General features: G+C 40.3%; 115 protein-coding genes, 7 tRNA genes and 2 pseudogenes (2 of these 124 cut by a window edge). 66 read left to right on the plus strand and 58 right to left on the minus strand.

The genetic code is table 11. The annotated features are described in order from the left end of the window. Positions 1-1,824, minus strand: the 5' portion of a protein-coding gene (gene ileS / locus HMPREF1019_RS06610) for an isoleucine--tRNA ligase (RefSeq protein WP_009294931.1). The gene continues 933 nt to the left of window position 1, outside the view; only the first 1,824 of its 2,757 coding nucleotides appear in the window; its start codon is at positions 1,822-1,824; its stop codon lies beyond the left edge, outside the window. Positions 1,825-1,919: 95 nt separating this feature from the next. On the opposite strand from ileS, the gene HMPREF1019_RS06615 reads away from it, so the two are divergent. Continuing rightward, a complete protein-coding gene (locus HMPREF1019_RS06615) occupies positions 1,920-3,017 on the plus strand; it encodes a CinA family protein (protein WP_009294932.1) in 1,098 nt (365 codons plus the stop codon). Positions 3,018-3,107: 90 nt separating this feature from the next. Then, positions 3,108-4,358: a pectate lyase family protein gene (locus tag HMPREF1019_RS06620; protein WP_009294933.1), complete on the plus strand. Its 1,251-nt coding sequence runs from the start codon at positions 3,108-3,110 to the stop codon at positions 4,356-4,358. A 76-nt stretch (positions 4,359-4,434) separates the two neighbouring features. Here the strand turns inward: HMPREF1019_RS06620 and HMPREF1019_RS06625 are convergent, their stop codons facing one another. Beyond that, a complete protein-coding gene (locus HMPREF1019_RS06625) occupies positions 4,435-5,118 on the minus strand; it encodes a hypothetical protein (protein WP_009294934.1) in 684 nt (227 codons plus the stop codon). Positions 5,119-5,300: 182 nt separating this feature from the next. On the opposite strand from HMPREF1019_RS06625, the gene topA reads away from it, so the two are divergent. The 4 genes from topA (at position 5,301) to crcB (ending at position 9,775) form a co-directional block, all read left to right on the plus strand. Next, complete coding sequence (gene topA / locus HMPREF1019_RS06630; RefSeq protein ID WP_009294935.1) at positions 5,301-7,415, plus strand: type I DNA topoisomerase; 2,115 nt, start codon at positions 5,301-5,303, stop codon at positions 7,413-7,415. 60 nt (positions 7,416-7,475) lie between these two features. Further along, positions 7,476-8,195, plus strand: a complete 720-nt coding sequence (locus HMPREF1019_RS06635) for a leucine-rich repeat domain-containing protein (protein ID WP_009294936.1) — start codon at positions 7,476-7,478, stop codon at positions 8,193-8,195. A gap of 387 nt (positions 8,196-8,582) precedes the next feature. Further along, on the plus strand, positions 8,583-9,422 hold the full coding sequence (locus HMPREF1019_RS06640; protein ID WP_009294937.1) for a biotin synthase: 840 nt from the start codon (positions 8,583-8,585) through the stop codon (positions 9,420-9,422). Further along, positions 9,422-9,775 (plus strand): fluoride efflux transporter CrcB, encoded by a 354-nt coding sequence (gene crcB, locus HMPREF1019_RS06645; protein ID WP_009294938.1) that lies wholly within the window; start codon positions 9,422-9,424, stop codon positions 9,773-9,775. Before HMPREF1019_RS06640 ends, crcB begins: the two co-directional genes overlap by 1 nt. Positions 9,776-10,168: 393 nt before the next feature. On the opposite strand, the gene HMPREF1019_RS06650 is transcribed toward crcB, so the two are convergent. Continuing rightward, positions 10,169-10,651 (minus strand): hypothetical protein, encoded by a 483-nt coding sequence (locus tag HMPREF1019_RS06650; protein WP_009294939.1) that lies wholly within the window; start codon positions 10,649-10,651, stop codon positions 10,169-10,171. Positions 10,652-10,767: 116 nt separating this feature from the next. Here HMPREF1019_RS06650 and HMPREF1019_RS06655 point away from each other — a divergent pair, with 116 nt between their 5' ends. From HMPREF1019_RS06655 to HMPREF1019_RS06665, 3 genes are read left to right on the plus strand one after another with little or no spacing between them, the layout of a single operon-like run. Then, the gene (locus HMPREF1019_RS06655) at positions 10,768-11,931 is read left to right on the plus strand and encodes a cation:proton antiporter (RefSeq protein WP_002940802.1); all 1,164 of its coding nucleotides are present in this window, start codon (positions 10,768-10,770) and stop codon (positions 11,929-11,931) included. 2 nt (positions 11,932-11,933) lie between these two features. Then, positions 11,934-13,211, plus strand: a complete 1,278-nt coding sequence (locus HMPREF1019_RS06660; RefSeq protein WP_009294940.1) for a citrate synthase — start codon at positions 11,934-11,936, stop codon at positions 13,209-13,211. After that, positions 13,208-14,011, plus strand: a complete 804-nt coding sequence (locus HMPREF1019_RS06665; protein WP_009294941.1) for a 3'(2'),5'-bisphosphate nucleotidase CysQ family protein — start codon at positions 13,208-13,210, stop codon at positions 14,009-14,011. The genes HMPREF1019_RS06660 and HMPREF1019_RS06665 overlap by 4 nt, the downstream gene beginning before the upstream one ends. A 2-nt stretch (positions 14,012-14,013) precedes the next feature. Here the strand turns inward: HMPREF1019_RS06665 and HMPREF1019_RS06670 are convergent, their stop codons facing one another. Genes HMPREF1019_RS06670 through HMPREF1019_RS06705 form a run of 8 tightly spaced genes read right to left on the minus strand, consistent with a single transcriptional unit; the run spans position 14,014 to position 20,038 of the window. Next, complete coding sequence (locus HMPREF1019_RS06670; RefSeq protein WP_009294942.1) at positions 14,014-14,478, minus strand: hypothetical protein; 465 nt, start codon at positions 14,476-14,478, stop codon at positions 14,014-14,016. A gap of 1 nt (position 14,479) precedes the next feature. Continuing rightward, complete coding sequence (locus HMPREF1019_RS06675) at positions 14,480-16,036, minus strand: methyltransferase domain-containing protein (RefSeq protein ID WP_009294943.1); 1,557 nt, start codon at positions 16,034-16,036, stop codon at positions 14,480-14,482. Positions 16,037-16,045: 9 nt separating this feature from the next. After that, positions 16,046-16,543, minus strand: a complete 498-nt coding sequence (locus HMPREF1019_RS06680) for a redoxin family protein (protein ID WP_009294944.1) — start codon at positions 16,541-16,543, stop codon at positions 16,046-16,048. A 36-nt stretch (positions 16,544-16,579) separates the two neighbouring features. Further along, positions 16,580-17,254, minus strand: a complete 675-nt coding sequence (gene modB, locus HMPREF1019_RS06685; protein ID WP_009294945.1) for a molybdate ABC transporter permease subunit — start codon at positions 17,252-17,254, stop codon at positions 16,580-16,582. After that, positions 17,254-18,111: a sulfate/molybdate ABC transporter ATP-binding protein gene (locus HMPREF1019_RS06690; RefSeq protein WP_009294946.1), complete on the minus strand. Its 858-nt coding sequence runs from the start codon at positions 18,109-18,111 to the stop codon at positions 17,254-17,256. The genes modB and HMPREF1019_RS06690 overlap by 1 nt, the downstream gene beginning before the upstream one ends. A 2-nt stretch (positions 18,112-18,113) precedes the next feature. Further along, on the minus strand, positions 18,114-18,503 hold the full coding sequence (locus HMPREF1019_RS06695; RefSeq protein WP_009294947.1) for a TOBE domain-containing protein: 390 nt from the start codon (positions 18,501-18,503) through the stop codon (positions 18,114-18,116). Continuing rightward, complete coding sequence (gene modA, locus HMPREF1019_RS06700) at positions 18,500-19,255, minus strand: molybdate ABC transporter substrate-binding protein (RefSeq protein WP_009294948.1); 756 nt, start codon at positions 19,253-19,255, stop codon at positions 18,500-18,502. Before modA ends, HMPREF1019_RS06695 begins: the two co-directional genes overlap by 4 nt. Beyond that, the gene (locus tag HMPREF1019_RS06705) at positions 19,256-20,038 is read right to left on the minus strand and encodes a TOBE domain-containing protein (protein WP_009294949.1); all 783 of its coding nucleotides are present in this window, start codon (positions 20,036-20,038) and stop codon (positions 19,256-19,258) included. It abuts the gene before it with no gap. Positions 20,039-20,192: 154 nt separating this feature from the next. On the opposite strand from HMPREF1019_RS06705, the gene HMPREF1019_RS06710 reads away from it, so the two are divergent. Genes HMPREF1019_RS06710 through HMPREF1019_RS06720 form a run of 3 tightly spaced genes read left to right on the plus strand, consistent with a single transcriptional unit; the run spans position 20,193 to position 23,964 of the window. Then, positions 20,193-20,909: an MlaA family lipoprotein gene (locus HMPREF1019_RS06710; protein ID WP_009294950.1), complete on the plus strand. Its 717-nt coding sequence runs from the start codon at positions 20,193-20,195 to the stop codon at positions 20,907-20,909. 2 nt (positions 20,910-20,911) lie between these two features. After that, a complete protein-coding gene (locus HMPREF1019_RS06715) occupies positions 20,912-21,514 on the plus strand; it encodes a Tgt2/MlaC family protein (protein WP_009294951.1) in 603 nt (200 codons plus the stop codon). Next, entirely contained in the window at positions 21,514-23,964 is a 2,451-nt protein-coding gene (locus HMPREF1019_RS06720) for an efflux RND transporter permease subunit (protein WP_009294952.1), read from the plus strand. The genes HMPREF1019_RS06715 and HMPREF1019_RS06720 overlap by 1 nt, the downstream gene beginning before the upstream one ends. Before the next feature lie 2 nt (positions 23,965-23,966). On the opposite strand, the gene HMPREF1019_RS06725 is transcribed toward HMPREF1019_RS06720, so the two are convergent. Next, complete coding sequence (locus HMPREF1019_RS06725) at positions 23,967-24,542, minus strand: BON domain-containing protein (protein ID WP_009294953.1); 576 nt, start codon at positions 24,540-24,542, stop codon at positions 23,967-23,969. Positions 24,543-24,617: 75 nt separating this feature from the next. On the opposite strand from HMPREF1019_RS06725, the gene HMPREF1019_RS09995 reads away from it, so the two are divergent. Beyond that, positions 24,618-24,715 (plus strand) — tRNA-Sec (locus HMPREF1019_RS09995). A gap of 12 nt (positions 24,716-24,727) precedes the next feature. On the opposite strand, the pseudogene HMPREF1019_RS06730 reads toward HMPREF1019_RS09995, so the two are convergent. Then, positions 24,728-24,940 (minus strand): annotated as a pseudogene (locus HMPREF1019_RS06730) (molybdate ABC transporter permease subunit); the annotation flags it as partial. Positions 24,941-25,048: 108 nt separating this feature from the next. Here HMPREF1019_RS06730 and HMPREF1019_RS06735 point away from each other — a divergent pair. The 10 genes from HMPREF1019_RS06735 to HMPREF1019_RS06780 all read left to right on the plus strand — a co-directional run bounded on the left by HMPREF1019_RS06735 (position 25,049) and on the right by HMPREF1019_RS06780 (position 32,691). Then, complete coding sequence (locus tag HMPREF1019_RS06735) at positions 25,049-26,137, plus strand: nicotinate phosphoribosyltransferase (RefSeq protein WP_009294955.1); 1,089 nt, start codon at positions 25,049-25,051, stop codon at positions 26,135-26,137. Positions 26,138-26,145: 8 nt separating this feature from the next. Beyond that, complete coding sequence (locus HMPREF1019_RS06740) at positions 26,146-26,643, plus strand: hypothetical protein (RefSeq protein ID WP_009294956.1); 498 nt, start codon at positions 26,146-26,148, stop codon at positions 26,641-26,643. 55 nt (positions 26,644-26,698) lie between these two features. Then, a complete protein-coding gene (locus HMPREF1019_RS06745; protein WP_009294957.1) occupies positions 26,699-27,571 on the plus strand; it encodes a menaquinone biosynthesis family protein in 873 nt (290 codons plus the stop codon). Further along, the gene (gene fliQ / locus HMPREF1019_RS06750) at positions 27,568-27,837 is read left to right on the plus strand and encodes a flagellar biosynthesis protein FliQ (RefSeq protein ID WP_223154231.1); all 270 of its coding nucleotides are present in this window, start codon (positions 27,568-27,570) and stop codon (positions 27,835-27,837) included. The genes HMPREF1019_RS06745 and fliQ overlap by 4 nt, the downstream gene beginning before the upstream one ends. Continuing rightward, positions 27,834-28,631, plus strand: coding sequence for a UDP-N-acetylmuramate dehydrogenase (locus HMPREF1019_RS06755; protein ID WP_009294958.1), 798 nt, complete (start codon positions 27,834-27,836; stop codon positions 28,629-28,631). Before fliQ ends, HMPREF1019_RS06755 begins: the two co-directional genes overlap by 4 nt. Before the next feature lie 8 nt (positions 28,632-28,639). Further along, entirely contained in the window at positions 28,640-29,128 is a 489-nt protein-coding gene (locus HMPREF1019_RS06760) for a hypothetical protein (protein ID WP_009294959.1), read from the plus strand. Between the two features lie 62 nt (positions 29,129-29,190). Next, positions 29,191-30,288, plus strand: a complete 1,098-nt coding sequence (gene recA / locus HMPREF1019_RS06765; protein ID WP_002940852.1) for a recombinase RecA — start codon at positions 29,191-29,193, stop codon at positions 30,286-30,288. Then, positions 30,288-31,538: a phosphopyruvate hydratase gene (gene eno, locus HMPREF1019_RS06770; RefSeq protein ID WP_002940828.1), complete on the plus strand. Its 1,251-nt coding sequence runs from the start codon at positions 30,288-30,290 to the stop codon at positions 31,536-31,538. Before recA ends, eno begins: the two co-directional genes overlap by 1 nt. 104 nt (positions 31,539-31,642) lie before the next feature. Then, a complete protein-coding gene (locus tag HMPREF1019_RS10590; RefSeq protein WP_178140078.1) occupies positions 31,643-31,825 on the plus strand; it encodes a hypothetical protein in 183 nt (60 codons plus the stop codon). Positions 31,826-31,830: 5 nt separating this feature from the next. Next, positions 31,831-32,691, plus strand: a complete 861-nt coding sequence (locus HMPREF1019_RS06780; RefSeq protein ID WP_009294960.1) for an AMIN domain-containing protein — start codon at positions 31,831-31,833, stop codon at positions 32,689-32,691. 932 nt (positions 32,692-33,623) lie between these two features. Here HMPREF1019_RS06780 and HMPREF1019_RS06785 read toward each other — a convergent pair. The 4 genes from HMPREF1019_RS06785 to HMPREF1019_RS06800 form a co-directional block, all read right to left on the minus strand. Beyond that, the gene (locus tag HMPREF1019_RS06785) at positions 33,624-34,214 is read right to left on the minus strand and encodes a LemA family protein (RefSeq protein ID WP_009294961.1); all 591 of its coding nucleotides are present in this window, start codon (positions 34,212-34,214) and stop codon (positions 33,624-33,626) included. A gap of 95 nt (positions 34,215-34,309) precedes the next feature. Continuing rightward, positions 34,310-39,118, minus strand: a complete 4,809-nt coding sequence (locus HMPREF1019_RS06790) for a retention module-containing protein (RefSeq protein ID WP_009294962.1) — start codon at positions 39,116-39,118, stop codon at positions 34,310-34,312. Positions 39,119-39,266: 148 nt separating this feature from the next. Next, complete coding sequence (locus HMPREF1019_RS06795; protein ID WP_009294963.1) at positions 39,267-39,674, minus strand: hypothetical protein; 408 nt, start codon at positions 39,672-39,674, stop codon at positions 39,267-39,269. Further along, the gene (locus HMPREF1019_RS06800) at positions 39,675-40,043 is read right to left on the minus strand and encodes a hypothetical protein (protein ID WP_009294964.1); all 369 of its coding nucleotides are present in this window, start codon (positions 40,041-40,043) and stop codon (positions 39,675-39,677) included. 84 nt (positions 40,044-40,127) lie between these two features. Between HMPREF1019_RS06800 and HMPREF1019_RS06805 the strand changes: the two genes are divergently transcribed. Continuing rightward, on the plus strand, positions 40,128-40,649 hold the full coding sequence (locus HMPREF1019_RS06805) for a hypothetical protein (RefSeq protein ID WP_009294965.1): 522 nt from the start codon (positions 40,128-40,130) through the stop codon (positions 40,647-40,649). Between the two features lie 18 nt (positions 40,650-40,667). On the opposite strand, the gene HMPREF1019_RS06810 is transcribed toward HMPREF1019_RS06805, so the two are convergent. Together HMPREF1019_RS06810 and dut are read right to left on the minus strand one after the other, a co-directional pair. Beyond that, entirely contained in the window at positions 40,668-41,408 is a 741-nt protein-coding gene (locus tag HMPREF1019_RS06810; RefSeq protein WP_009294966.1) for an EI24 domain-containing protein, read from the minus strand. Next, positions 41,405-42,100 carry a dUTPase gene (gene dut, locus HMPREF1019_RS06815; protein ID WP_009294967.1) on the minus strand — a complete coding sequence of 232 codons (696 nt, stop codon included), beginning with the start codon at positions 42,098-42,100 and terminating at the stop codon, positions 41,405-41,407. The genes HMPREF1019_RS06810 and dut overlap by 4 nt, the downstream gene beginning before the upstream one ends. Before the next feature lie 129 nt (positions 42,101-42,229). Between dut and HMPREF1019_RS06820 the strand changes: the two genes are divergently transcribed. After that, the gene (locus HMPREF1019_RS06820) at positions 42,230-42,418 is read left to right on the plus strand and encodes a hypothetical protein (protein ID WP_002940779.1); all 189 of its coding nucleotides are present in this window, start codon (positions 42,230-42,232) and stop codon (positions 42,416-42,418) included. Here the strand turns inward: HMPREF1019_RS06820 and HMPREF1019_RS06825 are convergent. Beyond that, the gene (locus HMPREF1019_RS06825) at positions 42,415-44,784 is read right to left on the minus strand and encodes a putative bifunctional diguanylate cyclase/phosphodiesterase (protein ID WP_009294968.1); all 2,370 of its coding nucleotides are present in this window, start codon (positions 44,782-44,784) and stop codon (positions 42,415-42,417) included. The two genes, HMPREF1019_RS06820 and HMPREF1019_RS06825, sit on opposite strands and share 4 nt — an antisense overlap. Before the next feature lie 65 nt (positions 44,785-44,849). Here HMPREF1019_RS06825 and HMPREF1019_RS06830 point away from each other — a divergent pair, with 65 nt between their 5' ends. Beyond that, complete coding sequence (locus HMPREF1019_RS06830) at positions 44,850-45,389, plus strand: hypothetical protein (RefSeq protein WP_009294969.1); 540 nt, start codon at positions 44,850-44,852, stop codon at positions 45,387-45,389. A gap of 956 nt (positions 45,390-46,345) precedes the next feature. Here HMPREF1019_RS06830 and HMPREF1019_RS06835 read toward each other — a convergent pair. The 32 genes from HMPREF1019_RS06835 to rpsU all read right to left on the minus strand — a co-directional run bounded on the left by HMPREF1019_RS06835 (position 46,346) and on the right by rpsU (position 73,591). Next, positions 46,346-46,420 (minus strand) — tRNA-Glu (locus HMPREF1019_RS06835). Between the two features lie 6 nt (positions 46,421-46,426). Continuing rightward, positions 46,427-46,502, minus strand: a tRNA-Lys gene (locus HMPREF1019_RS06840). 114 nt (positions 46,503-46,616) lie between these two features. Further along, positions 46,617-46,693, minus strand: a tRNA-Asp gene (locus HMPREF1019_RS06845). A 12-nt stretch (positions 46,694-46,705) separates the two neighbouring features. Then, positions 46,706-46,781 (minus strand) — tRNA-Val (locus HMPREF1019_RS06850). Between the two features lie 16 nt (positions 46,782-46,797). After that, positions 46,798-46,873 (minus strand) — tRNA-Glu (locus HMPREF1019_RS06855). Positions 46,874-46,887: 14 nt separating this feature from the next. Then, positions 46,888-46,963 (minus strand) — tRNA-Lys (locus HMPREF1019_RS06860). 237 nt (positions 46,964-47,200) lie between these two features. Continuing rightward, positions 47,201-47,929, minus strand: a complete 729-nt coding sequence (locus tag HMPREF1019_RS06865; RefSeq protein ID WP_009294970.1) for a HEAT repeat domain-containing protein — start codon at positions 47,927-47,929, stop codon at positions 47,201-47,203. Between the two features lie 6 nt (positions 47,930-47,935). Further along, the gene (locus HMPREF1019_RS06870; RefSeq protein WP_034901641.1) at positions 47,936-50,305 is read right to left on the minus strand and encodes a tetratricopeptide repeat protein; all 2,370 of its coding nucleotides are present in this window, start codon (positions 50,303-50,305) and stop codon (positions 47,936-47,938) included. A 22-nt stretch (positions 50,306-50,327) separates the two neighbouring features. Continuing rightward, the gene (gene nuoN, locus HMPREF1019_RS06875; protein ID WP_009294972.1) at positions 50,328-51,818 is read right to left on the minus strand and encodes an NADH-quinone oxidoreductase subunit NuoN; all 1,491 of its coding nucleotides are present in this window, start codon (positions 51,816-51,818) and stop codon (positions 50,328-50,330) included. Then, positions 51,815-53,326, minus strand: a complete 1,512-nt coding sequence (locus tag HMPREF1019_RS06880) for an NADH-quinone oxidoreductase subunit M (protein WP_009294973.1) — start codon at positions 53,324-53,326, stop codon at positions 51,815-51,817. Before HMPREF1019_RS06880 ends, nuoN begins: the two co-directional genes overlap by 4 nt. Next, positions 53,326-55,164 (minus strand): NADH-quinone oxidoreductase subunit L, encoded by a 1,839-nt coding sequence (gene nuoL / locus HMPREF1019_RS06885; protein ID WP_009294974.1) that lies wholly within the window; start codon positions 55,162-55,164, stop codon positions 53,326-53,328. Before nuoL ends, HMPREF1019_RS06880 begins: the two co-directional genes overlap by 1 nt. Positions 55,165-55,167: 3 nt before the next feature. Continuing rightward, positions 55,168-55,470, minus strand: a complete 303-nt coding sequence (gene nuoK, locus HMPREF1019_RS06890; RefSeq protein WP_009294975.1) for an NADH-quinone oxidoreductase subunit NuoK — start codon at positions 55,468-55,470, stop codon at positions 55,168-55,170. Beyond that, entirely contained in the window at positions 55,467-56,003 is a 537-nt protein-coding gene (locus HMPREF1019_RS06895) for an NADH-quinone oxidoreductase subunit J (protein WP_009294976.1), read from the minus strand. The genes nuoK and HMPREF1019_RS06895 overlap by 4 nt, the downstream gene beginning before the upstream one ends. Then, positions 55,996-56,634: an NADH-quinone oxidoreductase subunit NuoI gene (nuoI, locus tag HMPREF1019_RS06900; RefSeq protein WP_009294977.1), complete on the minus strand. Its 639-nt coding sequence runs from the start codon at positions 56,632-56,634 to the stop codon at positions 55,996-55,998. The genes HMPREF1019_RS06895 and nuoI overlap by 8 nt, the downstream gene beginning before the upstream one ends. 8 nt (positions 56,635-56,642) lie before the next feature. Beyond that, positions 56,643-57,638, minus strand: a complete 996-nt coding sequence (gene nuoH / locus HMPREF1019_RS06905) for an NADH-quinone oxidoreductase subunit NuoH (RefSeq protein WP_009294978.1) — start codon at positions 57,636-57,638, stop codon at positions 56,643-56,645. Beyond that, the gene (locus HMPREF1019_RS06910) at positions 57,631-59,943 is read right to left on the minus strand and encodes an NADH-quinone oxidoreductase subunit G (RefSeq protein ID WP_009294979.1); all 2,313 of its coding nucleotides are present in this window, start codon (positions 59,941-59,943) and stop codon (positions 57,631-57,633) included. The genes nuoH and HMPREF1019_RS06910 overlap by 8 nt, the downstream gene beginning before the upstream one ends. Beyond that, positions 59,940-60,650, minus strand: coding sequence for a hypothetical protein (locus tag HMPREF1019_RS06915; RefSeq protein ID WP_009294980.1), 711 nt, complete (start codon positions 60,648-60,650; stop codon positions 59,940-59,942). Before HMPREF1019_RS06915 ends, HMPREF1019_RS06910 begins: the two co-directional genes overlap by 4 nt. Beyond that, positions 60,647-60,877, minus strand: coding sequence for an NADH-ubiquinone oxidoreductase subunit E family protein (locus tag HMPREF1019_RS06920; protein WP_009294981.1), 231 nt, complete (start codon positions 60,875-60,877; stop codon positions 60,647-60,649). Before HMPREF1019_RS06920 ends, HMPREF1019_RS06915 begins: the two co-directional genes overlap by 4 nt. Beyond that, on the minus strand, positions 60,874-62,103 hold the full coding sequence (nuoD, locus tag HMPREF1019_RS06925; protein ID WP_009294982.1) for an NADH dehydrogenase (quinone) subunit D: 1,230 nt from the start codon (positions 62,101-62,103) through the stop codon (positions 60,874-60,876). Before nuoD ends, HMPREF1019_RS06920 begins: the two co-directional genes overlap by 4 nt. Further along, a complete protein-coding gene (locus tag HMPREF1019_RS06930) occupies positions 62,100-62,864 on the minus strand; it encodes an NADH-quinone oxidoreductase subunit C (protein WP_009294983.1) in 765 nt (254 codons plus the stop codon). The genes nuoD and HMPREF1019_RS06930 overlap by 4 nt, the downstream gene beginning before the upstream one ends. Further along, positions 62,861-63,373 carry a NuoB/complex I 20 kDa subunit family protein gene (locus HMPREF1019_RS06935; protein ID WP_009294984.1) on the minus strand — a complete coding sequence of 171 codons (513 nt, stop codon included), beginning with the start codon at positions 63,371-63,373 and terminating at the stop codon, positions 62,861-62,863. Before HMPREF1019_RS06935 ends, HMPREF1019_RS06930 begins: the two co-directional genes overlap by 4 nt. Continuing rightward, entirely contained in the window at positions 63,355-63,744 is a 390-nt protein-coding gene (locus tag HMPREF1019_RS06940) for an NAD(P)H-quinone oxidoreductase subunit 3 (protein ID WP_009294985.1), read from the minus strand. Before HMPREF1019_RS06940 ends, HMPREF1019_RS06935 begins: the two co-directional genes overlap by 19 nt. A gap of 107 nt (positions 63,745-63,851) precedes the next feature. Further along, entirely contained in the window at positions 63,852-65,486 is a 1,635-nt protein-coding gene (locus HMPREF1019_RS06945) for a multidrug ABC transporter permease/ATP-binding protein (RefSeq protein ID WP_009294986.1), read from the minus strand. Further along, the gene (locus tag HMPREF1019_RS06950; protein WP_009294987.1) at positions 65,486-66,850 is read right to left on the minus strand and encodes a coproporphyrinogen III oxidase family protein; all 1,365 of its coding nucleotides are present in this window, start codon (positions 66,848-66,850) and stop codon (positions 65,486-65,488) included. The genes HMPREF1019_RS06945 and HMPREF1019_RS06950 overlap by 1 nt, the downstream gene beginning before the upstream one ends. A 190-nt stretch (positions 66,851-67,040) precedes the next feature. Next, the gene (locus HMPREF1019_RS10390) at positions 67,041-67,889 is read right to left on the minus strand and encodes a hypothetical protein (protein ID WP_009294988.1); all 849 of its coding nucleotides are present in this window, start codon (positions 67,887-67,889) and stop codon (positions 67,041-67,043) included. A 495-nt stretch (positions 67,890-68,384) separates the two neighbouring features. Beyond that, the gene (locus HMPREF1019_RS06960) at positions 68,385-69,176 is read right to left on the minus strand and encodes a DUF2314 domain-containing protein (protein ID WP_009294989.1); all 792 of its coding nucleotides are present in this window, start codon (positions 69,174-69,176) and stop codon (positions 68,385-68,387) included. Positions 69,177-69,412: 236 nt separating this feature from the next. Then, a complete protein-coding gene (locus HMPREF1019_RS06965) occupies positions 69,413-69,910 on the minus strand; it encodes a YajQ family cyclic di-GMP-binding protein (protein ID WP_009294990.1) in 498 nt (165 codons plus the stop codon). A 3-nt stretch (positions 69,911-69,913) separates the two neighbouring features. Then, positions 69,914-70,843 carry a D-2-hydroxyacid dehydrogenase gene (locus tag HMPREF1019_RS06970; RefSeq protein WP_009294991.1) on the minus strand — a complete coding sequence of 310 codons (930 nt, stop codon included), beginning with the start codon at positions 70,841-70,843 and terminating at the stop codon, positions 69,914-69,916. A 2-nt stretch (positions 70,844-70,845) separates the two neighbouring features. Then, positions 70,846-72,027, minus strand: a complete 1,182-nt coding sequence (locus tag HMPREF1019_RS06975; RefSeq protein ID WP_009294992.1) for a glutathionylspermidine synthase family protein — start codon at positions 72,025-72,027, stop codon at positions 70,846-70,848. A gap of 1 nt (position 72,028) precedes the next feature. After that, positions 72,029-72,646, minus strand: coding sequence for a UPF0323 family lipoprotein (locus HMPREF1019_RS06980; RefSeq protein WP_004318051.1), 618 nt, complete (start codon positions 72,644-72,646; stop codon positions 72,029-72,031). Further along, positions 72,643-73,275 carry a transcriptional regulator gene (locus tag HMPREF1019_RS06985; RefSeq protein ID WP_009294993.1) on the minus strand — a complete coding sequence of 211 codons (633 nt, stop codon included), beginning with the start codon at positions 73,273-73,275 and terminating at the stop codon, positions 72,643-72,645. Before HMPREF1019_RS06985 ends, HMPREF1019_RS06980 begins: the two co-directional genes overlap by 4 nt. Before the next feature lie 103 nt (positions 73,276-73,378). Then, the gene (rpsU, locus tag HMPREF1019_RS06990) at positions 73,379-73,591 is read right to left on the minus strand and encodes a 30S ribosomal protein S21 (protein WP_009294994.1); all 213 of its coding nucleotides are present in this window, start codon (positions 73,589-73,591) and stop codon (positions 73,379-73,381) included. Between the two features lie 144 nt (positions 73,592-73,735). On the opposite strand from rpsU, the gene ccoG reads away from it, so the two are divergent. The 7 genes from ccoG (at position 73,736) to HMPREF1019_RS07020 (ending at position 81,744) form a co-directional block, all read left to right on the plus strand. Continuing rightward, complete coding sequence (gene ccoG / locus HMPREF1019_RS06995) at positions 73,736-75,061, plus strand: cytochrome c oxidase accessory protein CcoG (protein ID WP_009294995.1); 1,326 nt, start codon at positions 73,736-73,738, stop codon at positions 75,059-75,061. A gap of 30 nt (positions 75,062-75,091) precedes the next feature. Beyond that, positions 75,092-75,244: a TetR/AcrR family transcriptional regulator gene (locus tag HMPREF1019_RS10395; RefSeq protein ID WP_009294996.1), complete on the plus strand. Its 153-nt coding sequence runs from the start codon at positions 75,092-75,094 to the stop codon at positions 75,242-75,244. Next, positions 75,219-75,719 carry a TetR/AcrR family transcriptional regulator C-terminal domain-containing protein gene (locus HMPREF1019_RS07000; RefSeq protein ID WP_009294997.1) on the plus strand — a complete coding sequence of 167 codons (501 nt, stop codon included), beginning with the start codon at positions 75,219-75,221 and terminating at the stop codon, positions 75,717-75,719. Before HMPREF1019_RS10395 ends, HMPREF1019_RS07000 begins: the two co-directional genes overlap by 26 nt. Before the next feature lie 107 nt (positions 75,720-75,826). After that, the gene (locus HMPREF1019_RS07005; RefSeq protein WP_009294998.1) at positions 75,827-76,987 is read left to right on the plus strand and encodes an efflux RND transporter periplasmic adaptor subunit; all 1,161 of its coding nucleotides are present in this window, start codon (positions 75,827-75,829) and stop codon (positions 76,985-76,987) included. Positions 76,988-76,997: 10 nt separating this feature from the next. Beyond that, positions 76,998-80,123, plus strand: coding sequence for an efflux RND transporter permease subunit (locus tag HMPREF1019_RS07010; RefSeq protein ID WP_009294999.1), 3,126 nt, complete (start codon positions 76,998-77,000; stop codon positions 80,121-80,123). Then, positions 80,113-81,495, plus strand: a complete 1,383-nt coding sequence (locus HMPREF1019_RS07015) for an efflux transporter outer membrane subunit (RefSeq protein ID WP_009295000.1) — start codon at positions 80,113-80,115, stop codon at positions 81,493-81,495. Before HMPREF1019_RS07010 ends, HMPREF1019_RS07015 begins: the two co-directional genes overlap by 11 nt. Before the next feature lie 21 nt (positions 81,496-81,516). Further along, a complete protein-coding gene (locus tag HMPREF1019_RS07020) occupies positions 81,517-81,744 on the plus strand; it encodes a hypothetical protein (RefSeq protein WP_009295001.1) in 228 nt (75 codons plus the stop codon). 129 nt (positions 81,745-81,873) lie between these two features. Here HMPREF1019_RS07020 and aqpZ read toward each other — a convergent pair. Continuing rightward, positions 81,874-82,635, minus strand: a pseudogene (aqpZ, locus tag HMPREF1019_RS07025) (aquaporin Z). A gap of 357 nt (positions 82,636-82,992) precedes the next feature. Between aqpZ and HMPREF1019_RS07030 the strand changes: the two are divergent. Both HMPREF1019_RS07030 and HMPREF1019_RS07035 read left to right on the plus strand, forming a co-directional pair. Then, entirely contained in the window at positions 82,993-84,183 is a 1,191-nt protein-coding gene (locus tag HMPREF1019_RS07030) for a NifS family cysteine desulfurase (protein WP_009295004.1), read from the plus strand. Between the two features lie 17 nt (positions 84,184-84,200). Next, positions 84,201-85,193: an iron-sulfur cluster assembly scaffold protein NifU gene (locus HMPREF1019_RS07035; RefSeq protein WP_004318029.1), complete on the plus strand. Its 993-nt coding sequence runs from the start codon at positions 84,201-84,203 to the stop codon at positions 85,191-85,193. A gap of 71 nt (positions 85,194-85,264) precedes the next feature. Here HMPREF1019_RS07035 and miaA read toward each other — a convergent pair whose 3' ends face one another. Continuing rightward, a complete protein-coding gene (miaA, locus tag HMPREF1019_RS07040) occupies positions 85,265-86,155 on the minus strand; it encodes a tRNA (adenosine(37)-N6)-dimethylallyltransferase MiaA (RefSeq protein WP_009295005.1) in 891 nt (296 codons plus the stop codon). Positions 86,156-86,157: 2 nt separating this feature from the next. Next, positions 86,158-87,372, minus strand: coding sequence for an NAD(P)/FAD-dependent oxidoreductase (locus HMPREF1019_RS07045; protein WP_009295006.1), 1,215 nt, complete (start codon positions 87,370-87,372; stop codon positions 86,158-86,160). Positions 87,373-87,474: 102 nt separating this feature from the next. Between HMPREF1019_RS07045 and mqnP the strand changes: the two genes are divergently transcribed. From mqnP to HMPREF1019_RS10005, 25 genes are all read left to right on the plus strand, one after another. Next, a complete protein-coding gene (mqnP, locus tag HMPREF1019_RS07050; RefSeq protein ID WP_009295007.1) occupies positions 87,475-88,335 on the plus strand; it encodes a menaquinone biosynthesis prenyltransferase MqnP in 861 nt (286 codons plus the stop codon). Continuing rightward, complete coding sequence (locus HMPREF1019_RS07055) at positions 88,332-88,853, plus strand: hypothetical protein (RefSeq protein ID WP_009295008.1); 522 nt, start codon at positions 88,332-88,334, stop codon at positions 88,851-88,853. Before mqnP ends, HMPREF1019_RS07055 begins: the two co-directional genes overlap by 4 nt. A 9-nt stretch (positions 88,854-88,862) precedes the next feature. Next, a complete protein-coding gene (locus HMPREF1019_RS07060) occupies positions 88,863-89,369 on the plus strand; it encodes a DUF6115 domain-containing protein (RefSeq protein ID WP_004318037.1) in 507 nt (168 codons plus the stop codon). A gap of 133 nt (positions 89,370-89,502) precedes the next feature. After that, positions 89,503-90,471 carry a GTP 3',8-cyclase MoaA gene (gene moaA, locus HMPREF1019_RS07065; RefSeq protein WP_009295009.1) on the plus strand — a complete coding sequence of 323 codons (969 nt, stop codon included), beginning with the start codon at positions 89,503-89,505 and terminating at the stop codon, positions 90,469-90,471. Next, positions 90,471-91,226, plus strand: a complete 756-nt coding sequence (locus HMPREF1019_RS07070; RefSeq protein WP_009295010.1) for a 7-carboxy-7-deazaguanine synthase QueE — start codon at positions 90,471-90,473, stop codon at positions 91,224-91,226. Before moaA ends, HMPREF1019_RS07070 begins: the two co-directional genes overlap by 1 nt. Further along, positions 91,226-91,807 carry a 6-pyruvoyl trahydropterin synthase family protein gene (locus tag HMPREF1019_RS07075; RefSeq protein WP_009295011.1) on the plus strand — a complete coding sequence of 194 codons (582 nt, stop codon included), beginning with the start codon at positions 91,226-91,228 and terminating at the stop codon, positions 91,805-91,807. Before HMPREF1019_RS07070 ends, HMPREF1019_RS07075 begins: the two co-directional genes overlap by 1 nt. Beyond that, on the plus strand, positions 91,807-92,010 hold the full coding sequence (locus HMPREF1019_RS07080) for a hypothetical protein (protein ID WP_009295012.1): 204 nt from the start codon (positions 91,807-91,809) through the stop codon (positions 92,008-92,010). Before HMPREF1019_RS07075 ends, HMPREF1019_RS07080 begins: the two co-directional genes overlap by 1 nt. Beyond that, positions 92,007-92,408: a hypothetical protein gene (locus HMPREF1019_RS07085; protein WP_009295014.1), complete on the plus strand. Its 402-nt coding sequence runs from the start codon at positions 92,007-92,009 to the stop codon at positions 92,406-92,408. The genes HMPREF1019_RS07080 and HMPREF1019_RS07085 overlap by 4 nt, the downstream gene beginning before the upstream one ends. After that, positions 92,409-93,065 (plus strand): 16S rRNA (uracil(1498)-N(3))-methyltransferase, encoded by a 657-nt coding sequence (locus HMPREF1019_RS07090; RefSeq protein ID WP_009295016.1) that lies wholly within the window; start codon positions 92,409-92,411, stop codon positions 93,063-93,065. Positions 93,066-93,146: 81 nt separating this feature from the next. Then, entirely contained in the window at positions 93,147-93,347 is a 201-nt protein-coding gene (gene rpmE / locus HMPREF1019_RS07095; RefSeq protein WP_009295018.1) for a 50S ribosomal protein L31, read from the plus strand. Between the two features lie 3 nt (positions 93,348-93,350). Next, positions 93,351-94,166, plus strand: a complete 816-nt coding sequence (gene rsmI / locus HMPREF1019_RS07100) for a 16S rRNA (cytidine(1402)-2'-O)-methyltransferase (protein ID WP_009295020.1) — start codon at positions 93,351-93,353, stop codon at positions 94,164-94,166. Between the two features lie 100 nt (positions 94,167-94,266). Beyond that, positions 94,267-94,947: a 23S rRNA (guanosine(2251)-2'-O)-methyltransferase RlmB gene (gene rlmB / locus HMPREF1019_RS07105; RefSeq protein WP_009295022.1), complete on the plus strand. Its 681-nt coding sequence runs from the start codon at positions 94,267-94,269 to the stop codon at positions 94,945-94,947. Next, the gene (locus HMPREF1019_RS07110; protein ID WP_009295024.1) at positions 94,940-95,881 is read left to right on the plus strand and encodes a hypothetical protein; all 942 of its coding nucleotides are present in this window, start codon (positions 94,940-94,942) and stop codon (positions 95,879-95,881) included. The genes rlmB and HMPREF1019_RS07110 overlap by 8 nt, the downstream gene beginning before the upstream one ends. Continuing rightward, positions 95,875-96,657 carry a hypothetical protein gene (locus tag HMPREF1019_RS07115; protein ID WP_009295026.1) on the plus strand — a complete coding sequence of 261 codons (783 nt, stop codon included), beginning with the start codon at positions 95,875-95,877 and terminating at the stop codon, positions 96,655-96,657. The genes HMPREF1019_RS07110 and HMPREF1019_RS07115 overlap by 7 nt, the downstream gene beginning before the upstream one ends. 9 nt (positions 96,658-96,666) lie before the next feature. After that, complete coding sequence (locus HMPREF1019_RS07120; RefSeq protein WP_009295028.1) at positions 96,667-97,875, plus strand: LL-diaminopimelate aminotransferase; 1,209 nt, start codon at positions 96,667-96,669, stop codon at positions 97,873-97,875. Then, entirely contained in the window at positions 97,872-99,134 is a 1,263-nt protein-coding gene (locus tag HMPREF1019_RS07125; RefSeq protein ID WP_009295030.1) for a homoserine dehydrogenase, read from the plus strand. The genes HMPREF1019_RS07120 and HMPREF1019_RS07125 overlap by 4 nt, the downstream gene beginning before the upstream one ends. Before the next feature lies 1 nt (position 99,135). Further along, the gene (locus HMPREF1019_RS07130) at positions 99,136-99,477 is read left to right on the plus strand and encodes a YraN family protein (protein ID WP_009295032.1); all 342 of its coding nucleotides are present in this window, start codon (positions 99,136-99,138) and stop codon (positions 99,475-99,477) included. A gap of 73 nt (positions 99,478-99,550) precedes the next feature. Continuing rightward, positions 99,551-99,865 (plus strand): thioredoxin, encoded by a 315-nt coding sequence (gene trxA, locus HMPREF1019_RS07135; protein WP_009295034.1) that lies wholly within the window; start codon positions 99,551-99,553, stop codon positions 99,863-99,865. Then, the gene (locus tag HMPREF1019_RS07140) at positions 99,865-100,311 is read left to right on the plus strand and encodes a hypothetical protein (protein ID WP_009295036.1); all 447 of its coding nucleotides are present in this window, start codon (positions 99,865-99,867) and stop codon (positions 100,309-100,311) included. The genes trxA and HMPREF1019_RS07140 overlap by 1 nt, the downstream gene beginning before the upstream one ends. Positions 100,312-100,320: 9 nt before the next feature. Further along, positions 100,321-101,259: an NAD(P)/FAD-dependent oxidoreductase gene (locus HMPREF1019_RS07145; protein WP_009295038.1), complete on the plus strand. Its 939-nt coding sequence runs from the start codon at positions 100,321-100,323 to the stop codon at positions 101,257-101,259. A gap of 142 nt (positions 101,260-101,401) precedes the next feature. Beyond that, on the plus strand, positions 101,402-101,575 hold the full coding sequence (locus HMPREF1019_RS10000) for a hypothetical protein (protein ID WP_009295040.1): 174 nt from the start codon (positions 101,402-101,404) through the stop codon (positions 101,573-101,575). A 322-nt stretch (positions 101,576-101,897) separates the two neighbouring features. After that, positions 101,898-102,668, plus strand: a complete 771-nt coding sequence (gene dapB, locus HMPREF1019_RS07150) for a 4-hydroxy-tetrahydrodipicolinate reductase (RefSeq protein ID WP_009295043.1) — start codon at positions 101,898-101,900, stop codon at positions 102,666-102,668. Positions 102,669-102,939: 271 nt separating this feature from the next. Beyond that, positions 102,940-104,277, plus strand: a complete 1,338-nt coding sequence (purF, locus tag HMPREF1019_RS07155) for an amidophosphoribosyltransferase (protein WP_009295044.1) — start codon at positions 102,940-102,942, stop codon at positions 104,275-104,277. Next, on the plus strand, positions 104,274-104,936 hold the full coding sequence (locus HMPREF1019_RS07160; protein ID WP_009295045.1) for a hypothetical protein: 663 nt from the start codon (positions 104,274-104,276) through the stop codon (positions 104,934-104,936). The genes purF and HMPREF1019_RS07160 overlap by 4 nt, the downstream gene beginning before the upstream one ends. A gap of 105 nt (positions 104,937-105,041) precedes the next feature. Beyond that, positions 105,042-105,188 (plus strand): hypothetical protein, encoded by a 147-nt coding sequence (locus HMPREF1019_RS10005; RefSeq protein ID WP_156786510.1) that lies wholly within the window; start codon positions 105,042-105,044, stop codon positions 105,186-105,188. A 124-nt stretch (positions 105,189-105,312) separates the two neighbouring features. Here the strand turns inward: HMPREF1019_RS10005 and HMPREF1019_RS07165 are convergent, their stop codons facing one another. Both HMPREF1019_RS07165 and HMPREF1019_RS07170 read right to left on the minus strand, forming a co-directional pair. Next, entirely contained in the window at positions 105,313-106,470 is a 1,158-nt protein-coding gene (locus HMPREF1019_RS07165) for a double-cubane-cluster-containing anaerobic reductase (protein WP_009295046.1), read from the minus strand. Further along, positions 106,457-107,236 carry an acyl-CoA dehydratase activase gene (locus HMPREF1019_RS07170; RefSeq protein WP_009295047.1) on the minus strand — a complete coding sequence of 260 codons (780 nt, stop codon included), beginning with the start codon at positions 107,234-107,236 and terminating at the stop codon, positions 106,457-106,459. Before HMPREF1019_RS07170 ends, HMPREF1019_RS07165 begins: the two co-directional genes overlap by 14 nt. Before the next feature lie 151 nt (positions 107,237-107,387). Between HMPREF1019_RS07170 and HMPREF1019_RS07175 the strand changes: the two genes are divergently transcribed. The 6 genes from HMPREF1019_RS07175 to HMPREF1019_RS07200 are packed head-to-tail and all read left to right on the plus strand — an operon-like array spanning position 107,388 to position 111,817. Next, positions 107,388-108,740: an MATE family efflux transporter gene (locus tag HMPREF1019_RS07175; protein ID WP_009295048.1), complete on the plus strand. Its 1,353-nt coding sequence runs from the start codon at positions 107,388-107,390 to the stop codon at positions 108,738-108,740. Between the two features lie 44 nt (positions 108,741-108,784). Then, a complete protein-coding gene (locus HMPREF1019_RS07180) occupies positions 108,785-109,453 on the plus strand; it encodes a CsgG/HfaB family protein (RefSeq protein WP_009295049.1) in 669 nt (222 codons plus the stop codon). Continuing rightward, positions 109,438-109,842 (plus strand): DUF4810 domain-containing protein, encoded by a 405-nt coding sequence (locus HMPREF1019_RS07185; RefSeq protein ID WP_009295050.1) that lies wholly within the window; start codon positions 109,438-109,440, stop codon positions 109,840-109,842. The genes HMPREF1019_RS07180 and HMPREF1019_RS07185 overlap by 16 nt, the downstream gene beginning before the upstream one ends. Beyond that, complete coding sequence (locus HMPREF1019_RS07190) at positions 109,832-110,509, plus strand: DUF799 domain-containing protein (RefSeq protein ID WP_009295051.1); 678 nt, start codon at positions 109,832-109,834, stop codon at positions 110,507-110,509. Before HMPREF1019_RS07185 ends, HMPREF1019_RS07190 begins: the two co-directional genes overlap by 11 nt. A gap of 5 nt (positions 110,510-110,514) precedes the next feature. Continuing rightward, positions 110,515-111,417 carry a DMT family transporter gene (locus tag HMPREF1019_RS07195; RefSeq protein ID WP_009295052.1) on the plus strand — a complete coding sequence of 301 codons (903 nt, stop codon included), beginning with the start codon at positions 110,515-110,517 and terminating at the stop codon, positions 111,415-111,417. After that, positions 111,395-111,817 carry a hypothetical protein gene (locus HMPREF1019_RS07200; protein ID WP_009295053.1) on the plus strand — a complete coding sequence of 141 codons (423 nt, stop codon included), beginning with the start codon at positions 111,395-111,397 and terminating at the stop codon, positions 111,815-111,817. The genes HMPREF1019_RS07195 and HMPREF1019_RS07200 overlap by 23 nt, the downstream gene beginning before the upstream one ends. Positions 111,818-112,702: 885 nt before the next feature. On the opposite strand, the gene typA is transcribed toward HMPREF1019_RS07200, so the two are convergent. After that, positions 112,703-113,324, minus strand: partial view of a translational GTPase TypA gene (gene typA / locus HMPREF1019_RS07205; RefSeq protein WP_004317297.1) — the final stretch only. Its footprint extends 1,181 nt past the window's final position; 622 of the gene's 1,803 nt are visible here — the last part of the coding sequence; its start codon lies beyond the right edge, outside the window — the gene reads right to left on this strand; its stop codon occupies positions 112,703-112,705.

Raw genomic sequence — 113,324 nt, forward strand, 5'->3', positions numbered from 1 at the left:
CTTAGCATCGACAGTAAAGCCGTGAGTTAGGATGCTCTCATAAGGTGCGTGAGAATTTATAGCTGTGCTTACTAGAAGCGAGCTTTGAAACCAGCCGCGGTGCTGATCTGAGCCCTCAAGATACATGCTTGCAGGGTATTTGCCAGCGTCGTAGTTGTCGCTTTGTAAAACCGCATGCCACGTCGAGCCACTATCAAACCAAACGTCAAGTATGTCCATAACTTTTTCTAAATTCTCAGCCTTGTATTTTGTGCCATTTGGTAAAAGCTCATCTATACTTAGCGCCCACCACGCATCAGCGCCTTTTTCTTTAAAGATAGCCACGATGTGCTCTAAAATTTCACTATCAAATATAACTTCTTTTGTCGCTTTATCTCTGAAAAACGCGATCGGCACGCCCCAGTCACGCTGACGAGAGATGCACCAGTCTGGGCGATTTTCTATCATCGAGCCTATTCTTTTTATGCCCACACTTGGATAAAATTTAACCTTTTCAAGCTCTTTTAGCGCTGTTTGTCTAAGCGTTTTGCCGCCTAGTTTAGCCTCGTCCATAGCTATAAACCACTGCTTTGTGGCTCTATAAATGACAGGCTTGTGCGTTCTCCAACAAAATGGATAAGAGTGCCTAAATTTAGAGACGCTAAGCAAGTTTTTGCCAAGTAGCTCTAAAATTTTCTCATTTGCTTTAAAGATATGCATACCGACAAACTCGTCTACCACGTCACTTCTAAATAGTCCGTGATGTTTTATGCTCTCATCGTAGCAGCCACCGTCATCAACTGGCATCAAAATTTCGCTAAAGCCATATTTCAAACAGACGTAGTAGTCGTCCTCGCCGTGTCCTGGAGCTGTATGAACAAGTCCAGTACCCCCATCCATCATGACGTGATCGCCTAGTAAAAATTTAGACTTTCTGCCGTTTAGTGGATTTATCGCGTGGGTGTTTTCAAGTAGGCTTGATTTAAACTCTTTTTTGACCTCACCCTTACTTAGACCACTCTGCACAACACTTTCAAGTAGTGGCTTTGCAAATATCAAATTTTCAGCCGTTAGCACATAAATTTCATCTGGTTTTAGGCTTATGGCTTGATTTGCTGGAAGTGTCCAAGGCGTGGTCGTCCAGATGACAGCGCTTGCCTCTTTTACGCCAAGCTTTTCTAGCGCGTCGCCATCAAGCTCAAATGCTACGTAAATAGAGTAGTCCTCTTTCTCCTCGTACTCGACCTCAGCTTCAGCTAGCGCCGATCTAGCCGCCCAGCTCCAATAAACTGGCTTGCTTCTCTCTACCAAAAGCCCCTTTTTAGCGATCTCGCAAAGTGCTTTGTAGATGTCGGCCTCAAACTCAAATTTCATCGTCATGTATGGATTTTCAAAGTCGCCGATGATACCAAGGCTTTTAAATTCATTTCTTTGAATGTCTATAAATTCTCTCGCGTGCTGTCTGCAAAGCTCCCTGATCTCGACCTTGCTAAGCTCTTTTTTCTTATCGCCAAGCTTTACTTCGACTTGCTGCTCGATAGGCAAGCCGTGGCAGTCCCAGCCTGGCACGTAGCGGACGTTTTCGCCGTAAAAATAGTGCGTTTTTGTGATGATATCTTTTAAAATTTTATTTAACGCGTGACCGATGTGAAGGTGGCCGTTTGCATACGGAGGGCCGTCGTGGATGTTGAAGTTTTTAACCGCATTTTGGCGATTTTTCTTCATTTTTTCATAAACCTTGCGCTCTTCGTACCATGATTTTAGTCTTTGTGGTTCATTTTGTGGGAGATTTCCGCGCATCGGGAAATTTGTCTCTGGGAGTAAAAGTGTCTCTTTGTAGTCCATTTTTTACCTTGATTTTAAAATTTGCTAATTTTACACCTGTGCTGGTTAAATCACACTGAAAAATAGTATAATGAGGCAAAAAAAGGAGCTTAAAAATGAGACAAAGTATCTTGATAATAGGCGAAGATCTTGAGATAAATAGAGAATTTCTAAACTACATTTTTCAAAGTTACGAGGATCATTTTGGCGAGCTTGGAGTGGTCAGTTTTGCTCCAAAAAATAGCAAAGAGCTACCTTTTATCATCGAAAATTTATCAAAAGATTACGACTTTGTAAGCATTTTTGGCTCAGATGAAAATTTTGCCATCGCTGCAAAGATCGTAGCGACGCTAACTGGGGGTTCGCTCGAGCTAAAAGATAGCACGACACTTGCACTTAAAGATAGCTTAGACTACTCTAAAAATAGCTTTTTAGCCAGCCTAAATAACGCTCAGATAAATCTCATAAAAGCTAATCCAAATGAAGAACTGGGCGAGTTTCTCACCGAATATGAGCCTGATTTTAGCTACTTTCATCTAATAGACATCGACGCTGATAGCGCGAAGATCCTTATGCTGCCACTTGCTAAAACTTATGAGGTCGATATCACTCTTGCGCAGATCCTGCCAAATTTGATACTAGTAAGGGCAAAAAGCAATAAATTTGGCCAGATCGAGAGCTTTTTACAAGGGGTAAAAACGCTATTTTCGAAAAAATTTATCCCGCAAAAAGATGTGATCAAATTTGTAGCAAAAAAGCTCATGCAAAAGGGGCTTAAAATTTCATTTGCCGAGTCTTGCACGGCTGGGCTTGCGGCGGCTAAATTTGCAAGATATGGCGGCATCTCAGCCAGCTTTGATGGCTCTTTGGTGACTTATGCAAACCACATAAAGCACGAGTGGCTGGGCGTTGAGGATGAAATTTTAGATACTTACGGAGCCGTGAGCGAGCCTTGTGTAAAAGCGATGGTAAAAGGCACGCTAAGCACGACAAATGCAGACTTCGCGCTTGCTATTAGCGGTATAGCTGGACCAGGTGGGGGCACAGCTAGCAAGCCAGTTGGCACAGTCTACGTCGCAGCTGGCGATAGAAACGGCAACATCGAGGTTGAGAGGCTACTTTTAAAAGGGGGGCGCAACTACATTAGAGAGCAAAGCGTGCTAAGTGCCTATCTATGTTTGCTTCGCCTAAAAAGCGAGATATTTTTCGCGTAAATTTTATCTTTTTTAAAAATTGCACTAAATTTAACGGCGACATTCGCAATAAAATATCAAAAATAAAAAGCCAAATTTAGGAGGCTAAAGATGTTTAAAAAGATATTGTTACTCGCCATTAGTGCGTTATTTGCATTTGGCGCTGAGGCACAAGCAGGCGAGATAAAAGCAAGTGACTCGCCTTTTGGCTACGCTAGCATTGGTGCGGAGCAAAATTTTGGCGGATACGCCGGCAAAGAGAGTAAAGAGGTCACCGTAAAAGAGAGACAAGAGCTCGTAAAATACGCCAAAATGGGTGGCTACGTCATCTATGTAGATGGGCTCATAGACCTTAGCGAAGGCAAGATCCCGCAAAATGGCAAGAGCGAGGGGCTGGATAAATTTATAAGTGAGATTAGCGGTGGCGAGTTTGACACTTATACTAAATTTATGCAGGCTTACGGCGCCTCATGCCGTGCATTTTTAGATGGTTCGCAAGATCCAAAGCTAGCAGCGCTTCGCAAAAATTTAGCCAACGAGTACAAAAAGCTCATCGTAGTGCCGGTAGCTAGCAATACCACGATAATCGGCCTAGGCGAAAACTCAGGCATAAAAGGTGGCTCACTTTTGCTAAAAAATGTCCAAAATATCGCGATCCGCAACATAAAGATCGAAGATGCTTTTGATCCATTTCCAGATGTACAAAAAAATGATGGCTTTAACGCGCAATATGACGGCGTTAGCATAGAGTCAAGCAAAAACATCTGGGTAGATCACTGCCATTTTAAGGATACTGTTGAGCTTAGCCATGTGCATTTAGCTGGCGGAGAGCTTACCAAATGGCAAACTTATGACGGGCTATGCGACATTAAGGGGGATAGTGCGGCTATCACGATCTCACACAACATCTTTGAAAACCACGACAAAACGATGCTAATAGGCTCAAGAGACTCAGACGGTAGCAGCGAAACAAGGACGATAACGGTCGCTCATAACATTTTTGACAACTGCGCACAACGCCTACCTATGGCACGCAATGCAAAGGTGCACATCTATAACAACTTTTACAACTCAAAAGATGGCTTTTATGACCAAAAATACGCCATTGGCGTGCGCTTTGGCTCGCTAATATACGCTCAAAACAACTACTTTACAAATGGTGTCAAGATAAGCTACAAATGTAACAAAGGCACCATTTTTGAAAGCGGCAACATAGACCTTTCTAAAAAAGGCAGCGTTTGCGAAAAGCTAACCAAGCCGCCATTTGAGCCTCCATATAAATTTGAGCTCCTCGAAGCTTCAAACGTCCAAAAAGAGGTAAATCAAAACGCTGGCACAGGCAAACTAGCCGTCATAAAATAATATCACCAAAGCCCCGAGCTAGCCAAAACGCTTGGGGCTAAATTTCTCAGCCTCAAAGCCAATAAAAAGATAAATTTCACCCCTTTTTATAGGCATTTTCAACTCTTTTTTTATACTCTTTTGCACTTTCAAGTGCCTCTATAAACTCGCCACTAACCGCCCTTAAAGCGTCATTTTGAAGCTCACTCTCATCTTTAAACGATCTAATCCTTGGCGTAAAAGCGACCTCATCATTTCTAAAATCAGCATCTTTTAGATCAAAATTTAAATTACTTATTTTGCTATTTAAGATATGCAAGGCACATTTTCTTGGTCCAAAGATGAAATTTCGCTCTTTTAATGGCTTCAAGCTCCTTACCAAAATGCCGCCATAAAGTGCTGGCTCGCTCTTAAAAGAAATGTCAAAACCAAAGTTATGAAAGTAAATTTCGCCCGCCTCGCACGATCTTTTGTAGGTGTTTGCATCAAAGCAGGTGTAAATTTCAAGCTCGCTAAATTTATACTCCGCGCCGCTTACAACTAAGATCTTGCTTTGCATAAGCTCACGCAAAAAGCCCTGAAATTTCGCGTCAAGATGCGCTTTAAAGCCCGCTATTTTAAAAAGCTCCACTCTTTGGCTCTTGTCCAAACTTTTAAAGCTATCTCGCCTGAGTGCTTGAAATTTTTCTTTATCAAAACAACTTTGCTTTAAAAACTCACTAAGCATCGCAACTAGATCAAATTTAGCAAAATAGCTTTTAAGTAGCTCGCCTGATAGCATTTTTGCTCCTAATTTTTTGGCATATTTTAAGGAATTTAGCTTTTAGATAAAAAGTAAATCTCACATAAATTATACATTTTATAAACATTTAATTACATTTAAAAATATTCAAAAAAGTTTATGAACTTAATCGATTTTATTTCTGCTACAATTACGCCAAAAAATTCAAAGGCTATATATAAATGAAAAGCTTAATCATCGTGGAATCTCCCGCAAAAGCAAAGACTATCAAAAATTTCTTAGACAAAAGCTACAACGTCATCGCCTCAAAAGGACACATCAGAGACCTGCCAAAAACGAGCTTTGGCATCAAGATAGAGGACGATAAATTTACCCCAGAGTATCGCATCAGCAGCGATCACTCCGCCATCGTAAAAGAGATAAAAGAGCTTGCTAAGGGCGCAGATGAAATTTACCTCGCGACCGATGAGGATAGAGAGGGTGAGGCGATCGCATTTCACATCGCAAATGCCATCGGCAAAGAGCCAACCAGCCTGCCTCGCATTGTCTTTCACGAGATCACAAAAAGCGCCATACAAAACGCTCTAAAAAGCCCAAGACACGTCGATATGAACAGCGTCAATGCCCAGCAAACAAGGCGCTTGCTTGACCGCATCGTTGGCTACAAGCTAAGCCCGCTTTTAAATTTAAAGATACAAAAAGGCTTAAGCGCTGGACGTGTGCAAAGTGCGGCACTAAAGATAATAGTCGACCGTGAGCGTGAAATTCAGGCATTTAAGCCAGTTGAATACTACACTATCGACACCGTTTTTAAAAAAGATCTAGACGCCGAGCTAGTTAAATTTGAAAATCAAAAGATCGAAAAGCTCACTATCCAAAATCCAGACCGCGCAAAATACATCATTGAAAATTTACAAAATGAGAAATTTAGCGTCCGCGAGATCGAGAGCAAGGATAGAAAGATCCAGCCAAGCCCGCCATTTATGACCTCAACCCTTCAGCAAAGTGCGAGCAACCGCCTTGGCTTTAGTCCTAAAAAGACGATGATGATCGCGCAAAGCCTCTATGAGGGCGTGCAAACAAACGAGGGCTTCATGGGTGCGATCACTTACATGAGAACTGATAGCTTAAATTTAGCCAAAGAGGCCGTCGCAGCCGCTAGAGAGCACATCCTTCAAAACTACGGCAAAGAGTATCTGCCAGCCAAAGCGATAAGCTACACAACAAGCTCAAAAGGTGCGCAAGAAGCCCACGAAGCGATCCGCCCTACAAATTTAAACTTCACACCGCAAATCGCGGCTAAATTTTTAGAAAAAGACGCGCTCAAACTCTACACGCTCATCTACAATAGATTTTTAGCTTGCCAAATGAGCGCATGTGTGAGCCAAACGCAAAACGTCTATGTCGCAAGCGAAAAAGGCGAGTTTAAGATAAGTGGCAGAAAGGTGCTATTTGACGGCTTTTACAAGGTTTATGGCGAGCTTGATAAGGATAAAATTTTGCCAAATTTAAAAAAGGGCGACGAGATGAGTTTGCAAAGCATAAAAAGCACGCAAAACTTCACCGAGCCGCCAGCTAGGTACTCTGAGGCTGGCCTTGTTAAAAAGCTAGAAAGCCTAGGAATTGGCCGCCCAAGCACCTACGCACCGACCATCTCGCTGCTAACATCAAGAGACTACGTGAGGATCGAGAAAAAGCAGCTCATACCAAACGAGATCGCATTTAGCATGATAGGCGTTTTGGAGGAGCACTTTAGCAACATCGTCGATAGCGAATTTACCTCACATCTTGAAGAAAAGCTCGATGAGATCGCACTTGACAAGGCTGACTGGCAAAAGGTGCTAAGCGACTTTTACTATCCATTTATGGAGAAGATCAGTGCTGGCAAAACTGGCATAAAAAGCCTAAAAACAGCCACTCCGATCGGCGAGAAGTGCCCAGAGTGCGGAAGCGAGCTAGTGCTTAGAAAGGGCAGATATGGCGAGTTTATCGCTTGCTCAAATTTCCCAAAATGCAAATACTCAAGAAACGTCGCAAAAGATAATGAAAAGAGCGCAGAAACTGGCTCTGCAACGGCTGCTAAGCCAAAACGCGAGCTTAAAAAGCTTGACGTGCCATGTCCAAAATGTGGCGGCGAGATCGTTGAGAGATTTAGCAGACGTGGTAAATTTTATGGATGTGCCAACTATCCAAAATGCGACTTCATCTCAAACTACGAGCCAGTCGCGCAAAAATGCGACGAGTGCGGTGGCGATATGATCAAAAAAGAGCTTAAAAAAGGCACATTTATAGAGTGCACAAAGTGCAAGAAAAAGACGCTTGTTTCTGAAAACTAAAAACTTCTAGCCAATTTTAAGCCTTTGAGCCTAAATTTGGCTTATAAATTTGGACTTTAAATGCCTGAAACTATCGTAGAAGTTAGCCAGTATAAAGGGCAAAAGAGCCTTGTGATAAACTGCACGCAGCTAGGGGACAGCTTCACACCGCAGTATAAAACCACCAAACAAAAAAGAGCGGTGCTTGATGAGTGGTGCGACTTTTTAAGAAGCGAGCAGGAGGCCTTTCATGAGCTTAGCTTTTGTACTAAAATGCCTCAAGAGCTCTTTGATGCGGTGTGCTGCCAAAGAAATTTAAAGAGCCTTCACATCAAATGGGGCTCGTATGAGAGCCTTGATGCGCTAGCAAATCTTTCTAGTCTAAAGAGCCTTTTTGTAGGCTCAGGAGCTATCGTAAAAAGCATAGCGCCGATCGCGACACTTACTGGGCTTGAAAGTCTTGCAGTGGAGAATTTTCAAAAGATAAGCGACTACTCTGTATTTTCAAATTTGCAAAATTTAAAGAGCCTAGAGGTCAGCGGCGACGGACTTTCGCCTAAATTTATCCACATAGATAGCTTAGAGTTTTTACGCCAGATGTCTGGGCTAACCAGCCTTGTGATCTTGGTGGCTAGGCTAAAAAGCAAGGACTACTCACCCATCTTATCTCTAAAATCCCTCACTCACCTAAGCTTGCCACCACAACATGCACTTTTTGGACTTTTTGACGAGCTTAGCGCTTTGCCAAATTTAAAAACAGGTCTTTTAAAAGAGAGAGCGGAAATTTATAAGAAAAGATGATGCTGTAAATTTAAATTTTTATCATAGTTTTATTTCAAAGGGCAAATTTTAAAATTCCATTCACTCGCAAGAATTGACTACTAAAATTTGGCTTCGCTTGCAGCTTAGCTCAAATTTTAGAGCCGAAATTACTCGTTCATGAAATTTTAAAATTTTTCAGAGCTTTTTAAGTCGCATGCAGTGCGCCAGCACCATTGCATGCCACTTCTAACGTTGTCGGGGTTAGGAGATTGTTAAGGGAGAAGGGAGCGACTTCGTAATTCAAGCCTCTTCCCCCTTAACAAAGGAATAAACATTTAAATTTACCTATTTTTCATAAATTCAAGCCACTCTACTTAAATTTTAAACCTACCAAAGCTATAATACTCCCCAAAAAAGGACAAAAAAATGAAGACAATTATGCTTTGTGCGATATGCTCCATCACGCAGGGAAACTGCGCTGAGGACTGCGCTTATTGCACGCAAAGCGCCAAAGCTGGCGCTCATATCACGAAATTTAAAGAAAAAAGCGTGCAGCAGGTGGCGGACGAGGCCAAAATGGCTTATAAAAACCACGCCCTTGGCTTTTGCTTAGTCACAAGTGGCGCTAGGCTAAATGACAAAAAGACCGACTACATCGCATCTTTAGCAAGAGCCGTGCATAAAGAAGTGCCAAATTTGATGCTCATCGCATGTAACGGCATGGCGACTTACGAGCAGCTTTGTGAGCTCAAAAATGCTGGCATTTTTAGCTACAACCACAACCTCGAAACTAGCCGCGAATATTTCTCTAAAATCTGCACAACGCACTCTTGGGACGAGAGATATCAGACAAATTTAGACGCAAAAAGGGCTGGGCTCATGCTTTGCACTGGCGGCATTTACGGCGTTGGCGAGAGCGAGGCCGACAGGGTGAGCTTTAGAGCCAGCCTAAAAGAGCTTGAGCCATTTTCGTCGCCTATAAATTTTTTCATAAAAAGTGACGCACTAAGGCTTGATCAGCCACCTCTTAGCGCGGATGAAGCCCTAAAAATCGTGCGTGAGACCAAAAGCGCGCTACCAGAAACTAGGGTCATGATAGCTGGCGGTAGGGAGAAGATATTAGGCGAGAGGCAGTACGAGATCTTTGAAAATGGCGCCGATGCGATCGTGATAGGTGACTACCTCACCGCAAAGGGCGAGAAGGCGAGCAAGGACATCGAGGAGCTTACAAAGCGCGGTTTTAGCTTTGCAAGTATCTGCCACTAATGCTTGTAAATTTGCTTTTTGCAGGGCTTGGAGGCTTTATCGGAGCTGGATGTAGGTTTTTAGCTGGCGAGCTGCTAAAATTTAGCCACTTTCCTCTAATCACACTTGGTGTAAATGTGCTTGGCAGCTTCATTATCGGCGTTTTATTTTGCTTAAATTTAAGCCAAAGCGTGAGGGTTTTCTTAGTCGTTGGCATACTTGGCGGCTTTACCACGTTTTCAAGCTTTAGCCTTGATAGCGTTAAATTTTTACTAGAAGGCGAACTCGTAAAAGGCTTTTTAAATATATTTTTAAACCTTAGCCTTTGCCTGATCGCAAGCTATTTTGGCATTTTGCTTGGTAAAAATTTGTGAGAGCTTGCAAATTTAACAGAGCTGTTTATAAATTTAAATTTTGTTAGATTTTTTAACTGCATGTGGCACGACAGTGCTATCGCATGCACCTCTAACGTGCGAGAGGGATTGAGGGATCAAAAGGGAGATAAGGGGACGGCCTCGTAACTCGAGTCCCCTTGTCTCCCTTTTGAATAATTTGAATAAAAAGAAAATTTGCAAATTTAATCAAACTATTTTTGCAAATTTTAAAATTCCATTCACTCGCAAGAATTGACTACTAAAATTTGGCTTCGCTAACCGCTTAGCTCAAATTTTAGAGCCGAAATTACTCGCTCATGAAATTTTAAAATTTACCAGAATTTCCTAAAAACAAAACTGCATGCATTGCGAAGCGTCGTCACATGCACCTCTCTATCTAGCTTCTACCTTTGGCATCTGCAGCATAAAATTTCTAGCTTCGCTTAAAAGCACTGGTTTGAGCGCATCCGCTGATGTTTGTGGGTCGTAAATTCTCTCATACGAAAGCATCAAAACTCCATCTTTTTTAAGCAAAAAGTGGATTATTTCTATATTTTTGCTTTTAGTTTCATCTTTTATAAGAGCTAAAATTTGATCATTTTCTTCGCTAAAAAGCACGTTTTTATCTTGCTTAAGAGCCTTTTTTAGCTCTTCTAGCTCGCTTTTTGTTTTAGCGTCTTTGTCAAACTTTACCTTAAAAGAGGCAAAGTGCTCGTCTATATTTTCGTTTTTTAAAAAGTAAAAGCTCTCATTTTTAACCACTTGCTTCTTATAAAATGTGCTCCCATCAAACCTAAAACTCTCAACCAAGCTTAGCTCATCTGCCAAAGAAAAGAGACCAAAAAGCAGCAAAACAAAAAGGCTAAATTTACGCATAAAATTTCACTCCAAATTTCTAAAAATAGCCGCCATTTTGCCCAAATTTCGCTTAGCTTAATCAAAAAATAACAAAGCTTTTTATACAATCAGGCATTTTTATTTTAAGGATCTTTTTGCAGTTACACCAAGCAAGCGAGCTTAGCATCCTTGTCGTTTTGGCATTTATCGTCTTTGCTTCGCCTTATATTTCTAAAATTTTACGCATCCCAGTCGCACCTGCTGAGATACTACTTGGCGCAGTTGCTGGCTACATCGGAGTTGTCGGCGAAAACGAGATGTTTAAGCTCATCAGCGAAGTTGGCTTTTTCTTTTTGATGTTTCTAGCTGGCATGGAGATCGATCTTAGGATGCTCATAAACATCGACCGTAAAATTTTGCGCCTTGGGCTCATCTACCTAGCGCTCATCTACGCTCTAGCCACGGCCTTGACGCTAGGACTTGAGCTTAGCCTGCTTTACATCATCATCATCCCGATAATGGCCGTTGGCATGATATTTACGCTATTTAAGGAGTATGGCAAGCAGCAAGAGTGGCTAAATTTAAGCATGCTAATAGCAACTATCGGCGAGCTTTTAAGCATCACGCTTCTAACCTTTACCGCTGCTTATTTGCAGTTTGGGGCGAGCATAAATTTATGGCTAACGATTGGCTATTTGATCCTATTTTTGGCTATCAGCGTGCTTAGCTTTAAAATTTTGGACGTGCTTTTTTGGTGGTATCCGGGGCTTAAAGTGGTGCTCATGCCGCACTACGACAAGGACGAGAAGGACATCAGGCTTTGCATCGCGGTATTTTTCACGATGATAGCTTTGATGCTATATCTAAATTTAGAAGTCGCCTTTGGGGCGTTTATCGCAGGTATGTTTATCACGACATTTTTTGATCACAAAAAGGACTTGCCGCACAAGCTTTCAAGCTTTGGATTTGGCTTTTTGGTGCCGATATTTTTCATCCACATAGGCTCGACTTTCAAGCTTTCAAGCCTAGGATCTAGCGAAGTGATAAAGGATGCTATTTTTATATTTTTAGCGATGCTTGGCACGAGAGTTGTATCTAGTTTGCTCTTTTTGGGCAAGCTTGGTTTTAGGGGGATATTTTTATTTTCAGTTTCGCAGTCTATGCCGCTCACTCTTTTGATCGCAGTTGCTACTATCGCACACAAATCAGGCGAGATAAGTGACTATTCTTACTCATCTTTCATCCTAGCGAGCCTCGCACAAGCTATAATAGGAGCTATAATCATCAAAATTTTAATGCAATCAAAAAGCAAGGAGTAAAAATGTCATCAAACACAGCCACACTAATCGACAACCGAACTGGCAAGAGCTATGAATTTCCTATCCTAAAAGGCACGATGGGGCCAGACGTCATCGACATATCGACCTTTTTTAGCGATACTGGGATGTTTACCTTTGATCGGGGCTACACCTCAACTGCGATGTGCCGCTCAGCCATAACCTACATCGACGGCCTAAAGGGCGAGCTCATGTATAGGGGCTATGATATAGCGTATCTGGCTGAAAATAAGACATTTTTAGACGTTGCCTACCTGCTTTTAAACAAAGAGCTACCAACGAGCGAGCAATACAGGGGCTTTAAAGATGAGCTTAAAAAAAGAAGCTTCATACATGAGGGCATGATGAAGCTATTTGATGCATTTCCAGACAAGGCGCACCCTATGGCGATCTTGCAGGCGGCAGTCTCTGCGCTAAGTGCCTTTTACTCAGACCACCTAAATATGGACAAACCTGAAGAGTATCACGAGATGGCTATGAGGATAATCGCTAAAATTCCAACGATAGCGGCCTTTAGCTACCGCTACTCACGTGGCCTTCCTATCATATATCCAAATTTAGATCGTGGCTTTACTGAAAATTTCCTCTACATGATGAGGGGCTATCCATACGAGCATGTCGATCTTAAGCCTATCGAGATAAAGGCGCTTGATACGGTCTTTATGCTCCACGCTGACCACGAGCAAAATGCCTCAACGACTACTGTTAGGACTGTTGGCTCTACGCATGCGCACCCATACGCATGTATAAGTGCAGGCATCGGCGCACTTTGGGGCTGGGCTCATGGCGGGGCAAACGAGGGTGTCATCCGCCAGCTTGAAGAGATCGGCTCGGTTGCAAACGTCGATAAATACATCGCTAGAGCAAAGGATAAAAACGATCCATTTAGGCTAATGGGCTTTGGTCACAGGGTCTATAAAAACTTCGACCCGCGCGCAAAGGTGCTTAAAAAGATGAGAGATCAGCTGATGGATGAGATCGGCATTAGCTCAGAGCTCATAAAGATCGCCAACCGCATCGAAGAGATCGCGCTAAATGACGACTACTTTGTAAGTAGAAATTTATATCCAAATGTTGATTTTCACTCAGGGCTCATCCTAAAAGCGCTTGGCATACCAAACAATATGTTTGCCGTCATCTTCGTGATCGGCAGGACACCAGGCTGGATCAGTCAGTGGATCGAGCTAAAAGAGCAAGACACTATAAAGATCGTCCGTCCAAGACAGCTCTACGTCGGAGAGACAAACAGAACACCAAAATGAGCGAGCTTTTAAATTTAGCCATCAAGGCAGCCATCAGCGCTGGGGGTGAGATAATGAAATTTTACTCATCTAATAGCCAGGCGCTTAAAGTCTGCCTAAAAGATGACAGCTCGCCACTAACTAGCGCTGATCTAGCGGCAAATGAGGTGATACTAAAAGAGCTAAGCAAAAGTGGGATAAAAATTTGCTCTGAAGAGAGCATCTTACAAGATAGCGACAAAGATGAGTTTTGGCTAGTTGATCCCCTTGATGGCACGAAAGAATTTTTAGCTAGAAACGGTGAATTTTGCGTTTGTATAGCGCTTATAAAAGAGGCTAGGCCGGTGCTTGGTGTCATTTTTATCCCAGTTAGTAAAGAGCTTTTTTACGCTGATGAAAACGGCGCTTTTAAAGAAATTTTAGGCACAAATGATGAGGTCGTAGAAAAACAAGATCTAAATGAAAAAGCTAAAAGCTTAAATAACTTCATCTTTTCAAGCAGAAGAGGCGAGACGAAGAGGGCTACGCTTATAAGAGATAGTTTAAATTTAGAGCAAAAATGCATTGGATCTGCCATTAAATTTTGCCGTTTAGCCGAGCTTGGCGGGATATATGTGAGATTTAGCCCTAGCTATCTTTGGGACAATGCTGCAGGTGAGGCGGTAGTGAAATTTAGCGGTGGCAAGGTCTTAAACGCTAGCGACAGATGCGAGCCAAGCTACAAGCTAGCGAATCTAAAAAGCCCATTTTATGTAGCTTTTGGCAAAAATGCCTTGAGCTTAGAGGATGAAGTTTTTAGGCTTATAGGGCAGGGAAGATAAGGCTACTTGCAGCTTATCTCACCACTCATCTTTAAAAATGCGCTCTCGTTTTGCTCTAAAAATTTATCTGCCGCTTCTAAATCCTGAAATTTATCTTTTAGTCTGATCACTAAAGTACCACATTTTAGCTCTCTAGCTCGCTCTAAACTGGCATCAAAGCTTTGCGTTAGATCATTTATGCTTTTTATCAAAAGATCGTTTTTGCCTAGCTCTTTTACGTTAAATTTAGCGTGTCTCTCAGCTCTTACTACGCCAAGATAGTTTGCGACTTTAGCGTTACTTATGTAGATGAAAACTCCCTCACGCAAGTTGCTGCTAAATGCCACTGCATCATCTTGTTCAAGTATCTTTGCAAGCTCTTCGCCGCCGTAGTTTAGGCTACTTTTAAGATTTAGATTTTTCACGCTTGGCTTGCTAGCACAACCTACTAGAAATATACAAAATATAAGAGCAAGAATTTTTTTCATTTTAAATTTCCTCAAGCAAATAGAGCATGCTAGCTATCTTTGCTGTGCCTACGATGTAGCCCTTTAAGTGAGTGACTAGTTTTTCGTTTTTAAGCTCTTTGCCATTTTTATCAGATATTTTTATGCTGTTTTCTTTTACAAATTTTAAACTCTTAGCTGTTATTTCTTCTAAGTTATTTTTACCATCAAGTAGTAAAAATATATAGTAATCAAGTCTGTCAAGACGTTCTCTAAGACCAAATTTGTTTGCAAAGATAATGTCGGCGTTATCTTTGTGGTTTAAAAAGTACTTTATATAGCCAGTTAAATTTGCCTTTAGTCTTGAGTAATTTGGAGCGTACTCTATATCTTTTAGCTCATCTTTTACGATCATTGCGCTTGCTGAGTTAGTTAAAAGCCTTACAAAAGCACTATAAACCATGAGCTTATCTTCTGGCAAAATCTCTAAAATTTGGGAGAGATTTATGCTTGCTGGATACATCTTATAAAAGACCTCGCAAAGCCAAGATATATCTTTGGGCATAAGAGCAAATTTATCATACCAGCCATCATCTTTTTTTACAAAGTCAGCCACTACGTGAATTTTATTAACATCGCTTGGACCTATTTGTTTGTTTGCCACGCTCTCATAAGCCTTAGCATGCACGATGAGACTTTGCCTAAAGACCTTGTTGCTAACTATATCCATAAACTGTTCTAGATCGATCCTATCTTTAAATTTGCTATCTTTATAGTTATCTACATGCTCTATGCCAATATCTGGTACAAAAAGATCTTCAAGTCCGTATTCGCAAAGATAGGCAAGCTCGTTTTTAACAAGCATGGCGTTAAAGTCTTTAAAGTAAAATGGATCGTTTATCTCTTCTAAAAACTCATGAGCTACGTAAAAATCATCCTTTTCAAGCACGCTATCTATCCAGTGAAGTAGCAATTTAGCAGGTATTTTATCTTCATAATTTTCACCAAGCTTCGTTAGCAATACCTCTTTATATACTAAAAGTGCCTCTTTGGCAGCCTTTAGCCTCTCTTCTGTGCTATCCTTGTCCTTTGCAGCAAGCAGCATAAGATCACGCACGACATCTTTTATCTTCCAGCCAGGATAGACATTGTAAGAGATAAACGCCACGCCGTTTTGGCTTAAATTTTCTCTTACGACTCTTAAAATAGCATCTTTCACAAAGTCAGGCACCCAGCTAAAGACGCCGTGAGCGATGATGTAGTCAAATTTCTCATCACTTTTAAACTCGCAGATATCGCCGTGGATTAGCTCTAAATTTTGCAGTCCTATCTCTTTTACGATCTCTTTACCACGCCTTATTTGCTCGCCGCTAAGATCGATGCCAACTACTCTTGCATTCTCGTTATTTACGGCAAATGGGATCAAATTTCCACCAAAGCTGCACCCTATCTCAAGCACTTTTGCGTTTTTGCAAGGCGGTGGATTGATGCCAAGGAGTGTGGCACAAGCCTCTAGTTTATAGGGCGCTGACTGCGCAAATGCTGCTGATTTATATGTTAGCTCGTCATAAGACTTTTCGATCTTGCTATTTTTGTCCATTTTCTATCCTTAGTAGTCTTCGTTTTTTATCTTCTCCAGCATATTTTTAGCGTCGTTTTCAGGTTCATCAATGATATATGCGCGCCTTATATTGCCACCTTTTATGATAAGTGTTTGACGAAAGTAAAATTTATGCCCATTTGAAGCTGCAAATACAGGCAATTCAAGCGCGCGCTCTAGCATAAACTCGCTATCATTTAAAAACATCACGCCAGTTGCGGTCTCTTCTTCAAATTTCTTTTGAGCCGCGATATCTTGGGAGCTGATGGCAACTACCATAAAGCCAAGATCGTTAAATTCTTTAAGAAGTTTTTTGTAGTTTATTGCTTGCTTGGTGCAACCCTTCATGCCCGCAGTTTTTTGTAGCTGCTCGCTTAAAAGCTCGAAGTCCTCACCTATCTTTGGATAGATAAAAACCACGCAGTCGTGGGTCCTTGCAAAGGCTGAAAAGTCAAATTCTTTGCCGTCTAAAGTCCTTAGATAGATGCTTGTAGGCACTTTTATCATGTTTTGTCCTTTAAAAATTTTATCTATTATATATCTTTAAGCTTTTTTTGAATTTAAAAAATAGACGATAAAAAGGACGAAAAAGCTGATTATTAGCATCAAAAGAGCGTAGATGTGAGCTTTGGTATAGTCAAGCATCTCAACCGCCTCAAATATCGCGATACTAGCGACCTTGCTCTCGCCAGCCACGCTGCCACCTATCATCAAAACCACGCCAAACTCGCCCATCGTATGAGCAAAACTAACAACGATCGCGGTTAGTAAATTTGACCTGATACTTGGCAAGATTACTCTAAAAATGGTCGTGAGCTTGCTTTTACCAAGGCTGTAGCTCGCCTCAAAAAGGCTCTTTTTTAGGCTATTTAGCCCAGCATAAATAGGCCCAAACATAAATGGCAGCGAGTAGATGCAGCTTGCTATAACAAGGCCCGTGAAGTTAAAAACTAGCCTCACGCCAAAGAACTCTTCGATAAATTTACCAAAGGCCGAGTAAGGCGAGAGAAAAATGAGCAAATAAAAGCCAAGAACGCTTGGCGGCAGCACCAAAGGTAGTGAGATGATGGACTCTAAAAATGCCTTGCCAAAGAATTTCTTTTGCGACATAAAGTAAGCCAGCGCTACGCAGAAGAAAAATAGGATAAAAGTCGTGATAAAAGAGAGTTTTAGCGAGAGCCAAAATGGCTCAAAATCAATATTTGCTAGCTCACTCATCATGCTTTTACCAAATTTACACCAAATGCTTTTGTACTAACCACCACCGTGTCACCAGCTCTTAGCCCACTAGCTTCTGCGCTACTTAGCACGACCTCGCAAATTTGACGGTTTATTAGCACGTTTGCTACAAAAATGGCGTCACACTTTTTGATCTCCAAAACCTTAGCATTAAATGCAAATTTTTGCGATCCTGCACTTTTTAAAAATATCTCGCTCGCACTGCCAGACCTTGAAATTTTGCCATTTTCAAGGACAAAAACCTTGCTGCAAAGCTTGTAAATTTCAGCTATGTCGTGACTTACTAAGATAACGCTCATCCTAAACTCATCGTGAAGCGCTAATAAATAATCCTGCAACTTCTCGCGCATGGCGTTATCTAGAGCACTTAGTGGCTCATCAAGCAGTAAAATTTCTGGCTTTCTCATCACCGCACGAGCGAGTGCCACGCGCTGCTTTTGACCGCCTGAAAGCTCGCCTATCTTGGCGTTTTTTAGGCTCTTTAGCTCGCAAATTTCAAGTAGTTTGTTTGCTAAATTTTCATCATTATTTGCAAAGAGTAAATTTTTAAATACGTTCATATTTTCAAAAAGGGCGTAGTCTTGAAACAAAAAGCCGATATTTCGCTTTTGTGGGGCTAAATTTGTCTTTTCATCAAAAAATATCTTATCTGCAACCTTTATCACGCCACTTTGTGGGGCTTCAAAGCCAGCGATGAGCCTTAAAATCGTAGTTTTTCCTCCGCCACTTGCTCCATAAAGTGCGACAAACTCGCCACTTTCAAAGGCAAGCTCAGCCTCAAGCATAAATTTACCGCCACCGCCATTTAGCTCTTTTTTGCAAGAAATTTCTATCATTTTTAAGCGCTTATGTGGATACTTGTTGATTTAACGTAGGCAAATACCTGCTCGCCTACCGCTAAATTTAGCCCTTTTAGAGCGTGATCTGAGATGATAGCCTCAAAGCAAAGCTGCTCACACTTTAGGCTAACTATGCTTAAAATTTCGCCGCGAGTTATGCCCGCGACTTCGCATTTTAGCTCATTTTCAAGCGAACTAGCCTCAAGTCTAAGCCTTGATAAGATGACGTCTGAGCTTTTGAAATTTAAGCTCACCTCATCATTTAGAGCAAATTTGCTAGCCTCATTTAAGGCTAGCATATATAAATTTATCCCTAAATTTAGGCACTCAAGCTCAAAAAAGCTGACGCCATCTTTGGATGAAATTTGAACGATCTTTGCTCTTATCATTTAGCTGGAACGTTGTAGCCAAATTTCTTGAAAATTTCTTTTGCTTTATCGCCCAAGATAAACTCATAAAATGCCTTAGCATCAGCGTTACCATCAGCATGTTTTAAGAGTACGATGCCTTGATCGATCGGAGTGTAGAGCTCTTGAGGTACGAAGATGTAGTTAGTGCCCTCTTTGTATTTTGCCATTTTATCGCTAAAAAGCGCGCTAGCAGCGATAAATCCAACATCTGAAGCACTTAGTGCCTGAGAAAGTGTCTCAGAAATTTTTTGAGCGTAGACGATGTTTTTCTCTACTTCGTCATAAAGTTTTGCATTTTTAAGAGCCTCGATACTAGCTTTGCCGTAAGGTGCGGTCTCTGGATTTGCTATTGAGATCGCTTTTAAGCCACGAACCACTTCGATGCCCTTTTTAAAGTCCACATCTCTTATAGAAAAGATCGCCACAGCGCCTTGTGCATAAACTTTTGGTGCAGCCACTGCAAAGCCTGTGTCGTAGGCCTTTTGTGCAAAGCCCATATCAGCAGCCATGAAGATATCAGCTGGAGCTGAATTTTGGATCTGAGTAACAAGGCCACCGCTTGCGCCAAGAGTTAGGTTGATCTTAGCGTCTGGATGAAGCTTATTAAACTCTTTTATAAGCTCTGGAAACGCGTAAGTCGTGTTTGCTGCGGCATAGACATTTACCTCTGCGCCAAGTGCGTTTATGGCAAGCAGAGCTGCCACACATAGAAATTTAAAAACCTTTTTCATTTATACTCCTATTATGATTTGAGATGATTTTACTATGGCTAAAAGTGTGTCACCAACGCCTATTTGCATATCCATCGCGCTATCTTTTGTGATGATGGCAGTTAAAGTTTGCTCATCACTTAGTTTTAGCGTGACCTCAGCATTTACAGCACCTATCTTTGCCTCGATGACCTCACCTTTTAGCTGGTTTTTAGTGCTTATTTTTAGATCAAGATCTTTTGCAAGGATGACAGAGGGTGCTTTAAAGATGAAAACGACCTTTTGACCCACTTTTAGGCCTAAATTTTTCTCGCTTTCAACTGTTATAGTCGCTTCAAGTGTGTTGCCATTGCTTAGCTTTGCGATGATTTCAGAATTTACAGCACCTCTATTTATACTAACGATCTCGCATGAGAGCTGATTTCTAGCGCTTAAATTCATACTCATCCTTTGTAAATTTATGATATCAACATCTTCAAAATCAACCTTTTGACAAATTTTTTGCAAAAAGTCCTTTTGCGTCTCGAGGATAGCGTCGTAAATTTTTATCAGTTTTTTGGCGTATGGGCTAAGCTCTGAACCGCTATTTTTCTTGTTGCCATCAGCTCTTATGATGAGAGGCTTGCTGCTTTTGTTATTTATCGTATCTAAGCAGTCCCAAGCGTTTTTGTATGATATACCGACAACCTCAGCCGCTTTTGTGATGCTTTTTGTCTCTTTTATCGCCTTAAGTAGCGCTATATGCTTTGCTAAAACCTGCGTATCTTCGCCTAGAAATAGCTCTAAATTTATATCTGCTTTCAAATTTTTAACCTCTAAATATATAATAATAATTTGCAAAGTATATCTAATTATATTAATACAAAAGCTTAAAATTACAAATTTTCTTTAATTTCTTGTAAAGTTTCAAGAGGATAAAATCAAGCTGTTTTTTATAAATAAATTTTAAGGTTTTATGATGAAATTTTTGCTCGCTATCTTTTGTAGCCTGCTTTTAGCCTGTGCCAGCGCCGATATAAACGCGACTAATGGCAATGAAAATGATGATTTTGATGTTGAGTTTGAAGCAAAGAAAGATGTTTTTGACCCACTTAGTGGCTATAACAGAGTGATGACAAATGTAAATGACTTTATCTACATAAACATGCTAACTCCAGTGGCAAAAGGCTACGCTTATGTCGTGCCAGCCACAGCTAGGACGATGGTTGCAAACTTCTTTGACAACCTCCTTTTCCCAGTGCGTTTTGTAAATAACTTGCTTCAGTTTAAATTTCAAAACGCGGGCGAAGAGACTCTACGCTTTTTGGCAAATACGATAATTGGCTTTGGAGGACTAACAGACGGGGCAAAATACTATGATCTAAAGGCTCACAACGAGGACTTTGGGCAAACCCTTGGCTACTGGGGGCTTGGAAGCGGCTTTCACATCGTTTGGCCTTTGCTTGGACCATCAAATTTAAGAGATACTGGCGGCTTGGTTGGAGACTATTTTGCCGATCCTATCAGCTACGTTGATCCTATGCTTTTGTCAGCTGGCATCAAGTCATATAGGGCGTTTAACAGCTTTTCACAAGATCCAACTGCTTATGAAAAACTACGCAAAGACGCGATTGATCTATATCCATTTTTACGCGATGCTTACGAGCAAAGACGCGATAAACTTATCAAGGAGTAAGTATGAAAATTTTAAAAATTATAGCGGCGATTTTACTTTTAGCAACTAGCCTTTTTGCCCTCTCAAAAGAGCAGATAAAGCCTGAGATAGAGGCAAAGACAACAAAGGTGATTGAAATTTTAAAAAATACAAATTTAGACAACAATGCAAAGACAAAAGAGATTTTTGCTCTGCTTGATCCATTTTTTGACTACAAACAGATGGCAAAGATCAGCCTTGGCAAGCGCTACAACAGCCTAAACGCCGACGAGCAAGCTAAATTTGACGCTGCTTTTGAGCAAAAGCTAAAAAACTCATACATCGACAAGCTTTTAGGCTACAAAGATCAAGAGATCCGCATAACAGGCCAAAGTGAGCCACAAAAAAATAGATATTGGGTCACATCTGAGCTTATAAATGACGGCAAAAGCTATGAATTTGTCTATAAATTTTACGACGCAAAAGAGCGCGGTTGGCTCATTTACGACCTTGATATCGTTGGTGTGAGCATCATTCAAACTTATAGAAGCCAGTTTGGCGACGTGCTAAACAATGGCGATTTTAATACGCTTTTACAAAAACTCAACGAAGCGGTTTTGCCTGATCAAAACAAAACTAATCCTTAATGCGACAAATTTTTAAATTTATCATTGCCAAAAACAAGCTTGTTATCTCGCTTGTGCTAGTTCTAAGTGTAGTTTTTGGCTACCTTAGTACAAGACTAAGCATAGACGCCTCAGCCGAGACCTTGCTGCTTGAGCATGACCCAGATCTAAAAGCCTATAGGCAGATCGCAAAGCGCTACGACTCGCCAGGGCTTTTGGTGGTCGCTTTCACCCCAAAAGATGATCTTTTTTCACCTAAAAATTTAGAGCTTATTAAAAATTTAAGCGATGAGCTAGCCAAAAACGATATAGTTAGCAGCGTCATCTCTATCTTAAACGTGCCACTTCTAAATAGCGTAAAAGGTGGCGTTACAGGCATCTTGGATCACACGCCAACACTAAGCGATAAAGATACAAATATCTCAAAAGCAAAGCTTGAGTTTGCAAAAAGTCCTATTTATAGCGGAAATTTGATAAGCAAAGATCTAAAAACCACAGCGATTGCCCTAAATTTAAAGCAAGATGAGAAATTTAACGAGCTTTTAAATGAGCGAAATTTACTTAGCCAAAAAGAGTCAAACGGCACTATCACGCAGGCTGAAAAAGAGAAATTTAAAGCGCTTTTAGCGGAGTTTAAAGCCTACCGTGATGAGCTTAGAAAGAGTGATCACAAAAACCTTGAAGCCATAAAGGCAGCCATCGCTAAATTTAACGCAAATGACGAGCTGTTTTTGGGCGGTGCGAATATGATCGCTGATGATATGATAGGCTTTATAAAGAGCGATCTTTTGGTTTATGGGCTAAGTGTTTTAGCGCTTCTTAGCTTTAGTTTGTGGCTATTTTTCAGACAGGTTAGATGGATCGTCTTGCCGATGTTTATCTGCGCGGTAAGTGCCATTTTTACGACCGGGATTTTTGGTATGTTTGGCTGGGAAGTAACGGTCATTAGCTCAAACTACATCGCACTTCAGCTAATTATCACCATCTCAACAGTCATCCACCTAGTCGTTAGCTACAGGGAATTTTATGCAAGACATCCAAAATACAGCCAAAATCAGCTCATCTACCTGACACTTCGTGACAAATTTTCTCCATCTTTTTGGGCGATATTTACGACAGTCATTGGCTTTAGCTCACTCATGAGTGCCGATATAAAGCCAGTTATCATGCTTGGCATTATGATGAGTGCTGGTATTAGCGTTTCACTTGTGCTTGCCTTTTTGCTATTTGGCGCGATAAATGTAAATTTAAAGAAGCTTGCCCCTGTTAGGACATTTGAAAATAGCTTTAAATTTACAAAATACTGCGCAAATTTAGCCCTAAACTCAAGAAAGATCATCTACGCAGTTTGCGTGCTAGTTGTCTGCTTTGGCGTTTATGGCATCAGTAAGATAAAGGTTGAAAACAGCTTCATTGGCTACTTTAAAGAGAGCACGCAGATCCGCCAAGGCATGCAGGTCATCGACACAAAGCTTGGTGGCACGATCCCAGTTGATGTGATAGTTAAATTTAAAGAGAGCGAGCCAAAACAAGAAAAAACTGATGAAAAAGATGACTTTGAAAGCGAGTTTGAAAATGACGCAAAGAGCGCAAAATACTGGTTTAACAGCTACCACACAAGAGTTGCAGAAAAAATTCACGACTATCTAAAAGAGCAAAATTTTGTAGGCAACGTAAGCTCGCTTGCAACGCTCATAAAGGCGATAAAGGAGCTAAATAACGGCGTTAGTGATGATTTTTTGCTAGCTGCGATGTATGAAAAGCTACCACTTGAGTATAAAACTATCTTGCTAAGTCCTTACGTGAGCGTCGAAAACGACGAGCTTAGATTTAGCCTAAGGATCGTTGATAGCGATCCAAAGCTTAGACGAAATTTATTTCTAAAAGAGCTTAGAGAAGGGCTTGCAGAGCTAACCAAAAACGATAACGTAAGCATCGAAGTTGTCGGCATGATGGTGCTTTATAACAACATGCTTCAAAATTTATTTAGCTCACAGGTTGATACATTTGGACTAACGGTTGCGATACTTTTTGTTATATTTTGCTTTGTTTTTAGAAGTATCAAGCTAGCAACCATCGCTATAGTTTCAAATTTGATTCCGCTTTGCACGCTCTTTGGCGTGATGGGATTTTTTGGCATACCGCTTGATGTGATGAGCATTACGATTGCTGCCATTAGTATAGGTATCGGCGTTGATGATATCATCCACTACATCCACCGCTTCAAAGAGGAGCTGCTTACAAAAGACGTTTTTGAGAGCATCAAGGCTGCGCACGCTAGCATTGGATACGCGATGTATTACACCTCATTTACCATTTTTCTTGGATTTAGCGTGATGATAACTAGCAACTTTATACCGACTATTTATTTTGGCTTGCTAACCGATCTTGTTATGGTATTTATGCTGCTTGGCGCGCTCATCATCTTGCCAAGTCTGATAGCAAGTTTTGTGAAAAAGCGCGAGGTATAAATTTATTTGATAACTTTGATGAATGAATAGACATCAGCCACGCCATCAATGTGCTTAGCGTACCAAATGGCGTGCTTTTCTTGCTCGATGCTATCTACCACACCGCTAAAAACAACGTCACAGCCAACGATGCTAACACGCACATTTGTGCCCTCAACGACACTATCTTTGAAGAGATTTTGCTTTAAATTTGCAAGTATGCTCAGACTATCACACGGATACTCGCTCTTTTTTACCCTAAGATAGGTGTAAATTTTTCGCACTCCGTCCGTGCTTTTGGCAAGCTCAACTAGCTTATCTCCTAACTCTTTACTATCAACAAGCCCTATGAGATAGGCGTTGCCATAAAAGACCTCTATCTCGATGTCGATGTTACTAAGTCCTTTTGAAAACAAAATTTTGCTTTGTAGCTTGCTTTGGATAAATTTATCACGAGAGATCGAGTAGATGCCGCGTTTATCGCGAGAAATGGAGTATGCGTCATATACATTTAGCGGCGCTGTTGCTGGGGTGAGGACTGAGGAGCAAGAGCAAAAAAATAAGACCAAAAATGCAAAAACGCTAAATTTAAAAATCATAAATCCTTTTGTAATTTCAAAAAGTTTATAGAAAATGGGCTAAAATTTATCTAAATCTGCTAAAATAACACACACGGAGGATAAAGTAATCTGGTGATGCTCACGGGCTTCAAACCCGATGACTGGGCGGTTGACCGTCTGGTGGGGAGTTCGATTCTCTCATCCTCTCGCCACTTTTACTTCTTTTAAATCCTGCTTTTTTCTAGCAAATTTATAATAAAAAATAAGATAAAACTAAGCACAACTAAAACAAGGCTTAAAGCGAGTGCCTGATCGCTTCTACCGTCATAGACTGCGTTGTAGATAGCAAGTGAGATGGTGTCTGTTTTGCCTATGATATTGCCACCTAAAATGAGCGTTATGCCAACCTCGCCAAGCCCTCGCGAGAGCGCTAGGATAAATTTTTGAGGCATAAAGATTGCTTTTTGCATAAATTCACTAGCCCTATTTTGCCTGCGCCAAATTTCGCCAAAATGGTATAATCTCGCAAAAACAAAAGGACAGACATGAACGAACTTGAGCTAAAGATGCAAGGCAAGATAGAGAGGCTAACAGATAAGACTTTTAGGCTAGATCCAAGGATCGGCGAGGGCTACTTCACGGCGAAATACTTTTTAAAAGTAAATGAGATAATTAAGCAAAACCTGCCTGATCAGCACGTGACGATGCAGTTTTTCCAAAGGCGTGATGATATCGTGCTTTGTGGCATCGACGAGGTTTTAGCTATCATCAATAAATTTGCCAAAAACCCAAGCGAGCTTGAAATTTACGCACTTGATGATGGCGATATCATAAATGCAAACGAGCCAGTTTTAAAGATAAGCGGCAAGTATGAAAATTTCGGCTTTTTAGAAAACGTCATCGACGCTACGCTCACTAGAAGAAGCTGCGTGGCGACAAACTCCAGAGATGTGATAAAAGCGGCAAATGGCAAGGACGTCTTTAGCATGGCAGACAGACAAGACGACATCTGCACTCAGCCAGGCGACGGCTATGCATCATTTGTAGGTGGCATCAAAAAGGTCGCCACAGACGCTCAGGGTGAGCTTACGGGGCTAAAAGGTGGTGGCACCATGCCTCATGCGCTCATTCAAATGTGCGGCGGAGACGTGGTAAAGGCTTGCCAAATTTACGCTAAAACCTTTGAAAACGAGCAGATCACGGCCTTGATTGATTACAACAACGACGTTATAGCAGACGCTTTAAAGGCTGCAAATGCCCTAAAAGATAGGCTTGGCGCGGTTAGAGTGGATACTAGTAAAAATTTGATAGATAGGTATTTTGAAGGCAAAGATACGAGCAAATTTGACCCGCACGGCGTTTGCAAGGAGCTTATATTTGCTCTTAGAGAGGCGCTTGATAAAGCTGGCTTTAAGCACGTTAAAATAGTCGTTAGCTCAGGTTTTAATCCGCAAAAAATGAGCGAATTTGAAAAATTTAACACTCCAGTTGATATTTACGGCGTGGGAAGCTATCTTGTTAAAAATGACATTTGTGGCTTTACAGGCGATCTAGTCGAGCTAAATGGCAAAAGTGAGGCTAAATTTGGTAGAAAAAATTTCGCTTCAGATAGGCTAAAAAGAGTTAAATTTTAGGAGAAAAGATGAAATTTATAAAAATTTTAACGCTTCTGTCGCTTTTACTAACCGCTTGCACCGCCGCAAACTACGCTAACGCCTTTGAAAAGGTTGGCATCCTTGAAGACGGAGTTTATCGCTTTAGCCAAAATGGCATCGGAGTCAAAAAAGACCTGCTTGTAAAGGTGATATCTGTGCAAAACGCGGACAGCTCACGCAAAAAGATCATCTCCATGCTAAATATCCCTAAAAATTCTAAAATTACGGACTTTAAAACAAGCGACGCAGGCGTGATTGTCTGGCCATTTTATGAGTTTGAGGGTAAATTTATAACGACAATAATCGTTGAAAATATAAAAAAAGAAGATAGCGATAAAAAACTGATTAAGATGCTTGAGCTTAAGCATCCATTTTACTCGACGCTCCAAGCTCGAAGAAAAGGGGCTAAAGACGCCATAGACGTGAAATACGTGCTAAATTTCAAAGAGGCAAAGCTGGTAAAATCATTTCAAAACCGCCCTTAAAACTTTATTTTAAATAAATTTCATTAAAATGGCGTAATCAAAAAAAGGATCATCTTTGCACAATCTAAAAACCATAAACGTCGCTCACTCGCCTGATGCTGACGATATTTTCATGTATGCCGCGGTCAAATTTGGCTGGGTTAGCAGTAAAAATTTAGTCTTTACATCAAAGGCGCTTGATATAGAGACACTAAACGAAGAGGCACTAAAAGGCACTTATGAGGCAACGGCGATCAGCTTTGCACTCTATCCTAAAATTTGCGATGAATTTGCACTTTTACGCTGTGCGGTGAGCTTTGGTAATGGATATGGCCCAAAGCTTATCAAGCTAAAAGATAAGCAGCTAAAGCGAAATTTCAAGGTCGCGCTATCTGGCAAAAACACGACAAACGCCCTGCTCTTTCGCATAGCTTACCCAGAGGCAAGGATCGTTTATAAAAATTTCTTAGAGATCGAAAATGCTGTACTTAGCGGCGAGGTCGATGCTGGCGTACTCATACATGAAAGTATCTTAAATTTCTCTGACAAGCTCTGCGTCGAGCGTGAAATTTGGGACATCTGGAGCGAGCTAAACGGAGAAAATTTACCGCTTCCACTTGGCGGCATGGCACTTAGACGAAGTCTGCCCATAACCGACGCGATCGAGTGCGAAAGAGTGCTTAGCGAGGCCGTTAGGATCGCCACTTCGCACAAGCCATTTTTATCTCACATGCTAATGGAGCGAAACCTCATCAGAGTTGGCAAAGAGGAGCTTAAAACGTATCTAAATTTATACGCAAATGACGAGTCAATAAGCATGAATGAAACGCAGCTAAAAGCGCTAAATAAGCTATATCAAATAGGCTTTGAAAAAGGCTTTTTTGAAAAGCCGATCGACGTAAACGACTACCTAATCCCAACTGAATACAACGAAGTAAGGTTTAGCTGATGCAAAGTACGCTTGTCTCACTTGGAGTTGAAACTTTTAAGATCGCCCTTTATATCAGCCTTCCGATGCTACTAAGCGGACTAATAGCTGGTCTTATCATCTCCATCTTTCAAGCGACCACGCAGATAAACGAAACCACGCTAAGCTTCGTGCCAAAAATTTTACTAGTCGTCGTTGTCATCATATTTTTAATGCCTTGGATGATCTCGATGATGGTTGAATTTACCACTCGTATGCTTGATTTTATACCGGAATTTATCCAGTGACGAGGCTTGTTGATTTTTCTAAATTTACCTCGGTTAGGATAGGCGGCGTGCATGAAATTTTCGAGGTTGATAACCTTGAAGATCTAAGCTCGCCTCACTTTTTAGGCGCTGTAATGATAGGCGGGGGCAACAACCTTCTTATCTCGCCAAATCCACCAAAAATGGCGATACTTGGCAAGAGCTTTGACTATATAAATTTAGAACGCTTAGGCGATAAAATTTGCCTTGAAATAGGTGCTGCGACAAAATCAGCTAAAATTTATAACTTCTGCAAACAAAATAACATCGCGAACCTTGAGTTTTTAAAAAATATCCCAGGCACGCTTGGCGGACTTATAAAAATGAACGCTGGACTGCTTAAATTTAGCATAAGCGACAACCTCACGCATGTGCGTCTGGCTCGTGGCTGGGTGAGCAAAGAGGAGATAAACTTTAGCTACCGCCACAGCGGCATAGATGAGGCCATTTTGGGGGCTAAATTTAAGCTTTCTAGCGGCTTTGATGCAAGCATATCTGATGCCATAAGCGCAAAAAGAGCAAATCAACCAAAAGGCGCTAGCTTTGGCAGCTGCTTTGTAAATCCTGAAGGGCACTTTGCGGGGGCAATGCTTGAGGCAGTTGGACTAAAGGGATACGCGATCGGCGGAGCGAAATTTAGCGAAGAGCACGCAAATTTTTTGATAAATTTTAACCACGCAAGCTTTGAGGACGCCACTAGCCTTATAAATTTGGCTAGAGCTAGAGTTTTAGAGAAATTTGGCGTAGAGCTTAAGACTGAAGTTTGCATTTTATAAGGATGATGATGAGTGAGTTTTTGAGCGAAGTTTTTACCCTTTCACTTTTGTTTATAGCTATCGGTCTTTACGCCATTTATAGGGCTAAAAAGGCGCAAAGTGAGCATGAGAAAAATGTAGCTAGTTATGATAAAAACTTACTAAATTTTGCCAAAATTTTAGGCGTAAAAGATCACATCGACCTAGTTAAATTTGATGAAATTTTAGCCCAGGCCTTAAAAGAAAAACTAATTTTTAAATTTAATAAATCTACCTCGCAAGAGAAATTTATCTCTTTTATAAAAGAAGAAAATTTCAAAACCAAACCCCAAATTTCGCAAAATAGTATCGATGAAGCTTTTTTAAACCTTTGCGCAAGCGCGCTTATAGAGCCATTTAAGCTAGCAATACTGAAAAACGAAGATCAAATTTATGGATTTTTGTTTGAAAAAGAGCAGCTTTTTGCTCTTATTGATAGCGCTGCACTGCTTGGCGAAAATATTATAATTTGCGAGTAAATCAAGTAAAATTCATCTCTTTTTAGATAAAATCAAGCCAAATTTCAACTATAAGGTAAAAAATGGCAAAAGAAAAAGATAGTGACAAAAAGATAGCTATCCCAGAGAGCGAAGCGGACAAGAAAAAGGCGCTTGAGCTTGCGCTAAAGCAGATAGATAAAGCTTTTGGCAAAGGCACGCTTTTAAGACTTGGCGACAAAGAGGTTGAGGCTATCGAGTCGATACCGACTGGCTCGCTAGGGCTTGATCTGGCTCTTGGCATAGGCGGCGTCCCAAAAGGCAGGATCATCGAGATCTACGGACCAGAGAGCTCTGGTAAGACCACGCTCACACTTCACATCATCGCTGAAGCGCAAAAAGCTGGCGGAATTTGTGCATTTGTCGATGCAGAGCACGCACTAGACGTAAAATACGCTTCAAATTTAGGCGTAAATACCGACAACCTTTATGTCTCTCAGCCTGACTTTGGCGAGCAGGCACTTGAGATCGTTGAAACACTTGCAAGAAGCGGTGCGATCGATCTTATCGTAGTTGATAGCGTCGCTGCTCTTACTCCAAAGAGCGAGATAGACGGCGATATGGGCGATCAGCACGTTGGCCTGCAAGCAAGACTAATGAGCCAGGCGCTTAGAAAGCTAACTGGAATTTTAAGCAAGATGAAGACAACTGTCATCTTCATCAACCAAATTCGTATGAAGATCGGCATGATGGGATATGGCACGCCAGAGACCACGACTGGCGGTAATGCACTTAAATTTTACTCATCTGTAAGGATCGATGTCAGAAAGATAGCCACACTTAAACAAAACGACGAGCCTATCGGCAACCGCACAAAAGCAAAAGTCGTTAAAAACAAGGTCGCGCCTCCATTTAAAGTGGCTGAATTTGACATCATGTTTGGCGAGGGTGTGAGCAAAGAGGGCGAGATCATCGACTATGGCGTAAAACTTGACATCATCGACAAATCAGGCGCGTGGTTTAGCTACAAGGCCGAAAAACTGGGTCAAGGCAGAGAAAACGCCAAAGCCTATCTAAAAGAGCACCCAGAAATTTCTGACGAGATAGTAGCGGCGATCAAAGGCTCAATGGGGATAGACCACCTAATAAGCAGCGGCGCAAAAGACGAAGACGACGACACAAACGAAGCAGGAGATGAATAATGGTATTTATTGAAGATGTAGAAGCTCACGAGGTTTTAGACAGCAGAGGCAACCCAACAGTTCGTGCGACAGTTAGACTAAGCGACGGAACTGAGGCAAGCGCGATCGTACCAAGCGGCGCAAGCACTGGCAAGCGCGAGGCGCTAGAGCTTCGTGACAAAGACGAGAGATACGCTGGTAAAGGCGTTTTAAAGGCTGTTTCAAATGTAAATGAAAAGATCGCAGAAGCAGTGATAGGACTTGATGCTTACAACCAAAAGGCAGTCGATGCGGAGATGCTTGAGCTTGATGGCACGCACAACTATTCAAATTTAGGCGCAAACGCTGTCCTTGGCGTATCTATGGCGGTAGCTCGCGCAGCTGCAAAGAGCCTAAATATCCCGCTTTATCGCTACCTTGGCGGTGCAAACGCTAGCATCTTGCCAGTGCCGATGTTTAACATCATAAATGGCGGCGCGCACGCAAACAATAGCGTTGATTTTCAAGAATTTATGATCATGCCATTTGGCTTTAGCACATTTAGCGAGGCGCTAAGAGCTGCAACTGAAATTTACCACAAGCTAAAATCTATCCTAAACGCAGCTGGTCACAGCACTGCTGTCGGTGATGAGGGTGGTTTTGCTCCAAATTTAAAAGACAACGAAGAGCCACTAAAACTTATCTCACAAGCTGTAAAAGAGGCTGGATATGAGCTAGGCAGCCAGATAAAGCTAGCTCTTGACGTCGCTTCAAGCGAGCTTTACAAAGACGGCAAATACGAGCTTGAAGGCAAGAAATTTAGCAGCGACGAGCTCATTAGCTACTACGAAAAACTTTGCGAAAAATATCCGATATTTTCTATCGAAGATGGTCTTAGCGAGGACGACTGGAGCGGCTGGGCTGAGCTTACAAAAAGGCTTGGCAGCAAGGTGCAGCTAGTTGGCGACGATCTATTTGTTACAAATGAGAAAATTTTACGCGAAGGCATCGAGAAAAATATCGCAAATGCGATCTTAATCAAGCCAAATCAAATAGGCTCAGTCACGCAAACTATGCAAACTGTCCGCCTTGCTCAAAGAAACGGCTACCGCTGCATAATGAGCCACAGAAGCGGCGAGAGCGAAGATGCGTTTATCGCTGACTTTGCGGTCGCACTAAACACTGGCGAGATAAAGACAGGCGCCACTTCAAGAAGCGAGCGCAATGCGAAATACAACCGCTTGCTCGAGATCGAGCTTGAGGCGGGTGAGTTTTTAGGGGATAATATTTGAGCGAAATTTTAGATGAATATGGCAAAGAAGATGGCATATTTCATAAAATCATAAAATTTGTTCGGCCGACATTACGCTACGTCATAGCCACCATTTGCGTGGCTATGTTTGCCTTTTACGTGGGCAACATGATGTTTGGCAAACGCTCACTTGACGTGATGCTAAGCCTTCAGAGCAAAAAAGAGAGGCTTAGCGAAGACGTGGAAATTTTAAAAAAGATGAATGCACGTCTGCAAAAAGACTATTTTGAACTACAAGGCCTTGAGCCAGACTCTAATAAAAAGTAGGAACGATGAAGAAAATTTGGTTAGTTTTATCTATCTTGACTGCGAGCTTATGCGCCAGAGAAAACCCATTTATGCCTATTAGCGAGCTAAACACAAGCGTTATGACGACAAACGTCGTAGAAAAATATGACAGCTTCAACTCGCTCTCGTTTAAATTCCCAAGCGATGCGATGCTACTACTTGATGTCACCATAAGATATAGAGCAAATGACGGCAGCATAAAAGAAAAAAGACTAACTGATATAAACAAAACTATCGACTGGAACGATGAATTTGCCCTAAGCAAGATGAAAAATCCAGAACCAGTCGCAGCTAAAAAACTAGATGTTTCTGTCACGATGGCGGAGGTGCCAGCTCAAAAGGTTAGCACGCCGGTGATAATAGAAAAAAATGAGACTAAAATTTCAAATAAAGATAGAAATAAAACCTCAGACGTACCAACTCCAAATGTCGTAGTGATCGACCTTGGCGCAAAAAAGATAAAAGAGCCTACTAAGCCTGAGCAAAAGGTAGTCGAAGTCAAGATCGAGCCAGCCTCAAAGCCTGTTGGGGAGATAAAAAGCAGTGAAAAAGAGGTTAAATTTTTAGGATTTGTGAGCTTTTTAGCGCATGAAAAAGAGCTAAATATCATCACAAAAGCTAAAAATTTAAAACACTTTGCATATGAAAAAAACAAGATCGTACTTGACTTTGCAAAACCTCCAAGAAGCTTTAAAACTAGAAATTTAAAGCTTGAAAACGAGACATTTAAAAACGTCATAATCGGCTGGCATGATAAGTATTTCAGAGTAGTTTTAGAGCTTGATAAGATGCATAAATATAAGCTCGAAGCCGCTGAAAATGGATATGTGCTTAAGCTTTTATAGTTAGTTTTCATTTAAACAATATAAAAGAGTTAATTTCTAAACTCTTTTATATTAATAAAAAGTATTGCTAATGATTTTTAAATTATTTTCAAAAACTTCATTATCAGATAATAAAACTGGCAAATAATCAACTCTACACACCAATATTTAATTCATAAGATAAGACTTCTATGTAAATTTTAAGATACATAAATTAATATACTTCAACTCTTACTATAACAATCATATAAATAACCACTTTAAAAAACGCTGTAGTGATTAATTTTAGCTCCAAAATTTGAGCTAAAGGGTAAGTGAAGTCAAATTTTAGTAGTCAATTCTTATGGGTAAGTATAATTTTAAAATCTGTAAAAAATAATAATTTTATTTCTAAATCGGGTCAATTTTACCATCCACCGCTAGCTCAGTCTCCGCCAAAGCCGACTCCTCTACCACTTGAGCACACCACCTACATTTGAGCCTGAACCACCTCGTCTAAAACCCATTGGCAAAGAGCCGCCCTGGCTATTTCTATTAAAAACGTCTTTAAAAATGAAAAAAATACCACAAATATAAAGCTAAAACGCCCTCTTTCACGTCTTCGCTTATCTTGCCATTTTTAAACTCAGATATCATCACACTATTTATGATCTACACCTTCAAGCCCGTATCCAACCTCTATGCGGATTTTTTTCATTTGGAACGACTAAAAGCAACGCCGTTACTATCTTATTTTGACCTAGTTTGTAACCTCTAGCTATCTCAAGCGATAGCTCTTGGGTGCTCTTTCTAGTAAATTTAAAGTTACTATGGCGATTTGTGTGATACTATTTTGCTCTAAGCTCAAGAGCTTACCTCTTTGATTATTTGAAAAGATATGAGTTTATTATTGATCTACTCGTTAAAATTTATAGCAAAGCAAAAGGTAAAGAGCAAAAGCTCTTTCATCACTTCTAAAACGAAACCTGTGGATTTTTCGCGTCTTCGCTGCCGACTTCTATGTCTTGTTTTAGTTTCATCTCAGGATTAAACATCCTAGCTACAAATTTACCAGGAAAGCCCTTTATAGCTATATTATACTCTCTTACGGCCTCTATATAGTCGCGTTTCGCTACACTTATGAGATTTTCTATGTCCTCAAGCTGGCTTTGAAGTAGGAGAAAATTTTGATTTACTTTTAGCTCTGGATGGCTTTCACTAACTGTCATTAGTCTGCCAAGTGCAGAGCTTAGCTGACCTTGAGCCACCATAAATTTTTCTATATTCTCTTCATTATCACTAAGACTGCTTGTATTTATATCTATTTGCATACTCTTACTTCTTGCATTTGCTACCTCTTCAAATACCTTTTGCTCATGAGTTGCATAGCCTTTTACAGTTTCGACTAAATTTGGCACGAGATCAGCTCTTTTTTTGTATTGGTTTAGCATCCGCGATAACTTTTCATTTGTATTTTCATCAAGCGCAATAAACGAATTTGCATATTCAAAAACACTAAAAAATAGTGCCACTACAACCACTACAATGGTTATGACATTTTTCATACTCTTCCTTTAAAAAGGTTTTTAATATAAATAAAACTTAAAAATTCTAGATATAAAGTGGAGTGAGTGCTTAAAGTGCACTCACTTTTTTGAAGTTAAAGAATGTGAACTGTATCGTCTATTTTGATTTGGATAGTATGTCCACTTACATCTTCACTGCTATAAGTTTTGTAGCCAGTGACACCTGCAGGAGTATTTTCACCCCAATTACCATCAAGTTTAACTGATGTAGTTTTATTGCCTTGATCATCAATAGAACCCTTGATATTAAGCACCTTATCACTATCTGTAATATCAAGAACATCTTGCGCATTAATAGTAATCTTTGAGTTGCCTTTAAGTTGGATATTTTCAAAGCTTTCAACTTTAGCGTTAAGACCAGTCAAATTAGTAAAGTCAATCGTTTGTCCATCAACTACCAAGGTATCATTATCGCTGTCGCCACCTTTCATGATGGTCTTGTTTGCATCATATTTGATCGTATAACTATCAGCATTTATATGAAATGACTGATCAGTCTCGTAAGTCTTAGACTGTAAGCCGCCTGAAGTTTTAAGAGTAGCTTCTACTTTTAGATCATAACCAGCACTTGATCTTGCATCGATATCAAGTGACTGCTTAAAGAAGCCTTGATCTATATCACTTTCCTTTATCTCATACTCTGTAGTCTTTGTTTGACTATGGTTATTTGGATCAGTATATTTGATCTCAACTGTATCGCCAGCTCTTGCATCTTCACTTAAGAAGAACTTAGCAGTAGTAGTTTTTTCACCGCTTTCTGAGGTTTTTATATCTTTTTCAAACATGATGCCTCTCATAGCGTCGATCTCGGCATGTTCTGCGGTATCGCTTACTGTTTTGCTCTCACCAAACGAATCAGTTAAAGTTACTTTTGCTACTGTACCTTTGCCAACTGCGATATCTGCATTAAGCTCAAGAGGGTGATTTGCAGAGACATGGATAGTAGAGCTTCCCTCTTTTAATGTTATATTGCCATTAACATCTTTACCATCAACTTCATAATGTTTAGTTACTTTAGAGTTATCAGGATTTGTTATCTCAACATCTATCTTATCACCTTTTATCACGCTTCCAGGGATAGAGACTTTTACTGTTGATTTATTACTACCTGACTCATCTCTTGAGATCACGCCATCGTCGTTTTTATCATCAGCTATGCTTACGCTTAGTCCTGCTTCGCTTAGTGGAGCAAGTTGTGCTTTAGCCTCTTTGCTAGTTGCAGACATATCGCCAGTAGCGTTTGTTATGGTTGCAGTTGCACTAGTTTCTTTGCCTGGGAGCATTTTTACATCGTGAATTTCAAAAGTATTGTTTGCAAATGGATAAGAAGCACCATTATGTTTTAGAGATATATCGCCGTTAGCATCTTTTACAACTTTGAAAATTTCGGTTCTAGGTGTTGCATCACCAGGTTGGTTGATTGTAACTGTTATTTTGTCATCATTTATAACATTGTATGGCACTTGAACGCTTATAGTTGTTACTTTTACGCCATCAACTGATACAGCTTCATCTCTATCTATCTTGCCATCTCTGCTTGCATTATCTTCTATAAAATTAACCTTTAAATTTGTAGCGTCAAATGTTTTTAGTTTAGCTTCAGCAGTTGCTGTTTTTTCATTACCTGCATGATCCCTAATAGTAACATCTACTTTAGCTGGATTATCTTTGTCTATATGAACACCAGAAATTTTTAGTTTATTGCCTTGGTCAAGAGATACGATATTGTTAGTTGCATCATTTTTTAGAGATATGTTTCCGCTACTATCTTTGACAACTGTATAAGTTTCAGTATTTTTTCCAGTTGCTTTGACCGTTATGATATCTCCATTATTTACAGTATTTGGGATCTCAAGTGTAGCTTGAGTTGTATTTAGTCCATCTTTTTTTATAGCTTCTTCTCTATCTAGCCAACCATTTCTATCTTCATCTTCATCGATAAGTAGTCTAAATCTTGTTCCAGAGCCGTTTCCTGTATCGAGGATGATATCGCTCTTTGTATCTACTTTATCAGCACCAGTACTATCAGTTACTTTAGCAGTGATGATAGTCTTTTCACCATTTGTTAAATTTGTTAGAGAATATTTAACTTCGCTGTCGTTTATTACTGGCAAATAAGTATTGCTACCATCATCTTTTGTAACAGTAACAACGCCACGACTATCTTTGTGTATCGTATAACTTTCCTCAGGGAAGCTAGTATTACCTGTTTTACTGTTTATTATAAGCTTATCGCCATCAACAAAATTTGAAGGTAGTTTAATGGTTGTCATAGTTTTGGTTCCAGTTGCTTCTGCATTACCCAAGATACCATCATTATTACCACCATTATCTTTTTCATCTGCATCAAAAGTTATCTTCATATCATCGTGAAGCTTTTCAAGAGTGTTATTATTTTTAGCTTCAGCTTTACCATTACCATTTGCATCAGTAGTTACTGCGGTTACGTTGATAGGCTTACCAGCTTCTATATGAACGCCTTTAATCTCAAACTCATTTTTATCATTTACGGTCTTAGAAGTATGAGTAGAAGTATCTTCTAGTGTGATCTTACCTTGATTATCTTTGCCTGTAACCTTATAAATTTTAGGTGAAGTACCATCTATTGTTACGGTTACTATATCGCCTTTTATAACATTATTTGGCACTTTTACTGCGATTGTAGTTTCTTTTAGGTTGCCATCTTTCATGCTCTCAGCTCTTGTTAGAGATACATTGCCATCAATATCTTCTACAAATCTTACAGCCATATCATTTAAATCAGCTATCATAACGCTATTTGAACTTTCGGCATGTTGGATGCTGCCATCGTCATCTACTATCTCAGCTGTTACTTTAGTTTCTTTGCCAGTTGCTGTTTTGATACCAGGAATTTTGAAACTTCTGCCATCTGTTTCTGTATTTATTTCATTACCAGCACTATCTTTTACAAAAAACTTACCATTCGCGTCTCTTCCAACAGTATATTCTTTTGTTTTAGGAGTCTCATTTGGCTCATTAATAGTTACAGTTAGTTTATCTCCACTTACTGCATTTTTAGGAAGCTTGATGGTAACTGTTGTGCTATTAAGATTACCGTCGCTGATAGCTTGCTCTCTGGTCATAGTTTTAGCTCCACCAGCTTCTTCAAAGATAACTTCAGGTTTTTTTACATGCTCTAAACTAGCCGATTCGATATCTACTTCAGTAGGTAAATACGGATTTGTTGAATGTTTTGGGTGCGTAACTTTAGCTTCTATCTTTGTATCTTTTCCATTCTCTAGCTCAAAACCATCTACTTTAATAGCCCATTGATTGGTGTCTTCTTTAAAGAAATTCTTATTTGCAGTATTATAATGACCAATAACACGATCTGGATCTGCATTATCAACTTCATCTACACTTGTTATAACACCTTTCTCATTCATGTGTATCTTGAAATTTCTATCATAAGTAGTTCCATCAGGTTTAGTTACATGAAGTGTAAGTTTGTCGCCGTCATCAATTCTGTTTGGTAATGTGATCTTTGCGGTTGTGTGATTTACTTTTTGATCACCTAGATCTATCTTTATTCCATTATATGTGTCTTCATAGTTTCTAACGCTCTCTTGTCTTGAAATTTCATGAAGAGTTTTTTGTTCTGGTAAATTCATATCCATTTTTATAGTTTGAGGCGTTACACTATCTGGGGATGATTCTCCAGTTTTTTGAGAGCCATCTTTACCAACAACATGAACGCTAGCTTCAGTCTTCACACCTGGGAATATCGGAAGCTTCAGAGGCTCAATGCCAGTTACTTTGTGATTTGTAATCATTTCATCAGTAAGTTCGATTGGGGGCAACTTTAGTTTTGGTCCTGTAGGGTTCAAAGGATCAGTATAAGTTATGACGATCTTATCGCCAGCTACTACATCTTTTGGAAGAGTTATCTCTACTGGTGAAGTTCTAAAATTTCCATCTTTTCCTTCATTTTCTGCGTCTGTTAGAAAGCCATTGTCGTCTTTATCTTCAGTAAATCTTATAGTTGGTCTTTCATATGGAGTAACACTATCAGACGCTTTATTACTTTTTATTGTATTTGGATTTGCGCTATCAGTAACATAAGCATCTACTTTTGAAATTTTACCCTCAGCTACTGGCATATCAGAGATGATTTTAGTAAAAGTATTATTTACTATATCAGTATCATTGATAGTTATAGGTGATAAAGGTGTTACTGTGCCATCTGGTTTTGTTAGAGTAATATGAAGGATATCACCAGGGGCAACATCCGTTACAGTTATTTTTACTGGACTTGTATTTAAATCATGAGAAGAGGCATTATTGTCAAAATTTTCTGTATAAGTTAAAAAACCATCGTTATTCTTATCTTCTGTAAATTCAACACTTACACTTGGTTTTGGAGGGATCAAGTCGCCACCATTAGCATTCCCATCACTATAACCGCCTATTGGGCTATCGTATGAAGCAAAAGCTCTATTTGCGTCAGTTAAATTTCTATAATTTTCATTGATATTTGAGTAGTGACCACCCTCAGCAAATCTAGCATCGCTTAAGCTAACACCATCTCCGCCACCAGCAGCTGCAGCATTTCCACCAGCAGCAGTTTCTTCAAGTTTTGTTAGATCTCCACCATTTAAAATAGCATTTTGCAAAGCACTTACATCAGCTAATCCATCACTTCCTATTGTATTTTGATTTAACGCTAATGTATCATCGCCTAGTATTGTAATCTCTTTGCCATTGTTTGCAACGATAGTTACTTTGTCGGCTGCGTCACTAGTTTTGATGCTTTCACCTATATAGACAATATCACCAACTTTTAGTTCTCTCGCATTTCCATTTTGATCGACTGCAACTGCCTTGCCCGTTAATGATTTTACCACTCCGGCTTCTCTTGCCATAAATTACTCCTTTAAAAATTTAATTTTTTGTGAATTATATTAGATCATAATAATTTTGTAAATTGTACCTTGGTACGATAAAAAATACTTACTAGTTATAAAAGAATAATATTATAATACGACTAGAGACAAAAATTTATATAAAGCCCTACTTTTGCCAAAAAATTTTCTTGCCAAAACCTAGAGTGTTACTCGTAAATTTAAGCTTTTCAAGGCTTATAGACCAAATTTTTGGATCCATCGCTTTTGCGTAAAAAAATCTTTTAAAGTAAATTTCTCGCTCACTTGTGCTAGCCTCACTCATCGCTCCTTGAAACTGCACGCCCTCTATCTTGCCAACGATCTTTGTATCAAGAGCGACCGTGCCAGCAATGAGCTTTGAGTTTTTTAAAAATTTAACATGCGAGCTCTCATCGCAGCTAGCTAACAAAAGGCTAAAATTTACCTCATCAAAGGCGTAAAACGCGCTAAAAGCGTAAGGCTGCCCCTCATCGTCAATGGCGCAAACACTTGCAAGATGCATCTTTTTTAAAAATTTAACTATCCTCTCATCCATCTAAATTCCCCTAAAAATGTCAAGAATGGTTTGAAATTTAAAGATGACTATGGCGATTATCAGCACCCAAAGCGTAAAAATAATGAGCTCTATTAAAGTAAATTTATCTTTTGCAACCTTTTTAAAAGCAAGCATTGTTAAAAATGCCCCAAAAAAGCCACCAATTAGCGAAAAATAGTGGATCGCATTTACCTTTACAAAGCTTGGCAAAAGCCCTTTAAAAAACAGTGAAAACATCAAAATGGCAAGCAAATTTGCAAGTATCAAGTAGTAGCCAACGACTGGCAAAACTGGGCAAAGCTTAGCAAAAACGAAGCTTAAAACGGTAATAAGCATCAGCAAAAAGATCCTAGTCCCAAAACAACACATCGCCCGTCCTTTTTTGACGCATTTTACAAAATTTTGCTTTATGAAATTAAAATTTTGCCGATTTAGCCTCAAAAGGATTTAAAAATGCAAACAAATTTTTACTCTCAAGGAAGCTACAACAACATGAGCTTTTCGATGAAGACTAGCTCGGGCGATGAGATAAGCTTTTCTATGTATGACAACAAAAACTTAGAGTTTTCAAGCCAAAAAAATGGCACTTCAAGCCAAAGAAGCCTAACTCTTACGCACGAATACGGCTATGAGTTTTTATATAAAGGCAACGGCATAGACGAGCAAGATATGAAAGAGATCGAAGAGGCGATGAAGCAAATTCGCCCACAGGTTGATGAGTTTATGAAAAACGTAAAAGAGGGCGACAAGATCGCAGGTAGCAGCCAAAGCATAAGCGAGCTTTCAAACAAGATCAAGCAGATGTTGCCTGACGCAAAAGATATGGATCATAAAAATTTCATAAATGATAATATGCTAAAGATGTTTGACGAACTTTTAGCTAAAAATGATGCAAATAAAAATCTACTAAGTGCGACAAAAAGGCTATTTGATACCTTGCTTGATGAGAGCAAAAAAGTATCTTACTACGCATAAATTTAGAGCTTTTTGGCTCTAAATTTTAACTAGCGCCTCTCTTTGATAAAAGAGGTGCGACAAGACTATCACAAAATAAAGCTGAAAAAATAATCCCACAAGCGGTACAAGCGAGATCAGATAAAACAAAAGTGTAAAAGCAATAAATTTTATCCCGCCACCTTCAAGTAGTGCTAGCTCAAATTTATCGCTATCAAGCGTGTTTGAGCCAACGTCTATTAGTAAAAGCTTATAGTAGATGTAAAAAAACGGCACGTTGATGATGAAAAAATTTACAAATGGCACAAACAAAAGTGGCAAGCAAACAAGCAAGATCCCAAGAAATTTCATGATCTCAACCATCATCACCTTTAGCACTCTAGCCGTACTAGCCTCACTTTTAAGCACGTAGTTGTAGTGCCTTTTGTTTATCTCTTTGGCTACAACTGGCGTTAAAAAGCCAGCTACTATTAGGGCGATTATTATGCTAATAATTATCGTTAAAAAGGTACTTAAGACGTAAAAAAGTATGCTAACTATCCACTTTGTAGCGCTAAAGCTTAAAATTTTAATAGCTATAAAAGATAGCGTCGAGTTTGACTCTAGAAAGGCGAAATTTTCGTTTTTAGCGCCGTCACTTAAAAGATCAAATATCTCGCCACCTCCCCAGATGCTTAGCCAAGCTAGGCAAAGTATGCTAAGACAAAGTGGCAAGATCGATAGCGTTATAAATTTGGCTGTAAAAAAGTCTTTAAAGCCAAGGCGAAGAAGATTTATCATTTTACCTTTTTGTACTCGCGCTCAAGTGCGGCGTAAATTTCATCAATCTTGCTAACGCCATTTGATAAAATTTCACTCATCACTTCGTTATCTTCGCGTCCGTTCCAAATTTTCTTATAGCTGCCCTCTTTGTAGCCATTGTTTTGGCGGAAGCGATTTAGCACGTTTTTAGCGATATAGCACTCATAAAGCGAGTATAAATTTACGCCACATTTTAAAGACATTGAGAAATAAATTTTAAAAATATCAAAGATGTCATAGTCAAAGCCGCTGCACTCATGTATAAGCATCTCAACGTCGTTCATGATCTCATAAATGCTCTCATCTTCGACCTTTAATGGCTCTTTGCAATAGTCGCTAAAGCCACTTGACTGGCAGATATCATCAGCTAAAGTCTCAACATCGCCAAGCTGTTTTGCCTTGTAAATTTGTAGCGCTAGGCTCATTATAAAGTGCCAGATATCGACAACCTCGATACGCAAATTTTGCTCATCAGTCTTAGCATCTATGCTCTTCCAGTGCTTCCAAGCAAAGCTATCAATGAGCTCAGCGCACTCCATATATATGCAGCGCCTCCAGCTGATTAGCTTATTTTTATTTGTATAGCCATTTTCCCAACCAAGCCCGTTTGTCTCGTCATTTAGGCTTTGTTGCATCTTTAACATCTCTAAAACAATAGTTCTTTCATCCATTTTTAAACCTTTTAAATTTTAAATGATTATAACAAAAAACAATTAATGCCTAAGCGACAAGCTTGACCCAAATCATCTTAATGCAAGCTTACAAGATGTAAAATCACCCAAAATTTCAAAGGAGAAAAGATGAGAGAGAAAGATCTAGTAGTTTGCAACGTTTGCGGACTAAAAAGCAGCGATGATAAAAATGCGGTTTTCATCCACGCTCACAAAAACGGCGAAGAGGTTGATATCTGCACAAGCTGTATCCCAAGCGTGATACATGGCTCAGGCATGGTCGTAAAATCAAACGAAGAGATAAAGGCTGAAATTTAAATATCAGCCACCATGTGAGGATTTTGTTTTATAAAATCCTCAAAATCCGATACACTCATAGGATGGCAAAGATAATATCCTTGCATTTCATCACAATTAAGCTCTTTTAAAAGCTCTTTTATCTCGTGGCTTTCAACGCCTTTTGCTGTCACCCTTAGCTTCATTGATTTAGCTAAACTTATGATGGCTGTAACTATTTGCATATCTAATTTATTACTTATAGCATTAGAAACAAAATCATTCGAAATCTTAATGTGCTTTATTTTATACTTCCTAACATAAATTAGCGATGTATATCCAGACCCAAAGTCATCTATGCAAACATCAATATTGCTTTTTTCCAAAATGGCAAAAATTTTGTCCAGAGTTTCTTGTTTGTTTTGCCAAATATCTTCACTAAATTCAAACTCGAATTGACTTGGACTTATATGATTTGAGTTTAATGTAATTAAAAAATTATTTATAAATTTTTCAGATGTACTTTGAATATAGTCTATATTCATACTTATTTTTGGTATCTTTAATCTTTTACTCTTCCAAAAAACAATTTGTTCTATCGTTTTCAAAACAGAAAATTCACAAATTTCATCTAATATATCACTATTTAGACTTGCTATAGGCATAAACTCATTAGCTTCTTTTAGTCCGAATTCTTTTGATTGCCATCTCAAAAGTGCTTCCGCACAAATCATTTTTTTATTTTTAAAATCGATAATTGGTTGAAAATATACTTGAAAGTCTTCATAAAAATTTGCTTTTTTAAGAGCTGTTTCTATGACTAATTTTTTGCGTATTTCACTATTCATTTTTTCACTATAAACTGCAGGATTTAAAGCTGGATTTTGCTTAGCAAAATACATCGCCATATCGGCTTTTTTAATAATATCTCTAGGTTCAGTAATATTTTTATTAGTTACAACATAGATTCCTATTACGCTTCTAAGAGAAAAGTGATATTTATCTATCTGCAAAGAATCCTCTATTGCATCCTTTAGCCTCATACCAAATTTCATTCTCTTTGTATGGCTACCTATATCCATTTTAGCTAATATAATAAACTCATCAGAGCCAACTCTTGATACAACTTCTTCTTTATTACAAATTAACCTCATACGTTTTGCAATAAACTTTAAAATTTTATCTCCAATTTCATGTCCATAAGATGTATTAATATTTTTAAAACGACTTATGTTTATATAATAGACTGCAATTTCTTTTTGATCATCTAATTTTTCACACATCTCTTTTAGTTTATTTAGTAAAGAATCCCTGTTGTCTAAAGATGTCAAATAGTCCTTTGCAGAAATAGTTTCTAAGCTTAAATTTATCATTTCCAACTCAACCATTTTGCTATTTTTTTCTTTTGTTTTCATTTCAAGTAAACGTTCTTCAGCAAGGCGAATTTTATTAATATGATTAGAAGCTCTAAAATAATAGCCCAAGATGGCAAAAGCTACTATAAGAAATAAAAATAACAAATCAAATACTGGTTCTGAATTATCCTTCATTAAAAACATGCATATTGAAATAATTGGTACATATTTTGGCAGTGCATTAAAAAATGGTATATTTAAATATTTGTTATTACCTTTTAAATAAAAACTCCCAAGCATTAAAATAAAAAAAATAATAAGATATAGTGAGTAAAACATAAATTTAAAATTATTGTTTAAAAATTTATTATAAAAAATATATAAATTTAGTAATGCAAAAATAGCACTCGCACAGATAAAATAAAAACCACTATATTTAAGCTTAAGAGTATTGCTAGTAAAAAATTCACTAAGTGCCACAAATAAAGTTAGCAAATTTATAAAAAATGCAATAGTAGAAGTTGTTTTATTTATATCTTTTGAACAAATAAAACATTTAAAACTATCAAAATTATCAATAATGCAATAAACAAATGCACAAACCAACAAAAAAACGTTAAAAATATCAAACAAAACCTGATTTCTACTACTTTTATCAAGTCTTTTAATCTTATTTATAAAAAGTATACTAACAGCTATAAAAAATAAAAACATAGGAAGTAATGCAAAAAGATCAAGGTAAGAAATTTGTTCTTTATTTCTTAAAAGGAAATCCTCATTAACGTTTCTAACGGCATCAAGAATAGCCCAAATAAACACACTAAAACAAGCAGCAAGCCAGTGCATGACTTTAAGCTTTGATTTATCCATAGATATGTAGATACCAAGAACTACAAGACCAAAGTCCAAAAATATCAACAAATTTTCAAAATTTTTATAGTTTAAGATGCCGGCAAACTCAGAAAATATAAAAAGAGCTATAACGGCATAGAAAATCTGTTTTTGTCTTACGACAAGAGATGAATCCAACGTAAAAAAAATGTTTTGTTTCATTGCTTATTCTATTTTAAACCTTATTTTTAGTTATAATTTTACAATTTTTTCATTAAGGTTAGTATATGAAGTGCAATATCGTCTTATCTGGAGAAAATTTAATGGACTACCAAGCGTTTAATCTATTTTTCTCAAAAAAGGCTAGAAAACAGTATTTTATAAATGTTTTTATGATTTTTACGGAGGCTATTATAGCTGGATTTGTCGCTGATATGCTCTTAAAAACCAAAATTTTTACTATTATTGGCGTCATTTTTGCTATTTTTTGGATCATTTTTTATCCATTTTTTTTAAAAAATAGACGAAGAGCGGCGCTAAAAAGTTTAGAAATTTCAGACTTTAAAAAAGAGATGATCTTTGAAGTGGATGAGAAAAATTTGGCATTTTATGAAAAAAAGCCAAAAGAAAATGAAATTTTTGACATAAGAGATGTAAGTGAAATTTACGAGCTTAAAAATATCTTTGTCATCTTTATAAATAAAAAAATTCATCTTGTCTTGCCAAAAAATAAAGAAACCTCAGAGCTAGTAAAAGCGCTTATAAAAGAGAGCAAAAAAGAGCTACTACTTTTTGAAAATTTAGACTATAAAAGTATTGTGAGATAGTAATTTACTATAAACTTTCAACACTCAACAAAAAGCCAATACAAATATAAGCAGTATTGAGATACGATAAAAAATTATATTCTTAAAAAGAGTAATAAACGCGGCAAAACTAAAAAATAAACATATAATGTATTTCCTAATTTTATGGAAATTTTATAACATTTTCACATGATATGCAGATTACCAAAATATCTAAATTTTAAGATGATACGGAAACAGATAAAAGTTACTTTATGGCTAAATAAGTATGAGGCAAAACGGGTAAATGTGTAGCAAATAAAATTCCAAGTATTTGATATATAAAATATAACGATGAGTTTATGCCTAAATACCTGAAACCACTATACAAATGAATTAACATTAATATTGCTTGAGCTTAGCAATCTAAGCAAGAGTGTAAAAACATGTAACGCTTATGATAAATTAATAGATTATATAGCTTTAGTACATTTTAAAAGTAAAATATTCCGAAAATAAATTTACTAATCGTAAAGCCACATAAAATAGTATAAAAATTTTCTAGCTGTAGATTTATCTTACTACTACAAGTAGATGAAAATATATTATAAGCATAGACTATCTATATTAAAAAAGATCTTGCTTCATTTTAAATAATGATTCTAGTCATAGTCGTAAAAAACACAAAAAAAGATATACTTAATTCTATTGAGGCTAATAAATACAATGATACACAACTATGCCATTATACTCAACACTTAACCAGCACCTCTAATTAACAACATCTTTAATTTTATATCGCATAGTGTATTTATATAAAAAATAGATATTACTCAATCTTTAATAAAATCTTTTCAAATTTATAATAGTTATTTATTAATTGATCATAAATGTATTTAACTCTGATTTATAACAACATACAAATAGTTGAAACATATAAGAAAATAAAATCTTTACTAATAAGAATTAATCTTTAAATCATATCAAAGTATTGAGAATGGTGACCCATACGAGACTCGAACTCGTGTTACCAACGTGAGAGGCTGGTGTCCTAACCGCTAGACGAATGGGCCAAAAGATGGTGCCCCGTGTAGGTCTCGAACCTACGACCCCATCATTAAGAGTGATATGCTCTACCAACTGAGCTAACGAGGCAAGATTAAATATCAATAACAAAGTGTTATCTTAGAACTTATAATCTTAAAATTTAATTTGACACTCAATAATGGGTGCTTTATGAGACGCAACCTTAACCTAAGGTTTAATAGATGGCGCAGCGGACGGGGCTCGAACCCGCGACCTCCGCCGTGACAGGGCGGCATTCTAACCAACTGAACTACCGCTGCACCTAAAAGTAATGGTGGTCGCTATAAGACTCGAACTTATGACATCCACCTTGTAAGGGTGGCGCTCTACCAACTGAGCTAAGCGACCTAAATTTTAAAATATCTGGCGACCCTTAGAGGATTTGAACCTCTGTTTCTACACAGAGAAAGTAGAGTCCTGAGCCACTAGACGAAAGGGTCATAAACCCAAAAAATGGTGTCCTGCGTTGGATTCGAACCAACGGCCCCCTCATTAAAAGTGAGATGCTCTACCGACTGAGCTAGCAAGACATGATTATTTAAAAAAGAATTGAGATTATACAAAAAACATTATTATATGTCAAGAAAAAATTAAATTTTAAATCAAATTAAAGCTATTTCGTCCGCTATCTCTAAGCAAAAATATAAAATTTTATTTTTAAATATTCTAAATTTAAATCCAAAATCTCTTATAAAATTAAACCATTTTTACTTTATAATCCAACAAACAAAAACACAATCAAGCACACAATCCACTTAGTGGCAAATTTAATCCCTGCCTAAAAATCTTACCGCCGTTTTTCTAGCTTTTTCTATCTTTTTGGCATCTTGATTTTGAGCTGCGCTAGAAGATATCCACTTTTTACCAAATAAATTTTGAGCTGCTTCTATCATAACTGCGCAAGCGTATGGCTCTTTTTCGCTAGAGATGCCTTGCAAAAATGTAGCTTTTGTTTTATCTCGCAAGATTGCTTGGCTGACCCTGTGAAAGGACATTTGCATGAGGCTAGCTGCCGCCCAAGCCCTGCAAAGGCTATCCTTGCTTTCTAGCATTTCGTTTGTCAAAATTTCTACCTCGCTTAAAGTGCCAACCCAACCAAGCGCTATTATAAGCTTGCGGCGAAAGGCATCATTTGTCTCCAAAAAAGAGGTGATTTGAGGGATAAGGCGGTCACAAAATGCAGTATAAAAATCTCTATGTTTAGACTTAGAAAGGATTTGCGCTATAAGATAGATGGTTTCTATTTTTAGTTTTTGATCGCCCTCCTTGGCTAGGTACTCAAACAAAAACTCCAGCCCAGCGCCTCCATGCCTATCAAAGCTGCTTTCTAAATTTAGTTGCCTGCCATCTTGCCACTCTTTGCAAATGAGCTTGTAATGATATGCTATCTCGTCACTTGCGCCTAAATTTGCTATAAATTTAATCCTTTTGCCATCTGGGAAATTCTCTTTTTTAAGCCTCAGATACTCTCTTTCAAGATCATTTAAACTTAGCACTAAATTTTACTTTATCATCTCAAGTTTGGCTTTGCAGGCATCTTTGTAAGCACTTGTGAAATTTGAGCTAACGCACTCGTCCAAATAGCCCTTAGCTAGTTTATACTGCTTTTGTCTGATGTAAATTTCACTTGCTAAATTTAGAGCATGCAATCGGTCCTCTGGCTCAAGCTTCATATTTAGTATAAATTTCGCCTCATCAAGCGCCTCGTCAAGATTATCTGTCTTTAGCGAAGCCTCCGAGTAGTCAAAATTTAGCTTTGGTGAAAAGGTATTTATCTTGGCCCTAGTTTGCAGCTCAAGCGCCTTTTTAGCGTAGGTTGCAGCGATAGCATAGTCGTTGCTCTTCATCGCGTAGTCACATATAGCCGCATACGCCTCGATGATCTTAAAGTCCTGCCCCCTTAGCTGCTCGATCGCGCCAATCGTTGAGACCGCCTCAGTAAAGCGCTTTAGCGCAAGCAGCGAGTAAAATCTATCAAAAAGCGATGGCGTAGGATCTGAGTACTCGACCGCTGAGCCAAGCGAGAGCGCGTCATTTGCCGCAGTGATCGCATGCTCGTAGTCTTTATTTTTATATAAAATTTTACTCAAATTTACCAGCCACTCGACTCTATCTTCTAAATTTTCATCCTTTACATGCGCCTTTGCAAGCTCTAGCGCATCGTTGTAACGCGCCGTTCTAAAGTAGCAGTTAAATAGCTTAAACTGCGGCAAAGAGACCTTGCTCACATCGTAGTTTTCTAGTAAATTTATAACTGCCGTGCAGTCATCTTTGATGAAAAACTCTTTTGTTAGCTCAAGCGCGGCCTCATTTACAAGCTCCATTGCCCGGCTTAAATTTTCATCTTTTGCGAGGTTATTGTAAGCTAGCGCATCGGCAAATTTACGCTCTTTTAGATCAAGCTCAAGCTCACTAATTAATGCCTTTTGGCTGATATTTGTGCCGGCATATTTTTCGATGAGATCTTTATATCTTGCGTGGAGTGCGGTGGCGTTTTTGTCGTCCTCTTCAAAAAATAGCCCATCCTTTGCCTTAGCGACCTCATCGATATAATCGCCATATTTAAACTCTTTTTCGTATCTGTTTAGATACTCATACGCCCTTTTTTCATCTTTGGTTTTGGCTAAATTTAGCGCTAAATTTTTTAATGCTGCCTCGTAAAAATCCTTTGTCCTGTCGCTATTATTTACCAAAATTTCATAAATTTTAGCAGCCACGTCTGGCATATCTTTGCTGGCAAATGTATAGGCTAAATTCATCGATTTTGTCGGATCGTTCATGAAAAATTTTTCATTTGCATTTGCGATCTTTAGTACAAATTTCTTCGCCTCGTCAAATTTCTCTTTATCGATATTTGCGTCTGCTAGGCTTAGTGCAGCTCTACTTGCAAGATCGATGTCGTTTGTAGAGTAGAGTACTTTTTCATAGTCGCTTAGCGCCTCTTTTTGCCTGCCTATTTTATATAGGTAGTCAGCATAATCAAGCGTGGCAAGCTTTGTAAATTTCGACTCCGCGTGCTCTTCGCTTAGTATGTCAAGCATATATTTTGCATCACTTGCGATGCTATCTTTGAGGTAAGCTCTAGCGATGAGATATAGCACCTCTGAGTAGTTCTCATCAGAAGGGAATTTTCTTATCCAAGCTCTGCCCTCGCTTACGATATCTTTTGGCTCAAGCCCCTCAAACTCGCTCTTTGTCTCAAAAATTTTATCAAGTGCTCTTAGTCTAAAAAGCAAAAACTCACTTGAGAAAAGACTGGCTGGATGCCTTTTCATCGCTGTTTGCGTATCTTTTACCACGCTTTCATAAGCGCCCTTTTCGTAAGCTCTTTTTATATTTATGTAGATGTCTATATCGTTGCTATCAAGCCCAGCGATAGGTGCTTTGTTAAGATCAAGCGCTCCGATGCTTGGACTTAGCATATCTCTAAAATCAGGCGAAAAATTTAGCCCAGATACTCTTTTGTTGTTTTCGCCAAGCGAAGTGTCGATGATGATGCTAAAGTGCTTTGAGATGGTCGTCTTTGGCGTATCTTGCACGCTTGGACTGCTGTAAAGCTCAGTTTGAACATTTAGAAGTTTTGAGGGTGCCTTTGGCATGATGACGATGAAGAGTTTGCCATCTTGCTTTTTATATTTTATGTCCATTAAAGGCAGCGTCGTATCTTCGATCTTTGGCAAGATCCCATCATCGAGCATACAAACGTAGCGCTTCGTGTCGTAGGCTAAAATTTGCTCCACACATTCAAATTCTTTCTCGTCGCTTAGCTGAAGGACGCTATAAGGCTTATTTGCGTTTGCGCCGCTGTTTAGGCTAAGGCTAAAGGCGGATAGATAAAGCGGTAAAAATAAGATGGTTAAGAGCTTTTTCATGCCGCCATTATAGTTAAATTTTCTAAAATCCTGAAGCAAAGACAAAATGCTCAATAAATTCCAAAATCGCCCCAGAAAATAAAAAGGCAAAGACCGTGCCAGCAACGGCAACTCCAACGATCACTTTTAGCGCCATCGAGACGTTTGAGATGTAAATATTTTTATCTTTTACGATAGGCTCTTTTAAAAACATAAAGACGATGAGCTTTAGGTAGTAATAAATCGCAATCGCAGAGTTTATCATGATGATGAGGCTAAGCACGACGTAATCAGACTTTATGAGCGATGAGATAAGCACCATCTTGCCCCAAAATACGCTAAAAGGCGGTATGCCAGCAAGGGCAATCATGAAAATTCCCATTATCACAGCGTAGCTTGGCAAAATTTTAATAAGCCCTGAAAATTTCTCATAAGGGTGCTTAAATCGCTTATCCCAGCAGACGACGTCGTCGCACCTTGCCACCCAAAGCATAGAAAATGCGCCCAAATTTGCAAACAAAAACATGATCCAGTAGAAAAACAAGGCGACATTTGCCTCGTGAGAATTAGCTACAAGCGCGCAAAGCACGACACCAGCGTGAGCTATCGAGCTAAAAGCTAGCATCCTTTTGACGTCCTTTTGCACTAGCGCCATGATGTTTGCAAGGCTCATCGTAAGCACGGCGATGATGTAGAGCATATCTTTTATCCATGAAATTCCAGAGCCCTCAAGCATCGCAAAAATTCTTAATGCGACGATAAATCCAGCAACCTTTGGCACGATCGACATATAGCCTGCTAGTGGAGCATTTGAGCCCTCATAAACGTCTGGTATCCATGTGTGAAATGGTATGAGCGAGAGCTTAAAACCAATGGCAGAAGCTATGAAAACGCAGCCAAGAAGGATTATTAAATTTTGATTTAGACTAAGATCTTTTATGACAACGCCTATGCGAGCGATGTCTATTGAGTTTGTTGCTAGATAAAACATCGCTATCGCCATCGCAAAAAAGCCAGCTGAGAGCGAACCCATCGCGAAGTATTTGATAGCAGCCTCGACGCTTTTTGCCTTGTTGTGAAGGGCGATTAGAGTGTAGAGACAAAGCGAGCTGATCTCAAGGCCTAGAAAGATGATAAGTAGGTTGTTTGAGCTCACCATAAACAAAAATCCAGCGATCATAAACAAAAATAGCGCGTAGTACTCGTAAATTTTATACTCAAAATACTCTTTTGTGCTAAGTGCCAGCGGGATGAAAAGGGCTGAGGCGATTAGGATAATGATCTGCGAGATGATAGAAATTCCATCAACTAAAAGCATACCCCAAAAGCTTAGGCTAAGCCCGTTAAAATCAAGCGTAATGCCTAAATTTACAAATATAGCGATGATGCAAAATACGCAGTAGAAATTCCTCGAAAGATCCTTTTTTATCGCTCCAACTATGAGGATAAAAAGTGCAAAAACCATCATACTAAGCATCGGCGAGAGTGATTGCAAAGAGATCTCGTTTAGGTCTAAAAAGGCTATTTCGTTCATAGTTTGCTCCCGCCGTTTAAAGATGAAATTTTATCCTTTGTGCCGCTATTTACAGCTCTAGTTTGCATTTTGCTTATGATATTTTGCACGCTTGGCTCAAGCGGTTTTAGTATCAAATTTGGTGCGATACCAAGAATGATTATGAGCAAACAAAGTGGCACAAGAGCGGCTAACTCTTTAAAATTTAGATCTTTTAGGCTTAAATTTTTCTCCTTGCACTCGCCAAAAAATACCCTTTTATAAAGTACCAGCATATAAACAGCGCCCACGATGATGCTAAAGCCGCCAAGTAGCGCAAAGAGCTTATTTAGCTTAAAGATGCCAAACAGGCTCAAAAACTCGCCCACAAAGCCGATCGTTAGTGGCAAGCCGATACTTGCAAGCGTTGCTATAAAAAATATAAGTGCGTATTTTGGCATCACCTTGGCAAGGCCGCCAAATTCACAAATTTCTTTTGTGTGAGCCCTCTCGTAGATGACGCCAACTAGCAAAAATAGCGCGCCGCTTACGATGCCGTGGCTTATCATTAAAAATATTGAGCCGCCAAGGCCTATTAAATTTAGTGAAAAGATGCCAAGCATGATGACGCCCATGTGTGAAATGGAGCTATAAGCGATCACTTGCTTCATATCGCTTTGTGCGTAGGCAACTAGGGCTGCGTAGATGATCATGATGATAGCTATGACGCAGACAAAGCCACTTAAAAGCAGGCTCGCGTCTGGAAAAAGCGGGAGTGAAAATCTCACAAAGCCGTAAGTACCCATCTTTAAAAGCACGCTAGCAAGCAGCACTGAGCCGATAGTCGGAGCCTGTCCGTGTGCGTAAGGTAGCCATGTGTGAAATGGAAATAGCGGAGTTTTCACGCCAAAAGCGAAGAAAAATGCTAAAAATAGCCAAATTTGAGCATTTTCTCCTATGCCAAGCTTGTACCAATCAAGCAAGTTAAAGCTAAAGACGCCGCTTTTTTGGTAGCACAGATAGCCGATAAAGATGATCGCTACTAGCATAAAGACAGAGCCTAAAAATGTGTAAATGAAAAATTTAATCGCCGCGTAAATTCTATTTTTACTGCCAAATGCGCCGATGATGTAAAGAAGTGGTATGAGGCTAAGCTCCCAAAAGCTGTAAAACAAGATCATATCAAGCGCGCTAAAGACGCCCATCATCGTACTCTCTAAAAATAGCACGCTAATAACCAGGTGCTTTAAATTTCCATCATCGCTAAGGGCTGCGATAGAGATGAAGCTCATAAATGCGCTAAGGACTATAAGCACAAGTGAGATGGTATCGATGCCCACAAAATAGCTGATATTTAGGCTTGGTATGAGCGAGACTTGATGCGTTAAAACAAAGTCATAACCCTGAAAATCAACATTGACGCAGATAAAAATGGCTAGTAAAAGCTCGATAAGAGCGATGCTTGCTCCATAAAATTTGATGCTTTTATTTTCTATCAAAAAGCCAAGTATTGCGCTTATTGCTGGGAAAAATATGATGACACTTAGCATTATTTGGCTCCGTTTAATAAAAATATAAAGCTTAAAAGCAAGGCAAATCCTGCGACCATAAACCTAAGCATGACGCTAAGATCGCCGCTTTGCATTTTGTTTGCAAGATATGCAAATTTAGTAACCAAAAGTGCGACAAAATCGACACTACGATCGACTATCATCTCGTCAAATTTCTTACAAATTTTAGAGATAAAAGCGTAGCCATTTATAAAAAATTTCTCATAAAATTTTGGTATAAAGTAGGCATTTTGCAAAATTTTATAAACTCTACTTTCGCAAATGCTCTCTTTAAAAATTTCTTTTTTATAGGCAAACACAGCAAAGCCAGCGCTTGCAAGCACTAAACTAAGCGTTAAAACGAGTAAGAAAATTTCACTGCTGTGAGATAAATTTAGCTTAAAATCCCCAAGGCTGTTACTTAAAAACTCGCTAAAGTTACTCCAAAAAAAGCCGCTGATAACTGAGAGAACGCCAAGCAAGCTCATGCCAACAAGCATGTAGTTTTTGGCTTCATGTGCGTGCTCCTCGCTCTTTGGCTTTACAAAAAATACTAGCATAACGAGCCTAAAGCTATAAAATGCCGTAAGCACCGCGCCAAATAGCAAAACAAGCCATAAAATTTGATTTTCACTAAAGGCAACCTCTAAAATTTTATCTTTTGAAAAAAAGCCAGCAAATGGATAAAAACCAGCCAGCGCGCAGCTTGCGATGATAGAAAGTAGCGCGGTTGGCTTCATAAATTTATAAAGCCCACCCATTTTTTTGATATTTAGCTCGTCGTTCATCGCATGCATGACGTTTCCAGCGCACAAAAAGAGCAAAGACTTGAAAAATGCGTGCGTGACAAGGTGAAAAAGTGCGATCTTATAAGCCCCAAGGCCAGCGGCTACAAACATATAGCCAAGCTGCGAAAGCGTCGAGTATGCGACTATCTTTTTAAGGTCGTTATGCACTAGCGCGATGCTTGCGGCAAATATCGCTACAAATGCGCCAAGGCAGGCGATAAAGTGCGATACTTCAGGCACGTTTGCAAAGATGAAATTTGCGCGTATGACCAGATAGACGCCAGCTGTTACCATAGTCGCAGCGTGGATGAGCGCAGAAACCGGCGTTGGGCCCTCCATGGCGTTTGCAAGCCAAGTGTGAAATGGAAACTGCGCGCTTTTACCCATGGCGCCTATGAAAAGAAGCGTGGCGATGATGCCTAAATTTAGCCCAGAAAGGTCGCTTCTAGTGCTAAAAACCTCGCTAAATTTAAGCGAGCCAAAGCTATAAAATATATAAAAGATGCCAACAAGCATGGCAAGATCAGCCACTCTGTTCATCACGAAAGCCTCGTTTGCAGCGATGTTTGCACTAGGCCTTTTATACCAAAAGCCAATGAGCAGCCAAGAGCAAAGCCCAACGCCCTCCCAGCCGATAAAGAGCCCTATGAAGTTATCGCTTGAGACAAGGACGTTCATGCAAAAGACAAAGAGCCCAAGGTAGCTAAAAAAGCGGTTAAAACTCGCGTCATCTCTCATGTAGCCAATGGAGTAGATATGCACGATGCTAGCGACCACGCCCACGGTGCTAAGCATCACAAGGCTGATCGCGTCAAGGTAGAAGCTAAAGCTAAGATCAAGCGAGCCTAAGTTTATAAACTCTTTTAGGGTTAAATTTAGTGGTTCATCTACGCTAAGACTAGCCGTTAGCATAAGCGAAGCCGTGGCGCTAACGATCATGAGAAGCGAGCAAAAAAGACCGATAAATAAATTCTTACTGCTATGCGAAAAGATGCCAGCTATGATGAAGCTAAGAAGCGGAAAAAATAGCGAAATACAAAATAAAATCATCTCTTAGCCTTTCATATTTGTCATCGAATCTAAACTGATGCTACCAGTCTTTTTATACCAAAGCACGAGCAATCCAAGCCCCACAGCGACCTCGCTAGCGGCGATGGCTACTATAAAAAATGCGATGATCTGCCCAGTTAGGTCAAAGTAGTATTTCGAGATAGCAGCAAGCGCGATATTTGCTGAGTTTAGTAAAATTTCGCTTGAGAAAAATAGCATTATCAAATTTCTTCTTCTCATTATGCCAACAAGCCCTATGACAAAGACCAGACTTGCTAGGATGAGGTAGTGAGTAAGGCATATCATAGCATCTCCTCAAATTTGCTTTGCGCGTCTAGGTCTTTATGTATCAAGATGATGCCAGCCACCATCGCCACAAGTAGCATGATAGCGCACATCTCAAAGGCAAGCAGATACTTGCTAAAGAGTAAAATTCCAACCGCTTCGATGTTGCCAAGATTAGCGAGGGTAGAATTTACTACCTCTTGCTTAGCGCTATAAATAGGCGCTAAAAAGATAAATATCAAAAGAAGCGCTATGAAGCTGCTTAGAAGATAGACGATTATCTTTGTTTTTTTGCTACTTTTTGGCTCGCACTCCTTGCTGGTGTCAAAAAACATCATCGCAAATGCGTATAAAACGACCACCGCGCCTGTATAGACGACGATTTGCACCACGCCTAAAAACTCAGCCCCAAGCAAGAAAAATATAGCTGATATAAAAACCATGCCAGCAGCTAGCGCAGAGACCGCGTTTAGGGCGTTTTTGCAAAGCACGCTAAAAGAAAAACTAACTAATATAAGGGCGCTAAAAAGATAAAATGCAAAGCTCTCATACATCGCTTGACCCTTTTAAATTTATATCCATCGTTTCTGCCTTATCTTCATTTGTAAGCGCATTTGGCGTCTTTTTTACTAGGCTACTAGCATTTTTAGGTAGCGCGCCATAGCCCTCAAACTCAGTTTGATCTTTTAAAAATTTATCATCTGTTAAAAACTCAGCCTTTGTGCCAAAGAGGATTTTATTTTCACTTGCGACCTCGTACTCTTGCCCGCAGACGATAGCAAGCTCAGGGCAGACATCAGCGCAAAATCCGCAATATACACACCTGCTTAAATTTATCGTGTAGCTTGCGACCTTTTTGCGGCCATCCTCGCCAAGAGAGGTTTTCATCGAGATGCAGTTGCTAACGCAAATTTTCTCACATAATCCACAGCCTATGCAGCGCTCATTTTCGCTTTCAACAAATTTTAAAAGCCTATGAATTCCCCTATATCTGGCGTTTAGCTCCATCTTTTGCATAGGGTATTTTAAAGTGTGCGACTTGCTAAAGAGCATCTGCTTTAGCGTGATCTTTAGCCCCACCAAAAGATCAAGCTTAAAAGTAGCGGCGATAAAGTGCTTAAATTTATCAAATGCCCCTTTTGGCTCTATCTTTTCGTCTATCAAAATATATCTTTTCTCGCTCATTTTACGCCTTAGATAAGTAGTGCAAAGCCGGTGATTACGACATTTAAGATGCCAAGCGGAAGCAAAATTTTCCAGCAAAGCATGCTAAGCTGATCGACCCTTAGATGTGGCCACGACGCCCTCGTCCAAAGAAAAAAGAAAAAGACTAGGCTTGATTTTAAAAGTATCATTAGCCCGCCTGGGATAAATAAAAACTCGTTAAAACCGCCCAAAAATAGGAGCGTGATGATGATACTTGCTGCGATCATGTTGGTGTATTCGCCGATAAAAAACATCGCCCATCTCATGCCGCTATACTCGGTGCCATAGCCTGCTACGATCTCAGTCTCGTTTTCTGTTAGGCAAAATGGCGTTCTGTTACACTCCACAAAGCTTGCCATCACAAAAAGCACGAAAGCAAGGGGCTGCTTAAATATAAGCCAGTTAAAGATGCCTTTTTGGTAGTTGTTTATATCAACTAACGAGAGCGAGCTAGTCACCATGACAACGCTTAAAAGTGCCATGCCAGCGACCACTTCGAAGCTAAGAAGCGCCACGACTGCGCGAGCGGCGCTAATTAGTGCAAATTTATTGTAGCTTGCAAGGCCCGCTGCAAGTGGCGAAAAGACGCAAACCGCTGCCACGCCAGCGATATATAAAACGCCCACGTTTATATCTGCAAGTATCGGTCTAATCGTATGCCCAAAAACTTCAAACTCAGGCAAAAATGGCACGGGCGCAAGCGCTGCAAATGCCGCGATAGCAGAGATTAGAGGGGCTATTAGAAAGATAAATTTATTTGCATTTGCAGGCACGATGTCCTCTTTTGTAAAGAGCTTTATCATGTCAGCCACGATCTGAAGCACGCCAGCTGGCCCCACCATATCAGGTCCCACGCGGCGCTGCATGTAGGCAAGCACCTTTCTCTCAGCATAAGTCGCAAGTCCTGCAAGGCTAGCCATGACGGCCAAGATGACGACTGCTTTAACAATAGTTGTTATCACAAAAAATAGCATTTCACTCATTCTCTGCCTTTATTATTTTTACGCTTGCGTAACTCTTGCCCTCAAAAATGGCGCTTACATCAAGCTTCTCATCGTAGTCGCCAAGATAGGCTGCCACGCCTCCTAGCTCGCTATCAAGCTCCACGCAAATGGCAAGCTTTTGCCCATTTTTTTCTAAAATGACAGCTTCGTTTTGTGAAATTTCAAATTTAGCCATAAACTCGCCGCTTGCATAAAGTTTCGCGCGTTTAGCTGTCTGGCTGGCATAGTTTGCAAAAAACGATGGCAAATTTATAGGATTTGCAAGGCTTATTAGCGCTTCGTCTTCTTTTAAATTTAGCTCATTTTTCTCTTTAAAAAATGGCTCTATGTCCTCTTTTGGCGCGAAATTTGAAATTTCAAGCTTGTAGCCTCTGTGACTTGTGCCGTCATTTGCGTAAAAGTTTTCTAAATCATCAAATTTAACGCCCCTGTAACCCTTCTCTTTTGGTAGCTGCGCTGTATAGTCGATCGTATTTTTAGCCACTAGCCCAAGCGCATTTGCGATGTCGTTTAAGAAGTAGCCATTATGTGTCAAAGCCGCATTTGTCGGCACTACTTCGTTATTTATACTTGTAAATGTGCCCTCTTGCTGATTTAGCGCACCAGCGTCAAGATCGCCCTCAAAGATGCTAAATTTAAACTCGCCCATTTCATTGTATCCTAGCGTCTTGCCAGGCTTTTTCTCGTGTGAAAGCGTACAAATTTTAGCCACGCCAAGCGAGTTTGTGCGAGGCGGTATGAGCATCACAGCAAACGGCGTAGTTCTTGCGATCACTCCAGCAAGGGCGGCTAGTAAATTTGCATTTTCATGAGCGTAAAAATCGCTACCTAAAATGAGCGTAAATTTAGCCTTGCCTTCGCAGAGGGCAGCTGCCTCCACTCCAAAGCTCTCTTCAAATTTTTCAACTCTTGCCTGAAGTGCTGCTGGTAAATTCTCACCCCAGTTTTTAAGCACAAAGAGTAAAATTTGCTCTAATTTTCCAGCCTCTTTGCCAGCCTCATAGCTCACACAGACAAAATTCTTTGAAAATTTCTTCACGACCTCATCAGCGATGTGATGAAAGTAAATTCCAGCAGCTTTATTTATCTTAAGGGCGTTATTTAGCTTATAGCTTGTAACTGGGCTCTCATGGCGCAAGAAGCTACCAGCCGTGATGATAAAATCGCTATTTTTTAGGCTCTCATAGTCTGCGTTATATGAGCTAAGACCGCTAAATTCGCTAAAAATATTTAAGAAATTTTGAAATTTAAAAGCCTCATCGTTTAGCAAATTTAGATCAAATTTCTCTCTCAAGCGCTCCAAAATAAGCGCCTCTTCGTTTGTTATGAAGCTATTAAATTTTATATTTTTTATGTTGCCGTTTTTTAAATTTAAGACTAGCTCGTTAAATTTCGTCTCATTTTTGCGTGCGTTTTCGTTGTGAAAGTCATAGGCAAACCTTGCCGCACCGCTTATCTCGCCAAAGTGAAAGTCGTTGCTAACGCGGTAAATTTGCTTGCTTCTATCGCTAGTGCTTTTCTCTTTTACGTCATAAAAAATGAGTTCGCAGTCGCTTTGGTGCGGATTTGCCGCTGGGATGCGGTTTAGCTCCCAGATATTTGAGCTATACTGAAAATTTGAGCTAACAAGCGCGCCAACAGGGCAAACGCTGATGCACTCGCCACAAAATGAGCAGTCCAAATTTTCGCCCGCACTTGGGGCAATTAGGCTCTTTTGCATCTTGCTAAATACGGCGTAGGCATCTTTAGGCATGCTCTCTTTTAGCTCTTTTGGCACTTCAACGCCCCTTGGCACCGTTTTTAGCGCGCTCTCGCCGATCTTATCTTTACAAACCGTGACGCACCTCTCGCAGACCACGCAAAGGGCTGGGTCGTAGTTTATGAGCCCCCATTTTTTGTGCGGTTTGTGTGTGTCCTCTATGGCAAATTTTTGCTCATTTACGCGTAAATGTGTTGTCAAATTTTGCAATTCACACTCGCCACTTTTATCGCAAACGCCGCACTGAAGGGGGTGATTGACGCAGTAGGTCTGCATGATCGCATTTCGCTCGGCAGCGATTTCTGGCGTATTTGTGTAAATTTGCATATCCTCTTTGGCTTTGGCGTTGCAGCTATATACCACTTTGCCGTTTGCTTCGACCATGCAAAGCCTGCAAGCAAGCGTTGGCGAACAGCCGCTAAGGTAGCAAAGCGCAGGGATGTAGATGCCATTTGCTCTTGCGATATTTAGGATACTCTCGCCCTCGTTTGCCTCTAAAATTTGATCGTTTATGGTGATTTTCATTTGCTAACTACTACTTGTTTAAATGCATATCCATCAAAATTTTTTGCGCCAAGCACGGCAACCGTGCCTTTTAGCGTTGGATCAAGCCTAAATTTAGCGCTCACACTAAAGTCTTTTGCCTTTAAATTTAATGTTTCGCCATCCTTTGCCTTTGCCACGATGCCAAACTGCACGCCGCCCACGATCTCGTCGCTTGCGTTTTTGTTTAGATAGACGACCGCTCCGTCAAAATTTTCAAGCTCTCTTAGCTCATCTACTTTTTTGACGCTTGCAAATTCTTTGACCTCACTGCCTGCTAAGACGACATTTTTGCCTAAAATTTCAAGCAGCCAAAAGATCGCATCTTTATCTGGATGAGCAAAGAGCGAGTCATCAATGATCACGTTTTTAACGTCCTTTATCCACTCGCCAAGCTCCTCAAACTCCTCCTCGCCCACGTTGCACTCGCCACTTATCAGCCCATCATCGAGCTCATCGAAAAAGTCATTTTGCACCAAATTTGCATACTTGCAAAGAAGTGCTAAGACATAGCTTATCGATCCTATCTCGCAGCGGATCAAATTTTTACTGCCAAGCTCGTTATCTTCAAAGCATGAGATGTATTTAAACTCGTGCTCTTTTACCTTTTTTGCTAAATTTTTGTCGCTCAAACTTAGTAAATTTGCGATACTTAGGCTCTTGCCTGCTATTAGATCATTAAATTTCATATCTTGCCTTTTTTTATCGTTAATGCCCAATCAACTTGGTTAAATTTAAGCGAGTTCATCACCTCGAAGTTTAAGTTATAAGCCAAATTTACAGCTTTCTCAACACCGCTGTAATCGCCTATCTCAAACAAAAATATCACCACCTCGTCTGGCTCGCTAGCCTTTATCTGCTGTCCAAGAGCGCTTAAAAACTCGCCCTTTAGATGCCTAAGATCGACCCTTCTCATCTATCAACCTCGCCTAAGATGATATTTGTGCTGCCTATTATCGCGACCACATCTGCCACGTACTGCCCAACTAGCATATCTTCATAAATAGCGCAGTGCCAAAAGCTTGGCGTGCGAATTTTTAGGCGATATGGGCTTGCGCTGCCGTCTGAGTTTATATAAATTCCAAGCTCGCCCTTTGGCGACTCGCTAGCAAAGTAAATTTCACCCTTTGGTGGCTTTAATCCCTGAGTTATCAGCACAAAATGCTGCATTAATGAGTAGTTTTGGCTCATTATCTGCTCTTTTGAAGCGCTCACATACTCTGGCGCGTCGGCGATGATAGCTGGGCTACTTGTCTGATACTTGCTAACGCACTGCTTTAAAATTTTCACGCACTCACGCATCTCTTTCATATAAAGTAGGTATCTTGCGTAGCAGTCGCCCTTGGTGGCGTAAGGCACGTCAAATTCTAGCTCGTCGTAGATGAGATATGGCTCCTCTTTTCTGATGTCGCGCGCGATGCCACTTGCTCTTAGCATGACGCCAGAGCAGCCGCTACTAAGGGCTAGCTCTTTGCTAACTACACCCACGTCTATTAGCCTTGCTTGCCAAATTCTATTTTCACTTAGCAGATCTTCGTAAAGCGTGATGTCGCTTGGAAATTTCTCGCAAAATTTAAGCAGCTCCTCACACCAGCCATCAGGCAGATCAAGTGGCACGCCACCGATCCTTATGGAGCTATGAGTTAGCCTTGCGCCGCAGTATTTTTCTATAAGATCAAGGACGTATTCGCGCTCTCTAAATGCGTATAAAAAGACGCTCATTGCCCCCACATCAAGGGCGTGCGTAGCTAAAAATAAAAGGTGCGAGCTGATGCGGTTTAGCTCCAAAAGCATCACTCTAATGATCTGCGCACGGCGAGGCACTTCTATAGCGCAAAGCTTCTCCACGGCCGCGCAAAATGCGTAGTTATTGGCACTTGAGGCGATGTAATCCACCCTGTCAGTCACTGGGATAAATTCCTGATAGGTCATATTTTCAGCCATCTTTTCAACGCCTCGGTGCATAAAGCCAACCTCTGGCATAGCGCGCACGACCTTTTCTCCGTCAAGCTCAAGCACAAGCTTTAGCTGTCCATGTGCGCTTGGGTGCTGTGGGCCAAAATTTAGTATCATCTTGCCGTCATTTTGCTCAAATTCTAAATTTTCAAAAAATGGTTTTAAGCGGTTTGGTGCCTGGCTCAAGGTCTTTCCTTTACTATCTGGCTTTGGTTAAATTTAGCCTTTTTGACAAATCTCACGCCGCCTTCTTCTTGATACTCGTACTCTTCATTTTCGTCAAACACACGTGAAAAGCCAAAGGTATCTTTCTCATCCACAAAGGCTGGGTCGCGGTTCTCTTCGCCGATCTGCTCTCTAAATTCACGCCCAAAAATTTTATCCACCTCGTACCATTTAGCAGCCTCATCGCCAACTAGCGGATAGCTCTTTAAAAGCGGGTGCGAGTGCCAGTCATCAGGCATTATAAGACGCTTTAAATTTGGATGATCTTTGATGAGAACGCCACTTAGATCATACATCTCGCGCTCAGCCCAGTTTGCGCTTTTATAAAGCTCACAAACGCTTTTTAGCATTTCGTCCTTTTTGACAAAGCATTTTACTCGTGCGCGCCTATTTTTGCTAACACTTAAAAGCTGATAAAAGACCTCATATCCACCTTTTTGCGCTATATAATCAATCGCCGCAAGCTCGCAAAGCTGCTCATAGCCAAAGTTTTTTAACGCTTCAAGCGCTTTAAAATTTTCACTAGAATTTACGTAGAGAACAAGTTGGTCAAACTCCACATAGCTAGATAAAATTTGCACTCCGCTTTGCTCTAAAACAGCCAGCTCTTCGTCAAATTTAGAGTCACTTGCCACTTCTTTTGGCGTCTCTTTAGCGATATAAAATTTCTCGCTGTAGTACTGCTTTTTTTGCAGGTCGTTTTTTGGCTTATACTCTCTCATATATCTAGCTTTCTTGGCTTTTGCGCCCTAAATGCACTTTGTTTTCTTATCTTTTTTTGAAGCATCATAAGTGCGTACTGAAGCGTCTCTGGGCGTGGGGCACAGCCTGGGATGTAGATATCGACGGGGATTATGCGATCAACGCCTTGAACGGTTGAGTAGGTGTTAAACATACCACCAGTGTTTGCGCAACTACCCATCGAAATGACCCACTTTGGCTCAGGCATCTGATCGTAAAGGCGCCTTGTAAATTCAGCGTGCTTTTTAGTTAGCGTGCCAGCTATGATCATCACCTCAGAGTGCCTTGGACTAGCCCTAAAAATGGTGCCAAATCTATCAAAGTCATATCTACTAGCGCCACTTGCCATCATCTCGATCGCACAGCATGCAAGCCCGTAGCTAAGCGCCCAAAGCGAGTTGCTCCTGCCCCACTGCACGAGCTTATCAACGGTTGTTAAAACTACTGGCAGACCGCCATTTGCAGCGTAGTTTATCCGATGCTTTGCCATTTAAAGACTCCTTTTTGCCAAGCGTAGGCAAAGCCGATGAGTAAGATCACCACAAAAAGCAACATCTCGATGAGCCCAAATAGCCCAAGCAGCCTAAAATCCACCGCCCACGGATACATAAAAATGACCTCAACGTCAAATAAAATAAATAAAATTCCATAAAAAAAGTAGTGGATATTTATCTTATTTGGCTGTTTTACAGTTGTCGGTCCGCACTCGTAAAAGCCAACTTTTAAGCGCTCAGTGTTGCGGTTGGCTAGCTTTTTGCTTATCTTTGAAGATAAAAATGTTATCAAGCTAAACGAACAAGTAGCTAACAAAAGTATGATAAAAGCGCCAAGATAGGTGCTGTCAAGCTCTGAGTGTGACATACTTCGCCTTTTTTAATTTTTCAAAATTCTACTAAATTTAAATTTATTTGATCTTGAAATAGCTCAAGAGTAGCGCACTCAATTCTCTTTTTGTGTAAAAAATACTCTTATTTTATCTTCTCAACGGCGTCTTTTGCAGCACTTATGCGCTCAGCCTCGTCAAGCTCGCGCACAAAACCATCTTTTACTAAAATGATCCTAGTTGCCACGTCAAAGTAGCTATCATCGTGGCTTACGGCGATGATGCTTATGCCTTTGCTTTGCAAAAACGGCAAAATTTCTTTATAAAATTTACGCTTGAATAATGGGTCTTGATCGGCCGCCCACTCATCAAGGATAAGGATAGAGCGGCGCTCTAATATGGCCATTAGCAGGCTTAGACGCTTTCTCTGCCCGGTTGAGAGCTGCGTGGTACTAAGCTTATTATCAATGACACTTACCTTTTTATCGATCTCAAGCATGGCCAAGAGCCCCTCTATATCGCTTTGACTGGCAAAGCCATCACGACAGAGCGTTTGTGAAAATAGATAAAAATCAGCAAAAATAGCGCTTATCTTTGCTTGATAGCTTTGTAAATTTGCCTCATCTATCTTTGTGCTATCAAGGTAAATTTCACCGCTACTTGGGCGGATAAGTCCGCAAAGAATGTTTATAAGCGTGCTTTTGCCGCTGCCATTTTTACCGATGATAAATGTTATCTCACCGCGTTTGATCTCTAAATTTACATCTTTTAGGCTAAATTTGCCGTGGTCGTAGTTGAAATTCAGATCCTTTAGCCTGATGCTTTGCCACTCGTCGCTTAAGCTATCGTCAAATTTAAAGCCTTCTTTAAATTCATTTAAATTTAAACTCATGATCTTTTCTAAGCTCACCTTTGCGCTAAGTGCGGCTGGTATGGAGCCAACCATGCTCATAAATGAGCCTCTTAAAAATAGTATCGTAAGGCTGATACTTAGTGCTGTTTGCAGGCTCGCCCAGCCAAATGCCACGCATAAAAATACGCAAAGTCCGACTGAGCCAAGTAGCATCACGTTTGTGAAATTATCACTTAGCGCGTGAAATACGTCAGCCTTTACCATACTTTGACGCTTCTTATCGCCTGTAAAATTTAGCTCATCAAAGCAAATTTGCGCTCTTGCTCTGTTTAGACTAAGCTCTCTATGCCCCTCAACGATGTCGTCGTAGTGCCTTTGCAGCGCGTCATCTTGCGTCCTTGAGTCTTTAAAGTAAAAGTGGATCTTTTTCATCAAAAGCGTGTTTATAAAAAGCGTCGCACCGATCCAAACGGCTAGAAATATAAAAACTTTTGGCGCGATCACGCAAAGATAGATACTCGCGCAGATGATGAAAACTAGGCTTTGTATGAAGCCAGTAGCGCTCATAAAGGCAAATGTGATCGTTTTTATGTCGTTGTTTAGACTTGCTATGATCTTTGCCTTGCCGATCTCGTTTATCACGCTATTTGGCGTGTCTAAAATTTGCTTTACGCTTTGATATCTAAGCTCATAGATAAATTTATGTCCAAAATTTGTGAGCGAGATGTTTGCGGCGATGGCGCTTAGAAAAAAGAGGAGCAAAACAACTATAAATTTAACCGCCACAAAGGCGTTAAATTCTTTTAAATTTACAAGTTCGTTGTTTATAAAAGAGAGCGTCCAGACGCCAAGCCCGCTAAAGGCAAGCGTCAGGATCACTATTTTGATTATTGAAAAAAGATTGCTTTTTATTAAATTCGCAAGCATTACATGGCAGCACGTGGCTGGATGATATTTTGATCAAATTTTTGCTCGGTATTTTCACTCATGATGTGAAGTACCTTGCTGCGTTTGATCTTCGCGTCATCCTTAAATATCGCGCGTACCTTGTCCATGCCAGCGTAGAAGTCACGCATGAGCACGACGCAGATGTATTTGCCAAAAAACGTTGGCTTGATAACGCCATTTTCTTCGTAGATCGCATTTACTAGCTTTAGCAAGCTAAGCTCGACAAATAGGTCTTTGTTGATGTTTGCGTTGTTTTGCTCGTTGTAGGTTTTGATATCGACGGCGCCGTCAAAAAGCCTTGTTAAAAATGTATATTTTAGTCTCTCTTTTTTGCTAAATGCGCATTTTGCGATGACTGGGCTTTGTCTATCTTTGACCTTTCTGCCGTAGTCAAGTAGGTTAAAGGCATTTATCACAAGCTCGCCGTTTAAGAAGCTAAACGCGCCACTTCCAACGCCCACGTACTCTAAATTTGAGCCTACATATTCGTCGCGAAGGTCTGCGCTTTTTTCATTTGAAAATGCCCAAGCGTTGCTTTGTCTATATCCGCCCTTAGCAAATTCACTCACGATGATCTCGTAAAATTCGCGCTCATTATCAACGTTTGAGACGCCAAGTGCTCGAGCGATGTTCTCTCTTGTTAGCTCTGATTTCATGAGCGGATAGAAGGTGATTTGCTGTGGAGAGATCGATTTTGCAGTGTTTATGTCGTTTATTAGCTGCTCTTTTGTTTGATTTGGTAGGTTAAAGATGAGATCTAGGCTGATAACTGGTATCTTGCCGATAGCCTGCTCAAGTTTTCTTTTTGTCTCCTCAGCTGAGCCAAATTTCTCGTATCTGCCAACTCTTTTTAAAGTCTCATCATCAAAGCTTTGCACGCCAACGCTTAAGCGGTTGATGAGCCCATCAAAACGGCTTAGGCTCTCTGGTGAGATGTGATTTGGGTCGCTCTCTGCTGAAACGTCCTCTATACTAAAGAGATCTTTTGCGAGTTTTAGCGTCTTTTCAAGCTCTGGCTCGTTTATAAGCGTCGTGCCACCACCCACATAAAGCGAGCTAAAGTCAAAGCCAGCCTCTTTTATCTGCCTCATCTCCTCGCGTAAATTTTCAAAGTAAATTTTTGCAAGCTCCTGTTCGTAGTGGTACTTGTGAAACGAGCAATACGGGCAAAATGTGTGACAAAACGGCACGTGAGCGTAGAGCATATACTTTTTGTCTTTTTTTGGAGTTTTAGTGTAAGTCGTGTTTAAAATGTCTATGTTAAATTCGTTATATAGCGATTTTTGTATAGAATTATGAGCGTAATTTACAGCAAAACTCTCAACAATATTTTTAAAAATCATAATTAATCGCCTTAAATAAGTTAATTTTAATTTAGTCCATTAGGATAGCCAAATTTTAATAAATTTAGCCTTGCATTAACGTAAATTTTGAGTAAAAAATGCAATCATTTTTTAAATTTTCTATTTTTATAAACCTGCGATTTTTACATATCTAGCTCGCTTTTGCTCTATAAATTTAAGCTTAGCCTACTTACTCTTTTACTCTTGAGATGACCTTGCTTGAGTCAAGCTCAAATTTCACTCCGTCTTTTGTCTGCAAGTAGTAAAATTTACCGATATTGCAAAGCGACTTCACATCATAAATTTTAACCGCCTTTTCATCTATCTCGCAAGGCGTTTGCTCTTTGTCTTTTGCCTCGCAAAGTGAGCTAGGTAGCGCCTTTAACGCACTTTTATCCACAAGTAAAAATTTATAATCCACATCGCCTATGTTAAAGGTTTTTGCTGTGTATTTAATAAACAAAAGTGAGTTTGAAACGATCATAAGTGAAAGAGCAGCGTAAAAAACAAATGAAAAATCCTTTGTCTCTTTGATGCTCGCAACGCCTAGCACAAAAGAAAGCATAAACGAGCAAAAGAGTATCCAAAGTGTCAAAAATCCGCCATCTTTTAAGACAACAACCGAAATGATAAAGAGCAAAAGCATGATAAGCGATAAAAGATAGATGATGAAATTTGATCTATCTTTAAAGAAAACTGCCAAATTTACCCCAGCATAAGAGAGCAAAAGTAGCGATAAAATGGCACCCCGGCCGTAGTTTAGCTTGAAGGCTGCAAAGGCTAAAATGGCAAATGAGATGAGCGTTAAAAAATAGATGAAATTTGAGCTATAAAAAAATAGAAATTTTGGCTTTTTAAATTTATATTTTTTATCGTCATTTTGGTAAAGGTAGGAGACAAAGACCAAGATAGCGATCTCAAAAGCCGTCACGATCGCGGTCGCGCAAAATAGCAAGATACCTGTAAATATCATCTCTGAGCTATCTAAACTCGGAAAATAGCCGATCTCAAAGCCAAAATACAAAAAGTAGCAAAGCATGCTGACGACTGGGACGATAAAATTTGAATGTTTAAAGAAATTTGTAGCGCACTCTTTTATGAAATTTGCCTTTAAATTTGCCGAGTGCTCGCCAAGACGGCTCTCAAAATACGAATTAAAAAGCAGCTCATTTTTTATCTTTTCAAGGCGCTCCTCGTCGCTATTTGCTGCGCCTTTATAAATTTCATAGTTTTTGTCTCAAAATCCTTTGTGATCTCATCTTTTATGTCTAAGATCACAAAGCAAATTCGCTCTTTTAGCTCGCTAAGCTTCTTTGAAATTTCAGCGTAATTTGTCCTATTTGGCTTTAAATAAAGCTCGCATTCGCTTTCTAAAAGCGCTATTAGCCTACCTTGTTTGCTGCTTATGATATGAGAGTTTAAAAACCTAGCCTTAATAAAATTTATAAATTTACTAGCCTCTTTTACGCTCTCATTTTTTCATCTAAAATGTCTTGATAACTCAAATTTAAATCCTAAAAATTTACACAAAATGCTATTTAAGCACCTTTGCGATTTCGCTCCAGCCTATTTGCTTAGCAAGTTCAGCTGCGGTTTTGCCACTTTTTGTGCGGGCGTTTTTGCTAGCGCCATTTTCTAGCAAGAGATTTACGATCGTTAAATTTCCAGCAAGTGCCTCGTGGTGAAGCTGCGTAAAGCCAAGTTCGTCGGTGTCTGAGACCATGCTTGGATGAGTTTTTATATACTGCTCCACCTGGCCACGCATATTTTTGCTCATCGGATGCTCTATCAAATTTTCTGGGTGCTCTTTTTGCTCGAAAACTACCAAAATGTCTTTAAAATCGCCAAAGTCAAGCCCCCAAGCCGCGTCATGCTCGGCTAGCTCATCTTTTTGCATGCGTGAGCGCATCGCCTGCACGCTAAAGCCACCATAAGCACGTCCATCTATCGCAAAGAGCCAGTCGCTCATATCGGTAAATTTTGCGCTTATCTGATCGCCAACTTTCACGTTTTGCACGCTATCTGGCTCATTTACGAGCGTGCCATATATCGTCTCTCCGTCAAATTCAACGTCATTTACCCACATGTGCTCGCCCACCTCTTCGCCATTTATGACGTCTAAAAAGCAAATTTTTACCATCGCATAGTCAAGTCCTGGCACGATCCTGCGGCGCTCCCAGTAAAGCTCACGCCAAAAATATTTAAAGCTCTCACGAGCTTGCTCAAATGCGCGCTGCATGTAGTCTTCGTCGCTACTTACAAAATAGACCGGCATCTGCTCGCCAAGGTCTATTTGTTTGCCAAGGATTTTCTCAAAAAAGCCCATTTTTACCCCTTTTTAGAATTTAGATATATCAAATTTAAATAAAACAATAAGGCGATTCACCCGAGAATACGTCAAATTTTAGATACAAAAATCCTGCGAAATTTTAAATACAAAATTCGCACAATTATTTCGCAAAATTAGGCGAGGCGATTTGAATTTTTGTGACGGGAGTTACCGAGCTGGTAATGACCGAGCAAAAATTTGAATCAACGACGCATAATAAAGCGAAAAATACGTTATTTTAGGTTTTTAAAGCTTATCGGAAGCTCTAAATTTAACCCCCTAACCAGCTTTATGCACTCCTGCAGATCGTCTATGCTTTTGCTTGTCACTCTGATCTCTTCGCCCCTGATCTGCGCGCTTACCTTGATCTTTGAGTCTTTGATCGCTTTAGTGATCTTTTTTGAGTTTTCACTATCAAGCGTGTCATTTAGCTTTAGTGTCGCCTTTAAATTTCCCCCGCTTGCTGGCTCTCTTTTTGTCTCTGTGATCGCTACTGGTGGGATGTTGCGCTTGATGAGCTTTGAAATCACGATGTCTTTTAGCGCGTCGATCTTGTTGTCACTTGAGCTAAGAAGCGTGATAAATTTCTCTTTTTCATTTAGCTCAAGTTCGGCCGCAAGCCCCTTAAAGTCATACCTCGCTGCGATCTCTTTTTTCGCCGTCTCAAGAGCGTTTTTAACCTCCATCATATCGACTTCAGCGCTTATATCAAAGCTATGTTCGCTTGCCATTTTCTATCCTTTTATAAATTCTTCTATATTTTTAACTATGAGTGTGATCAGCCGTTTTCTAGCCTCCAAGCTGCCCCATGCTACGTGTGGGGTGATTAGTAGATTTTCTTTGTTTTTTACATTTAAAAATGGGCTATTTTTGCTCATTGGCTCACTTTCTAAAACATCGGTGCCAAAGCGTAAATTTCTCTCATCTATCGCCCTTGCCATCGCTGCTTCATCCACTATGCCGCCACGTCCTAAATTTAGCACTATCGCATCATCTTTTAGCAAATTTATTTCGTTTATACCTAGCAAATTTCTAGTCTTTTCATTTAGCGGTGCGTGGATGCTGATGATGTCGCTGCTTCTTAGTAGCTCGTCTAAGCTTTTTTGCTTAAACTCGCTATTTTTATTTGCTCCGCTTGTCGAGTAGTAGCTCACGTTTGCGCCAAATGCACGTGCTGCCGCCGCCACGCCGCGTCCTATCTCGCCAAGTCCGATGATGCCAAACTCTTTGCCAGCGATCTCGCTGATATCTGCGCCAAGATAGGTGAAAATTTCGCTCTTCACCCACTCGCCACTTTTTACGTAGCGATCATAAAATTTGATGCGATTTGTTAGCTCAAAAAGCAAGGCAAATGTGTGCTGCACGACGCTTGCGGTTGAGTAGCCAGCGACGTTTTTAACGACTATGTTTTTAGCTTTTGCATGCTCTAGATCGACATTATTCATCCCAGTTGCGCTTATGCAGATAAGCTTTAAATTTAGCGCATCCATCACGGCTTTGTCGATGACAACCTTGTTTGTGATGACGATATCAACGCCCTTTAGACGAGGTGTGATCTCATCGCTTTTGGTTTTTTGGTAGCTGATAAACTCGCCAAATTTCTTAAAAACACTAAGATCAACGTTTTCTCCAAGCGTTGCCGCGTCCAAACAAACGATCTTCATCTTTAATCCTTAATGAAATGTCCTACAAATTTAGAGTAGTTATCTAAAATTTTGCCGCCCTTTCTATATCCAAGCGCACACGCCTCATAAGCGTAAAATACGCCTGCTTGGTAGCTCTCGCCCCTCTCATCTTGGTTAAACTCGTAAAATTCTTGATAGATGGCTTTGTTTGAGTCGTATTCGCCATCACTGCTTGCTATTTGTGCGCCGTTTTCATCGTATATAGAGACGTTTGCACCTTCTCTACCAAATACCGGCTTTTTCACATATTTTTTGCCTTTTAGTGGCTCATTTGAGGTCTCAAGCAAGAGCGGGTGATTAGGATATAGATCCCAAAGGATTTTTAAAATTCCTTTGCTTTGGAAAAGCAGCGTGTAGGCTGGATTTATGATGATAGCTTTTTGATTTTTGACGATGTTTGAGAGTATTAGAGCCAGCTCGCCCTCATCGATCGCTATGCTCTCCCAAGGAACAAGCTTGAACCAATACTCGAAATTTTCATCATTTTTAAAAATGCCCTCATTATCGTCAAAAACGACCTCATCAACGTAGGCAAAGTCTGTTTCAAAGCCAGCCTCTTTTGCGATGTATTGCAATAGTTTTACGGTCTGCTCGTCCTCGATACTGCCTGCGATGCTGCTAAAGAGTATCCCCCAGCCCTCGTAAAGATCGTCAAAGTCCGCATCTTCATCGCCAAGCGTGATAAGGCGTTTGAAATTTTGCTTTAGCGACTCGTAAAGGTCGTTAAACTGGGCTGCTTCATCCATGTGATTTAGCTTTAGCATCGCCCACTGGATGATCGCCGTCTCAAAAACTGCCGTTGGCGTGTCGGCGTTAAACTCAATGAGCTTTATAGGCTTGCCATCAAGCCCTCCAGCTAGGTCAAACCTGCCGTAAAGGTGCCAATGAACGTCATTTTCCCAGCTATTTTTTATGATATCAACAAGGTTAAATGGTATGCCTATCTCGTGAAAAAGGTTGTTGTCAATCACGTGTTGAGCGGCATTTACATACATATCATATAGCTCGTTTGCCGCCTCGTAGTAGGCATTTGCCTCTTTTTCGCTTACTTGCACGATCTCATCTGCGATATACGAGCTGTTGTCGTTATCTGTATGCCATGCAAAGCCGATCTTCTCCATAAATTCGTTATTTAACGGGGTGATTTTTCTTAAATTTATCATTTCAGCCTCCAAAGCTTGATGAGCTAGAGCCTGACTTTGAGCCACCACCGAAAAATCCGCTCTTACCGCCACTACTTCTTGCAGCAGAATTTGCCGCTTTTTGCTTGTTAAAGCTATCGACACTTCTTGTGTAGGCACTTGGATTTTTATATGTGCTTTGGCGATTTGCTTGGAAATTTTGGTTGCCAAAGAGCTTACTGCCTATCCAGCTACCAAGTATCGCGCCAGCTGCTGAGGCAAGGATCGTCTCGCCAAGGCTTAGCCCGCCGCTACTTAGCTGTGCGTCGCTCGTTCTTGTCAAATTTGAAGTGTTGTTGTCGATCTTTGCGTTTGCTTGAGCTAGAAGTTTATCGATCTCATCTTTGCTAAGCACGCGCTCAGTGCCGTTCATATCTTTTAGCACGACCCTAGTTTCGGTGCTTGGGTACTCTTCTAAAATTTTATAAACGCCAGGTGCGCTCTCTTCAATGATGACAAAGGCACCGTTTTTTTGCGCAACTTCGTTTAGTGCGTTTTCATTGCCGCCATCGTCGCTCCCACAACCTGCAAGTCCAGCCATGATAATGGCACCAAATCCCCCAACCGCAGCATAAGTAGCTATCTTTTTAATGTGTTTCATATCTCTCCTATCAACTCTTTTAAATTTTTATGTCTTCTAACAAGTATCACGCCGCGTTTAAATTTTATAAATTTGGAGTGATGTATCGCTTTTATTATCTTTTCACTGATCTTTTTTGTCGCTTTTGGCTTTAAATTTAACTCCTTTAGATATTCGCTTAAATTTATCCATTTTGACTCGTCCTCTATCTGCGCATCTATCGCCACTTCGCTTGCGGCACTTTCGTTTTTAGGTGCTAAAAGCGGCCTTTGCATAGCGTTTAGAAACTGCATGAGCTTCTCATCTCTATCCTTATAAATTTGCAAAATTTCATTTTTGCGCTCGATAAGCATCTGCTCTTTTTCTTTAAAAAGCCTATCTTTATCGGCTTGTAAGTTTAAATTTAAGCTCTTTAGCTCATTTAGCTCATTTAGCAAATAGCTTACAAACTCGTCGTTTTGGGATTTGGTTTTTGTGCTTTTTGGGGCGGTTTTTGTGGGTTTTTCGCTACTTGGCTCCTCGTCAAGGATGACAAATTTAGTGCCATTTTCAATGACCATTTTTAACGAGCCTCGGCGAATTCTATTATAGACTGCTTCTTTTGTTATGCCTAAAATTTCTGCAGCTTCATTTACAGCTAGCTTTTGCATCGGATTTCCGTTTAAAATAAAATAAAAAAATTGCTTTGATTATAAAAAAATAAGGCTAAAAGAAGAGTTAAACAAAGAGAGCAAAGCCCTCTTTGTCTTGGTTTTAGAGTCTTGACTCGTAGCGTCTAAGCATATAAAGACGTTTAAGCATTTTCTTGCGAGCTGCAATTTTTTGTTTCTTGCGGATCTCAGTTTTAGGCTCAAAGAAGCGTCTAGCTCTTGCTTCAGTTACTACTAAGTTACGGTCAGTTTGTTTTTTAAACTTTCTGTAACCCTCGTCAAATGACTCGTTAGGATGTACCTTAATACCAGGCAACGTCCTCACCACCTTTCAGATTAAAATAAGCCGTGAGTATAGTTTAATTTTCATAAATTTAAGCTTTTAGGCAAATTTAAAATATTTAATACTTTTTTAATAGCCCAAAATTTATAATCTTAAAATTTCAAAAAAAGGCTCACCATGTCAAAAGATCTTCATCTTACCTACGCCAAGAGGCGTTACATTTTTTTCGCCTGTATCACGTTATTTGTATTTATTTTGCCATTTATCAGGATAAATGACGCGCAGCTATTTTTGCTGAGCTTTGATAAGAGCAGAGTTGATCTATTTTTTACTAAATTTGATATGCAAGAGCTATATTTGCTGCCGTTTTTGTTTATCACTTTGTTTTTAAGCATATTTTTCTTAACGACGCTTGCAGGGCGCGTCTGGTGCGGTTGGAGCTGTCCGCAGACCATTTTTAGAACGCTCTTTCGTGACCTTTTGCAAACTAAAATTTTAAAGATCAGGAAAAATATCCAAAACAAACAAAATGAGCCACAAGGTCAAATTTTTAAGCGTGCATTAGCTGTTGGAATTTGGTGCGTTTTAGCCCTTATCATAGCTGCGAATTTCATGTGGTTTTTTGTGCCTCCATTTGAGTTTTTAGCCTATATAAGCGAGCCAAGCGAACATAAAATTTTACTTGCATTTTGGCTTAGCATCGCTGCTTGGCTAGTCTATGACGTGGTCATTTTAAAAGAAAATTTCTGCGTCTATGTCTGTCCGTATGCGAGGGTGCAGTCAGTTATGTTTGATAGCGACACGATCCAAGTTATTTATAATCAAAAACGAGGCGGCGTCATATATGATGGCCGGGAGAAATTTAAAAAGCCAAAAGAAGAAGGCGCACTTTGCACTGGGTGTGAGGCCTGCGTGAGGATATGTCCGACACACATAGATATAAGAAAGGGCATGCAGCTTGAATGTATAAACTGCCTTGAGTGCAGTGACGCGTGCGCTAAAGTGATGGGGCATTTTAACGAAAGCTCACTCATCGAGTGGAGAAGCATAAATTCTCAAAATGAAAATAAAAAGGTGAAAATTTTTAGATTTAGAACGGTTGCTTATCTTGTCATTTTGTGCGTAGTTTTAGTAGCTGCAGCGCTGATGAGTGGCAAAAAAGAGAGCATGCTTTTAAATATAAATAGGACAAGCGAGCTTTACAAGGTTTTAGAGCAAGGTGAGGTTGAAAATTCTTATGTATTTTTAGTGCAAAATACCCAAAGCAAGGATCAAAAATTTTTCTTTGAGATAGATGATAAAAGCATAGAAATTTCTCGTCCAAATAGGCCTTTTACGCTAAAAGCTGGCGCAAAACAAAAGGTCATCGTCACGCTAAGATCAAAAAATGAAAACACGAGCGAAAAAGATCTTTTAAAACATATAAATATAAAAGCTTACGCCACTGACGAGCCAACTATCAGCGTGCAAAGGCAGAGCACCTTTATCTATCCTAAAAGATGATAAAATGGCGAAAATTTAGCGGGAAGTGAAATGGCGATCTCAGAAAAAGGCAAAAAACGATACGAGCTCATCGTAAAAACAGCGCTTGATCTATTTTTAAAAAATGGCTACGAAAAGACGAGCCTTAGCTATATCGTGGCGATAAGTGGCGGCTCGCTTGCAAGCATTTACACATTTTTTTGAGAGCAAAGAGGGGCTTTTTCAAGCGATCATCGAGCAAGAGATAGACGCTCTTATAAAAGAGATCGATGAGAAGATAGATCTTAAAATTTCTCACAGCTTGGAGGAGTTTTTAACCAAATTTGCAACCATTATTTTTTCTATCATCTGCACCAAGAAAAATATCTCACTTGGTAGGATAATGATGAGCGAGGGCTCTAAAAATGGCGGCAAACTTGGTAGGGTATTTTTAGATCAAATTTTAAATAGGATCGATCTTGTGCTTATAAATTTCTTTGAAAGAGATGAGATAAAAGCACAGCTTAATCCAAAATTTCCAGCCAAATTTGCCGCAAAATGCTTTATAGAAAATGTAAAGGGGTCACATTACTACAATGCCCTCATATTAGACGAAGAGCCAAAACTAAGCAAAAAAGAGCGTGAGGAGCACGTTGCTTTGTGTGTTGAGCTATTTTTAAATGGCATTATTAAGAAGTAGAATTGACTTTTAATTTATTTTTGGTTATATTCACGGCATTTAAAATTTTGTAATGAAAATTACAAAACTAAACTTGGGATTAAAATTTAAAATTAAGAGAGGTTTTTATGTTGAAATTTAAAAGTTTTCTTGTGCTTTCAGCTGCCGTTTTTTTGCTTTCTGGCTGCCTTGAAAGTGGCGACAAAAAGGCTGCTGCAGGCCGCCAGATGCCAACATCTCATGTTGATATATTTGTGGCTAAAAAGACGGATGTGCCTATTAGCTTTGACTACACAGCCACAGTTACTAGCAACCAAGATGTCATCATCTATCCAAAGGTTGGCGGCACGATCATAAAGCAGTTTTTTAAGCCTGGCGATAAGGTCAAGGCTGGAGAGAAGCTATTTCTCATAGATCCAGAGAAATATCAAGCTAGCTACGACTCACTTGACGCAGCTGTTGGCGTTGCAAATGCAAATTTAAAAAATGCCGAGACTGAGTTTAAAAGAATTTCTGCCCTTTATAAGAAAAATGCAGTCTCTCAAAAAGACTACGACGCAGCCGTTGCAGCTTACGATATCGCAAATGCAAATTTAGTAAGCGCAAAAGCAAATTTAAAAAGTGCAAAAATAGACCTAGGCTACACAAGCATAGTGGCTCCATTTGACGGCGTAGTGGGCGATAATAAAGTCGATGTTGGCTCACTTGTCATAGCAAGCCAAACAAAACTTGTAAGGCTAACTAAGATAAATCCGATCGAAGCTGACTTTTACATCGCAGACGTGGATAATCTAAGTAGAAAGGCAAATTTAGATAGTGGCGCTTGGCAGCAACTAAATAGCGAGGCTGTCTTAAATTTAAACAATGAAGATTTCACTGGCAAAGTGACTTTTATAGATAACGTCGTAGATACCGCAACTGGCAGCGTTTTGGCAAAGGCTAGCTTTGATAATAGCGAGGGTAAAATTTTACCAGGTGCATTTGGTCATATAAAGATGAGTGGATTTGTTCAAAAAAATGCCTTTAACATCCCACAAGTTGCCCTTCAACAAAGCGCTACAAACTCTTATGTTTTGGTAGTAAAAGATGGCAAAGTAGGCCAAAAAAATGTAAAAACTAGCTACCAAACAAAAGATATGATCGTAGTGACTGAGGGTCTTGAAGAGGGCGATAAGATAATAGTTAGTAACTTCCTTAAAATCGGAGTTGGCGCACCAGTTGAAACTGACAAAGACCTAAGTGCAGAATTTATAAACGGCAAAGATGCAAACGCTACAAGTAGCAAGTAAAGGCAGATAGATGTTTTCAAGATTTTTCATAAACCGCCCGATATTTGCAACTGTTATATCTATCATCATAGTTATAGCAGGTTTTATGGGTATCAAGGGGCTTCCTATAGAGGAGTATCCAAGTCTTACTCCGCCTACTGTCTCTGTGAGTGCGACATATAGCGGTGCTGATGCGCAGACTATCGCTGACTCAGTCGCTAGTGCCATTGAAGATCAGATAAATGGCGTTGAAAATATGCTTTATATGCAAAGCACCTCAAGCTCAGCTGGTACTATGAATATAAGCGTCTATTTCAAGATCGGCTCATCATCAAAGCAAGCTACGATCGATGTAAATAACCGCGTGCAAGCTGCCCTTTCAAGATTGCCTCAAGAGGTGCAAAGCATGGGTGTAACGGTGCGTGAAAGAAGTGGCTCGATCCTTCAAGTAGTTGGCTTTACAAATCCAAATATGAACCAAGTTGAGTTATATAACTATGTAAATTTAAACATCGCTGATGCGATCAAAAGAGTAAATGGTATCGGCGATACGGTGTTAATTGGCAACAAAGAGTACTCGATGAGAATTTGGCTAAAGCCAGACAAGCTCGCTCAGTTTAAACTAACTCCAAGCGACGTCATCTCTCAAGTAAAAATTCAAAACTCACAATACGCCGCTGGCAAGATCGGCGAACAGCCATCAAAGGGCGAAAATCCTTATGTTTATTCTGTAGTTTCTGAAGGACGTTTTAAAGATCCAAAACAATTTGGCGAAATTTTGATAAAAAGTGAAAATGGCACAGTTGTTAAGCTAAAAGATGTCGCCACAGTCGAGCTTGGAGCTGCTAGCTACGCATCAGATGCTATGCTAAATGGCAAGCCAGCAGTGCCACTTTTGCTATTTTTACAAAACGATGCAAACGCACTAGCAACTGCTGAAGCGGTCAAAGCAAAGCTTGAAGAGCTAAAGAAAACCTATCCAGTTGGCCTAGAGCACACGATAGCTTACAATCCAACTGAATTTATCACCGTCTCAATAGACGAAGTTATAAAAACTTTCATAGAAGCGATGGTGCTAGTTCTTATCGTAATGTACTTCTTCTTAAAGAGCTTTAGAGCTACCATCATACCGATGCTTGCTGTGCCAGTTTCTATCATAGGCACATTTGGCGGGCTTTATGTGATGGGCTTTAGTATAAATTTGATCACACTTTTTGCCCTGATCCTAGCCATCGGTATCGTCGTGGATGACGCGATCATCGTTATAGAAAACGTCGAGAGAATTTTGCATGAAGATAAAGAGATAAGCGTAAAAGACGCGACATTTAAGGCGATGGAGGAGGTGCAAACTCCGGTTATCTCTATCGTGCTCGTACTTTGCGCGGTTTTCGTGCCAGTTTCATTTATGGAGGGCTTTGTTGGCGTTATACAAAAGCAGTTTGCGCTAACACTTGTCGTTGCTGTTTGTATCTCGGGTTTTGTCGCTCTTACTCTTACGCCAGCGCTTTGTGCGGTTATGCTTAAAAAGCAAGAGAACAAGCCATTTTGGATAGTTCAGAAATTTAACGACTTTTTTGACTTTAGCACTAGGCTATTTACAGCAGGCGTTGCAAAAATTTTAAAACACGTCATTATTAGCTTTATAGTCATTGGCATAATGGGATTTGCTACGTATGGCTTGTTTCAAAAGGTACCAAAAGGGCTTGTGCCTTCAGAAGACAAAGGCGCTTTGATGGTTATCACCTCACTTCCACCTTCAACAAATATGCTAAAGACTAAAGAAGAGGTAAAATCCATTAGTAACGCCATTTTAAGCAATCCAAATGTCGAATTTACCATGGGCTTTGCGGGCTATGATATGCTCGCTAGCTCACTTAGAGAAAACTCAGCCATTAGCTTTATCAAGCTAAAAGACTGGAGCGAGAGAAAAGGTGCAGCAGACGGCGCAGATGCTTTGGTCGGTCAGTTTAACGGCATGCTTTGGGGCTCTAAAAACTCGATGACCTTCGTCGTAAACGTGCCACCTATCATGGGTCTATCAATGACTGGCGGCTTTGAGATGTATCTACAAAACAAGAGTGGCAAAAGCTACAACGAGATAGAAGCAGATGCTAGAAAGGTGACCGCGGCAGCAAACGCAAGACCTGAGCTAACTGGCGTAAGAACGACGCTTGAGACAAACTACCGCCAGTTTAAGATAACTGTTGATAAAGAGAAAGCAAGGCTATTTGGTGTAAGTGAGAGTGAAATTTTCAGCACGATAGCGGCTACTTTTGGCTCTTACTACATAAATGACTTCAACCTTGCTGGTAAATCTTACCGCGTATATGCAAGGGCGAGCGACAACTTTAGAAACAACCCTGAGGATCTAAGAAAGATTTTCGTCCGCTCAAATGAGGGCGAGATGGTGCCATTAAATTCAGTAGCAACACTTACAAGATCGATCGGACCTGATATCGTTGATAGATTTAACCTCTTTCCAGCGGCTAAGATCATGGGCGATCCAAAACCTGGCTACACATCAGGTGATGCGATAAGAGCGATCCAAGAGGTCGTAAATGACACGCTAAGTAGCGACGACTACGCTATAAGCTGGGCAGGAACAGCATACCAAGAGGTAAATTCTCAAGGAACAGGCACGGTTGCCTTTATTTTTGGTATGGTCTTTGTCTTCTTGATCCTTGCTGCTCAGTACGAAAGATGGCTCATCCCACTTGCGGTTATCACTGCCGTGCCGTTTGCGGTATTTGGCTCGTTGCTAGCTGTTTGGATAAGAGGGCTAACAAACGACATCTACTTTGAGATTGGTCTTTTGCTACTCATCGGTCTGGCGGCCAAAAACGCCATATTGATCGTGGAATTTGCTATGCAAGAGCGCGAGAGCGGAAAGAGCATATTTGAATCAGCTGTAAATGCGGCAAAACTTCGCTTCAGACCTATCGTAATGACATCTATCGCATTTACACTAGGTGTTTTCCCAATGGTTATAAGCACAGGCGCTGGCGCTGCATCTCGCCACTCACTAGGAACTGGCGTAGTTGGCGGCATGATCGCTTCTACTACGATAGCAATATTTTTCGTGCCTATGTTTTACTATTTGCTTGAAACTTTAAATGAAAAATACTGGAAAAAGGGAGCAAAAAAAGATGAGAAATAAGGCGTTTATACTTATAACAGCGGCGTTTTTGGCTGGTTGCTCGTTTCGCCCAGATATGCCAAACGTGGATACAAATTTCACCTCAACATACACTTTCGAGACAAGCGATATAAGAGATCTTTGGTGGAAGGAATTTCACGATGAAAATTTAAATTCTCTAGTCGAAAGCGCGCTTGAGAAAAATACAGATTTACGCATTGCATATTTAAATTTAGAGAAGGCAAAGGCGAGCCTTGGCGTTGCTGAGGCTGATTTGCTACCGGGGGTAAATTTAAATGCTGGTGCCACAAGAACTAGAAATAGTGCCGAGACTGCCACACATTTGCCTCAAACTACCACAAAAAGCTATGAGATAAATTTGGGTCTTAGCTACGAGATAGATCTCTGGGGCAGAGTAAGAAATAGCGTGCTTGCAGCTAATGAGAGCTTAAATGCGAGCAAATTTGACTATGATAGCGCCAGACTAAGCCTTAGCTCAAGTGTGGCAAAAAGCTACTTTGCTCTAGTGTCACTAAACATGCAAGAAGCGGTACTAAAAGAGACACTAAAGACCTACGAAGATACGCTAGCACTTCGCAAGACGCAGCTTGATCTTGGTAGTATAAACGAGATGACCTATCTGCAAAGCAAGGCTGAAGTTGAAAGGGCAAAAACAAGCCTAACTTCAGTGCTAAACTCAAAGTCACAAGCGCTTACTTCACTAGCCATCCTAACTGGCAAGAGCAATGATGAAATTTTAAAAGGAGCCGTTGCTAGTGCGCAAAATTTACCAAGCTCACCTGAGATAAATGCTGGCATCAGCTCAGATGTCTTGCTTAGAAGAAGTGACGTGGCAAAGGCGCTAGCAGATCTAAAATCTACAAATGCCCTTGTTGGTGTGGCACGCGCTCAATACTTCCCAACGATATCTCTTACAGGTCTTTTTGGCTTTGCAAGCGATGAGTTTGATAGAATTTTTATGGGTAGCGCGAGCGTTTGGAGCTTAGGAGCAAATTTAACACGGAAAATTTTTGATTTTGGCAAGACAAAAAATAATGTCCGTGTCGCTGAGACAAACGAGCAAATCGCAGCTATCACTTACGAAGCGACTGTTAGATCAGCACTTGGCGAGGTTAGAGACGCTCTCATCTCAAGGCAAAACGCAAAGCTCTCTTTGGATCAGGTAAAAAATTTGCTACAATCGCAGCAAAAAATTTATTCGCTTGCTAAAGATCAGTATAACGCTGGCTACATCGGACACCTAGAGCTTCTTGACGCAGAGAGAAATTTACTCTCAGCAAAGCTTCAAGATGTCTCTGCAAAGCTTGATGAAGTAGATAGCGCGGTCGAAGTTTATAGAGCACTTGGCGGCGGATTTAAGGTAGATAAATAAACTCAAAAAGGAGAAAAGTTGATGACTAAGATTTTAAATTTCTTATTTTCTTGGGGATTTTTTGTTTTTGCTATCGCTCTTGGCGTAGCATTATGGTTTGCGATAAATTACGTGGATACCATTAGGCTTGAGTCAAGCTTTTATGATATCGGCGAGATATTTATGATGGCAGCTGTTTTTGGTATCGTTTTTTACCTAGTTGCAGCGATATTTGTTATACCTATTAGGGCGATGACAAAAAAGGCCTAAAACCTCTTTTCATCTAAGAATTAAATTTCTTAGATGACCCCCTCAAAATACATTATAAATTTCTTTTTACTTATTTAAATTTTTAGAAGTAGAAAGGGCGAAGATCGCCCCTTGAAGTATAAAATTTGATTATTTCGCGCTTTTGCAGCCGCATGTGCAGCCTAAAATCCTATAAATAATAGCTCCGATGATCGCTCCAACGATAGGTGCAACCCAGAAAAGCCAAAGCTGCTCTAGTGCCCAAGTGCCTTGAAATATCGCGACACCGGTTGAGCGAGCTGGATTAACCGATGTGTTTGTGATAGGTATCGAGATAAGGTGGATCAGCGTCAAACCAAGGCCAATAGCGATCGGTGCAAAGCCCTTTGGAGCACGCTCATCAGTAGCACCTAGGATGATGATAAGGAAAAACGCAGTTAGAACTATCTCTGCAACAAGTGCTGAGACTAGACTGTAACCATTTGGTGAGTGCTCGCCGTATCCGTTGCTAGCAAAACCGCTTGCAGTAGCGTCAAATCCGGCCTTGCCTGAAGCGATAAGATATAGCACAGCAGCAGCTGCGATCGCTCCGATAACTTGTGCGATGACGTAAGGCACTAGATCTTTTTTGTCAAATCTTCCGCCAACTAGCAAGCCAACTGAGACAGCAGGGTTGAAGTGTCCGCCACTGATGTGACCAACTGCTTAAGCCATCGTAAGAACCGTAAGACCAAAAGCAAACGCAACGCCTACAAATCCAATACCAAGCTCTGGAAAAGCTGCTGCAAATATCGCACTACCGCAACCTCCAAAAACTAACCAAAATGTGCCAAAAAACTCGGCTAAATATCTCTTCATTTTCTCCCTTTTAGGTAAATTAAAAGGGGCGATTTTAGCAAAAACGTGTGACATTACAAAAATATTCTAAAAATAAATTTTAAAATATATATCTTTTTATAAAAGCAATCAAAGTTTGTTTTTATGTTTTTATTTTGCATTTTATATCCAGCATATTAATAATTTTACTTTATAATAATCAATCCTTAAAAAAAGAATTAATATTAAGAGTAAAATAGGCTTTTTTAGGCGAAATTTCGCAAATGTCGTATCTGCCAAATATTGATAAAGAATTTCAATATTTTTTACTATCAAAATGAGCCAAATATTGAAAAAACTAAAGCATTTTTTTAAACTTGCTTTTAACTTTTTTGTTATAATATCCCATCAAAAATAAAAGGGATATTTTTTATCCGAATTAAGGTTTTAAATTTGAGAGTATATTTAGACAATAACGCCACAACGATGGTTGATCCAGAAGCTTTTGAACTTATGAAGCCGTTTTTTTGCGAAAAATACGGCAATCCAAACTCACTTCACAAATTTGGCTCAGAAACCCACCCAGCACTAAGAACAGCGCTAGATCAGCTCTACGCCGGACTAAATGCAAAAGATAGCGATGATATCGTCGTTACCTCATGCGCAACCGAGAGCAACAACTGGGTTGTAAAAGGCATCTACTTCGACAAGATCGCAACTGGCGAGAAAAAACGCATCATCACAACCGCAGTCGAGCATCCAGCCATTTTGGCAACTTGTAAATTTCTAGAAAAATATGGCGTGGATCTTACGGTTTTAGACGTAAATAGCGACGGCATCGTCACTCCAGACCAGCTAAGAGCCGTAATGGACGAAAACGTCGCGCTTGTCGCCATAATGAGCGCAAACAACGAAACTGGCATGATCTTTCCTATAAAAGAGCTTGCCAAAGTTGCCCACGAATACGGCGCATTATTTCACACTGACGCCGTGCAAGCAGTCGGCAAGATAAAGATAGACGTTCAAGACCTAGACGTTGATTTTTTAAGCTTTTCAGCGCATAAATTTCACGGACCAAAGGGCGTTGGAGCGTTATTTATAAAAAATAGCATGCCACTAAGCAGCTTGCTTCACGGCGGCGAGCACATGGGCGGACGCAGAAGCGGCACACTTGATGTACCGGGCATCGTTGGCATGGGCAAGGCGCTTGAACTAGCAAATAAATTTATGGATTACGAGCACTCACATGTTCGTCGTTTGCGTGACAAACTTGAAGACGCGCTACTACAAATTCCTGACGTTAGTATAGTTGGCAAAAAAGAGCAGCGCGTGCCAAACACCATCCTAGCTTCTATCAAAGGCGTCGAGGGCGAGGCGATGCTTTGGGATCTAAATAGAGCTGGCATAGCAGCTTCTACTGGCTCTGCCTGTGCGAGTGAGACGCTAGAGAGCAATCCTATCATGGAGGCGATCGGCGCTGACAAAGAGCTAGCCCACACCGCACTTAGACTATCTCTTTCAAGGTTTAACACAGAAGAAGAGATCGACTATGCGATCGAGCAGATAACAAAGGCTGTAAATAGGCTAAGAGGCATCTCAAGCACATTTGCATACGCCCCAGAGTGGCATAAGAGTGGATTATAAAAATTTAAAGGAAAAACATGGCAAAAAATAACTTAATCGGTGGCTCTATCTGGGATGAATACTCAAAGGTAGTGCAAGACAGGATGAATAATCCTAAATTCATGGGTGAATTAACCGAAGAGGACGCCAAAAAAGCAAACGCAAAACTTATCATCGCTGACTTTGGCGCAGAGAGCTGCGGCGATGCGGTCAGGCTCTACTGGCTCGTTGATGAGAAAACTGACAAGATAATAGACGCTAAATTTAAAAGCTTTGGCTGTGGCACGGCGATAGCTAGCTCTGATACGATGGCTGAGCTTTGCATCGGCAAAACAGTCGATGAGGCAGTTAAGATCACAAACCTCGATGTCGAAAGAGCTATGCGTGACAACCCAGACACTCCAGCTGTGCCACCTCAAAAGATGCACTGCTCGGTTATGGCATATGACGTTATCAAGGCAGCTGCTGCAAGCTACAAGGGCATAGACCCAGAGCACTTTGAAGATGAGATCATCGTTTGCGAGTGCGCTAGAGTGAGCCTTGGCACGATCAAAGAGGTGATAAGACTAAATGACCTTCACACGGTTGAGGAGATCACGCAATACACCAAGGCTGGCGCATTTTGCAAATCATGCGTTAGACCTGGCGGACACGAGAAAAAAGACTACTATTTGGTTGATATCTTGCGCGATACTAGGGCTGAGATGGAGCAAGAGAGGCTAGAAGCTCAGGCAAATGCTCAGGCAAACAACACCCTAAGCGACGTTAGCTTTGAGAGCATGACGATGGTTGGCCAGCTAAAAGCGATCGAGTCGATCATCGATAAAGAGATCCGCCCGATGCTTATGATGGATGGCGGAAATTTAGAGATCATAGACATCAGAAACGATAACGGCGAAAATATCGACGTTTATATCCGCTATCTTGGCGCTTGCTCTGGCTGTTCAAGCGGCTCGACTGGCACGCTTTATGCGATAGAAAATGTCTTGCAAGAGAGCCTAAGCCCAAAAATCAGGGTAATGCCTATATAAATTTATCGAACGGCTTCTTTTGGAGCTGTTCGCCTCTACTAAATTAAATTTACCACCTAGACAATCTGAATTTAGCCAAGCTCAAATTTAGCCTTTAAAAATTTCAAAATTTCACTTCTAGTCTGCGTCAAATCACCCACAAATTTCTTCTCAAACTGCGATCGGTTAAAGGTTCTCTGACGCTTGGCAAGCTGGGCTGTGTGCGTGGAGATAAGCGTTTCTAGCTCGCTTTTTGAAATTTCACCCTCCAAAAACTGCTTGCACTCTTTTAGACCTATTGATTTTAGTGGCTTTGGCTCGCTTTTATACTTGTCAAATAAAAACTTCGCCTCATCTATCAAGCCCTCATCTAGCATATTTTTCGTCCGCTTTGCGATGCGAGCTCTAAGCTCATCTTTATCCCACAAAATTTCAAATATCGCAAGCTCTTTTATGACGCTCTCTTTGGTATTTTGCTTTAGCCAGATGCTTGGGATTTGGCCGCTAAATTTATAAATTTGATACCATTTTTCGAGGCGATAAGAGTCGTTTTGGCTAAATTTACTTGCAAACTCGGGGTCATTTTGTAAAGCTAGCTCGTAAATTTCTTCGTTGCTTAAATTTATCTCGCATTTTGGCACGTCTGGCGCAAGACCGCTAAGCATCGCCTTTAGATAAAAGCCACTGCCTCCCGTGATGATGAGCAGGCACTCTTGTGAGCGCGCAAATTCCTTTGCGTTTTTGTAAATTTCAAAAAATGCCCCAACGCTAAATTCCTCATCAGGGTAAATTTCATTCACCCCAAAGTGCCTCACAGCCCCCAGCTGCCAGGGCTTTGGCTTTGCGCTGGCGATATCTATCTCTTTGTAAAGCGCAAGCGAGTCAAGGCTTAAGATGACGCCACCAAGCTCCTTTGCCAGCTCAAAGGCTAGATCGCTCTTGCCGCTTGCCGTGGTGCCAATTAATGCTAGCTCGCCAAACAAACTTAGCCCTCGTAAAATGAGCTAAATAGCAAAATTTCATCACTTTGCTCGTTGCTTTTGCCCTCTTTTATAAGATCAGCCAAAACGCCTGCAAAGTGCGGTGCAAAGCTTAGTTCGTTTAGCCCGTACGCTTGGTTGTAGAGTAAATTTTGATATGTCTCATCTCGTCCGATCGCTGGCTTGTCGTTTGAGCTAAGAAGGACGAAATTTGCCCTAAAACTAGGCTCTTTTAGCTCGCTTATGCCAAGGTGTCTTTTTAGCTCGTTTAAAAATGCATTGATCTTTTCTGTTTTTACAAGCGTATCGATCGCGCCCACTTGTAAATTTGTGATGATCGTGACGCCATTTTTGGTTGGATAAATTTTGGCAAACATATCATTTAAAATGATCGGCTTTTTAGGGATCTGACTCTCGCTTAGCACAAGATCGATCGTGTAAAATTTAGCCAAAATGGCGCTTAAATTTGTCCCAAGCTTGCTTGAAAGCTCCAAATTTCTACTAGCCACGACAAAGCTATCAGCCTCGTATTCATCGTCCCTGCCAACAGCCTTTTGCACGGCTTGCCCCTGCGTTTTTAGCTCATAAATTTCATCATTTATAAACTGAACACCAAGCTCATTTAGCTCGCTAACAAGCGCTTTTTTTAGCTCACCTGCGTCGATGCTTGCGTTTTTAGCTAAATTTAGCGCCCCTTTTATGTTTTTATTTATCAGACCAAAATTTGCTAGCTCACTATCCACGCTTAAAATTTCTTGCTCGCTATCAGCGACTTTCATCTCATCAAGCCTCTTTTTAAAGCTCCCATCCTCGCTAAAAACGAGATAAACGCCACTCTCATCAAATTTTATCTGTGGATATTTTTCGCTTAGCTCTTTTAAAATTTCAAAGCTCTTTTGTCCAAATTTTTTAAACAAAACTCTCATCTTTTTATCATGAGCCTTTGTTGATTTAAGCGTGAAATTTGCCATCCAAGCTCTAAAATTTTCATTTAGGCAAAGCGCTATATCAAGCTCGCTTTTTTTACTAACTAGCCCCAAAAATGAGCTAGATATCGCTCCATCTCTTGCGAGCGCTGGGGTGTTAAATGGGGTTAAAATTCCGCTTTCAAACTCATCTTTTTGGCTACTAATAACTAAAATTTCTTCGCCCTTTTTAGCTAGCTCAAGCGCCGTAAATAACGCACTAAAACCATCTCCGATAATCGCTATTTTACTCATCATAACCCTTCATTTTAAATTACTCTCGCAATGATAATATAAATTTAGATTTAAAGCAAAATGGTGTAAAATCAGACACTTTTTAAAAAGATGGAAATTTATATGATCAAAAAGCTAAAAGATATCGCAGAACTCATCGTTTTTAAGCACTCGGTTTTTGCCCTGCCATTTATCTTTGTGGCGATGATAGTTGCGAGCAAGATAGAAAATGGCTCGGCTTGGTTTGGCTTTAAACTGCTTATTTTAGGCACTCTTTGCGCAGTCAGCGCTAGAAATTTCGCCATGGCGTTTAACAGATACCAAGACGAGGATATCGACAATCTAAACCCACGCACCGCAAGCCGTCCAAGCGTAGATGGACGCATCGGCAAGGGCAATATGCAGCTTTTTATCGTAGCAAACGCGTTTATCTTTATCATCTGCGCTTATTTTGTAAATTCGCTCGCCTTTTGGCTAAGCTTCCCCATACTTGCCGTGCTTGGCGGATACTCGCTATTTAAGCGATTTAGCGAGCTAGCGCACTTGGTGCTAGGCCTTAGTCTTGGACTTGCCCCCATCGCTGGAGTAGTCGCAGTAAGCGCTGCCATACCGCTTTGGAGCGTGCTACTTTGCCTTGGTGTGACATTTTGGGTGGCTGGATTTGACCTGCTTTACTCGCTTCAAGATATTAAATTTGACCAAGAGAACAAGCTCTTTAGCATACCAGCCATTTATGGCGACAAGGCGACACTATTTTTATCAGCCATTTTTCACGCTCTAGCTTTTATACTTTGGCTACTTTTTGCTTGGGCGGCTGGACTTGGAGCGATGGCATTTTTTGGCATTGTGGTAAGTGGCGTGATATTATTTTTCGAGCATAGGATCGTAAGGCGTGACTTTAGCAAGATAGATCGGGCGTTTTTCACGCTAAATGGCTACTTGGGAATTTTATTTTTCATCTTTGTTTGGATCAGTGTATTATGAGCGAAGTAAGGCTTTTTAAAGCGCCTCTTAGCATGGTTTATGAGTGTGACAGAAGTGGAGATGAGAAATTTTTAAGAGAATTTAACTCTATCTTGCCAGGCGACGAAGATGCGCTTGGAGCGTGGCTAAAACGAGCCAAATCACGCGGCGAGACCAAAGAGAGCGACCAAGTCTTGCTAACGCTTGTCATCGAGCTTCATAGAAAGATCGATGCGCTTAGTGATTATATAAAAAATGAGCACAAGCAATACTTGCCACTAAAAGAGAGCGCAGATATCGATGAGATCGGCTTTACACACATAAAAATAAGCGAAGATAAATTTACAAAAGATGAAATTTACTACGCAAGGATTATGATGCCTATCTTTCCAAAGAGAAATTTGAGCCTTTATCTAAGGGCGCAGGATGAGAGGCTAGCAAAGATAGAGAACATGCACGAAGAGGACGAGGCCGACTGGAACGCTTACGTGACGGCTAGAGAACGTGTGATGATAAGAGAGCTTAGAGCGAATTCGTAAAGGAAAAATATGGAAATTTACATTTTTTTAGGTTTTGGCATCGTTTTAGCGATAATAATAGCTTTGATATTTATAAAAGATAGCGAGACAAATAAGAAATTTACAAGATATGAGCGTGCCATAGAGAGCGCCATACAAGAAAACTATAATCTCAAAAAACAGCTAGCCGCACTGGCGAGCTTTAAGCCTGATGATGACGAGCAGCTAAAAGATGTAAAAGACGAGCTAAAAGAGCAGATAAATGAGCAGATCAATGAAAAAATCGTGCCGATAATCCGCGCTATAAAGAGCATCGAGCGAGTAATAGATGACTTTGCAAACGAGCAAAAAGATAGGATGTTTAACCTTGAGGAGCGAACAAGAGATATCAATAAAATTGCCCCAAGCGTCATCAACGAAGAAGAGCAGATCCTAAAGATGTTTAAAGATGGCAAAAGTGCAGCCATGATCGCTAAAGATCTTCACGTGGGTATGGGGCGAGTTGAGTTTGTGCTTAAATTTCATAAATTAGCCTAAATTTGGGCTAATTTTAAAAGACAAAACTACTCTTAAACTACAAAAATTAGCTTAAATTTTTATTTAAATTTAAATCTTTTAACATATAATTGAAAATTAAAAAAGCTCTAACCAAGCTTAAAAAAGGTGCTTTATGCTAATAGATAAATATGGTCGGGTTGTTGATTATTTAAGAATTTCTGTGACGCAGCGCTGCAATTTTAGATGTAGATATTGCATGCCTACGACGCCATTTAGTTGGACACCAAAAGAAAATTTACTGACATTTGAAGAGCTATTTTTATTTGTCAAAGTAGCTATCGATGAGGGTGTGAAAAAGATCAGGATCACAGGCGGCGAGCCACTCGTGCGCAAGGATCTGGACGTCTTTATAAAGATGATAAGCGATTACAAGCCAGACATCGATCTAGCGCTTACGACAAATGGCTTTATGCTGCCACACTTTGCCAAAAGGCTAAAAGACGCTGGTCTAAAGCGCATAAATATGTCGCTTGATACGCTAAATGAGCAAAAGGCTAAATTTATCGCTCAAAAGAGCGTCTTACACGAGGTTTTAGCTGGCTTTGAAGCAGCACTTGATGTTGGGCTAAAGGTGAAGATAAACACGGTCGCACTAAAAGGCTTTAACGACGATGAGCTAGTAAATTTGCTTGAGTTTGCTAAATTTAGAAACTCTCAGATCAGATTTATCGAATATATGGAGAATTCGCACGCCAAAGAGGATCTAAAAGGGCTAAAAAGCGATGAAATTTTAAATATCATCTCGCAAAAATATAATGTCACAAAAGATGAAAAATTGCCAAACGCACCTGCGTCTATTTATAGGCTTGATGACGGCTATAAATTTGGCATTATTGACCCTCACAAACACGACTTTTGCGAGAGTTGCAACCGCATCAGACTAAGTGCTGAAGGACTTTTGATACCTTGCCTTTACTTTGAAGATGCACTAAGTATCAAAAAAGCAGTTGCAAATGGCGATATCGTCGCAGCAAGCGAGATCTTAAGGCAAGTGCTAGCCAACAAGCCAAAAGAGAACAAATGGGCTCTAGGGGCTGAAAACGAAACCTCTTCAAGGGCCTTTTACCAAACTGGTGGTTGATGAGCAAAGAGCTAGAATTAGTTGAAGCATTTTTAAGCATCCAAGGCGAGGGCGCTTATCAGGGCAGGCTCGCTGTCTTTTTACGCTTTTTGGGCTGCAACCTAAACTGCTCTGGCTTTGGCGTAAAGACAAGGTCTTTAAAAACAGGCGAAGAGCTTTTGGGATGTGATAGCATAAGAGCCGTTTTTAAGGGGCATTTTCACCACAAAACATATAGCGCAGATGAAATTTTAAGCCTAGTTGATGGGCTTTGTAAAGGCTTAGAGCAAAAGCCGATCATCGTTTTAACAGGCGGCGAGCCACTCATCTGGCACGAAAATGAAAATTTCATAAATTTGGTAAGAAATTTGCTTATAAATTACGAGGTGCATTTTGAGACAAATGGCACGATCTTGGTTGATTTTGATAAATTTGAAATTTATAAAAATTGCCATTTTGCACTTGGCATCAAGCTAGCAAATAGCGGAGTTAGCGAGCAAAAACGCATAAATTTAGATGCCATCTTAGCTATCAAAGATAACGCTAAAAGCAGCTTTTTAAAATTTGTCCTCTCGCACTTTGATAAAAGCGAGCTGGAGGAAATTTTATATATAAAAAATAGAGCAAATTTGCCAGTTTGGTGCATGGCGATGGGCGCAAATGAGGACGAGCTAAGCAAAAATGCTCTAAAAACAGCGCAGTTTGCCATAAAGCATGGATTTAACTACTCAGAGCGTATCCACATCAGGCTTTGGGGCGACAAAGAGGGTGTTTGATGATTATTAGAAAACTTTTTAGATTTGAAAATGCGCATATTGTGAGATTTTGTAGCTCAAAGCGCTGCAGGACGAGTATCCACGGTCATAGCTACGTGGCAGAAATTTTACTTAGCTCAAATTTTCTTGATAACGCTGGCATGGTCTATGACTTTGGGCTGATGAAGCAGAACATAAAGACGGTCATCGATAGCTTTGATCACGCTACGACCATGTATTCAGGTGATAGCGACGAATACAAAAACGACCTTAAAAAGCACTCTGCAAGGTGGATCGAGATCCCGCTAAATCCCAGCGCAGAGCAGTTTTGCCGTATATTTTTTGTAATGATCGAAAGGCTGCTTGAACTTAGCGTGATGAACAACGGCGAGCGCGAGGTGAAGCTTCATAGTGTCATCGTGCACGAGACCGACACTGGCTATGCGCAGTGCTTCAAAGAGGACGCGATAAACCCACAAATGGGAGAGATAAGGCTTAGCGATATCAAATTTTCAGAGGCGATTATAGACGAGTGGGAAGATAAAAATTTACTTGAAAAGATGATAAATAAGATAAAAATAGAAAATCCAAAGGACGTTTAATGAAAAAATTTATAACCTCTTTTTTGCTTATAGCTGGCGTATTTTTGGGATGTGGAGATAAAGAAGAGGCCAAAAGTGACGTTAGTGAGCCAGTCCCCAGTGATGTTACGATAGCTCAGCCTGATGCAAATGTAACTATCGACGAGCAGCTGCCACCTGAGCCAGTCGTCGAAGAAAACGAGCCTCCTAAAGAGAAGAAATGAACGAACACTTAAGCTCGCTTTATGCTTATACTTTGCCATTTCACGTGACATTTTTTTATGCGCTACTTGCTTTAGCGGCGCTTTATCTAGCGCTTACTCAGTTTGGAGTGAGGAGTAAAAACTACGTGCTTCGCATAAGGTATTTCTTGCCTATTTATCATATGCTGCTTAGCTTTTTGGTGCTAACTGGGCTTATTTTGTGGGCATATTATAGTTACGAACCAAAATTTAACGCCATAAAAATGCTTCTTATCTTGATAGCCTTAATCGCACTTAGCGCCGTTGGATACAAAAGGCTAAAGAGATATGCCATTGCTGGCGAGCTAGAAAAATTTAAGAAATTTGCCCTTGTTAAAGGCATTTGCGACATTATTTTGATCATCATTGCAGGGATTTAGATGAAATTTTTATATGATAAAAACGCTGGCGAAGAGCGCCTGAAAATAGTAAATGAGGCATTTTTACACCTAAAAGCTAGAAGGGTTGAAGTAGGTGAGCGCATAAGTGTTAGAAATTTACGCGACGATAAAGAGTATATCTACGAGATCGATGAGATAGAGCGCAGAAGTGCAAATTTAAGCCTTGTTTTTGCCAGCCTAAACTGCGAGCATAAATTTGACTTTACCATCGCTTGGGCGGTCGTTGATCCAAAGACGATCGAAAAGGCGCTGCCATTTTTAAATGAGCTTGGCGTTGGCAAGATCGCCTTTGTCTATACTAAATTTTCTCAAGCAAATTTCAAGATTGACCTTGAAAAACTAAACTACATAAATGCACTTTCATGCGAGCAGTGCGGGAGAACGTCGCTAATGGAGTTTGAAATTTACAAAAATTTAGACGAGCTAATGAACATTTATAAAAATATCTCGGCCATAAATTTTGGTGGCAAAAATTTAAATGAAAAAAGAGATGATGAAATTTTGATAATTGGTCCAGAGGGCGGATTTAGCGAGGATGAGACGGCTAAATTTAAAAATATCTACGGCCTAAATACAAAAAATATCTTAAGATCACAGACCGCAGTCATATCAGTGGCGGCAAAATTTCTTGCCTGATTTATTTGATTTTTAGATTAGTTTTTATATAATCAGCAACTTTTAAGGTAACAAATAGCCCAAAATAATAAAGGAAAGATGATGAAAAAAGAGATCCATCCAGAGTATGTAGATTGCACCGTAACTTGCGCGTGTGGCAACACTTTTAAGACAAAGTCAAACAAAAGCGAAATCAGAATTGACATTTGCGACAAGTGCCACCCATTTTTCACAGGCAGCGAAAAGATAGTTGATAGCGCTGGCCGTGTTGAGAAATTTAAGAAAAAATACGCTCAAAAATAAGCCTTGCTCTACTTTGTTCCTACTCCAATAGGAAATTTAGAAGATATCTCGCTTCGTGCGATCAAAATTTTGCGTGAATGCGAGATAGCTATCTGCGAAGATACAAGAGTTTGCAAAAGCCTTGTAAATCTACTAAACGAACGCTTTGACGCAGATATAAATATCTCAAATTTTATCCCGCTTCACACCCACAACGAAGATGAATTTTTTGCAAATTTAAGTGATGAAATTTGGAGCAAAAATATAGCTTATATGAGCGATGCTGGCATGCCAGGCATAAGCGATCCAGGCGTTAGCCTAGTAAGATACGCTCAAAAAAATGATATCAAATATGAAATTTTAAGCGGAGCAAACGCTGCACTTTTAAGCGTAGTCGCCAGCGGACTTTGCGATAAAGAGTTTGTTTTCTTAGGATTTTTACCAAATACTGGCAGAGATAGGGTTTTAGCCATACAAAATGCTCTAAGCTTAGCCTATCCAGCTGTGATCTATGAAAGCCCAAAACGCATATTAAGCTTAGTGCAAAGCGTTGCAAATTTAGAACCAGAGAGAGAAATTTTTGCCATAAAAGAGGCCACCAAAAAATTTGAGACTAAATTTAAGGATAGAGCCAAAAATTTAGCCCAAATTTTAGAAAAGGCAAATTTAAACGGCGAGTGGGCGGTAGTCATCTCAAAAAGTGCTAACATAGCCACTCAAAACATCACAAAAGATGAGATCATCTCGCTTGATATCGCCCCAAAAGCAAAGGCAAAACTGCTTAGCAAAATAACTGGCGAAGAGGTCAAAAAGATCTACGACGAGCTTATAAAATCATAAATTTAAAAGCTCAAATTTCTCCAAAAAGTTTCAAAAATTCACTCAAATTTAGAAGCAAAATAAGTTAAATTTTACTTGACTTTAGCTACCATAAGCAACCATGATAATATACGGAAAACAGCTATTTTTACATATTTTGAACAAGCGCCCGCAGATCCTAGAAGAGATCTATCTCTCAAAAGAGTGTGATAAAAAACTCTTTTCTAAAATTTGTGGCACTGGCAAGAAGATCATCCGCGTGGATAATCAAAAAGCTCAGTCGATGGCGCATGGCGGCAACCATCAAGGCTTTTTAGCAAACGTTAGCGAGTTTGAGTTTTCAGACATTAGCGAGCTCAAAAAGCTAAATTTCATCGCCGTGCTTTATGGCATAAGTGACGTCGGAAATATCGGCGCCATCGCTAGAAGCGCCTATGCTCTAGGCTGCGAAGGACTTGTCATCGTTACAAAAAGTGTAAATATGCAAGGTGTTTTAAGGTCAAGTAGCGGTGCTGCTTACGAGATACCAATAGCGATCTTTGAAGATGGACTTAGCCTGCTAAATGAGCTAAAACAGTGTGGTTTTAGGCTCTACGCGACGGCAAGCAATGGCAAAAATATAAAAGAGATGAAATTTGCTGGCAAAAGGGCTTTGGTGATGGGCTCAGAGGGCGAAGGCATACCGCAAAAAGCTCTAGCAAAGTGCGATGAGTGCGTCGGTATCAAGCTAAAAGACGGCTGGGACTCCCTAAATGTAAGTGCAGCCTTTGCGATAATTTGTGATAGGATGATAGATGAATGAACTAGAAAATTTAAAAGAGATAGGCATAAAGGAAATTTCGCGTAAAACGCACATTGAACCCACATTTTTACAATACATTTTTGACAAAAATTTTGAAAAATTATCACGCTTAAATATGAGAGGCTACGCCAAAATTTTACAGCGTGAGTATGGTGTCGATCTTAGCGAACTTCTCGCTGAATACGACGCTTTCATGCAAGAAAACATGCCTGATGAGAGCAAAAAAACAAAAGTCAGCCCAAAAATTTCTTCTTACACGCCTGAAGATGTCTCTATCCAAAGGCAAAATAGCGGTGGCGGGGCTGGATTTTTCTTCTGGATTATCATTTTAGCTATCATCGCTGGCGGCGCTTACTACTTTGACGCTTACAAATACGTCCAAAATTTCATCGCAAGCTTAAATGAAGACAACACAAGCGTGAGCTACTCGCAATCAAGCATCGTCAATGAAGTGAAGAAAAATATAATCGACACAAACGTAACGATCTCTCAAAACACTCCAAAGATTGATGCAAACGCTTCAAGCGTGAAAATTTCAGCTCCAGCTGAGCAAAACGTGACTGTAAGTCCTGCTAGTATAGAGCAAAATGCTGTAAAACCTAGCATGGCAGCCCAGCCAGCTCCAAAAGTAGAGCAAAACGTGACAAAGCCACTAAATGAGGCAGTCATCACGCCAAAACAACGCGTTTGGATAGGCATCATCAACCTTGAAAATGGTCAAAAAACATCAAGCGATACAAGCAAAAGTGTCAATATAAATTTAGACCAAAGACAGCTAGTCGTTTGCGGGAATGGCAACATCGAGCTTAAGATCGGCGATAAAGTGACAAAGTATAACCCAAGCCGTCCAGCTAGATTTTTAGTAGAAAATGGCGATATGAAATTTTTAACTTATGACGAGTTTGTCGAGATGAATAAGGGCAAATCTTGGTAAAAAAACTAGCCATATTTCTTCTTTTTAGCATTTTTTCATACGCTTTTGATCTAAATAGCAGTGCAAATGCACTAAGCAGTGGAAAAGATCTGCAAATTTCTTTAGAAAATTTAGACATTAACGGCTCGCTAAATGTCGGCGAGCTAGTCTCAAGGCTAAAGCAAAGCTCAAACTACGATGCTCTCTCATTTAGCTCAAATAGTTTAAATTTAAAATTTATAAGCACGCAAAAAGTCCCCTCGGCGCTATTTGTAAAATCGATAAATTTAGCTCTTGAAGATGCAAACATAAGCGTGGCAAGAGTAAATTCTCTAAAAAATGGCAATGAAATTTCTTATGGGACTTTAGCCCTAAAAAGTGGTGGCATAGATCCAAATTTACTAAATTTTACGCTTAGTAGAAGTGGCTTTAAGATCATGGGATTTGATAGGCTTGATGGAAATTTAGCGCTTTATTTGGATGCTAAAAATATGAGCCTTGATGCGTCAAAAGCAAATTTTAATGAAGAGACCCCACTTGTAAAAAGCGGTGGCGTCTATATCGTCGACGTGGCAGGTGCAAGTAGCCTAAATATCATCTCAAACGAGCCAAACAAATGGGTGCCACTTGTTAGAATCTATGATAAAAATTTAAACCAAATCGATCTAAAAAGAGAAAACGAGATAAAAACTAACTACACCATAAATTTAGCTAACGATGCAAAATATGCGTTAATTAGCGACAACAACGACATAACTAACATTAAAAACGAGATAATTATCAAGCTTATAAAATAGGAGCAAACAGTGTTTGATGAGATAAGATTTAATACAATTGAGCGTTTGCCAAACTACGTTTTTGCCGAAGTAAATGCTATAAAAATGGCAGCACGCAGAGCTGGCGAGGACATCATCGACTTTTCTATGGGCAACCCAGAGGGCAGAACGCCGCAGCACATCGTCGATAAACTATGCGAAAGTGCACAAAAAGATAAGACCCACGGCTACTCAGCCAGTGCTGGAATTTATAAGCTCCGCCTTGCCATTTGCAACTGGTATAAGAGAAAATACGGCGTAAATTTAGACCCAGAAACTGAAGCAGTAGCCACAATGGGTAGCAAAGAGGGCTTTGTGCATCTTGCTCAAGCTGTGATAAACCCAGGCGACGTGGCTATCGTGCCTGATCCTGCATATCCGATACACACGCAGGCGTTTTTATTTGCTGGCGGAAGTGTCGCAAAGATGCCACTTCACTACAACGATAAATTTGAGCTAGATGAGAATAAATTTTTTGAAAATTTGATCCAGACGATACATGCAAGCTCACCAAAACCAAAATACGTAGTGGTAAATTTCCCTCACAATCCAACGACCGTGACCGTGCAAAAGAGCTTTTACGAGCGCCTTGTAAGCATCGCAAAGCAAGAGAGATTTTACGTCATCTCAGATATCGCCTACGCTGATCTTACCTTTGATGGCTACAAAACGCCAAGCATCTTTGAAGTAGAAGGCGCAAAAGATGTCGCAGTCGAGTGCTACACTCTTTCAAAAAGCTACAACATGGCAGGCTGGAGAGTTGGCTTCATGTGCGGAAACAAGAGACTTTGCGCCGCTCTTAAAAAGATAAAATCATGGGTTGATTACGGCATGTTTACGCCGATACAAGTCTCAGCCACGGTCGCACTTGACGGCGATCAAAGCTGTGTTGAAGAGATACGCCAAATTTATGAAAAAAGAAGAGATGTGATGATAGAGGCCTTTGCTCAGGCTGGTTGGGAGCTTAAAAAGCCAAATGCTAGCATGTTTATCTGGGCGAAACTTCCGCCAAAGGTGAGCCACTTAGGCAGTCTTGAGTTCTCAAAGCAGCTCCTTACAAAGGCTTCAGTTGCTGTTAGTCCAGGTATTGGTTTTGGCGAGGGCGGAAACGACTACGTGCGCTTAGCTCTTATCGAAAACGAAAACAGGATAAGACAAGCAGCAAGAAATATAAAAAAATATTTGAAAGAATTTGAATGAATGTAGCGATATTAGGCGTTGGAACCGTTGGCGAGTCGGTTGCAAAAATTTTACTAAAAAACAAAAAGCTAATCGCAGCAAGATGTGGCGAAGAGATAGTGCCAGTCATCGGTGTGGTTAGAAATTTAAATAAAAAAAGAGACGCTGGCATCCCTTTGACTGACGATATAAATAGCGTCATAAACCGCGATGATATCGACGTTTTTGTCGAGCTTATGGGCGGCGTTGAAGAGCCTTTTAGAGTGGTGAGCGAAATTTTAAAGCGCAAAAAAGCGGTCGTCACTGCAAACAAGGCGCTTCTTGCCTATCACAGATATGCTTTGCAAAATTTAGCCAAAAACACGCCATTTGGCTTTGAAGCAAGCGTGGCTGGTGGCATACCGATCATCAGAGCCTTAAGAGAGGGGCTTAGTGCCAACCATATCTTAAGCATAAATGGCATACTAAACGGCACTAGCAACTACATCCTAACCTCGATGATGAATGAAGGATCAAATTTCAAAGACGCACTTAAAAAGGCGCAAGAGCTAGGATACGCTGAGGCTGATCCTACTTTTGACGTGGGTGGCTTTGATACGGCTCACAAGCTTCTCATCTTAGCAAGCATCGCATACGGCGTGCACGGCGATCCAGAAGATATCTTGATCGAAGGGATACAAGGCATCACTCCAGAAGATATATTTTTCGCAAAAGACTTTGAATACTCGATCAAGCTTCTAGCTATCGCCAAAAAAAGTGAGGGCAAGGTCGAACTACGCGTGCATCCAGCGCTTGTGCCACAAAACAAAATGATAGCAAAGGCAAGTGGTGTGACAAATGCGATCAGCGTCGTTGGCGAAGTCGTTGGCGAGACGATGTACTATGGCCCAGGAGCTGGTGGCGACGCAACAGCAAGCGCAGTAATTAGCGATCTTATCGACATCGCAAGAGATAGCAAGTCGCCTATGCTTGGATACAAAGCGCCATTTGAGCTAAACACCTTAGAGCTGCTTGATCGCGACAGGATAAAGACAAAATACTATTTTAGGTTAAAAGTCGAAGACAAAATGGGTGTGCTAGCAAAGATAACAAATTTGATGAGTGAGAACAACCTCTCGATTGATAGCTTACTACAAAAGCCAAAAGATGAGAGCGAGTATGCCGTGCTATTTTTCACGACGCACACGAGCTTAGAGGCTAATGCGAAGCGAACGATAGAGCTTCTAAAAGAGCAAGAGTATATAAAAGAAGAGCCATTTATGATGAGGATCGAGGAGTAGTTTGGGGCTAAAAGAGTATCTCTTTGGCAAGAGCTCAGAAGATAGGGCGTGCGAGTTTTTGCGTAAGCTTGGTTTTGTCATTTTAGAGAGAAATTTTCACTCTAAATTTGGCGAGATCGACATCATCGCGCTAAGTAGCGATAAAATTTTACATTTTATAGAGGTAAAAGCAACCAGCGGAGGATACGAAGCGGAGTATAGGCTAAACAAGGCGAAATATATGAAAATTTTAAAAACGATAAATTTTTATATGATGAAAAATGAGCCAAACAGAGACTTTCAGCTTGATCTACTGGTTATTAAAAATGAAAATTTTGAGCTGATAGAAAATATTAGTTTATAATAAAATTTATTATTTATCTAAAATTTAAATTTAATTTTGTATAATTGCCACATCTTGAAAATAAGGAGAACAAATGGGAAAATACATCGAACTCACAAAAGAAAATTTTGATGTAACAAAAGAAGGCATTGCTCTAGTAGATTTCTGGGCTCCATGGTGCGGACCTTGCCGTATGCTAGCTCCAGTGATCGAAGAGCTTGCTGAAGACTTCGACGGCAAAGCGAAAATTTGCAAGGTAAATACTGATGAAGTGCAAGATCTTGCGGTTGAGTTTGGCATCAGATCGATCCCAACATTGCTATTTTTCAAAAATGGCGAGCTAGTTGAGCAAATGGTCGGTGCGCAGTCAAAACAAGCCCTAACTGACAAACTAAATTCGCTTCTTTAATGGGCGAAAAAAGAAGAGGAAGTCTACTTCCTCTTACCTATATATTTGGTTCATTTTTTGGTGCAGCTATGATAGCGGCTGCATTTGCGTATAGCAACTATCGTTTTTCACAATATAAATTTGTTGATTTTGCGAAGCTAGTTTTTTACGAAAAAAGCGAAATTTTCACTCCAAAAGAGCCAAAATACACGCTTTTAATCTTCAGTTCAAATCAATCAAAAATAGACGAAATTTTACCAACCAAAAATGAAACAGTTGTGGCAATCGATATCTTTCAAAAAAGATATGAGTCAAACTCAACACTAAAATACATAAGCTCAGATATAAATACAGTCCTAGAGCTTATGCGAAATTTAAGCATCACGAAGCTTCCTAGCAGTGTTGAGATAGTTCATCAAAGGGGCGAAATTTACAAACAAAATTCGTCCATAAATGTTTTAGAATAAAGGAAATTTATGCTTGATTTAGCGATCATCGGAGGCGGTCCAGCAGGACTAAGCGCCGGACTTTACGCCACTAGAGGCGGACTAAAAAATGTTGTAATGTTTGAAAAAGGCGAGCCTGGCGGTCAGATCACGTCTAGCTCAGAGATAGAAAACTACCCAGGTCAAAAAGCCCCTGGCGAGAGCGGCTTTGACTTCATGAGCACTTGGTGGAAGCAGTGCAGTGCATTTGGACTAGTTCACAAGTGGGCAAATGTCGTTGGCGTTAGAAAAAATAGCGATGGAAGCTTTGAAATTTTGCTTGAAGGTGGCAAGAGCGAGCAGGCAAAGGCTGTCATCGTAGCGACTGGCTCAACCCCAAGACGTGCTGGCTTTAAAGGCGAGGACGAGTTCTTTGGCAAAGGCGTTAGCACATGCGCGACATGCGATGGCTTCTTTTACAAAAATAAAGAGGTAGCCGTACTTGGCGGTGGCGACACAGCTGTTGAAGAGGCACTTTACCTAGCAAATATCTGCTCAAAAGTTTATCTAGTGCATAGACGTGACGAGTTTAGAGCAGCGCCAACAACCGTTGAAAAAGCTAGAAAAAATGAGAAGATCGAGTTTATAACAAGTGCGACTGTAAAAGAGGCGCTTGGCGATAAAATGGGTCTAACAAAGATCGTGCTTGATACCAAAAATGGCGAGCGTGTGCTTGATGTGCCGGGCATTTTTACCTTCGTCGGACTAAATGTAAATAACGAAATTTTAAAAGATGAAAACGGCAAATTTATCTGCGAAATGGCTGATGGCGGACAGGTCAAGACTAACCTTAAGATGCAAACTAGCCTAAAAGGGCTCTTTGTAGCAGGCGACATCAGAGAGGACGCTCCAAAACAAGTCATCGTAGCTGCAGGTGATGGCGCAGTGGCTGCACTTAGCGCTATGAGCTACATAGAAAGCTTGCATTAATACTCAAATTTAGCCAAATTTTTGGCTAAATTTCTCTTTTAAAATAAATCATTTTTAGCAAAATTTATATTTTTAAGAATAGTTAAGAGAAATATAATTGAGGGGGGGGGTAGAATACATTAATTTTTCAAGAAGGTTAAAAATGGGAACATTTTTTCTTGTGGTTTTTTGTATTTTAATATTTCCTCTAATTCTTAGATTTCTGGCAATAAATATTCAAGTAGCTGCCATTGAAAGAGCAAGCGGAGAAATTGGTTGTGCGACATTAATATTAATTGCAATTGTGGTATCAATATTAATTGCCATTTTTGTTTAAATGTGAGAATAAAATAATGGGACATTTTTTATTTATATTATTTATTTTATTGCTTACTTTTTTTCTAATTTCATGGCTTTGGGGATTATATAATAGTGCTAAAAATATGCAGCAGTCGCCTTTTTCAACACAAAATGATAAAGACATGGCAAAAGGGTGCGCTCCTATACTATTAATAGCAATTTTTTTAATTATAGCAATTGCCATAATGTTAATTTCTTAATTAAATTCCAGCCTCAAATAGCTATTTTTAAAACCCGTTTCGTAATCTCTCTATAATAAATTTTATGTTAAATTTCAACCAAAATTCAAAGGATAAATTTTGGTAAAAATAGGACTATACGGCGCTAGCGGCAAGATGGCTCAAAGCATCATCTCTTGTTTAAAAGATGAAAAAGACGCCACTTTAAGCGTCGCTTTTAGCCAAAAAAATGAGGTCGAAAATTTAAGTAGCGAGCTTTTGACAAACGACTTTGCTAAATTTTTTGAAGCGTGCGACGTTATCATCGACTTTAGCCAAAAAGAGGCGACTGTAGCACTGCTAAACTACGCTAGAACCAACCCAAAACCACTAGTCATTGGCACAACTGGACTAAATGACGACGAGAAAAACTTGCTTCACCTAGCATCAGGCACTATGCCAATACTCTACGCAACAAACATGAGTCTAGGCGTAGCAGTATTAAATAAAATTGCAAGGATAGCTTCGAAAGTTTTAAGAGAATTTGACATAGAGATCGTCGAGCAGCACCACAGACACAAAAAGGACGCTCCAAGCGGCACTGCGATGACTTTAGCAGGCTGTGTGGCAGAGGCTAGGGATCTAAATTTAAAAGATGTTTTAGTGACTGGCAGAGCTGGCATGGTGGGCGCAAGAAGCAAAGATGAGATCGCGGTTATGGCACTTCGTGGAGGCGACGTGGTCGGTCGTCACACGGTTGGCTTTTACAATGACGGCGAATTTATCGAGCTAAACCACACGGCAACTAGCAGAGCGACCTTTTCAAAAGGTGCCATTAAGGCTGCTATCTGGCTAAAAGATCAGAGCAGCGGTCTATACTCGATAGACGATAGTTTGGGGCTTGATGATTAAATTTAAGCTTGATGATATAAAGAGATACGAGTTAGAATTTGGCGATAAATTCTACCTGTCAGAGCGCAAAAAGCGTCAAAATTTAAGAGCTAATGAGTTGATTTGAGATGATGAAATTTAGTTTTAGTGCATGTGGATTGTTATAAATGGTGCAAATAACGGCAAAAGTATCGGCATTTAGACAACAAGCCACTTTTAAAATAGTGCTTAGCGTTGGCTATGAAATTTAACTGCAAAGATGAAATTTAAAAAGATGAAAAGAGGATAAAAGATGTGTGCGATAGTAGGTATCATAAATTCTAAAGATGCGGCGAAAACAGCGTATTATGCGCTATTTTCTATGCAGCACCGCGGTCAAGAGGCAAGTGGTATCAGCGTCTGTAACGACGGCGAGATCTCCACTCACAAGGGCAACGGTCTAGTCACCGAGGTCTTTAACGAAGAGATCTTAAGCTCACTAAAAGGCGACATGGCGATCGGTCACAACCGCTACGCAACAGCTGGCAAAAACTCAGGCCGTGACGCCCAGCCAATAGCCGCCAACTATGCCCTAGGTCAAATCTCAATCGTTCACAACGGAAATTTGGTCAATAAAGACGAGGTTAGAGATGAGCTTATCAAAGATGGCGCGATATTTCAGACAAATATGGACACCGAAAACATCATCCACCTCATCGCAAGAAACCACGACGAACACCTACAAGATCGCATCATCGCAGCACTTGATAAGATAAAAGGCGCTTACTGCTTGCTCGTGCAGTCACGCCACAAGACCTTTGCCATAAGAGACCGCTGGGGTGTTAGGCCACTAAGCCTTGGTAGGCTAAAAGATGGCGGATATATCGTAGCTAGCGAGACTTGTGCATTTGACCTTGTGGGAGCGACATTTATGAGAGATGTTAGACCTGGCGAGATGATAGTTTTTGAACATGGCAAGAGCGAGTTTCAAAGCTTGCAAATCTTCGAGCCAGAGCCTAGAATTTGCGCCTTTGAGTACATCTACTTTGCGCGCCCAGATAGCGTCATAGAGGGCAAAAGCGTCTATGAAGTGAGAAAAAAGATGGGCGAAGTGCTAGCTAGAAAGAGCAAGATAAAGGCTGACTTTGTAGTGCCAGTGCCAGATAGCGGCGTGCCAGCAGCGCTTGGATATGCAAATGAGAGCAAAATTCCATTTGAGCTAGCCATCACCAGAAATCACTATGTGGGCAGAACCTTTATCGAGCCAAGCCAAGAGATGAGAAATTTAAAGGTCAAACTAAAACTTAATCCAATGTCAAGCGTACTAGCTGGTAAAAGCATCGTCGTGATCGATGATAGCATCGTTCGTGGCACCACTTCTAAAAAGGTGGTAGATCTCTTAAGACACGCAGGGGCGAAAGAAATTCACTTCAGAGTTGCGTGCCCTGAGCTCAAGTATCCTGAGCGATACGGCATCGACACTCCAAGCTTTGAGGAGCTAATAAGCGCCAAAAAAAGCGTCGAAGAGGTTAGAGAGTACATCGGAGCCGATAGCCTAGAGTTTTTGAGTATCGATGAGCTTAAAGAGAGTATCGGCAACGAGCGAAAATACTCGCTTGTTAGCTTTGATGGTGATTACTTCATAAAATGAGAAATTTAGTAGTTTTGCTGCTAGCAATACTCTTTTTTGCGGGCTGCTCACAAAAGGCGCCTAGCAAAAAGGATGAAATTTCTATCATGGTGAGCTACTTTGAGCTAAATAGCAAAAAGCAGCAGCTACTAATAAAAAGTATGCCAAATTTGGCTGATAAAAATGCTAGCGTGCCATTTTTTGGCATGGTAAATTTTCTTGATCAAAACAAAACGACAAGTGCCTACTCTCTTGTAAAAGGCGTTATAAACGTTGTTGAAACAGATAGTGCCTCTATAAATTTAAACAAAGCTAGTGACGTTTTGGCTCTTAAAAAATCTAGCGAGATAAGGTTTTATGAGATAAGACCTGAAGTGGTTGAGAGTGTTAAATTTAGATCACCAAACGGCGTTTGCGCTGAGTTTTTAGCTCAAAAGCCAGTATTTGTAAATGCGGCCACAAACTACTACTTAAGAGATGATAGCTTTTTTGCAAGTTTAATTGATGCAAAATTTGTCTATAAAAAGGGTGCAAAGATACTAAAAAAGAAGTTTGCTTATAGCATTGCTGAGTCTAAAATCCTAGAAGAAGCTAAAGAATTTACACAAAAATCAAACCAGCTTTTCTTAAACGACATGCAAAAGCTTGGCAGACTGCTTGACATACTCTGCACTTTTTAGCAGGCACTTATACGCTAAATTTATACTTTTTCATCAAGATAAAAAAGCAAATTTTAGCTTCTATTCTAGTTGGCACATTTGCAATAAGTAGTGCCTGCATGGAGTTTGTTTGACGGCGATAGAGAAAAGACTAAAGAGTATAATGATAAGATGAAAAATGGTGATGAAAAGTGGAATTCGGTTCTTTATGACTATCAACACATGAGATATATTTATAAAAATGCTTCTGTATGGTGGCTTTTGCTCTATTAAGCAAGCCAAATAATAAATTTCATTCACTTTAGCTGACTTGTAAATTTTGTAATTTTCTCCATTTTCAAGTCAGCCACTTTAAATTTAAAGCTAAATTTAGCCCCCCTGCTCTTTTAAATTTATCCTAAAGCATCTCTATAAATGCCTCGAGCCTTGTCTTGATCTGTCCAGCATCGCTTGTAGAAAAGTCCGTCTCAAGCGCCATATAAGGCGTATCTACGTCGTTGCACGCCCTTTTTATATTGGCAGTTTCTACGTTGTAGGTGTGACAGGCTTGCAGCACAACGTCGATCACGCCGTCCGCCTTATACTCTTTTATCATCTCTTGTAGCACATTTTCTCTCTCTTTGTTTGGTGACATGATCGAGCAAGGTATCGCCATGTAGCGCTTTGCTATGGCGCTAATTGGATCGTCATTTTCATCGATTAGGTTGCTAAAATTTTTAGTTCCAGTGCAGTTTTCGTAAGCTACCACGACGCCGCCTGCCTCTTCTATGGCTGGCACGATCTTATCATAGACCCCGCCGCTTGGACAGCCTGTGATGATGATGCGTTTGGCGTCCTTATGCACGGGTGAAATTTTATCTCTCACGCACTCTTTTAGCTTCTCAACGATGATCTCAAGGTCGCTTATCTGCTCCTCTTTATCAAAGATAAAGCCGTTTCCATATAGCAGTGCGTACAACTCTTTGCCGTTCATGGGTGGCGGCGTTAGTTTCATGAAATTTTGAATTTCTCCCATTAGCTCACGCTCTTTATTAAATAGCCTGATAGAGTTTCTAAGCTCCTCATCGCTCACGCTCACGCCAAATTTAGCCTCTAGACGCTCCTTTAGCTCCCTGACCTCATCTTGCCAAATCTCCAAGCTCTTTTGACTCTTGAAATGTGGCAAATGCATGACATGCACATCTTTAAATTCGCCCATTAGCTCATACATCTTCTTCTTGCCGTCGCACGTCGTCTCGCCGATGACGATATCAGAATTTCGCACAAATGGGCACTTGTTCGCTTTTGCAAAGCCATAGCTTGCTTTTATGAGCGGACAGAGGTTTTTAGGTAGGTACTTTTCGCCCTCGATCACGGCATTATCGCCAGTTGCGCAGACGCTCACGCTATAAGCGTTTGCCGCGTGGATGACCTCCCTTGGCGTGTAGGTGCAAAAGATAGCCGCGATCTTTTGGCCGCTATTTTTGACTGCTTCGACATTTTGGGCTAAATTTTTCTTAGCGCCATCATAGGTAGCGAAAATTTCGCTCAAACTCGTACTCTCATTTATCGCCATTTTCTCTCCTTAAATTTCTTATCCCTGCAAGGCTAGCGCCTATCGCACCGCAGTAGATCGCATCTTTGTGCGTGCTGACTTTAGCTTGCAAGCACACTTCTAAATTTTCTCTCACATACTCGCTCTTACTAAAGCCACCGCTTAAGAAATAGCTCGTATTTGCCTGCTTTTTGACCAAATTTGAAATTTTATTTATAGCTGAGACGATCACCGCTTTTGCGATATTTTCTCGTGAGACGTTTTGAGCAATGAGACTTATGATCTCAGACTCCGCAAAGACCGTGCACATCGAGCTTATGGATATATCTTTGTCGCTATTTTTAGCAAGGCTTGTCAGCTCATCAAACCTAACTCCAAGGCGGTTTGACATCACTTCTAAAAATTTACCAGTGCCGGCTGAACATTTATCATTCATCGTAAAGTCCGTCACCGAGCCATTTTCAAGCTTGATGGCCTTCGTATCTTGTCCGCCCACGTCTATAACTGTGCAGTCACTTTTGCAAAAGTAGTGCACCCCAAGCGCGTGACAGGTGATCTCTGTAAGGGTTTTATCAGCGTATGGCACCGAAACTCTGCCATAGCCTGTCGCAGTAAAATAAAGCTCGCCAAGGTTTAAGCCTAAAACTCGCTCTTTTATAAGCATAGCTGTATCTGCGCTGCTCCAGCCAGTTGGGAGTAAAAAGAGCTCCTTTATCTCGCCGCTACTTGCCTCTATGACGGCAACCTTTGCAGAAGTTGAGCCTATATCAATACCGATTGAGTGCATTTTGTATCCAAAAAAGGTCTTTCTAAAACTTAGAACTGGCGTGATTTTACTCACTTTAAGACAAATTTGTCAATAAATAAGACCCAAAATTTATAGCCTTTTCACCTTTTAAAATTTATAATTTACCCACACTTTACAAAGGGGATGAAATTTGAAAAATTTGACAAACGAGCAGAGATTTTTCTCAAATGCCGACCTTGCAAGGCTCTTTTTCCCTATCGCTGTAGAGCAGTTTTTAGAGTATAGCCTAGGCCTTGCAAACTCGCTAATGGCAGCAAGCGTTAGCGAAAGTGCGGTGAGTGCGGTAAGCCTTGTAGAGTTTGTCATGGCGCTATTTATAAGTATATTTACCGCCATAGCCACTGGTGGCTCAGTGGTCGCTAGCCAGTATCTAGGTGGCAAACAAAGTGGCAACGCCAGAAATACCGCCGATCAGCTAGTTTGGTTTAGCCTAATTTTTGCCATCTTTATAGCCCTTGCCATCATCATTTTAAAAGATCTCATCTTAGACAAAGTCTTTGGAGATATCGGCGAACAAGTGAGACGCGATGCTAGCCACTACCTCGTTTTCTCAGCCATTTCAGCGCCATTTCTGGCAGTCTATGCAGCAGCTGCAGCGATCTTTCGCACGATGTCAAACGCAAAGCTACCTATGTATATCATGGCGGCTGCAAATTTACTAAATGTATTGCTTACCGCCATTAGCATCTACACATTTCACACAGGGGTGCTTGGCATCGCCATTAGCACGCTCATAGCAAGAGCGATCGCCTGCTTTGTCATAGTCTATCTGCTACTTGATATAAAGCTAAAACTTCACATAAGAAAGAGCCTTATCTATAAATTTGACTACGAGATCATCAAGAAAATTTTAAATATCGGCGTGCCTTATGGCTTTGAAAATTCGATGTTTTACGTGGGTCGCATCATCGTTTTGAGCCTTGTTTCACTCTTTGGTACGGCAAGTATCGCTGCAAATGCCGTGGGCGGGACGATCGTGATGTTTCAGGTGCTCCCTGGCATGGCGATAGGCACGGGCCTAAGCGTCGTCGTGGCTAGATGTATCGGCGCAAATGACTTTAATCAGGCTAAATTTTATGTAAGAAAATCAATGCTAAGCATCTACATCGTGCAGCTTTTTAGCACGGTTGCCGTGTTACTACTTCTTGAGCCGCTACTTCGCGTTTATAATCTCTCAAACGAGGCCATAAATTTAACAAGGCAGATCGTCTGGTATCACGGCATCGCGATGTGCCTTATCTGGCCGCTTGCCTACACCTATCCGACCGTTTTTCGAGCTGCTGGGGACGCAAAATATCCGATGATAGTAAATTTAGCCTGCATGTTTGCCTGCAGGATCGTGCTAGCTTATATCTTTGCACTCACCTTTGATCTTGGCATGATAGGCACTTGGTTTGCGATGTTTGCCGACTGGGCGGTAAAGGCGGTGCTCTTTGTGCGCAGATACGCAAATGGCACGTGGATGAAATTTCGAGCCATTTAAAAAAAAGTAGTAATATACACACGATTTTGTCACAAAGGATAAAGATGAAAAATGTTTTAAAATTTAGTGCAGCTCTAGTGATCGCAGCACTTTTTGCAGGGTGTGCAAGTGAGAGCTCAAGAGTGGTCGAAACTCCAAAAGTAGCAAGCTACGGCTCAGTTTATAACGGCAAAAAGGTCTCAGTTTCTATTGGCCGCTTTAATAACCAATCAGCCTATCAAAATGGCGCATTTAGCGACGGTGAGGACAGACTTGGCAACCAAGCTCAAAGTATCTTGATCACAAATTTACAGCAAAGCGGTAGATTTTCGGTACTTGAAAGATCAAATATGTCAGTCCTCAAACAAGAGAGCGAGCTAAGCAAAGAGGCTCAAAATTTAAAAGGCTCAAGATATGTGATAACTGGCGATGTGACCGAATTTGGACGCAAGACGACAGGCGATCACCAGCTATTTGGCATACTTGGCAAAGGTAAGCAACAAACCGCCTACTCAAAGGTAAATTTAAACGTTGTCGATACCAAAACGGCTGAGGTTGTATATTCTGTTAGCGGCGCTGGCGAATACACCCTTTCAAACAGAGAGATCATCGGCTTTGGCGGCACCGCAGGATACGACTCTACGCTAAATGGCAAGGTGCTAAGCCTAGCGATAGTTGAAGCGGTAAATAACCTAGTAAACGGCATAGAGAGCGGAGCATGGCAAGTAAAATAAAGCTTGCCTGCCTTGGCGCTCTTGCACTCTTAGTTGCAGGGTGCAGCAACGCAAGTGGCCCAAGGTCGCTTTACTACTGGGACGGCACATATAGCAGCTCGCTATATAGCTATCTAAACGAAGATGGCGACGCAACTGAGCAAATTTCACGCTTAGAAAATTTAGTGCAAAACTCAACTCAAAGGGGCTACAAAGTTGCGCCAGGACTTTATGCTCACCTTGGACTTTTATACCTAAATAATGGAAATTTAGGCGCTGCAAATGCAAATTTTGACAAAGAGGTGCAAAATTTCCCAGAGTCAAGAGAATTTATAAATTTCATCAAAGGCTCTAAAAATTTAACCCCAAAAAAGCAGAGCAAAAAAGAGGGAGCGAAAGATGAAAAATAGCCTGAAATTTATAGCTGTAACGCTTCTTGCGATATTTTTTGCGGGTTGTTCTTTCAAAGAGCCTGAGCCATACGACTACTCAGCCTTTTTGCAAAAAAAGCCACGCTCCATCCTAGTACTCATGCCAACAAACGATAGCACCGAAGTAAGCGGCTCGGCAGCGGTTTTGGCTAACTCAGTAGCCCCACTTAGCGAGGCTGGATACTATGTATTTCCAGTGGCTCTTGTAAATGATACATTTAAGCAAAATGGCATAACCGAGCCAAGCGAGATCGCAGCCGTGCCACTAAATAAGCTTGATAAAATTTTCCATGCCGATAGCGTGCTTTACATAAACATAAAAGACTATGGCACGAGCTACGTCGTGGTCTCAAGCTCGACAAAGGTAGTGCTTGAAGCAAAGCTAGTCGATATAAAAAGTGGCGCGACGCTCTGGCAGGGCGAGGCAGAAGCCGCAGAGGATAGTGGCGGCGGCCAAAACAGCCTGCTTGGCATGCTAGTCTCAGCTGTCATCACACAGGTGGCAAACACCATCTCAGATAGATCATACGACCTAGCAGTAAGAGCTGATGCCTACCTCTTTTCTAGAAACTGCCGCGACTGCATACTTTATGGGCCTTATTCGCCTCACTACGGCAAAGACGCCCAGCTACATAAAGATAGATAAATTTAATGTCTAGCCATCAACTAGGAGTGCTTCTTACGCTAGTTGGTGGCGTTCTTTGGGGATTTAGCGGAGTTTGCGGGCAGTATCTCTTCTCGCAAGGCATAAGCGCTGATTTTTTAGTGCCTTATAGGCTCTTGTTAGCTGGAGCTTTTATCGTGCTCTACTACGCTTTTAAGGCTCCAAAAGCCGTTTTTGCGCCAGTTACTGACGTAAAACTGATGGCTGAGCTTTTTATATACGCTCTGCTTGGGCTAATGATGACGCAGTATGCCTACTTTTACTCGACCGAGCTCTCAAACGCCGCAGTTGCAACCGTCATTCAATACACCGCTCCGGTTCTCATCTTAGCCATCATCTGCCTAAAAGAGAAGCGAGCGCCAAGGCCGCTTGAAATTTTGGCTCTATTTTGTGCGATGCTTGGTGTATTTTTCTTGGCAACTCATGCGCAAATTTCAGCCCTTGTTATCTCGCCAGAAGCGCTATTTTGGTGCTTGATAAGTGCTGTTTGCGTCTGCGTTTATAACCTAGCTCCCGCAAGGCTAAATGCCAAATACTCAGTCACGCTCACGCTTGGCTGGGGCATGGTGATAGGTGGCGTGGTGCTTTGCCTTTATATGAGAGTGTGGGAGTTTGCAGGGCTTAGTGGCACGGCGCAATGGCTGGCATTTCTCGCCGTCATCACGCTTGGCACGATATTTGCATTTAGCTTTTATATGACTGGAGTTAAGCTCATAGGCGCCTCAAAGGCCAGCATGATAGCCTGCATAGAGCCACTAAGTGCCGCATTTTTTGGCTACTTTTGGCTTGGGACGAAGTTCGTCTTTTGGGACTTTTTAGGCTTTGCTCTCATCATATCATGCATATTTTTACTTTCAAAGAAGAGAGATGATATACCTAGCGCAAACTGACACAACGGCTGGCTTTTTAAGCAAGGACTACAAGGAGATAAACCACGCCAAAATGCGAAGTGAAGGCAAACCTTGCCTTATCACGACGGCTAAATTTAGCGTTTTAAGTGAGCTTGCTAGAGCGCCAAAAAAGTATAAAAATTTCATCCGCCGCTCAAGAAAGACGACATTTTTATATCCAAATTTAAAGGCGATCAGGGTCGTAAAAGAGTGCAAACATGAGAAATTCTTAAGCAAATTTGACTGGCTTTACTCAAGTAGTGCAAACAAAAATGGTATGAAATTTGATGAAGCTTGGGCTAGAGGCGTGGCTGATGAAGTTGTTGATGAACGATTTTTTGAAGATACGCCATCAAAAATTTATAAAATTTCAAAGTCAAAACTAAAAAAGATCCGTTAGTTAAATTTGCGCCCTGCACTTTTATAAATTTAGGCTGTTTTCTTGTAGCTTAAAGTGATAAAAATTTGCTAAATTTCACAGCTTGCAAGAGCGATTTTAAAAGCTAGTTTTTTAGACAAGGTCTAAATTTAATCTACTAATTTAGATAAATTTACAAATATCCAAACTAAATTTAGCCCTTCACTTGCTATAAACATCAACCAGCCCATTTTTTGAAATTTAATTTCTCAGCCAAGCACTGGCTGATATAAATTTGTGCCAACATCTAAAATCGTCCACTAAGACCGAATTTAAGTCATTCATGCTCTGCCAACTCGCATAAATTTACAAATTTAGAGCAAGAAAGTACTAAATTTCATTAAATTTAGCTCATTTGTGCGAACAAAGGCAACACCACTACAATCGCACAAGCAAAATCACTCAAACCACAAATTTAAAAATTTTAGCCACTATCAAAATTTGGATACAAAGATAGTCAAATAAGCAAATTGAACAGCTCTCAAAACCTAAATTTAATCCTTTTGCAAATTCAAAAAAGCAAATTCAATTACCGCAGCTAATTGCGTTTTCACGGGCAAAAATAGTCTTTGTAAAACACAAACTACTCTATAAATTTCTCGTGACGGCATCAGATCATATAAAATTGCTTCTCAAGAATAAATTTACAAATTTGAAGCGCCAGAACAAAAAAACAAAAAGTAGCCTTTATAAATTTACATCACCCAAAAACCCAAATTTTACTAAATTTAGCCAGCACCATTTGGCACGAGCAGATAAATTTACAAAGCAATTTTTTTGCTAGATTATTAAATTTGATTTTTGGATTTTATTTCACTTGCTAGCCCCTTTGGCTGGCACCAAAGGGATTTTGCTAGCAAATTTTGATTATAGTTTTGCTTTTCTTTTGCGCTCTGTTGGGTCTAGATAGCGCTTGCGAACGCGGATATTTATAGGTGTAACCTCGACTAGCTCGTCATCTTCTATCCACTCTAGCGCACGCTCAAGGCTTAGCTTTCTAGGTGGCACAAGTTTGATCGCATCGTCACTGCCACTTGCACGCACGTTTGTTAGGTTTTTGCCTTTGATAGGATTTACATCAAGGTCGTTTGGACGGCTGTGCTCGCCGATGATCATGCCCACATAGACTTTTGCTTGCGGATCAAGAAATAGCACGCCACGATCTTGCAAGTTAAATAGCGAATAAGCAAGCGTTACGCCGTTTTCCATCGAAACTAAAGCGCCGTTTGTTCTGTGCTCGACGGTGCCGCTAAGTGGTCTAAACTCCAAAAAGCTGTGGTTCATAACGCCCTCGCCTTTTGTATCAGTCAAGAACTGGCTTCTAAAGCCGATAAGTCCGCGCGCTGGTATCTCAAATTCGATCCTTGTTTGGCCGTCGCCTGTTGGATTCATAGAGACCATTTCGGCTTTTCTTTTGCCTAGTTTTTCGATGACTGTGCCTGTCGTATCATCAGGCGCATCGATCACTAAAAGCTCGTATGGCTCGCAT

The organism is Campylobacter sp. 10_1_50, assembly GCF_000238755.1.
Lineage (GTDB): Bacteria > Campylobacterota > Campylobacteria > Campylobacterales > Campylobacteraceae > Campylobacter_A > Campylobacter_A concisus_R.

What these genes read in the sequence shown, in the direction of transcription:
- HMPREF1019_RS06615 (WP_009294932.1), top strand. Translation starts at nt 1,920, where the DNA reads ATGAGACAAAGTATCTTGATAATAGGCGAAGATCTTGAGATAAATAGA.
- HMPREF1019_RS06620 (WP_009294933.1), top strand. Translation starts at nt 3,108, where the DNA reads ATGTTTAAAAAGATATTGTTACTCGCCATTAGTGCGTTATTTGCATTT.
- HMPREF1019_RS06625 (WP_009294934.1), bottom strand. Translation starts at nt 5,118, where the DNA reads ATGCTATCAGGCGAGCTACTTAAAAGCTATTTTGCTAAATTTGATCTA.
- topA (WP_009294935.1), top strand. Translation starts at nt 5,301, where the DNA reads ATGAAAAGCTTAATCATCGTGGAATCTCCCGCAAAAGCAAAGACTATC.
- HMPREF1019_RS06635 (WP_009294936.1), top strand. Translation starts at nt 7,476, where the DNA reads ATGCCTGAAACTATCGTAGAAGTTAGCCAGTATAAAGGGCAAAAGAGC.
- HMPREF1019_RS06640 (WP_009294937.1), top strand. Translation starts at nt 8,583, where the DNA reads ATGAAGACAATTATGCTTTGTGCGATATGCTCCATCACGCAGGGAAAC.
- crcB (WP_009294938.1), top strand. Translation starts at nt 9,422, where the DNA reads ATGCTTGTAAATTTGCTTTTTGCAGGGCTTGGAGGCTTTATCGGAGCT.
- HMPREF1019_RS06650 (WP_009294939.1), bottom strand. Translation starts at nt 10,651, where the DNA reads ATGCGTAAATTTAGCCTTTTTGTTTTGCTGCTTTTTGGTCTCTTTTCT.
- HMPREF1019_RS06660 (WP_009294940.1), top strand. Translation starts at nt 11,934, where the DNA reads ATGTCATCAAACACAGCCACACTAATCGACAACCGAACTGGCAAGAGC.
- HMPREF1019_RS06665 (WP_009294941.1), top strand. Translation starts at nt 13,208, where the DNA reads ATGAGCGAGCTTTTAAATTTAGCCATCAAGGCAGCCATCAGCGCTGGG.
- HMPREF1019_RS06670 (WP_009294942.1), bottom strand. Translation starts at nt 14,478, where the DNA reads ATGAAAAAAATTCTTGCTCTTATATTTTGTATATTTCTAGTAGGTTGT.
- HMPREF1019_RS06675 (WP_009294943.1), bottom strand. Translation starts at nt 16,036, where the DNA reads ATGGACAAAAATAGCAAGATCGAAAAGTCTTATGACGAGCTAACATAT.
- HMPREF1019_RS06680 (WP_009294944.1), bottom strand. Translation starts at nt 16,543, where the DNA reads ATGATAAAAGTGCCTACAAGCATCTATCTAAGGACTTTAGACGGCAAA.
- modB (WP_009294945.1), bottom strand. Translation starts at nt 17,254, where the DNA reads ATGAGTGAGCTAGCAAATATTGATTTTGAGCCATTTTGGCTCTCGCTA.
- HMPREF1019_RS06690 (WP_009294946.1), bottom strand. Translation starts at nt 18,111, where the DNA reads ATGATAGAAATTTCTTGCAAAAAAGAGCTAAATGGCGGTGGCGGTAAA.
- HMPREF1019_RS06695 (WP_009294947.1), bottom strand. Translation starts at nt 18,503, where the DNA reads ATGATAAGAGCAAAGATCGTTCAAATTTCATCCAAAGATGGCGTCAGC.
- modA (WP_009294948.1), bottom strand. Translation starts at nt 19,255, where the DNA reads ATGAAAAAGGTTTTTAAATTTCTATGTGTGGCAGCTCTGCTTGCCATA.
- HMPREF1019_RS06710 (WP_009294950.1), top strand. Translation starts at nt 20,193, where the DNA reads ATGAAATTTTTGCTCGCTATCTTTTGTAGCCTGCTTTTAGCCTGTGCC.
- HMPREF1019_RS06715 (WP_009294951.1), top strand. Translation starts at nt 20,912, where the DNA reads ATGAAAATTTTAAAAATTATAGCGGCGATTTTACTTTTAGCAACTAGC.
- HMPREF1019_RS06720 (WP_009294952.1), top strand. Translation starts at nt 21,514, where the DNA reads ATGCGACAAATTTTTAAATTTATCATTGCCAAAAACAAGCTTGTTATC.
- HMPREF1019_RS06725 (WP_009294953.1), bottom strand. Translation starts at nt 24,542, where the DNA reads ATGATTTTTAAATTTAGCGTTTTTGCATTTTTGGTCTTATTTTTTTGC.
- HMPREF1019_RS06735 (WP_009294955.1), top strand. Translation starts at nt 25,049, where the DNA reads ATGAACGAACTTGAGCTAAAGATGCAAGGCAAGATAGAGAGGCTAACA.
- HMPREF1019_RS06740 (WP_009294956.1), top strand. Translation starts at nt 26,146, where the DNA reads ATGAAATTTATAAAAATTTTAACGCTTCTGTCGCTTTTACTAACCGCT.
- HMPREF1019_RS06760 (WP_009294959.1), top strand. Translation starts at nt 28,640, where the DNA reads ATGAGTGAGTTTTTGAGCGAAGTTTTTACCCTTTCACTTTTGTTTATA.
- recA (WP_002940852.1), top strand. Translation starts at nt 29,191, where the DNA reads ATGGCAAAAGAAAAAGATAGTGACAAAAAGATAGCTATCCCAGAGAGC.
- eno (WP_002940828.1), top strand. Translation starts at nt 30,288, where the DNA reads ATGGTATTTATTGAAGATGTAGAAGCTCACGAGGTTTTAGACAGCAGA.
- HMPREF1019_RS10590 (WP_178140078.1), top strand. Translation starts at nt 31,643, where the DNA reads ATGTTTGCCTTTTACGTGGGCAACATGATGTTTGGCAAACGCTCACTT.
- HMPREF1019_RS06780 (WP_009294960.1), top strand. Translation starts at nt 31,831, where the DNA reads ATGAAGAAAATTTGGTTAGTTTTATCTATCTTGACTGCGAGCTTATGC.
- HMPREF1019_RS06785 (WP_009294961.1), bottom strand. Translation starts at nt 34,214, where the DNA reads ATGAAAAATGTCATAACCATTGTAGTGGTTGTAGTGGCACTATTTTTT.
- HMPREF1019_RS06790 (WP_009294962.1), bottom strand. Translation starts at nt 39,118, where the DNA reads ATGGCAAGAGAAGCCGGAGTGGTAAAATCATTAACGGGCAAGGCAGTT.
- HMPREF1019_RS06795 (WP_009294963.1), bottom strand. Translation starts at nt 39,674, where the DNA reads ATGGATGAGAGGATAGTTAAATTTTTAAAAAAGATGCATCTTGCAAGT.
- HMPREF1019_RS06800 (WP_009294964.1), bottom strand. Translation starts at nt 40,043, where the DNA reads ATGTGTTGTTTTGGGACTAGGATCTTTTTGCTGATGCTTATTACCGTT.
- HMPREF1019_RS06805 (WP_009294965.1), top strand. Translation starts at nt 40,128, where the DNA reads ATGCAAACAAATTTTTACTCTCAAGGAAGCTACAACAACATGAGCTTT.
- HMPREF1019_RS06810 (WP_009294966.1), bottom strand. Translation starts at nt 41,408, where the DNA reads ATGATAAATCTTCTTCGCCTTGGCTTTAAAGACTTTTTTACAGCCAAA.
- dut (WP_009294967.1), bottom strand. Translation starts at nt 42,100, where the DNA reads ATGGATGAAAGAACTATTGTTTTAGAGATGTTAAAGATGCAACAAAGC.
- HMPREF1019_RS06820 (WP_002940779.1), top strand. Translation starts at nt 42,230, where the DNA reads ATGAGAGAGAAAGATCTAGTAGTTTGCAACGTTTGCGGACTAAAAAGC.
- HMPREF1019_RS06825 (WP_009294968.1), bottom strand. Translation starts at nt 44,784, where the DNA reads ATGAAACAAAACATTTTTTTTACGTTGGATTCATCTCTTGTCGTAAGA.
- HMPREF1019_RS06830 (WP_009294969.1), top strand. Translation starts at nt 44,850, where the DNA reads ATGAAGTGCAATATCGTCTTATCTGGAGAAAATTTAATGGACTACCAA.
- HMPREF1019_RS06870 (WP_034901641.1), bottom strand. Translation starts at nt 50,305, where the DNA reads ATGAAAAAGCTCTTAACCATCTTATTTTTACCGCTTTATCTATCCGCC.
- nuoN (WP_009294972.1), bottom strand. Translation starts at nt 51,818, where the DNA reads ATGAACGAAATAGCCTTTTTAGACCTAAACGAGATCTCTTTGCAATCA.
- HMPREF1019_RS06880 (WP_009294973.1), bottom strand. Translation starts at nt 53,326, where the DNA reads ATGCTAAGTGTCATCATATTTTTCCCAGCAATAAGCGCAATACTTGGC.
- nuoL (WP_009294974.1), bottom strand. Translation starts at nt 55,164, where the DNA reads ATGATTTTATTTTGTATTTCGCTATTTTTTCCGCTTCTTAGCTTCATC.
- nuoK (WP_009294975.1), bottom strand. Translation starts at nt 55,470, where the DNA reads ATGATATGCCTTACTCACTACCTCATCCTAGCAAGTCTGGTCTTTGTC.
- HMPREF1019_RS06895 (WP_009294976.1), bottom strand. Translation starts at nt 56,003, where the DNA reads ATGTATGAGAGCTTTGCATTTTATCTTTTTAGCGCCCTTATATTAGTT.
- nuoI (WP_009294977.1), bottom strand. Translation starts at nt 56,634, where the DNA reads ATGAGCGAGAAAAGATATATTTTGATAGACGAAAAGATAGAGCCAAAA.
- nuoH (WP_009294978.1), bottom strand. Translation starts at nt 57,638, where the DNA reads ATGAGTGAAATGCTATTTTTTGTGATAACAACTATTGTTAAAGCAGTC.
- HMPREF1019_RS06910 (WP_009294979.1), bottom strand. Translation starts at nt 59,943, where the DNA reads ATGAAAATCACCATAAACGATCAAATTTTAGAGGCAAACGAGGGCGAG.
- HMPREF1019_RS06915 (WP_009294980.1), bottom strand. Translation starts at nt 60,650, where the DNA reads ATGAAATTTAATGATCTAATAGCAGGCAAGAGCCTAAGTATCGCAAAT.
- HMPREF1019_RS06920 (WP_009294981.1), bottom strand. Translation starts at nt 60,877, where the DNA reads ATGAGAAGGGTCGATCTTAGGCATCTAAAGGGCGAGTTTTTAAGCGCT.
- HMPREF1019_RS06930 (WP_009294983.1), bottom strand. Translation starts at nt 62,864, where the DNA reads ATGAGAGAGTATAAGCCAAAAAACGACCTGCAAAAAAAGCAGTACTAC.
- HMPREF1019_RS06935 (WP_009294984.1), bottom strand. Translation starts at nt 63,373, where the DNA reads ATGGCAAAGCATCGGATAAACTACGCTGCAAATGGCGGTCTGCCAGTA.
- HMPREF1019_RS06940 (WP_009294985.1), bottom strand. Translation starts at nt 63,744, where the DNA reads ATGTCACACTCAGAGCTTGACAGCACCTATCTTGGCGCTTTTATCATA.
- HMPREF1019_RS06945 (WP_009294986.1), bottom strand. Translation starts at nt 65,486, where the DNA reads ATGCTTGCGAATTTAATAAAAAGCAATCTTTTTTCAATAATCAAAATA.
- HMPREF1019_RS06950 (WP_009294987.1), bottom strand. Translation starts at nt 66,850, where the DNA reads ATGATTTTTAAAAATATTGTTGAGAGTTTTGCTGTAAATTACGCTCAT.
- HMPREF1019_RS10390 (WP_009294988.1), bottom strand. Translation starts at nt 67,889, where the DNA reads ATGCTTTGCTACTTTTTGTATTTTGGCTTTGAGATCGGCTATTTTCCG.
- HMPREF1019_RS06960 (WP_009294989.1), bottom strand. Translation starts at nt 69,176, where the DNA reads ATGGGCTTTTTTGAGAAAATCCTTGGCAAACAAATAGACCTTGGCGAG.
- HMPREF1019_RS06965 (WP_009294990.1), bottom strand. Translation starts at nt 69,910, where the DNA reads ATGGCAAGCGAACATAGCTTTGATATAAGCGCTGAAGTCGATATGATG.
- HMPREF1019_RS06970 (WP_009294991.1), bottom strand. Translation starts at nt 70,843, where the DNA reads ATGAAGATCGTTTGTTTGGACGCGGCAACGCTTGGAGAAAACGTTGAT.
- HMPREF1019_RS06975 (WP_009294992.1), bottom strand. Translation starts at nt 72,027, where the DNA reads ATGATAAATTTAAGAAAAATCACCCCGTTAAATAACGAATTTATGGAG.
- HMPREF1019_RS06980 (WP_004318051.1), bottom strand. Translation starts at nt 72,646, where the DNA reads ATGAAACACATTAAAAAGATAGCTACTTATGCTGCGGTTGGGGGATTT.
- HMPREF1019_RS06985 (WP_009294993.1), bottom strand. Translation starts at nt 73,275, where the DNA reads ATGCAAAAGCTAGCTGTAAATGAAGCTGCAGAAATTTTAGGCATAACA.
- ccoG (WP_009294995.1), top strand. Translation starts at nt 73,736, where the DNA reads ATGTCAAAAGATCTTCATCTTACCTACGCCAAGAGGCGTTACATTTTT.
- HMPREF1019_RS10395 (WP_009294996.1), top strand. Translation starts at nt 75,092, where the DNA reads ATGGCGATCTCAGAAAAAGGCAAAAAACGATACGAGCTCATCGTAAAA.
- HMPREF1019_RS07005 (WP_009294998.1), top strand. Translation starts at nt 75,827, where the DNA reads ATGTTGAAATTTAAAAGTTTTCTTGTGCTTTCAGCTGCCGTTTTTTTG.
- HMPREF1019_RS07010 (WP_009294999.1), top strand. Translation starts at nt 76,998, where the DNA reads ATGTTTTCAAGATTTTTCATAAACCGCCCGATATTTGCAACTGTTATA.
- HMPREF1019_RS07015 (WP_009295000.1), top strand. Translation starts at nt 80,113, where the DNA reads ATGAGAAATAAGGCGTTTATACTTATAACAGCGGCGTTTTTGGCTGGT.
- HMPREF1019_RS07020 (WP_009295001.1), top strand. Translation starts at nt 81,517, where the DNA reads ATGACTAAGATTTTAAATTTCTTATTTTCTTGGGGATTTTTTGTTTTT.
- HMPREF1019_RS07035 (WP_004318029.1), top strand. Translation starts at nt 84,201, where the DNA reads ATGGCAAAAAATAACTTAATCGGTGGCTCTATCTGGGATGAATACTCA.
- HMPREF1019_RS07045 (WP_009295006.1), bottom strand. Translation starts at nt 87,372, where the DNA reads ATGAGTAAAATAGCGATTATCGGAGATGGTTTTAGTGCGTTATTTACG.
- mqnP (WP_009295007.1), top strand. Translation starts at nt 87,475, where the DNA reads ATGATCAAAAAGCTAAAAGATATCGCAGAACTCATCGTTTTTAAGCAC.
- HMPREF1019_RS07055 (WP_009295008.1), top strand. Translation starts at nt 88,332, where the DNA reads ATGAGCGAAGTAAGGCTTTTTAAAGCGCCTCTTAGCATGGTTTATGAG.
- HMPREF1019_RS07060 (WP_004318037.1), top strand. Translation starts at nt 88,863, where the DNA reads ATGGAAATTTACATTTTTTTAGGTTTTGGCATCGTTTTAGCGATAATA.
- moaA (WP_009295009.1), top strand. Translation starts at nt 89,503, where the DNA reads ATGCTAATAGATAAATATGGTCGGGTTGTTGATTATTTAAGAATTTCT.
- HMPREF1019_RS07070 (WP_009295010.1), top strand. Translation starts at nt 90,471, where the DNA reads ATGAGCAAAGAGCTAGAATTAGTTGAAGCATTTTTAAGCATCCAAGGC.
- HMPREF1019_RS07075 (WP_009295011.1), top strand. Translation starts at nt 91,226, where the DNA reads ATGATTATTAGAAAACTTTTTAGATTTGAAAATGCGCATATTGTGAGA.
- HMPREF1019_RS07080 (WP_009295012.1), top strand. Translation starts at nt 91,807, where the DNA reads ATGAAAAAATTTATAACCTCTTTTTTGCTTATAGCTGGCGTATTTTTG.
- HMPREF1019_RS07085 (WP_009295014.1), top strand. Translation starts at nt 92,007, where the DNA reads ATGAACGAACACTTAAGCTCGCTTTATGCTTATACTTTGCCATTTCAC.
- HMPREF1019_RS07090 (WP_009295016.1), top strand. Translation starts at nt 92,409, where the DNA reads ATGAAATTTTTATATGATAAAAACGCTGGCGAAGAGCGCCTGAAAATA.
- rpmE (WP_009295018.1), top strand. Translation starts at nt 93,147, where the DNA reads ATGAAAAAAGAGATCCATCCAGAGTATGTAGATTGCACCGTAACTTGC.
- rlmB (WP_009295022.1), top strand. Translation starts at nt 94,267, where the DNA reads ATGATAATATACGGAAAACAGCTATTTTTACATATTTTGAACAAGCGC.
- HMPREF1019_RS07110 (WP_009295024.1), top strand. Translation starts at nt 94,940, where the DNA reads ATGAATGAACTAGAAAATTTAAAAGAGATAGGCATAAAGGAAATTTCG.
- HMPREF1019_RS07125 (WP_009295030.1), top strand. Translation starts at nt 97,872, where the DNA reads ATGAATGTAGCGATATTAGGCGTTGGAACCGTTGGCGAGTCGGTTGCA.
- trxA (WP_009295034.1), top strand. Translation starts at nt 99,551, where the DNA reads ATGGGAAAATACATCGAACTCACAAAAGAAAATTTTGATGTAACAAAA.
- HMPREF1019_RS07140 (WP_009295036.1), top strand. Translation starts at nt 99,865, where the DNA reads ATGGGCGAAAAAAGAAGAGGAAGTCTACTTCCTCTTACCTATATATTT.
- HMPREF1019_RS07145 (WP_009295038.1), top strand. Translation starts at nt 100,321, where the DNA reads ATGCTTGATTTAGCGATCATCGGAGGCGGTCCAGCAGGACTAAGCGCC.
- HMPREF1019_RS10000 (WP_009295040.1), top strand. Translation starts at nt 101,402, where the DNA reads ATGGGAACATTTTTTCTTGTGGTTTTTTGTATTTTAATATTTCCTCTA.
- purF (WP_009295044.1), top strand. Translation starts at nt 102,940, where the DNA reads ATGTGTGCGATAGTAGGTATCATAAATTCTAAAGATGCGGCGAAAACA.
- HMPREF1019_RS07160 (WP_009295045.1), top strand. Translation starts at nt 104,274, where the DNA reads ATGAGAAATTTAGTAGTTTTGCTGCTAGCAATACTCTTTTTTGCGGGC.
- HMPREF1019_RS07165 (WP_009295046.1), bottom strand. Translation starts at nt 106,470, where the DNA reads ATGGCGATAAATGAGAGTACGAGTTTGAGCGAAATTTTCGCTACCTAT.
- HMPREF1019_RS07170 (WP_009295047.1), bottom strand. Translation starts at nt 107,236, where the DNA reads ATGCACTCAATCGGTATTGATATAGGCTCAACTTCTGCAAAGGTTGCC.
- HMPREF1019_RS07180 (WP_009295049.1), top strand. Translation starts at nt 108,785, where the DNA reads ATGAAAAATGTTTTAAAATTTAGTGCAGCTCTAGTGATCGCAGCACTT.
- HMPREF1019_RS07185 (WP_009295050.1), top strand. Translation starts at nt 109,438, where the DNA reads ATGGCAAGTAAAATAAAGCTTGCCTGCCTTGGCGCTCTTGCACTCTTA.
- HMPREF1019_RS07190 (WP_009295051.1), top strand. Translation starts at nt 109,832, where the DNA reads ATGAAAAATAGCCTGAAATTTATAGCTGTAACGCTTCTTGCGATATTT.
- HMPREF1019_RS07195 (WP_009295052.1), top strand. Translation starts at nt 110,515, where the DNA reads ATGTCTAGCCATCAACTAGGAGTGCTTCTTACGCTAGTTGGTGGCGTT.
- HMPREF1019_RS07200 (WP_009295053.1), top strand. Translation starts at nt 111,395, where the DNA reads ATGATATACCTAGCGCAAACTGACACAACGGCTGGCTTTTTAAGCAAG.